This is a genomic window from Flavobacterium profundi (assembly GCF_006491645.1).
GTDB lineage: Bacteria > Bacteroidota > Bacteroidia > Flavobacteriales > Flavobacteriaceae > Flavobacterium > Flavobacterium profundi.
Map to the genome: position 1 here is coordinate 1 of NZ_VDCZ01000015.1, position 93424 is coordinate 93424.

Consider the following 93424-nt stretch of genomic DNA (forward strand, 5'->3'; position numbering starts at 1 on the left):
TTTTCTAAAACTAATCTTACGCATTCTAATTTAAATGCATAATCGTACTTGACTTTTCTTTCCATAAAAATACCCCCAAATAGTGTCTAACTTTTTGGGGGCAGTGCATTTTGAACCCTTTTTTTATTTTTTATTAATCTATTTTGTCAAGTTTTCCTTTTCTGTTTTTGGTATAAACAACACTTCGCAAACCAATTTGGTCAAGGTCACTTAATACATTTAAAGCTTCATCGATATAAATGTCTTTTCCTAAATCTTCATGCCAACGGCTTCTTTTTTCTTTCAGAACTGGATCTGATTTAAATAAAGCCAACTCGTTTGGTAAAGAAGTAAAAGTTAGGTTGTTTTTATAATCTGATAGCGATTTAAATTTTTTCAATTTTAAATCCACTAATTCCATTTTTTCTTTGAACTTGTCAATACTTAAATTGTAGGTATTGTCATCTTTTCTTTCAAAAATCCACTTTGCATTTTCATCAATTAATTTGAAATATTGGTTATCAGCAATTCTTTTATTACTGTTTGCGATAATAGATTCAAATCCAGAAAAGATTGGGTTGTAATCTGCCGCATCAATTTTATCCCATTGTAAAGCATTTTTTTCGTCACGTTCACCCATATCTAAATAAGCAAATCGATCTGGAAGTACAATGTCACTTAAAACACCTTCTCTTTGAGTAGAACCTCCATTAATTCTATAGAATTTTTGAGTAGTAGTTTTCAATGCTCCTAAATCTCCAAAAGAATTACTTCTAACAAATTGATTTAAATCGATTATGTTTTGAACGGTTCCTTTTCCATAAGTGTGTTTACTACCAATGATAATTCCTCTTTTGTAATCTTGAATTGCAGCTGCAAAAATTTCAGAAGCAGAAGCAGAAAAATTATCAACCATAACTACTAGAGGGCCTGTCCATTGAACTGCTGGATCTTTGTCGGAAAGAATATCTTTTTTTCTATCGGAAGACTTTACCTGTACAACAGGACCTTGTTCAATAAACAATCCCGTCATGTTAACTACAGTTTCTAATGATCCACCACCGTTACCTCTTAAGTCCATTACAATTCCTTGAACATTTTGTTCTTTTAGGCGTTCTATTTCTATAGCAACATCTTTAAAGGCATCTCGGTTGTCTTTGTTGTCAAAACTAATATAGAATTTAGGCAAGTAAATCACTCCGTACTTCATTCCATTCTTTTCAACAACTGAAGATTTGGCAAAAGTTTCTTCCGTTTCAACTTCATCTCTAATAATTGAAATTACTTCAATAGAACCATCTACTTTTTTAACAGTAAGACGCACTTCTGTTCCTTTAGCACCTTTGATTTTTTTAACCACATCATCAAGACGCATACCTGCAATATCAAGAGGCTCTTCTTTGCCTTGCGCTACTTTAAGAATGATATCACCAGCCTCTAATTCTTTAGAACGCCAAGCAGGCCCACCTGAAATTAACTCAGAAACTTCAACTACATTGTCTTTCTTTTGTAAACGAGCTCCAATTCCTTCAAATTTTCCACTCATGCTAATGTCGAATTTATCTTTTTCTTCAGGAGAAAAATAAAAAGTATGAGGGTCAAATTGTTCTACAACAGAATTGATAAAAATAGAATACCAGTCATTACTGTCTAGTTCATTTTCTACAAAATCAAAATATTCATTTAAAGATTTTAATGAGCTTTCACGTGCTTCTTTTTCAATTTCTTCAAATTTCTTTTCTTTGTAGTTAGGATCTTTTTCTTTTTTATTGTGTTCTAATTTTTGTTTGTCAGTAATAGTAGATAACAAAGACAATTTTAATTGCTTACGCCATCTTTCTTTTAAATCTTTATCATTTTTAGCATAGGATTGATTTTCATAATCTGTATCAATAAATTCTTCAGTTGAAAAATCAAAGGGTTTTGCTAATAACGTTTTGTAAATAGATTTTGATTCTGAAATTCTTTTCAAAAGACGAGCATTTGTTAAATAAAAGAAAGAAAGGTCTTTCGTTTTAATCATGTCGTCTATTACTTGCTTGTATTGATCAAATTCTTTAATATCTGAAGCTAAAAAGAATCTTTTTGTAGGATCGATTCCAGTGATATATTTATCATACACTTCTCTTGAAAAAGAGTCATTAATCTCAACAGGGCTGTAATGTCCCTTTTCAAGCACGTAGGTCAATAGTTCCAAGAGCAGTTTGTCTTTCTCGGGATCTTCTGTTTTCTTAGTAGGTATAAAACTCCATAAAACTGCGGATAAGGCAGTTATCAACAAAATAACCTTATAATTTCTTCTCATAAAATCAACAATTTGGGTCATCAATAAAAATTTCTACTAATGTACATAAAAAATCATGCCATTACATCGCAATTTAACACATTTTTTTCACTTTAACTAAATTTTTTAAATTTAAGTGGGTTGATATTTGGTTCCATTTAAATTATTTATTTTAGCAAAAAATTAAACATGAAAAAACCCCTTATTTTAGTGACCAATGATGATAGTATTGTAGCACCTGGAATCCGTTTTCTAATAAGTGTTATGAAAGAGATTGGAGAGGTTATTGTGGTAGCTCCAGATAGTCCTCAAAGTGCTATGGGTCATGCGATTACTATCAATAACACTTTGCATTTAGACAAGGTTAATTTAGATGCTGAAATTGAGCATGAATACAGTTGTTCTGGTACTCCTGTGGATTGTGTAAAAATGGCAGTTCATGAAATTTTAAAGCGCAAACCAGATTTGTGTGTTTCTGGGGTAAATCATGGTTCCAATTCTTCCATTAATGTAATTTATTCTGGAACGATGAGTGCTGCTGTTGAGGCAGGAATAGAAGGAATTCCGGCAATAGGCTTTTCACATTTAGATTATAGTTGGAATACTAATTTTGAGCCTTTGAGATCGTATGTAAAATCTATTGTTTCGGCTGTTTTAAAAAATGGTTTGCCTGAGGGAGTTGTTTTAAATGTTAACTTTCCTAAAGTGGATGCGAGTGAAATACAGGGTGTTAAAATATGTCGTCAAGCGAAAGCGATGTGGGTGGAAGAATTTGACAAAAGAACCAATCCTCAAGGAAAAGAATATTTTTGGTTAACTGGTGAATTTGTAAACAAAGATTTGGGAGAAGATACAGATGAATGGGCGTTAAGACAAAACTATATTTCGGTAGTGCCTGTGCAGTTTGATTTAACCGCTCATCATGCAATAAGTACTTTAAACTCATGGAAATTATGACATCAAAAAAAGACATTTTATTAGGTTTGTTCATAGGACTTTTAGGAGCTCTTATCGGAACATTTTTTGCCCTTCAGTTTTTTACAAAACAAGGGTTTGTAGAAGGTTTTAGAATCATGAGACAGGCTGGAATGATTGGCAAAGTTATTGCATTAGGAAGTGTACCTAACCTGGTTTTGTTTTTTATTTTATTGAAAAAAAATAAAGATTTTATAGCTAGAGGTATAATTTTAGCAATGTTTCTTTTAGTAATAATAACCTTATTTTTATAATATGAAAAAAAGAATAGTAGTACTCTTGTTTTTATTTTTTGGTTCTACTTTGATGGCACAAAAGATCAATCAGGATCCTGTAGTCACTAAAATTATTCTAGTGCGTCATGCTGAAAAAATGCTAGACGGCTCTAAAGATCCTGAACTAACAGTTGAAGGAAAACAACGAGCAGAACGACTTCGTTTTTTATTATCTGACATCGATGTTAATCAAATTTTTTCGTCACCATACATACGAACAAAAAAAACTGTTGCACCAGTTGCAGCAAGTAAAAGCATTACTGTTGAAATGTACAATCCAAAAGACCCCAATTTTTCTACTTATTTATGGTCGAAAGTAAAAGGGGAAACCGCAATAGTAGTAGGACATTCAAATAGTATTCCAGTCTTGGTAAATCAATTAATTGGAAAAGATAAATTTAAAGAGTTAACAGAAGATGTTTATAGTAAAATATGGATATTAACCTATTCTGATGAACATTTAGTTGACTGTAGTTTGTACAATTTTTAAGGTGCAATTCTATAAATTGATAAAATAATATATTATTAATTCGATGTAAATGAAATATTATATAATTGCTGGTGAGGCTTCTGGAGATTTGCATGGCTCTAATCTTATGAAAGCTATTTATAAAGAAGACCCCAATGCGAGTATTCGGTTTTGGGGAGGCGATTTAATGCAAAATGCAGGAGGAACTCTTGTAAAGCATTATCGAGATTTGGCATTTATGGGATTTTTAGAAGTGGTTTTAAATTTAAAAACCATTTTGAATAATATTAAATTTTGTAAATCTGATATCCAAGCTTTTCAACCCGATGTTATAATTTTCATTGACTATCCTGGGTTTAATATGCGTATTGCTACTTGGGCAAAAGAAAGAAATATTCCGACGCATTATTATATCTCTCCTCAAATTTGGGCTTGGAAAGAAAATAGAATTAAAGCAATTAAGAGAGATGTAGATTATATGTATGTTATTTTACCTTTCGAAAAAGATTTCTATGAAGAAAAACATCATTTTCTTGTGTCATTTGTGGGCCATCCGTTAATTGATGCCATTAATAATAGGAAAAAAGTGGATCGAGCGACTTTTATACTTGAAAATAAATTAACTGAGAAGCCTATTATAGCGCTTTTACCAGGAAGTAGAAAACAAGAAATTACTAAAATGCTTTCAGGCATGTTGTCAATTGTGAAGGATTTCCAGGATTACCAATTTGTTATTGCTGGAGCGCCAAGTCAAGATTTTTCATTTTATGAGCCTTTTCTGAAAAAAGAGAACGTACATTTTATTTCAAATAGAACCTATGATTTATTAGAAGTTGCTCAAGCTGCTTTGGTTACTTCTGGGACGGCTACTCTAGAAACGGCATTGTTTAAAGTGCCTGAAGTAGTATGTTATAAGGGGAGTTGGGTTTCGTATCAAATTGCCAAACGGATTATTACTTTGAAATATATCTCATTGGTAAACTTAATTATGGATAAAGAAGTAGTGAAAGAGTTAATTCAAGACGACTTTAATTCGCGCCAACTTAAAACGGAATTAAATAAAATTTTGCAGGGAACTGAGAGAGCCAAAATGATTGAAAATTATAACATTTTAGAAGAAAAATTAGGTGGCGTAGGAGCAAGTGAAAAAACAGCTCACTTAATTGTATCTTCTATAAAAAAATAATATTTATTTTAGCAAAAAAATACATTTTGAAAAGAATTACTTATTTATTATTTCTCGCTATTACTATCGTAAGTTGTAAAACCCAATCTAACATCATCACTTCTAAAGAAGAAGCTGTTGAAAAGGGGGTTTATTCATATACTAAAGAAAAGAAAGTAACTAATAGAGTAGCTGCAAATACTTCTTATGATTCGGAAACTACTAATGAATATGATAAGACAACTTATGTTAGAGTATCTAAAAGTGAAAATGCAATAGCCAATCAAATAGTAGACGATGCACTTCGAAATTTAGGAGTATCTTATAAAACTGGAGGAACCACTAGAATGGGAATGGACTGTTCCGGTTTGGTTTTTAGTACTTTTGGGAATTATGATATAAAACTACCTCGAACATCGATAGATATGGCAAAAGAAGGGGAGATGATGAGTACAAAAGAGGCACAGCCTGGCGATTTAATTTTTTTTAAAACCAATGGAAAGTCGGTTATAAATCATGTAGGAATCATTGTTGAAGTTCTACCAAACGAAATTAAATTTATTCATTCGTCTACACAAAAAGGAGTAATTGTTTCTTCTACATCTGATGCCTATTACGGGAAGACATTTGCACAAATAAATAGAGTTTTAGAATACTAATTTCTATTTAAAATTCCAATATGAAGTTTTTTAAGTTTCCCATAATAACCCTTACAGCTTCATTTATACTTGGGATAGTCTTTAATTCTTTTTTTGAACCCAATATAAGCTATCTTAACCTAGCGATTAGTGTTGCTTTTTTAATAAGTAGTGTAACTTATTTAAGAGCTAAGAAAAAATGGTTTCAGGATGTTTATTTTGGAATTGCAGTCTATTTTTTATTTTTTTGCTTGGGAAGTGAAGCCCATTATTGGCATACTGATAGCCATTACAAAAACCATTATTCACATTTTCTGGTAAACACTAATGATACTGCTGTGAAAGGAACTATTGTTTCCGTTTTAAAACCAAGTGAAAACTTTTGTAAATATATTGTTTCGTTGTCCCAATTTAATAATACAAACTGTTTTGGTAAAATTTTAGTTTACAGTGAAAAGGGCGATGCGAATTTAAAATCAGGTCAGGAAATTATAATATTAGGAAAATTACTTCCCACTTTTAAAGCTACAAATCCGTATCAATTTGATTATAGTGAATATCTGCAAAAATTGAATATTTCTCATCAAATATTTTGCAGAAAAGGAAGCATTATTACTACTAGAATCCATAAAAATGCGAATTATTATATACAAAATGTAAGAGAAAAACTAATCGCTTCTTTTGATGAACACCAATTTGATAGGAAAACGAAAAGTGTTTTAGAAGCCCTATTATTTGGGCAACGTCATGTAATTGATGAAGAAACAATAGCGAATTATACTAAGACAGGTGTTATACACATTTTAGCAATTTCTGGTTTGCATATAGGGATATTGTATTTCTTTTTTTCATTGCTTTTAAAACCACTTGAAAAGAGCAAATATGGAAGTATTCTACGACTGTTTTTAATTTTAGGTCTTTTGTGGCTTTTTGCTTTATTAACTGGATTGCCAGCATCTGTAACTAGAGCAGTAACGCTTTTTAGTTTTGTTAGTTTAGGTACTTTTTATAATCGGCAAAATCATGTTTTTAATGCGGTAGCAGTTTCTGCTTTACTTTTGCTGCTTTTTAATCCTAATTATATATTTGATATTGGTTTTCAATTAAGTTATGCAGCAGTTATATCTATTTTACTGTTCCAACCCTTTTATGAAAAATGCTATTTTACAAAACATAAAATAGGTGTTTATTTTATAGATATTGTTCTAGTTTCTTTAGCGGCTCAAATTGGAGTGCTGCCTTTAACATTATATTATTTTCATCAATTGCCATTACTTTTTTTGTTGGCAAATATAGTTGTAATTCCTTTAGCTAGTTTGGTTTTGATTCTTGGCAGTCTCACTTTATTGTTTAATTTTATTTTTAAACCCATAGCGTTTTTACTAGGCACTATGATCTCTTTTTTAATTAGTACTATGAATCAATTTATAGCAGTTATAGCAACTTTTGATAGTGGTGTTATAAAAAATATTTCTTTTACTAGCGAAATGGTAATATTGTCTTATTTGATTATTCTTTTCTTTATATATTGGTGTTATAAATTAAAATGGTTTGCCTTTTGAAACACGGCTATTGCGTTGTTACTATTTCAAATTGGCATAATTTATATTGAATGGACAAAACAAAGTACAGATGAATTGATAGTTTTTAATAGTAAAAAAACACTTTTAAGCGCTAAAAAAGGAAATCAAGTTCAGTTTTTTAGTCATGATTCGGTTTTCAATGAAGAAACTATAAAGAATTATAAAAGAGGATTGCATACAAATCGTTATCAAATAAATGCACTGCAAAATGTAATGAGTTATCATAATAATCGAATTTTAATTGTGGATCAAATGGGCGTTTTTGAGTTCAATTTAAAAGCAGATTATGTGGTGCTTATCCAAAATCCAAAAATAAATTTAGTGCGCTTGATAGAAATGGTTCAGCCAAAAGAAATAATTGCTGATAATAGTAATTCTTTTTATTTGGTGGACCAATGGAAAACAACGTGTAGACAAAAAAATATCCCTTTTCATGCAACAGCTGAAAAGGGATATTATAGATTGAAATAATTTTTATTTATTGGCTACAATTTTTGAAGCGCCATCTAACCATTTTGTTGGTCCGCCAGCTACATAGCCAGTACTTCCTAAGCCTTTTAAGTTCATTTTTCCTTCGTCTGTTTTTTCAGGAGATACAAACCATATAGTAGGATATCCTCTTACTTGAAACATGTTTTGCATTTGATAATTCTGAGCTTTTATAGTTTCGTCTTGTGGTGTTCTTCTTGGGAAATCCAATTCTACAAGAACTACGTTTTCTTTCGCCCATTTTTCAAATTCAGGTGTTTGTAAAACTTCCTTTTGTAAACGAATGCACCAACCACACCAGTCAGAACCCGTGAAAAACAGTAACATTGGTTTTTTTTCCTTGATAGATAATTCTGAAGCTTTAGCCATATCGGTATGCCAAGTTAATTCTTGTGCATTTGCAGTAAAGCTAAATAGGATTACTATTAGTAATAAAGCTATTTTTTTCATTTTGATATTTTTATACAAATTTAGACAAAAAAGATGCCAAAAAATGTTGGTTATCTTACACCGTGCATTAATTTTTTCATGACTGGAGACAGAACTACCATTATTACACCAGCTGTAATTGGAACAATAGTAAATATTAAAAAGAAAGTTGATAGACTGTATTTTTCAGTTATTTCCTCAATCATTCCACCCATCGAACCAGCTAATTTGTTACCCATTCCTATGAATAGATAATAGACTCCAAACATAATTCCAATCCATGTTGCAGGAACTAGTTTACTAACATAAGAAAGTCCTACAGGGGATATACATAACTCTCCTAAAGTGTGAAATAAATAGGCAGCGATTAACCAAAACATACTAACTCTTACTACTTCTTCACCAGATACAATATCGATACTTCCATATGCTAAAAAACCAAAACCTAACCCTAGTAATGTTAACCCGAGCCCAAATTTCATTGGTCCTGATAAATTATATTTACTTTCCCACCACTTTGAAAATACTGGAGCAAAACAAACAATAAATAAGGAATTTAAAATACCAAACCATGTTGCAGGAACCTCAGTCCCAGTTGCAGAAAATTCTCTTCCAACTTTCCAAAGTACAATTCCCCATATAATAATAAAACTCAAAGAAAGAATAATATTTCCTATTGCATATTTTTTGAAGGTTTGTTTGAAAAGTTTTATTAAAACATAAGTTATAATTATTAGAGGAATAATTGTTAAAACAGCGTCTACTATTTTAAATGTTGAAGCCGCATTTCCAAATAATTCTCTTTGAGTAAATTTTTCTGCAAAAATGGTCATTGATCCTCCAGCTTGTTCAAAAGCAGCCCAAAAGAAAACAGTGAAAATAGAAAATATTACAACAGCAATAATTCGATCTCTAATTACATTTGCCGGAGTTGATTCTTGAGCGGCTTTTTCTTGAGCTAATTTTTTCGATTCTGCTGTAGGTTTTAAACCAATTTCACCAAAAATATTTTGAGTAAAATAGAATTGCAACATTCCTAAAAGCATAAAAATTCCAGCAAGTCCAAACCCCCAACTCCAAGATATTTTTTCTCCAATATAACCACATAGCATAATTCCAAGAAATGCACCTGCATTTACTCCCATGTAATATAAAGAATAAGCACCATCTTTTTTCTCAGGATGATTTGCATAAGCATTTGAAATTATCGATGTCATATTAGGTTTGAAGAGACCATTACCTATTATCAAACAACCAATTCCAATATATAAAAACATTGGGGTTTCAACAGCCATTGATGCATGACCTAAAGTCATTGCTAAAGCTCCTAAAACCACTGCCCATCTGTATCCTAAATATTTATCAGCTAAAAATCCACCTACAACAGGAGTGAAATATACTGACATAGTATAGGTACCATAAAGAGCTAAAGCATCTTCTACACTCCATTCCCATCCTCCTTTTGCAAAAGAAGAGGTTAAAAAGAGTACTAATAATGCACGCATTCCATAATAAGAAAAGCGTTCCCACATTTCTGTAAAGAATAATACAAAAAGGCCTGCTGGATGCCCTAGGACATTGTTTTTAAAAAATTGATCGGTTGAATTTTGACTCATAAGTTATAATTGTAAGTTAGATTTAATTTATTACTTTTTAATGTATTCCTTTCATAAGTTTTTTAAGTAATGGAACCAGTAGTAGTAAAATTACTGCGCAGCCTAAAACTACATATACACCCCATTGAAGATAAACATCTACATAAGGATTTATTTGTTCTGCCATTGAAGCATTTTCCGCAACTTCCCCAACACTTATTAATTTTCCAATTTCTGTGGCTACTTTATTACCTACAGAATAAGATAAAAACCAAACTCCCATTGTAAAACCTACTATATGAGATGGTGATAATTTTGTTATCATTGACAATCCCACTGGTGATAAACATAGCTCTCCCAAAGTATGAAAAAGATACATAAATATAATTACCCAAATAACAATTTTATCACCTGATGCCATTGCTGATTTTGCTCCCAATACAATAATTAAAAATCCCATAGCTAAAAGAACCAAAGAATAAACGAATTTTAATGGTGTGCTAGGTTCCATTTTTAGCTTATTTAGTTTCATCCAAAACCAAGCAAAAATGGGTGCGAAAATTACAATAAACAATGCATTTAAAGCTTGAAATTGCGATGCGGGAATTTCTGAACTACCGATAAATCTATCAACAAATCTATCAGTAATTAGTGTTAATGAACCTCCAGCTTGCTCAAATAAAGCCCAAAACATGGCATGGAATATAAATAATATTAAAACGACGAGTAGTCTAGATCCGTTTTCGTATTGTGTACTAAGATAAATTAAATAAACTAAAACAACAATCGTAATTCCTGTTAAACCAAATTTAAATACATTATCATAACTGAATAAAATTGCCCATAAAGGCACTGCAATGAAGCTTAGTAGTATTATTAATTTATTTGCACTCAAACCTGCAAAAACACTTTGAGTGTCAAATTTATCATCAGGAACAAGTCCTTTTCCTTCAAAATGTTTAAGGTTTTTCCAAAAAACAATCAATCCAATAAACATGCCTATACCTGCTAAACCAAAACCCCAATGCCATCCAACACTTTCTCCTAAATACCCACATGTAAGAGCTGATAAAAATGCTCCTACATTAATGCCCATATAAAAAATATTGTAAGCTGGGTCTTTTCTTGGGTCATCTTGTTCATAAAATTTACCTAAGAAACTTGAAATATTTGGTTTAAAATAACCAGTACCTACTACTATGAATGAAAGTGCAATAAAGAAGAAAAATTCATTAGTTTCTGCTACCAAACCTTGAGCAGCTAGCACAATATGACCGATGCTAATTAAAATTCCACCTAATAAAATAGATTTTCTAAAGCCTAAAAATTTATCTGCCATCATTCCTCCAATAATAGGCCCAAGATAGATAGAAGCAGTATATGTTCCATAAATTGCAAGAGATTTTACATCTGCCTCACCACTAGCTATTTGTTGGAAAACAACTTTAACCATATACAAGGTAAGTAAAGCTCTCATTCCATAATAGGAAAAACGTTCCCACATTTCTGCAAAAAAGCAAACAAAGAGTGCTCTTGGATGTATTTTAATATTTGCTTTGATTACCATAGGTATCCATATCAAGCAAAAAATCCATCCAAAAATTATTAGTCCTAATGAAAAATCCATATGTAAAAAATTAAAGATTATGAAGGCTAGTCAACGCCTCTTTTATAAATTGTTTATGATAAAATTTGTCATTTTGGTATACAATTGAAGTCGGGTTTTACCACCATAAATCCCATGGTTTTTATCTGGATAAATGGCCCAGTCAAACTGTTTGTTGGCTTGTACTAAAGCTTCAATCATTTTCATTGTATTTTGAACATGTACATTGTCATCTGCTGTACCATGTACAAGTAAATAGTTTCCTTTTAATTTGTTTACATGATTGATAGGTGAATTGTCATCATAACCACTCGCGTTTTCTTGTGGCGTTTGCATGTATCTTTCCGTGTAAATAGAATCATAATATCTCCAACTTGTTACAGGAGCAACTGCGATAGCTGTTTTGAATACATCATTCCCTTTTAGAATACAATTGCTACTCATAAAACCGCCATAACTCCAACCCCAAATTCCAATTCTGGAAGCATCTACATATTCGTATTTGGCAATCACTTTTGCGGCATTAATTTGATCTTCTACTTCGTATTTTCCTAATTCTTTATAGGTGCATTTTTTAAATTCAGCACCCTTAAAACCCGTTCCTCTTCCGTCTACACAAATTACAATATATCCTTTTTGAGCCAGCATATAGTACCAATAATCATTACTAGAATTCCATTGGTTTGCTACTTGCTGAGATCCTGGACCAGAATATTGGTACATTAATACAGGATATTTTTTAGAAGCATCAAAATCTTTTGGCTTAATAGACCAAGCATTTAATGTGTGTCCTTTTTCTGTAGTTAAAGTAAAAAACGTTTTAGGAGCAATATTATATTGAGCTACTTTACTTTCTAAGGCTTCATTGGATTGAATTACTTTTAATTCTTTACCTGTTTTAGAGTCATTTAAAGTGTACAAAGGAGCGTGAGTAGCACTAGAATAGGTGTTGATGAAAAGTTGGAAATTAGGACTGAACGTAGCATCGTTTGTTCCTGTTTTAGACGTTAGTCTGTTTTTCTTTTTTCCTGAAATATGTATCGAATAGATATCTCTATTTATTGAACCGTTTTCTACCGATTGAAAATAGATTGTTTTATTTTTTTCATCAAAACCATAATAGGCAGTTACTTCCCAATTTCCTTTGGTAACTTGATTTAATAATTTTCCATTTTTATCATAATGATAAATGTGGTTGTATCCATCTTTTTCGGATGTCCAAATAAAGCTATTGTCACTTAAAAAAGTTAAATTATCTGTTATATCGATATAAGCCTTATCTTTTTCATTAAGAACGATGTTTGTTTTTCCAGAAGAAGCATCAATAAAATGTAAATCTAAATTGTTTTGATGGCGATTCATAACTTGAGCACTCAAAATGTTAGCTTCATTAGTCCATTGGATTCTTGGAATATAAAAATCGGTATAATTTCCTAAGTTAATTTTTGAACTTGTATTGGTTTTTAAGTCATAAACATGTAGAGAAACCGTAGCATTTTTTTCGCCAGCTTTCGGATATTTAAAAACATATTGTGAAGGGTAAAGTCCTTCGTTGTATAAATCCATAGAGAATTCAGGAACTTCTGATTCGTCAAAACGGATATACGCTATTTTATCACCTGTTTTGTTCCAATCAAAGGCTTTTACAAATGCAAATTCTTCTTCATAAACCCAATCTGTAATTCCATTTATGATTTTATTTTTTTGACCATCTTGCGTAATCTGTAAGTTGGTTTTAGAAGTAGTGTCATAAACATATAGATTGTTCTCAAAAGCATAGGCTATTTTAGAACCATCTGAGGAAAAAGTAGGCTCTTGAATGGCATTATTGGTGAACTTATATAGCGATTTTGTTTTCGTATCATAAACAAAATAATCTGCTGTAAAAGAGTGTCGAAAAATTGGAGATGAATGCGTTGCTAATAAAATCTTAGTTTCTGATTGATCGAATGCATAATTGTCGATACTTTCTAATTCAGGAAAATCTTTAGTGTTAATTAAAGTGGTTACTTTTTCTAAAGTTTCAAAATCATATAAATCAATTTGCATACTTCGAGAAGCTCGGTCAAAATCTAATACCGTATACTGGTTGGTGTTTTTAAGAGCATGTAATTCATCCATGCCTTTTGTTCTGAAAGCTCCAGTCCAAATTTCTTCTAATGTTATTTTTTGTTGCGCAACTATTGAATACGAAGCGATTAATAAAATAAGCAACGTGATTTTCTTACTTGTCATATCGTTTTAATTATTAAAAAACCCCCAATAATAGGGATTTTTTATCAAATAACCATCAAATTTAACTTATTTTGCTAAAGATGTAATTTTTTTGTATTTTTACGAGCTTAACTACCTGCTATTTACTGAATATGATTAAACTTTACCATTTAATTTTATTTTCATTTTTCTTCCTGATAAGTCATCAAAACTATAGTCAGCAATATAATTTTGAAGTTATTAATCAGGAAAAGGGGTTTCCATCTTCTTCAGTAAATAAAATTTTTAAAAGTAGTAATGGGCTACTTTGGTATGGTTCTAATGGAACTGGTTTAATTCGTTACGACGGGAATAGTTTCATTAACTACAATAAATATCAGGATATTGAGAATTTTTTTATTACTGATATCGCAGAGCATAAAGGAGAATTACTTTTACTTACTAAATACAGAGGTTTATTAGTTTTTAACGGTCAGCAATTTACCAAAATTATTGACTATAAGAAGATAAATGACACAGTAGATGTGATTCAAAAAATTGTCAAAATTGATACAACTGTATATGGAGTAAGTAAAAAAAGAATTTATTCTATTGAAAAAAATAACAAAATACTTCCTTTACTTAGTATTGAAGGTAAAGCCATAAACACTATAAATGGAGTTACAAACTTAGATAATAATAGCTTATTGATTGCCACAGACAAAGGACTGTATCAATACACAAACAATACGTTTACTTTACTTGATTTTGCCGATAAAAATATATGCATTACTCAAAATAAAAAAACCTTTCATTATGTAGGAGATGATCAAGGTCAGGTATACATTTTACACTTCAATAAAGAAAAATATATCTATAATCGATTAATTACCACTGTAAAAGATTATAAAGGAACTTCCTTAAATATTAATAACATTTATAAAACCGATTCTGGGAATATTTGGGTTTCAGGAAGAGGATTTGAAGGAGTAGGGGTTATTTATAAAAGTGGGAATTATGTTATTATTGATACTAGAAATGGGTTTCCGCATACAGAAATAAATGATATTTATGTAGAAAATAGTAGCTTGTCTTTAGCTTCTATAAGTTTAGGAGTAATTCAGTTTAGTAATCAAACTTTTGTTAAATACAGTGATATTCCAGAGCTCAATACCAAATCCATTTTTTCCATTTCAGAATATAAAAACAATCTTTTTGTATTTAGCAGAGATTATGGGTTAAATAGTTTTCATAGAAAAGATTTTTTTAACTTAGAGTTTGATCAAAAATTGCCTTTAGATAAACGGGTGTCTTGTATGATTCCTTACGAAAATCAATTGCTTATTGGTTCTGAAAAAGGCTTATATGCGTATAGAAAAGACTCGCTAAAGAATGTTTTTCCATCAATTTCTGTAAACACTTTAAAGAAAGATACTCAGAACCGACTTTGGGTAGGGACATTGGGTGATGGATTACTTATTTTAGATGCTAAGTTTCAAGTAAAAGCTCGTTTTTTTAAAAACAGTAAAGTACAAAATGTTTATAATATTGAACAAGTTGAAGAAAACAGATGGTTAGTTGCGACTGGATTAGGTCTTTATACTTTAGAAAATAAAGACGGTCAATTTGTAGTTACCAAAAAGATTTTGGACAAGTTACTTTTTTTAAGTGCTCGAGACAAATACAATACCATTTGGTATGCTGGAGAAAGTAAAATATATTCTGTAAACAAAGAATATAAAATTAAATCATTTGGTACAAATGAAGGTCTTTCCTCTACTTTGATTTATACTTTTACAGGAATCAAAGATAATATTTTAGTGGGTTCTAATTTAGGATTGGAACGCATCACTTCTAGCAAAGACGGAGGGATTGTAAATATAGAAAGTTTGAATTCTAGTAATATGTTTGATGGAATTGAAACGAATACTAAAGCTGATTTTGTAGATGAAGAAGGAAATATTTATTTGGGAACCGTAAAAGGACTATACAAATACTATTATAAAAATCAGAAACAGCATAATTCCGAGAAATCGGCGCCCATTTTCATTACAAAGTTATTAGTGAACAATCAGGATTACGACGTTGAGTCGAAAAGCAACAAGTATTTCAATGTACCTGATGAAAATCATAGTTTCAATCATGCAGAAAATTCCATCACATTTCATATTGGCCAAATAAATAATTCCTTAGCAGAAAATAATTATTATTCCTATAAACTGAAAGGGCTTAATGATTTTTGGACAAAACCTACTAAAAATAAAGATATAAATTATTATAATTTACCACCTGGAAATTATAGATTTTATGTTAAAGAAGTAGATACTTTAGGAAATGATTTAGGAAATATTACCTATTATTCCTTTATTATCGAAACCCCTTTTTATACTACTTGGTGGTTTATTTTGTTAATCTGCTCCTTGACAATTTTTGCCTTTAATTATTTAGTTCGCGATTCTTCTAAATACAATAAAGATTTTGTCAAGAATATTTCTGAAAATGAACTTCAATACGATTTAAAAAATTATTTTTTATATTTTGGTATCATTATTATAACCACTCAAATTGCATATTTTGTATTTGAAATTTATAATGAGAATGAGGTAATAACAAAAATTATTTTAGGATTTTGTGCCATTTTCCTTTACCTGTTTTCTTATATTCAAAAAATAAAAAAGAATTTGGAGTGGATTTTTAGATTCTTTTTTATAATTATCACCTTAGTTGTATTAAATAATTTAAGCTACTCTGAAATAAATTTTGTCAATTTTTCTGAATTTTTATTACTGTTATTTTTCTCATATAATGTTTTTAAAAAGTTCAGAAATTATATTATTTACACTATTATTATTATCTCTTTAGTAGTTTGTTTTTTAATTTTAGAAAATGAAAATAAAGGGATTTATATTCAGTTGGTTAGTGCTTCTTTTATAATTACAATTATCAATTTTTATAGAAGAATTAATTTTTTAAATACACATGATAAATTAGTTTTTACCAATAATATAATCAATCAGTCCAACTCTATTACTATTGCTTGTAATAAATATGGGAGTGTGGCTTTTTGTAGCGACTCTATTGTAGGGATTTTAGGATATGCACCTGATGAAGTGCTAGGTTATAATTTTTGGAATTTAACAGAAGATAAAGAATTTGAGAAAATTGATTATAATCTTAAATATCAGCCCAATGCCATACATATTAGAAAATTAAAAACCCGATCAGGTGAATATAAATTTATACAATGGAGCGATTTTAAATATTCGGATGATTTATTTATAGCAACAGGTCACGACATTACACAAAAAATTATTGCTGAAAATGAATACCAAGCGTTAATTCAAAATGCACCTGATATTATTTATGATATAAGTAAAAATGGTATCATCACCTTAATTAACGATGCTACTTTACGTATTTTAGGATATCGCAAAGAAGAAATTGTTGGAACCCACTTTACCAATTTCTTATCACCAGAAGAGAAAGAAAAATCATTGCGATATTATGTTCCAGAAAACGATGAGCAAAATGATTTTGAAGCCTATGTTTTACCCGTTATTGCTAAATCAGGAAAAATAGTTTGGTTTTCACAAAAAGTAAGGATTAAAAGAGATCATGATAATAATTTAATTGGTTTTTCTTGTGTAATGCGAGACATTACGAGTACCAAGAAACTGGAGGAGCAAATTATCTACAAGAATAATATTTTAACACATCTATCAAAGTACACCAATAAATTAATTCAAAAAGATGACTTGGATAAAATTTTTGATAGAACATTAGGTGATTTTACAAAAGCGATTCATTCCGATCGCGTTTGCTATTATGAATATGATCCTGTTGAAAAAGTAGTCAATCAAAAATTTGAATGGTTTGCCAATGATAATCAATTGAATATTAATAATCCTCATTTTCAAGGTTTAAAAGAAGTAAATTATCCGAAAATATTTGAAAGATTATTTCAAAATAAATCCTATCAAATTATTACAGATCAAGTAGAAGATCTAGTACATAAAAAAAGATTACAAGATAGGGGAATCCTTTCTGCATTATTAATTCCTGTATTTCATATCGATAAACTGATTGGTTATATTGGATTTGATAATTTTAAAACCGTTAGAGTTTGGGATAAAGAAGAAATTATTATTTTGGAAACTTTAGCTAATAATTTAGCAACTTCTATTATAAGAATTAAAAATAAAAAAGACCTGCAAGAAAGTGAAGAAAAATTCAAACTTTTGGCAAATAACATTCCAGGTGGCGTTTATTTGGTAAAGTTTGATGAAAAACGAACGAAAGTCTTTTTGAACGACGAATTTGAAAAACTAACGGGTTATTCTAAAGAAGATTTCTTTTCAGAAAAAGTGAAATTGCATGAACTATATCATCCAGAAGATAGAGAAAAAGCCATTGTAGAAATTGGAAAAGCGATTGAAGAAAAAAAATCGTTCTTAGTAACGAGTAGATTAGTTAAAAAAGATGGAAATATCATTTGGATAGAAGAGCACGGTGAAGCAGTAACAGTAAATGGTGTTGTGGAATATTTAGAAGGTGTTTTAATTGATATAACCGAAAGAAAGAAAGCAGAAGAAGCTATTTTGGCAAGAGAATTAGCAGAAACTTCAAATAAAGCGAAATCGGAATTCTTGGCCAATATGAGTCACGAAATTAGGACTCCATTAAACGGAATTATAGGTTTTAGTAAATTGTTATTGAATACAAGTATTTCAGAAGTTCAAAAACAATATTTGCAAACGGTAAATCAATCCGCAGAATCTTTACTCGATGTTGTGAATGATATTCTTGATTTATCGAAAATTGAGGCGGGTAAATTAACCTTAGAAAATAGTAAAACAAATCTGCATGGTATCATAAACCAATCTGTTGATATGGTGAAATTTACCGCACACCAAAAAAACATCGAATTGATTGTAAATGTCCAAGAAGATATTGAATGTACAATTTGGACCGATGAGGTGCGACTGAAACAAATTCTACAAAATTTATTGAGTAATGCGGTAAAATTTACATTAAAAGGACAAATAGAACTCAATATAAGTGCTGTTAAAGTAGACAAACAACGTTCTAAAATACAGTTTGAAGTAAAAGATACTGGTATTGGTATAAAACCAGAAAATAAAGGCAAAATATTAGAAGCTTTTTCTCAAGAAGACAGTTCTACTACCAGAAATTTTGGAGGAACAGGATTAGGATTATCCATTACCAATAGTTTATTGAAATTGATGGATAGTCAGTTAGAAATATCCAGTGAAGTTAAAAAAGGAAGTTGTTTTAGTTTTGAAATCGTCTTAAAAACGGAAACTTGTGAAAACAAAAATATATTACTCAACAATAAGTTTAGAAAAGCAATTGTTGTAGAAGATAATCCTTTGGTTTGTGAAGTCATTGAAAGAATGTTCCGCTCACTCGAATTACCTTGTCTAACCCTTTCTTCCAAAGAAAACTTGGTTTCTGAAATTAAAGAAGCTACAGCATATGACTTAATTCTTATTGATTATGAATTCCTAAATAGAAAAATTACCCAAGAAATAATCGAATTAGTGAGTCAAAATCAGGAAAGACATTTAATCATTATGCAAAACTCTACGTCCGATTTTATTTCAAACAAAGATTTTGTGAATGTTCACAATATTATTAAACCTTTGAAAATCAATGTGCTTCAAAATTATTTAAATAAGATTAATAATCCTTTTGTTGGAGATGAAATTACTCCTTCCGATTTGGTTGAAGTCAATAAAAACAAGATTAATATTCTAATTGTTGAAGATAATAAAGTCAATATGTTGTTGACAAAAACATTGGTCACTAGAGCTTTTCCAAATGCAGTTATATCAGAAGCTTCAAACGGTCTTCAAGCTGTAGAAGTATTTAAAAATGCAAAACCAGAAATTATATTAATGGACATTCAAATGCCTGTAATGAATGGTTATGAAGCCACAGAATTAATTCGTAAAGTAGATAAAGATGTGGTAATTATCGCTTTAACAGCCGGAGTTATTACGGGTGAAAAAGAAAAATGTTTGGACATTGGTATGAATGATTTCATCCTAAAACCTATCGACAAAGAATATTTTGAAAAAACCGTAATAAAATGGATAAAAACGGTACATAAAATTTCCGTTTAGTATCTTTGTAGGCATTAAAAGAAGAGATCGTTTATGACGCAACATATAAAAGGTTTTTCTAAACTTACCAAAGAAGAAAAAATAGACTGGATTGCAAATGCTTATTTTGTAAATCCTACAGAAGCCAAACAAATTGTTACTCAATATTGGAATTCTAATGAAACGCTACAAAAGCTTCACGACGAATTTATTGAAAACACTATTACCAATTTCTATTTGCCTTATGGGGTAGCTCCTAATTTTAATATCAATGGGAAAAGCTATACCGTTCCTATGGCTATTGAAGAAAGTTCGGTTGTGGCAGCGGCTTCTAAAGCAGCCAAATTTTGGGGTGAAAGAGGTGGTTTTAAAGCAACCGTAATCAATACCGAAAAAATAGGACAAGTGCATTTCTTGTTCCAAGGAGCATTTGAAAAATTAGAAACTTTTTTCAATACGATTAAACCTCAATTCTTTGCGGATACCCAAAACGCAACCAAAAACATGCAAAAACGTGGTGGTGGTATTTTGGATATCCAATTAAAAAACAAAACCCACGAATTACCAAACTACTATCAATTGCATGCTACTTTTAATACAAAAGATAGTATGGGTGCCAATTTCATTAACACTTGCTTAGAACAATTTGCTAAAACACTAGAAAACGAAGCCCACGATTACGAAGCATTTACCGAAACTGAAAAAAACATTCAGGTAATCATGAGTATTTTAAGTAATTATGTGCCCAATTGTGTGGTACGAGCTGAGGTTTCTTGTCCGGTTGACCAAATGAGTGAAGATGCCAACATCAACCCTCGTGAATTTGCTGAAAAGTTTGTGACAGCAGTCAATATTGCTGAAATAGAACCTTACCGAGCGGTAACGCACAACAAAGGCATCATGAACGGAATCGATGCGGTGGTGTTAGCTACAGGAAATGATTTTAGAGCGGTGGAAGCAGGAGTGCATGCTTACGCAAGTCAGTCTGGGCAATATCGCAGTTTGTCTCATGCCAAAATTGAAAACGATATTTTTACCTTTTGGATTGAAGTACCTTTGGCTTTAGGAACCATTGGCGGACTCACGAGTTTACATCCTTTGGTAAAATTTTCATTGCAAATGTTAGGCAATCCAAGTGCAGAAGAACTTATGCAAATTGTAGCGGTAACGGGTCTGGCGCAAAATTTTGCTGCCGTTCGTTCGTTAACCACTACAGGTATTCAGCAAGGTCATATGAAAATGCATATTAATAACATTTTAAATCAACACCAAGCGACTAAAGAAGAAAAAATAAAAGTATTGGATTACTTCAAAAACACCACTATTTCCCATAGCTTAGTGGTGGATTATTTAGAAAATTTACGCCAATAATTTTTGGAGCTATTTCCTGCTGTACGCTATATCTTTTTTATTTTGTCACCTCGAGCGCAGTCGAGAAGCCAAAATAAAAAAGGATGCCGCTTCCATCAGGGCTAAAAACACAATCATGCAAGAAAAAATATTTTACAGTAACGGAAAACTACTCCTTACAGGAGAATATGTGGTTCTAGATGGAGCAAAAGCTTTGGCTGTACCTACTCAATTCGGACAAAATTTAGTTGTAAATGTAGGTAGCAACAAAGAAATACATTGGACAAGTTACGATTCTGACGGTACGATTTGGTTTCAAGATACACTTACTTTTGAAGCCATTCAAACCAAAGACCTTCAAGAATCCTATTCCAAAATTAAAAATACCTTACTAGAAATTCTACATCAAGCTTTTCTTCAAAACCCAAGCTTTATCTTGGAAAGTGAAGGTTACACGATTACGACTCATCTTACTTTTCCCCGACTTTGGGGTTTGGGAACGTCTTCAACTTTAATAAACAATATTGGCTTTTGGCTAGAAATCGATGCTTTCGAATTATTACAAAAAAGCTTTGGTGGTAGTGGTTACGACGTGGCTTGCGCTCAAAATGGCGAACCTATATTGTACACTATTGACAATGGCAAGCCTACTGTTGAGGTAGTTGCCTTCAATCCGCCTTTTAAAGAAAACATTCACTTTGTTTATTTGAATAAAAAGCAAAGTAGTAAATCGGCGATTTCTAATTATATCAATAAGCAACATCGCGTAGACAAAGTAATTGCAAAAATCAATGCCATTACACAAGAAGCCTTAACGGTTCAAGAAGGTCGCGATTTTGCTTTACTTATGGAAAAACATCAAGCCATTATGAGCGATGTGTTAGAAACCGAAACGGTAAAAGAACAACTCTTCCCCGATTTTAAAGGTGTGGTTAAAAGTTTAGGAGCTTGGGGAGGCGATTTTGTAATGGTACTCTCTAAAAACGACCCAACGGATTATTTTGTAGCCAAAGGGTATCCAACCATTCTGAGTTACGAAGACATGGTTTTGGGATAAAAACTATTTTTTAGATTTCTTTTCAGGGTTTTTGTATGTGCAAAAAACAGCATAAACAATAACGTTTTTATTTTCTATCTCATAAATGATGACATAAGGAAAGTCTTTAATAAATGCTTCTCTGAATGGTTTTCTTTTTATTTGATAATGTTTAGGATGAAGTTGCACCCTTTCCAAATAATTTTCTAAAGTAGTTAAAAACCGTTCTCCTAAACCTAACTTATTTTCTTCATAATAGTGATAGGCATCTTCAATATCGAAATAAGCTTCTTCTTTAATGATTAAATGATACTTCATTTAAGAGCCTAATTTTTTTCTAACTTCTTCCCAAGAGTAGGATTTGCTTTCTCCAACTAAATGCTTGTTTCTTCGAGCTTCGATAATTTGATAATCTTGTTCGGTAAGTTGGTCTTGCTCTTCTTCTAAAATGGCTTTTATTTTTTTTAAAACCGATTCTTTTTTAGTGTGTAAAAGCATTTCAATCAATTCCATTTTTGCTAATTGCATATCCATAATAACACTGTTTTAGTAGTATTCAAATATAGCTATTTTGTTTCATATTTTAGAAGATTCAATTTTAGAATTATTACGTTAAAAACAATTATTTACCAAAAGAAATTAATATTTTTGAGTAAACAAGTGTAAAATGAGAATAGAAACCGACCTAAAATTAGGCTTTAAAGACGTAATGATTCGTCCTAAAAGATCTACTTTAAGCAGTAGAGCACAAGTAGATTTGCAACGCAATTTTAAATTTTTGCACGGTTCGTATGTGTGGAGCGGTGTGCCTATTATGGCTGCGAATATGGATACGGTGGGTACGTTTGAAATGGCTTTGGCTTTAGCAAAACACCATATTTTTACAGCGATTCATAAACATTATGCTTTAGACGATTGGGCGCAATTTCTCAACAAAATCTCAGATGATTTGTATTCCTATATTGCAGTCAGTACAGGGACAGGAAAAGAAGACGCAAAAAAGGTACAAGCCATTTTTGAACGTTTCCCAAAACTGAAATTCATTTGTATTGATGTGGCCAATGGCTATTCCGAGCACTTTGTAAAATTTGTCAAACAAACCCGAAAACAGTTTCCAGATAAAGTCATTATTGCAGGGAATGTATTAACAGGTGAAATGGTAGAAGAACTTTTATTAGCCGGTGCCGATATTATTAAAGTTGGAATAGGACCCGGTTCGGTATGTACTACAAGAGTAAAAACAGGAGTAGGCTATCCACAATTATCTGCTATTATAGAATGTGCCGATGCCGCTCATGGTTTAGGCGGACAAATTATTAGCGATGGCGGCTGTGCCATTCCAGGTAATGTAGCCAAAGCATTTGGTGCAGGTGCCGATTTTGTGATGCTCGGCGGGATGCTTGCCGGTCATGAAGAGAGTGGAGGAGAAGTGATTGAAATAAAAGGAGAAAAGTACAAACAATTTTATGGCATGAGTTCGGAAACCGCTATGAAAAAGCATGTAGGTGGTGTGGCCAATTATAGAGCCAGCGAAGGGAAAACGGTAAAAGTACCTTTTAGAGGTAAAGTAGAAGATACCATACAAGACATTTTAGGAGGTTTACGAAGCACCTTTACTTATGTAGGTGCTGCTAAACTCAAAGAACTCACCAAACGCACGACATTTATACGTGTAGCTGAACAAGAGAATAGAGTGTATACTTCATGATTAAATAAAAAAACCTATCCAAAAAGCAAAATCTTGTCAAGCTGAACTTGTTTCAGCTTCTTTTGTTTCCATTTACCACATGAATAAATTACGCAGTAGCGGTGCAACAGTCATACTACTGCAGTATGTGACGTTGTTTACAAGTGCAAGAAGGCATACTCCTACAGTATTTTGGAAATTTACAAGTGCAACAAGGCACATTACTACTGTAAGTGACATTAGTAACAAGTGTATTAGAGTAGGTTACAACTGTAAGTGATACTAATTACAAGTGTAGTAGTGTAAGTTACTATAGTATGTGATACTAGTTACAAGTGTATTAGAGTAGGTTACTATAGTAAGTACTTAAAAGAAGTTTTGATTTAGATAGGTTTCGATGACTTTTTTAAAATAACAAAAGCCACAGTGAAGTGGCTTTTTGTTTTATATACTTTGCGCGCACGGAAAGCATTTCCGCGCTATCGGGGTTTTGCAATATCCAGTAATAATTCCGAAATTTGATTGTGTGTAAAGTTCATAAAGTTGTAAGTTTTTATCTGTAATTTAAAATTACTAAACTTTTACTTTACACACTTTTTTAGTACTGTATCACTTTCTTTTCTTGACATAAAGCAATCCTTATATTCTGAGAAAATAATATTGATTTTAATAGTATCGTCAGAAATTTTAAATTTTTCCCAAACTCCAAAACCATAACCACACCTAACTATACATCTCATTGAGTCTTTTCCAATATTATTATATTTGTTTTGTAAGTATTTTTTATTAATTTTTAGAAAACCTTTTTTATCTATTTTACATTTCTTATTATACTTTTCTTCAAGATCTAAACCAATTGTGCTAATTTCATGTATTAACTCGTCGTTAGATAAAAAATGGATATATCCGTTTTTTACAGGTTCATTATTTAAAAAAACACGAAAAGTATAAAATTCATCATTAAAATTATTAATTTCCAATAGGAAAATTAACAATATTGCTAAATATTTTATCATTCTACATAATTTTTAATATCAACTTCACGCCCAATATTTTCTTTTTTACCCAGCTATGCAAAGTCTCCCGACTTTGCGCTAAATTATAAAAATCATTGTCTTAATAATTTTATAAATGAAATTTTTTATGTTAGTAAATTAACTAAAAGTATTATTAATTAGACCGCAAAGTCAGGAGGCTCTGCGGTAGGGCTACAAAAGTGTTGATTATTCTAAAAATTCAGCATTATTAATTCAGGTAGCCAAAGAGCAACAAAGCATCATTGAAAATCAAGAAACAAAAATTGACGAACTGAGTAAAAAATACACTGATTTGATTAAAGAAATTGAAAATATGAAACAACTGTTGTCTTCAAAAAAGGAATGAAATTGAAATAGTATAAATAAAAAAACCACTCAATGAGTGGTTTTTTGTGGTACCTCCAGGAATCGAACCAGGGACACATGGATTTTCAGTCCATTGCTCTACCAACTGAGCTAAGGTACCTTCCAAATTCAGAAAAGTTGCTTGCTGAATGCGGGTGCAAATATAGAACCCTTTTTGTAATTTCCAAAACATTTTTTTAAAAAAATCAATTTGTATATTTGTCAGCTCAAAAAACAAAAGATGCTTTTAACTATTGATATCGGAAATACTAAAATTAAATGTGCTGTATTTGAGGAAAATACACTTTTAGAAAAATTTGTATTTGACCAAAATGAAGCCTTGATTTTTTTTAAAAAAATTTTTAAAAAATTTAATACAATTCGTTTTTCTATAGCTTCTTCTGTAGGGAAATTAGAAAAAGAGTGTCTCAGTTATGTAGAAAAACATTCTAATTTGATAGTAGTTTCGCACGAAATTTCTTTTCCTTTTGAAAATTTATATAGTACGCCTACTACTTTAGGAATCGATCGAATGGTTTTAGCAGCTGGAGCTTGTTTGTCATTTCCAAACACCAATTGTTTAATCATAGATGCAGGAACTTGTATTACTTACGACTTTTTAAATGAGGATGGACAATATTATGGAGGAGCAATTTCACCTGGATTGCAACTTAGATACAAAGCTTTACACAATTACACCGCAAAATTACCGTTATTAGACAAAGAAAATATAGATTTTTTTATTGGTCAAAACACAAATGAATCAATACATTCGGGAATAATTAATGGAATGGTCCATGAAATAGAAGGGTTTATTTCACAATATTTTCTTAAATATCAACATTTAACAATAATTTTAACAGGAGGCGATGCAGATTTTTTGGCTAAAAGATTAAAAAGCACCATATTTGCCAATTCAAATTTTTTACTAGAAAGTTTGAATTTATTATTTAATTATGTACAAACACAAAATGATTAAAAATTGTATAATTTGTTTAGTGCTTCTTGTTAGCACTATTGCTTTTTCTCAAAGAAATACTTCTTCACCATATTCATTTTATGGTTTGGGTGAACTAAAATTTAAAGGAACACAAAGTTCTAGAGCTATGGGAGGACTTGGTATTGAAGGTGATAGTGTGAGTTTAAATTTATTAAACCCTGCTTCCTATTCTCATTTAAAATTAACTACTCTTGGGGTTGGAGGAACTACTAGTTTCACCAATTTGTACAATGAAAGCACGAGTGAAAATGCTAAAAACACAGGGTTAGATTATTTAGCAGTTGGAATTCCAATGGGAAAATTTGGAGCCTCTTTCGGATTGATGCCATTTAGCGCTGTTGGTTATAATATTTCAAATACTGAAGAAGATGAATTTGGAATTCAAACAATTACAACTTCTACAGGTGTAGGAAATATAAATCGTTTTTTTGTAGGTGGTTCTTATATGTTTAATAAAAATATAAGTGTTGGTGCTGATATTCAATATAATTTTGGAACAATTGAAACCAAATCTAATGAGAGAATTTCAAATATCCAGTTGCAATCTAGGGAATTAAATTCTTCAAGAATAACAGGAATGTCTTTGAATTTTGGTGCTTTGTATAATAGAAAAATCACAGACAAACACTCTTTATATGCTAGTTTAACCTATGCTCCTGAAGCAAAATTAAATTCTGAAAATGAAAGAAATCTTGCTACGGTAACCTATACTGCAAGTGGTGCGGAAGTGGTAAATGACTCAGAAGATGTTCCAGTTAACAATACTGATATAGTTATTCCTTCTAAATTAGCGGTTGGTCTTGGGATTGGAGAAAGAAATAAATGGATGGTTGGAACTGAAATTACCTTCCAAAATAACAGTAAATTAGTTAATCGATTTGATGATTTTACAGGTGGCACCTATGAAGATTCACAAAAATATGTTGTAGGTGGCTATTATATTCCTAAATTTGACTCCTACACAAGTTATTTAAATAGAGTGGTTTATAGAGCCGGATTTAGATATGAAAATATTGGCTTAGTCATTAAAGATAAAAGCATTAAAGATTATGGCATGAATTTTGGATTTGGTTTACCACTTGGGTATTCTAAAATCGATTTAGGCTTTGAATACGGCGTTAGAGGAACTAAGTATTATAATTTAATTAGAGAAAACTATTTCAACATTAGTGTTGGCTTATCATTAAGCGATAAATGGTTTAAGAAACGTAAAATTGATTAGTAATTTTTTAGAATAGTAATAAAATGAAAACTAAATTATCTTTATTATTTGTTATTGCAGCAGGATTTTTTGCAGAGGCACAAAACAATGAGGCTTGTACAGAAACATTAAGTTTAATGGCATCTTCTGTAAAGGCTAAAGATCCAGCTGGATACGATTATTTAACAACGTTGAGAAAAGATTGTCCTTCTTTTGATAAAAGAGTTTATTCTTATGGAGAGTTTGCAATCAAACAAAAAATAGATCAAGCATCTGGAGCAGAAAAAGAAAAGTTTGTTCGTGACTTAATGAAATTTTATGATGAAAATTATAAATATTTCCCAAGTGAAGGTGCTGGTGTAGATATGAAAAAAGGACTTGCTTTATTTAATTATAAAGTAGGTACAAATCAAGAAGTTTTTAGTCTTTTTGATAAAGCGTTTACTTCTGACAAAGCAAACTTTGATTCTACTAGAGCGCTTTATGCTTACTTTGAAATCTTTGTTAAAGATTATGAAGCAGGAAACAAAGGAATCGAATTGCAACAAGTTTTTGATAAATATGATGATATCTTAGAAAAATTAAACGGATTAGAAAAAGAGTTTTCTGACGCTAAAGATGTTTTAATTTCTAAAGAAGAGTCTGGTCAACAATTAGACAGCAAAGAAGCTAAAGCAAAAAGCAGATATGAAGGGAATTTAGAAGATATTGCTACCGTTACTTCTAGTATGGATGCTATTATTGTTCAATTATCTACTTGTGATAAGTTAATCCCATTCTATCAAAAATCTTTTGAGCAAAACAAAACAAACAAAGTTTGGTTATTAAGAGCGGCAGATCGTTTGGAAGCAAAAGAATGTGATGGAGATCCATTATTCTCTAAAATTTCTGAAGCTTTGTTAAAAGTAGATCCAAGTGCTCCAGCTTATGAAAAACAAGGAATTGTTGAATACCAAAAGAAAAATATTTCAAAAGCTGTAGAATATTTAAATAAAGCAGCAGAGATGTACACTGATAATTCTAAAAAAGCAAATGTGTACATGAAGATTGCTTCGATTTATTCTAAATCTAACAAAAGTCAGTCTCGTAACTATGCTAAAAAAGCTTTAGCAGTTAAACCTTCATATGGTAAAGCTTATTTATTAATTGCGCAATTATATGGAAGTAGCATTAATGATTGTGGTGGTGATCAATTTGAAAAAAGAGCCATGTATTGGTTAGCTGCAAACTATTGTGATAAAGCAGCGGCAGCTGATTCTTCTTTAAAAGCTACAGCAGCTAAAATGGCAGCTGGTTATAGAGCAGCAGCTCCATCAAAAACTGAAATTTTCAGTAACCCAAAAGGAAATATGTCAGGTAAGAGAATTGCTTTTGACTGTTGGGTTGGTGAAAGTGTAACAGTTCCTACCTTATAAAATGAATAAAAAAAATAGAAATATATTTAATATAGTCATGATACTTAGTGTCATGACTATATTTTTTTCATGTGAAGGTTCTTTAAAAGATGTGCAAAAATTCAATCGTTCCTCTTTTTTTCCTTCAGGCGAAGCAGATTCAATAAACTTAAAATATACCGATTCTGGAAAAGTAAAATCGATTCTTAGAAGTAAAAAAATGTTAGATTACAGTAACATTACGAACGCTTTTACTGAATTCCCCCAAGGTGTAGTAGTGACTATGTTTGACGAAAACAATCAAATTACCACTATAGAGTCTGACTATGCTATTTCTTATAAAAAAACAGACATTATCGATCTACAAGGTAATGTAACCATCACTTCTCACGATGGTAAAAAATTAGAAACACAACAATTGTATTTCGACCAAAAAAACGAATGGTTTTTCACAGAGAAACACTTCAAATACTCTGACGGAACAGGTGGTTATCTTCAAGGTCCTGGTGTAGATTTTAGCAAGGATTTCAAGATTTTCAACATGCAAACTACCAATGGAGAAATAAATAACGTAGAGGAATAACAATAGTTACAGTATCGAATTTATTTATTATTTTTGGTGAAAATTAATTAAAATGAAATATACCAAGTATATTCAGTACGTGTACATTCTATTTGCTGTGTTTTTTATCTACGATGCATTTGTAAGATTTCAAAACAACGAGAACTTCACAATTAGTATTCTGTTTGCGCTTTTAGCCACTTTTATGTTCTTCTTTAAAAGAAGATTTTACAACAAATATAAAAACGGTCAAAAATAAAGTATGGAAATAGCCATCATTGTTATTTGCTTACTTTTATCAGCCTTTTTTTCAGGCATGGAAATCGCATATGTTTCTTCCAACAAAGTTTTCTTATCTATAGAGAAGAAACAAAACAATTTCAATGCAAAAATTTTATCAAAACTAACTGAAAAGCCTTCCCAGTTTATTACAGCTATGTTGGTGGGTAATAATGTGGTTTTGGTAATTTACGGAATCTATTCTGGAGATTTGTTAATGCATTGGATCACTTCTATCGAGTATCATTTCTCTCCTTTTGTAAGTCTTTTGTTGCAAACTATTTTGTCTACTGCTATTATTTTGATGACGGCTGAATTTTTACCAAAAGTGTTTTTTCAAATTTATGCCAACTCTTTCATCAAATTGTTTGCTGCACCAGCTTATTTGTTTTATCAATTGTTTTATTGGGTTTCCAAATTCATTATTTGGATTTCTGATTTTATTTTAAAAAGATTCTTTAAAACAGATGGTGATCAGGTTCAAGATTATTTTAGCAAGGTAGAATTAGGCAATTATATTAGTGAACAAATGAATAGTATTTCTGATGAAGATGAAATTGATTCTGAAATACAAATTTTTCAAAACGCACTTGAATTTTCTGACTTAAAAGCAAGAGATATCATGACGCCTCGTACAGAAATTTCAGGTTTAGACATTTTAGATACGGTGGCCGAATTGAAAGAATTATTTGTTAGTACAGGTTATTCTAAAATTGTGGTGTACCAAAATTCCATAGATGATATTTTGGGGTATGTGCATTCTTTTGAATTGTTCAAAAAACCCAAAACGATTAAATCGGTCATGATTCCAATTGAATATGTGCCAGAAACTATTTATATCAAAGATTTATTAGACATCTTAACAAAAAAACGAAAAAGTATGGCTGTTATTTTGGATGAATACGGTGGTACTTCAGGAATTATTACTGTGGAAGATATTATTGAAGAGCTTTTTGGAGAAATTGAAGATGAACATGATTTAGATGAGGAATTGATAGATGAAAAAATTGAAGAAGATGTATATTTATTCTCTGCAAGGTTAGATGTAGAGTTTATCAATCAAAAATACAATTTAGATATTCCTGAAAATGATTCGTATAGTACTTTAGGTGGTTTTATTGTGCATAATACCAAAGAAATTCCTCAAAATAAAGAAAAAATAAAGATTGAAAACTTTGAAATTACCATTCATTCTGCCTCAAATAAAAAGATAGAATTGGTTCGACTTTCCATCTTAGAAGAAAAACAATAAAGAAATCGTAAAAAATTAATAGAAATTATAACTTTTCTATTTTATTATTAAATAGATAATTGTATTTTCGCCCACTGAATTAAATTAATATACAAAATGGCAGTTTTAAATAATATTAGAAAACGTTCTGGATTACTTATCATTATTATTGGTTTTGCATTATTTGCATTCTTAATTCCAGAGTTATTTAAAAGTGGTTTTAGCATAAATAATAACAACATTGGTGAAGTGAATGGAACAGACATCAATGGTCAAGAGTTTATGAAGAAAACAGCTCAACTTGAAAAACAAAGTCAACAAGGGCAAATGAGTGCTACACAAGCAATGAACTCTGTTTGGGAACAAGAAGTAAGAAGTATCATTGTAAAAGAGCAAATTGAAAAAATAGGATTAGGAATTGGAGAAGAGCAATTAATTAATGTAATTAAAGCCAATCCATATTTCGCTCAAAATCCACAGTTTTTAAATGAAGCGGGAACTTTTGATGAAAATAAATTGAAAGAGTTTATAAAATCTATGCAAAATGATCCAAACCAAGACCGTTTGGTACAATGGAATGAATTTGAAGATCAAGTTGAAAAATCAGCTGTTGAGCAATTGTATTACAATATGCTTAAAGGTGGAATTTATACAACACAAGCAGAAGGTAAATTCAAACATGTTTTAGATACTAAAAAAGTAGATTTCGATTATGTAACCGTAGCTTTCTCAACAGTAAATGATGAAGAAGTTAAAGTTTCTGATGATGAAATTATGGCTTACATGAAGAAAAATCCTAAAAAATACAAATCTGATCCAACAAGAAACATTGATTATGTATTTTTTGAAAACAAACCTTCTCAAAAAGACGAGAAAGATTTAGAAACACAATTCTATGGTTATATTAATGGAAGTGTGGATGGTAACGATACTGTTCCAAGTTTCAAAAATGTGAAAGTAGAAAATGTTGCCGCTTTTGTAAATAAAGAATCTGAAACGCCATTTGATTCCACATATGTAACAAAAAACAATCTTCCAGTTGAATTCCAAGAGCAATTATTTAACTTATCTACAGGTGAAGTTTTTGGTCCTTATGTTAACAATGGAACTCAATCTTTGTCTAGAATGATGGGAAGAAAATCAAATGCAGGAGCTAAAGCAAGTCACATTTTATTGGCTTACGAAGGTGCACAAAGTTCTTCTGCTACGAGAACAAAAGAAGAAGCGCAAGCTTTAGCTAATTCTTTGATGGCTCAAGTAAAAGCAGACCCAAACAGTTTTGCAGCATTAGCTTTAGCAAACTCTGATGATCCAGGATCAAAAAATAATGGTGGTGAATATGACAATATTACTCCAGGTCAAATGGTACCAACATTCAACGACTTTGTATTCAACAATCCTGTAGGAAGTTTAGGAGTAGTTGAAACAGATTTTGGTTTCCACGTAATTAAAGTATTAGCAAAATACGATGCGGTTCAATTAGCTACTATTACTAAAAAAGTAGAGCCTTCTGATAAAACTATCGATGACAATTACAATACGGCAAGTAAGTTTGAATCGGATGCAACGGACAAAAACTTTGAAGAAGTTGCTAAAAATGCAAAAGCAACGATTGTACCAGCAAACAACTTAAGACCATCTGACGAGTATGTTCAAGGTTTAGGAGCTCAAAGAGAAATTGTACGTTGGGCATTTAATGACGAAACAAACAAAGGAGATATCAAACGTTTTGAAACTGCTAAAGGTTTTGTTGTTGCAACGTTAAAAGATAAGAATGAAACAGGTTTATTAAGCATGGAAATTGCAAGACAATCGGTAGGTTCTATCTTAAGAAATGAGAAAAAAGCAGAAGCGATTAAAAAGAAAATGAACGGAACTACATTAGAAAATGTAGCGAAAGCAACAGGAGGTTCTGTAAACACTGCAACTGATGTAGCTTTAGGAAACCCAACCATTATGAATATCGGGGCTGAACCAAAAGTAGTAGGTACTGCTTTTGATTTAGAAGCTGGAAAAACTTCTGGATTAGTTGTAGGTAACAGTGGTGTATTCATGGTTAAAACTAAAAAAGTAACCAATGCTCCAGAAACTAAAGACTTCTCTAACTTGGTAAGCCAAAAACAAATGCAAGAAGCAAATTCAGCACAACAAAGAGCGTATCAAGCATTAAAAGACAAAGCAGATATTACCGATAACAGAGGTAAATACTAATAAAGATCTATTTCTTACATAAAAAAGCCCTTACAGATTGTAAGGGCTTTTTTATGTTTTAACAGTTTCAATTGAATCGTTGTTTTATCTTTGAATTCATCATTGTTCCAAAAAGAATTAAAACAGCTTAAAATCGCTTTTAAATAACAAATAATGCTATGGTTTGATAGTGTTACAAATGAATATATGTAAGTTGTCTTGTTCTTTATTTTATTTGATTATTGAAACAGAAATATAAAGTGCGTTATTTCTCTTTTCCAATTGAAAGATTCGCTACCCTGAATCTTCAATTTTGTGCAGTAGCGGTGCAACAGTCATACTACTACAGTATGTGACTTTGTTTACAAGTGCAAGAAGGCATACTCCTACAGTATTTTTCAAATTTACAAGTGCAAGAGAGTATACTCCTACAGTATTTTTAAAATTTACAAGTGTAAGAAGGCATATTCCTATAGTATTTTTCAAATTTACAAGTGCAACAGAGCACATTACTACTGTAAGTGATACTAGTTACAAGTGTAGTAGTGTAGGTTACAATAGTAAATGCTTAAAAGACCGTTTTGCTTTAGATAGGTAGAGATGAGTTTTTTAAAATAACAAAAGCCACAGTGAAGTGGCTTTTTGTTTTATATACTTTGCGGGCACGGATTATACCCGAGGCTTTAGCCAAATTGACGAAGTAAATCCGATATTGATCTAACTATCTCTAACTATTGGTTTATCAAAAAATAATGATAATTTCTCTGCAATAATCAAAGCATCTTTTTCTGTTAACCTTCTCTTAATTATGTAATCGTGAGAGTTTAAATACCTGCTTAAATATACTTTCCAACCACTTTCAAACTGATTTATACTGTAAGCTATATTTACAGATTCAATATTTGAAATTTTACAAAAAAACTTATTATTAATAAATAAATCAGCTTTATTAATAGTTAATTTGTGGGATTTGTTTTTATTCCATTCGTAAAACTTATTGAATGTTAAATACATTAACAAAATGAATAAAATAATTAAATAAATCCAAATATCTATTAATACATCTAATTTTATTTTAAAAATTAGAAAAGTAAATATAATAACAGAAAATAAAAAAGAAAAAACTGTAGATTTACTATCAAAAAAAAAATTGATTATTATTTCTTTATCATTAATTACTCTAATTTCATACTCTTTCATAATACTAAAATTCTGAATTAAATATCTGTACTGCTTTTTTTGCAGCTTGAGTTTTATCTGCTGGAGCTGTTAAATCTATATTTGTTTGTTTCAAAATCTCATCAAAAAGTTCTTTACCTTTTATACCTTTATTGACAATAGCATCAATAGTCTCAAAAGTTTTTTTCCTATCAATATCTTTCATTTTATAAGTTTGGAAAACAAATATTGTTATTTTGTTCATCATATCTCCATTTTCCATATTGTCATTATTAAAGATTCTTATTACAGTTTCTTCAAATGCATTATCTATAAGCCAACCTTTAAAAATCTCAGATCCAGTTTGAGCTCTCCCCATCGAAACTAAACTAAGAACACCTTCGGCTATTTTAATTCCTTTGCCAAAATTATCAAGTTTTTCTTTGGTCATCATGTCTTCACCAGTCATTGCCTCAACTAATGCCCCAGTTCCAAGTGGGTTTTTTTGCATAAATTTAGCTAACCAATATGCTCCAGGATTGTCTTTTTCAAATTTTTCTTCTTTGTTTAATCCAGTTCCTTTGCGAATTGAATAACTCGTAATACCTTTAAATGTAGTTTTGTTCTCTTCTGGTGATAAACCATCATCATAACTAACGTAAGCATTTATATGCATAACATCTCTTGTTATTCCTTTTATATCTTCATCTGTCTTTATTTCCATTTTATATGTTCCTGCTTCATAGTACTTACCTTTAAATTTTTTGTAGAAATGAAAAATTATTTCAATATCACCTTTATTGTCGACTTTAAAAATAGGTGAATTTCCGGATGTTGAATATCCACTAGTAGATGGCGTAACCGAATTTAATTTATCAATGCTAAAAAATCTCCCAACTCTAGGGTCTAACATTCTAGATCCAAAATCATAACTATTATCATTACCTTTCAACTCATCGTCTTTTTCCATTCCATTAAAGCCGTAACGGTAAGCTGGGCTTGAGTAAGTGCGTCCTGGCAAGGTCATTCCAAAAGGATAGTAGTCAATTGGTTTGAAATAGTACTATTTTCAATACTTTTAGTAATTTTAAAAATGCTGAAAATGGCACTTTTTTGCTGTTTTCGACACTTTTTGAACCACTTTTTAAGCAAAAATTAGGCTGTTTTTTGGGCTGTTTATAAGAACGTTTTGTCTCTCAAAGATAAGACTTTTTTAAAATGGTTTTTGCGTGTTTCAGATTAATTGTATACGCGTAAAGTGCTTGAGTTTACTTGTTGAACTCGATATTGTTTCATCGGATATTGCTTGCCTTGGGCTTGACCTGTAAAGAAACTATATTCTGCATCATCACAAGCGCAAACGGCTTTAATACCATTAATAGTCATAGTAGAACAAGAACTCAAAGGTTGGTTTGGGCAAGCCGCATCAAACGCTACATAATTATTGCTTCCCGCATTAAAAACAAATACACCTCTTACACCAGCTGCACCATTATCAATATAAACCGAATTACTTACAAATTGTAAGTTATTGTATTCTGGTAAATTCAGATTGATAGTTAAATCAACCGGATAATTTGGTAAATAGGGATTGTTGTTGTTTATTCCATTGTCTTTACTGCAACTTAAAAAAAGTGCGATAAATAAAGAGAAAATCAGGTATCTTTTCATTTTTTAGGATGGATTTTAAATTTCAAATTTAATTTATTTAATTTTGACTCACTAAAAAACCGTCATAAATTAATTTTAAAAAAAATAATTATTACCTTTGCGTAAAGGAATCCCATCAAATGGGATTCTTTCTATTTATATAAACGATGAAGTTATGAGCACAGTATCTTATTACACAGCAGAAGGATTAAAAAAACTTAGAGAAGAATTAGATCAATTAAAAAGTATAGAACGTCCAAAAGCATCACAAGCAATTGCGGAAGCGAGAGATAAAGGCGATTTGTCTGAAAATGCGGAATACGATGCCGCAAAAGAAGCACAAGGTCTTTTAGAAATGAAAATTGCTAAAATGGAAGAATTAGTGGCAAATGCTCGTTTAATTGACGAGTCTCAATTGGATGTTTCTAAAGCTTTGGTGTTATCTACCGTTAAAATTAAAAACCAAACAAACGGGATGGAGATGAAATATACTTTAGTTGCAGAAAGTGAAGCAGATTTAAAGTCTGGAAAAATTTCTGTAACATCTCCAATTGGGAAAGGTTTGTTAGGTAAAAAAGTAGGTGAAATTGCCGAAATAAAAGTGCCCAATGGGACTTTAAATTTTGAAGTATTAGAAATTACAAGAGATTAAATATGGCTTCTATTTTTACAAAAATTATTGATGGAGAAATTCCATGTTATAAAATAGCAGAAGATGAAAACTTTATTGCTTTTTTAGATGTGAATCCAAATGCGAAAGGGCATACGTTATGTGTGCCAAAACAAGAAATCAATAAGATTTTTGACATGGAGGAAGACTTGTATTTAAAATTAATGTCTTTTTCTAGAAAAATAGCCAAAGCCATAGAAAAAACAATTGAGTGTAAAAGAGTAGGTGTTGCTGTTGTAGGTCTTGAAGTACCTCATGTTCACGTACATTTAATTCCTTTACAAGATATGGATGATATGCGTTTTCAAAGAAAAGTAAGTTTGGAAAAAGCAGAATTTGAAAGTATTGCACAAGCTATAGCTGCCAATTACTAATAAAAAAATCCCGATTTGTTCGGGATTTTTTTATTAGTAATTGGTTTTAAAATAACTCACCTGTATTGTGGTTCCTTTTCCAATTTCTGAATGTACCACTCTAATGTTACCTTTATGGTATTCTTGAACAATTCTTTTTGTTAAGGATAATCCTAAACCCCAACCTCTTTTTTTAGTTGTAAAGCCTGGTTCGAATATTTTATAAAATTGATTTTTAGGAATGCCTTTTCCGGTATCGGTTACTCTAATTCTAACTTTGTTTTTATCTTCCGAAATTGCAATTTGTAATTTACCTTTTCCTTTCATAGCATCAATGGCATTTTTGACTAAATTTTCAATAGTCCAACTATGTAAAATAGGATTAATTGGAATTCTAATGGGATGTTCAGGTGCCGTAAATTGGAAAACCACATGGTTGGAAGATCTTGATTTTAAATATTCAAAAGAATTTTTAGTTTCTTCTACAATGTCTACCAATTCGAGTACGGGTTCACTACCAATTTTTGAAAACCGATCTGTAATCGTTTGTAGTCGATTAATATCTTTTTCGATTTCAACAATGGTGGAAGGTTCTACATTGTCTAATTTTAAAATTTCTAGCCAACCAATTAAAGAAGATAATGGTGTTCCAATTTGATGAGCCGTTTCTTTTGCCATTCCAGCCCAAAGTTTATTTTGTGTAGCCATTTTAGTAGCTCTGTAAAAATTGTAAACGACTGCTCCAAATAAAATGATAATTAAAACTAAAGCTATGGGGTAATATTTTAATTTGTTTAATAAAGCAGAATTTCCATAGTAAATTAAGCGATAAGTATCATTGGAAAGATCCATTTGTATCGGTTGGTTTTCCGATTTCATTTTTTCAAAGAGTTTTCTCAATTGAATACTATCATTTTCGATTTCTGGATCTAAATTATTACTATTTAAAATCATACCTTCACTATTCACTTCAATCATCGGATTGGAGCCATTTGCTTGAATGATTTCAAAAGGTAAACCTACATCGGTATTGCCATCAGCATTCGCTAAGGTTTTTTGGGCTGAAACCCAAAGTTCCATTTTTTTTCTTTCATCATTCTTGAAAATTTGAAAAAAAACATAAGTATTCCATAAAATGACAATAACGATTAAGAAGGAAGCTAAAATGATAAACCAACGGGTTATATTTCTTTTTTCAGAAAATTGCATATTTAATATTTGTAAGTAAAAATAGTAAAATCCCAATCAAGATGATAATTGTCTATATGTAAAACGTAAAATAGATCTAGATATTTTATAAAGAGCTTCTTGTTAAAGATATTCTCCGAAATCCATTTGGGTTGGTCTTAAAAATATGTAAATTTGTAAAAATCTTATTTACAAATGATATCTATTAATCCAAAAGACGTTACACCTGCTAAATTACAAGGCTATTTGCAAGGAGCTGTGGCACCAAGACCTATTGCATTTGCAAGTACTATTGACGAAAATGGAAATCCTAATTTATCGCCATTTAGTTTTTTTAATGTTTTTAGTGCCAATCCACCGATATTAATTTTTTCTCCAGCAAGAAGGGTAAGAGATAATACCATTAAACATACTTTAATTAATGCGCATAGTACCAAAGAAGTAGTGATTAATGTAGTGAATTATGATATGGTTCAACAAATGTCACTTTCTAGTACTGAATACCCTGATGGTGTTAACGAATTTGAAAAAGCGGGTTTAACAATGCTTCAGTCTGATATAGTAAAGCCTTTTCGAGTAGCAGAAAGTCCCGTGCAATTTGAATGCAAAATAAACGAAATTATAGCATTAGGAAATGAAGGTGGAGCTGGGAATTTGGTGATTTGCGAGGTGGTTAAAATACATATAGAGGAATCCGTTTTAGATGCAAATGGAGGTATCGATCAGCATAAGATTGATTTGGTAGCGCGTTGTGGTGGCAATTGGTATTCCAGAGCCAATAGTGGCTTGTTTGAAGTTGAAAAACCGCTTTCAACGATGGGAATTGGAGTAGATGCTATTCCAGAGTTTATTAAGAAAAGTACGGTTTTCTCTGGGAATGATTTAGGAATTTTAGGAAATGTCGAAAGTATTCCAAAAGAAGAAGAAATTACTATCTTTGTAAACGAAAATTTTGGAGTAAAAGCCGTTTTGAGCAGTGATGACGAAATCAAAAAACACGAACTTGCCAAGCAATATATTGATAAGAATGAGGTCTTAAGCGCTTGGAAAGTATTATTAGCAAATAAATAAATTTATAAGAAATGGAAGTAACAGGAAGAGTAAAAGTGATTAACCCAGTACAGCAGGTTAGTGCAACATTTAAGAAAAGAGAGTTAGTGGTTACCACAGAAGAACAATATCCACAACACATCATGATTGAGTTTACTCAAGATAAAACAGATTTATTAAATAATTATACACCTGGGGAACAAGTTAAAGTATCTATTAATTTAAGAGGTAGAGAATGGGTAAATCCACAAGGTGAAACTAAATATTTTAATTCTATTCAAGGTTGGAGAATTGAAAAATTACAAGCTGAAGCACCAGTAACTGGGCAAATGCCTCCAATGCCAGCTGCAGATGCTTTTGAACCAGCAACCAATTTTAATGAAGAAGAACACGACGATCTTCCTTTTTAAAAATAATACCCTATAAATTTGAAGTCAGAAGTTTTAGTGAACACTATAATTTCTGACTTTTTTAATACCAAGTTTTTAATTTCGAATTTTATGACATGCATTTTTTAACAAAAGACATTTATTTTCCACCCGTTGAGGAAGCTTCACCTGAAGGTATATTGGCTGTAGGTGGTGATTTATCCATAGAGCGTCTTTTGCTAGCTTATAAAAGTGGTATTTTTCCTTGGTTTGAAGAGGATGAACCTATTCTTTGGTGGGCACCTGAGGAACGTATGGTGTTGTTTTTTGAAGACTTGAAAATTTCAAAAAGTATGCGAAACGTACTCAATCAAAATAAATTTAAAGTCACATTTAATACGGCTTTTAAAGAAGTGATATCCCATTGCAAAAAAATAGTTAGAAAAGACCAACCGGGCACTTGGATTACCAATGAAATGGTTGAAGCTTATTGTAAACTACATGAAATAGGAGTGGCAAAAAGTGTGGAAGTCTGGTTAGATAATGAATTAGTTGGTGGTTTATATGGTGTCGATTTAGGTCATATCTTTTGTGGCGAAAGTATGTTTTCCAAAGTTTCCAATGCAAGTAAAGTCGCATTTATTCATTTAGTAAAATTTTTGGAACAAAACAACTATCGCATTTTGGATTGCCAAGTATATAATGATCATTTAGCCTCATTAGGTTGTATGGAAATCGATAGAGATGATTTTATGATGGTTTTAAAACACGGGTTATGATTTTATTTTTGACAGGGAATATTGTCCCACTTTTAGTTGCTTTACTTTTTTTGTCTTTATTAATTATAGGGATAGTTTTCTTAGTGTTGCATTATACTGTAAAAAGTAAGATGCATTTCATTTGGAAAATATTACTTTTTCTTTTAGCAGTTTTGTTGACATTTATATTTCTATTAAACAATATTAGTGCTTTTTTTAATTTTTAAAATTTTAGCTTCCTAAATTGCCATTCCAAAGTATTCAACACAATCAATTCATTAGTTAAACAAGGTAAATTGGTAATCACCTTTAAGGTTTCATGAGCCATCATTGTACCAATAATACCCGGTAAAGTACCTAAAACGCCATTCAAACTGCAATTAGAAACGTCTTCTGGATTGGGTGGTTCTGGGAAAATATCCCTTAGGTTTTTACTTCCTTTATGATTGAACACAGCAATTTGTCCTTCAAATTTTAAAATACTACCATAAACTAATGGCTTTCCTAGTTTTACACAAGTATCGTTTACCAAATAACGCGTGGTAAAATTGTCACAACCATCAATCACAATGTCAAAAGAAGCAAGAATAGACTCACAAGTTGCAGGTGTAATTTTTTCATTAAAGACACTATAATTTAGGTTCGGATTTAACTCTTTCAATAGTTCTAAGGCAGTAGTGGCTTTTGGGGAACCAATCTGATTTTCGCGATATAAAATTTGACGGTGTAAATTGGATAATTCAATCACATCAAAATCAGCAATGCCAATTGTCCCAACACCTGATGCTGCCAAATATTGTAAAATAGGACAACCTAAGCCACCAGCTCCAATTACTATTATTTTTGCTTTTTTAATTTTTTCCTGACCTTCATTTCCTATTTCAGGAAGTAGCATCGGTTTGGTGTAACGTAAATAATCTTGAATTTCAAGCATAGTTTTTAAGAATTATAATTTGCATCCCAATCTTTCCATACCGGTTCGTATCCTTGTTTTTTGATGATTGCAGCGATTACATCAGCTGAACGCTCATCGCTAGTTTCAAATTGTTCCAAAGATTGTTTGTCTACACTATAACCACCAGGGTTGGTCTTTGAACCCGCGCTCATAGTAGTTGTTCCAATGGGAATAATATGATTTCTGAAATTCTCATTTTCTCGAGTTGAAATGGAAATTTCTAAATCGGGATTCCAAATACGATATGCACAAATTAATTGTGTAAGGTCTTTATCATGCATGATAAAATTAGGCTCTATAATTCCTTCTGCTGGTCTAAGTCTAGGAAAGGATACCGAATATTTGGTTTGCCAATAGGTTTTCTGTAAATAATCGATATGTAAGGCATTAAAGAAACTATCGGTCCGCCAATCTTCCAAACCTAATAATACTCCTAAACCTATTTTATGAATGCCCGCTTTCCCTATGCGATCGGGAGTCTCTAAACGAAATTCAAAATTTGACTTTTTCCCTTTTGGATGATAGTGCTTGTAGACTTCTTGATGATAGGTTTCTTGGTAAACCAAAACGGTATGTACACCCGCTTGATGCAAACTGACATATTCTGATTCACTAAGTGGCTGTACTTCTACTGAAATAGTAGCAAAGTGTTTTTTTATGATTCCTATGGCATTTAAAAAATAGTTGATGTTAACGGTATAATTGGCTTCTCCTGTAACCAATAAAACATGATTAAACCCTGCCTTTTTTAACACTTCAATTTCTGCTTTTATTTCCGTATCTGTTAGTGTTTTTCTTTTAATCTTATTGTCTAAACTGAAACCACAATAGGTACATATATTCTGACATTCGTTGCTTAAATATAATGGAGCATACATTTGTATGGTTTTTCCAAAACGTTGTTTGGTTAATAAATGGCATTTTTGTGCCATAATTTCTAAATATTCAGAAGCTATGGGAGCAATAAGATGCAAGAAATCAGTTAGGGTGCACTTTTCTTTCGAAAGGCTTTTTTCTACATCTGTAGCCGTAGTTTGATATATTTTGTTTTGAATGGTTGCCCAATCATATTGTTTGAATATTTCGTTAAAGGTGCTCATCTGTTTTGGTTTTGAATAGATAACTAATTGTATAGATCTTTATTCATTTAAGAATGCCGTTAAGGGGCTCGAAGCTTGCGCTAGATTAGAGGTTTGACCCAATTGTGCCTCATACGCTTTTCTACCAGCAAATACAGCTTCTTTAAATGCTTCAGCCATTAATTTTGGGTTTTGTGCAACTGCAATGGCTGTATTTACCAAAACCGCATCGGCTCCTATTTCCATGGCTTTTGCCGCATCAGATGGGGCTCCAATACCTGCATCAACTATAACGGGTACTTTGCTTTGCTCTATAATAATTTCTAAAAAGTCGATTGTTTTTAACCCTTTGTTACTTCCAATTGGGGATCCTAAAGGCATAACAGCAGCTGTTCCTGCATCTTCTAAAAGTTTACATAAAACAGGATCAGCATGAATATAAGGTAATACGATAAAACCTTCTTTTGCTAAAACTTCGGTTGCTTTTAAGGTTTCAATAGGGTTGGGTAATAGGTATTTCGGATCGGGGTGAATTTCTAATTTTAAAAAAGAGGTTTCAAATGCATCTCTGGCCAATTGAGCGGCAAGAATAGCTTCTTTTGCATTTCGTGCACCAGAAGTATTGGGTAACAAATGAATATGTTTGTGGTTCAAATGAGAAAGAATGGCATCGGTTTCTGTTTCAAAATCGACTCTTTTTAAAGCTACAGTTACTAATTCACTTTCGGAAGCTAAAACCGCTTCTTCCATTTGTTGGTTGGAACCAAATTTACCCGTTCCTAAAAATAATCGAGAAGTGAAGGAAGTTGTTCCTATTTTAAATGTTGACATGCATTTTTTCGTTTAGTGTTGTTATAAGTGTTGGGTTTTGAGTTAGTAAACCAGAGATTGCCACACCATAAAGACCAGTCTCTATTAGTAAATCAATATCTTCTAAAGTAATACCTCCAATGGCTATTACTGGTGTAAAAATGTTTTCTTGTTTCATTTTTTGTAGCAGTTTTTCATAACCTTCTAAACCGAGTATCGGACTTAATTTTTCTTTGGTAGGAGTAAAACGGAAAGGACCAAGTCCAATATAATTGCAGTTTTCAATTGCTCTTTGTTGAATATGATTCCAAGTATTAGCTGTACCGCCAATAATTTTTTTATCTCCTAAAATATTTCTTGCAGCCTTAATGGGCATATCATCTAACCCTAAATGAACTCCGTCTGCGTCTAACTGATAAGCCAAGTCTACCTTATCATTAATAATAAAAGTGGCTTGATACGATTGACAAAGAACTTTGGTTTGTTCTGCAACGGTATAAAAATCTTGGGCATTGGCATTTTTAAAACGCAATTGTACCCATTTACAACCATGATCCAAAACATTTTTAATGTTTGAAAGTTGCTCTTCTATGGTGTTTCCTTGTGAAATATACTGTAGTTTGTTATGCATAATGATATCCTAATAAAGTGGGATTGGAATTGAGATAGTTTTCAATATATAATTTGGCTTTTTTACAGGAAAAGTATACATCTTCTCCTAAAGCAAGATGTGCAGCAATTGCAGTTGCTAAGACACACCCTGAACCGTGTTTTTCATAAAGGACCTTATGGGTTGGTGGTAAACTTGTTTTTTTATTAGCAATGAATAAATCATCTGTACCTTTGTTTTCTTTGTTGTGACCTCCTTTTAAAAATACAGCACAATAGTCGGATAGGGCTAAAGCTCCGTTTTCGATACTGTTACCCAACGGGATTAATTTTACAATCTCTTGATAATTCGGTGTAATTATATCTACTTGTTTGAGTATATGGTACAATTGCATTTGGTTTTCAATCTTTAAAAAGTCGAAAGCTGTACTGGAGCGCAAAACTGTATCCCAAACGATTTTTACTTCTGGAGCCCATTTTTTGCAACTCAACACAACTGCTTCCAAATAGTCTAAAGAAGGTACAATGCCTATTTTAATTGCGGAAACGGGATAGGTTTCTAAAAGTAAACGTATCGATTCCAGCACAAAATCAAGGGGTATCCATGTGGTTTTTACAAAGGTACTTTCGGTTTGAATCGTATTTGCAGTTAAAACGGATAAACCATATACTTGAAGTTGTTCCAATGTTTTAATGTCTGCTAAAACACCAGCCCCTCCAGAAGGATCAAAACCCGCTATGGTAAGTAAGTATGGACGATTTTTTGACATTTTTTAAAATTTTGAATAGGGTTGGTACTGTTCCAAATTGTGCCAAGCAAAGCCACGTCATCGAAACCTTGTGTAAGGGTTGCTGCAATATTTTCGGCTGAAATTCCTCCTAAAGCAATCCATTTAGTTTTCCAATTGGTTCGTTCTTTTGTTTGCTCTAAGAGGTTTTGTGTAGGCTTATAATCTGTTTTAGAAATACTAGGATAAATCGGACTTATAAAAGCAGCATCGTATCGTTCAGATAAATTGTTAAAATCAGCTATTGTATGTACGGAAGTAGATAAGAATGGAACCAATTTTTGAAAGTTATCGGGAATAGTTTGTCTTACTTTTTCTGAAAAATGTAGCCGTTCCAACTGAAATTCTGCAACTAAATTATACTGTTGATGCAATACCAATTTACAATGGTATTTTGAATCAATAGCAGCTATATAGCAACGTAATTTTTCTTCGGATGCATCTGGTTTTCGAATGTGAAACAATTCCAAACCTTCTTCAAAAAGCGCTTGTATTATTTGATGTTCGTTTGCTATTTCCGTTGGATTTGAAATTACTATCATGATTTTTCTTTTATGAAATCTAAGTTCTCAATACATTTTTATTCCGTTTCTCTCTATAAAAAACACTCGAACTCACGATTGCTACAAATAAAGTTCTTTTCCGTTTTCGATAAATTCTTCCGACATTTCTTGCATGCCTTTTTCAGCTGCAGCGGTATCTCTAATTTCTTGAGAAATCTTCATAGAGCAAAATTTGGGACCACACATCGAACAGAAATGGGCTACTTTGGCACCATCTGCAGGTAAGGTTTCATCATGAAATTCTCTAGCGGTGTCTGGGTCAAGTGCCAAGTTAAATTGGTCTTCCCAACGAAATTCAAATCGGGCTTTACTCAAAACATTATCTCTATATTGCGCTCCTGGGTGTCCTTTGGCTAAATCGGCCGCATGAGCTGCAATTTTATAGGTAATTACACCGTCTTTAACGTCTTTTTTATTGGGTAAACCCAAATGCTCTTTTGGTGTTACATAACACAGCATGGCACAACCATACCAACCAATCATAGCGGCTCCAATCGCTGAAGTAATATGATCATAACCAGGTGCAATATCGGTTGTTAAGGGGCCTAAAGTGTAGAAAGGAGCTTCGGAACAATGCTCTAATTGTTTGTCCATATTTTCTTTTATCATATGCATGGGTACGTGACCCGGACCTTCAATAAAGACTTGAACATCATGTTTCCAAGCTATTTTAGTCAATTCGCCTAACGTTTCTAATTCAGCAAACTGAGCGGCATCATTCGCATCAGCAATTGAACCCGGACGTAAACCATCTCCCAAAGAAAAAGCAACATCATATTGTTTCATGATTTCACAAATTTCTTCAAAATGGGTATATAAAAAGTTTTCTTGATGATGGTACAAACACCATTTTGCCATGATAGAACCTCCACGAGAAACAATACCCGTTACCCGATTCGCAGTAAGGTGAATATAACGTAGTAAAACACCTGCATGAATGGTAAAATACGATACTCCTTGTTCTGCTTGTTCGATTAAAGTATCTCTGAATATTTCCCAGGTTAAATCTTCAGCCACGCCTTTTACTTTTTCTAAAGCTTGATAAATAGGTACTGTTCCAATGGGTACAGGAGAATTGCGAATAATCCATTCTCTGGTTTCATGAATGTTTTTACCTGTGGAAAGATCCATAATGGTATCAGCACCCCAACGACATGCCCAAACCGCTTTTTCAACTTCTTCTTCTATACTAGAAGTGACCGCACTGTTTCCGATATTGGCATTAATTTTTACCAAGAAGTTTCTTCCTATAATCATAGGCTCACTTTCTGGATGATTGATATTGTTTGGAATAATAGCACGACCTGCAGCTACTTCACTGCGAACAAATTCGGGAGTAATCTTGTTTTTAGGCGTATTGGCACCAAAACTTTCACCTGCATGTTGGCATTGCATCGCTTTGGTTTGGTTTTCTTGTTGTTCAATACGTTGGTTTTCGCGAATCGCAATATATTCCATTTCTGGAGTAATGATGCCTTTTTTAGCATAGTACAGTTGGGTTACATTGGCTCCTTTTTTGGCACGCATGGGTTTGTGTAAGAACTCGAAACGCAAATGGTCTAGTTCTGGGTTGTATAAGCGTTCTTTACCATATTCAGAAGAAATTTCCGCTAATTCTTCCACATCACCACGGTCTAAAATCCATTGTTCGCGTAAACGTGGCAATCCTTTTTTAACATCGATTGCTACGTTGGTATCGGTATAAGGGCCTGAAGTATCATAAACGGTAATGGGTGGATTTTTTTCCACACCACCTTTGGCTAATTTGGTATCAGACAAGGTAATTTCGCGCATGGCAACTTTTATAGGATGTAATTGTCCCTCGATGTATACTTTTTTAGAGTTGGGAAAAGGAGTACGTGATATTTTTTCTTCGTTTGTCATAATTTATTTAGTTGAAAAGATTAAAAGATTGAAATAACGCTATTAACCACCTTGTGTTGCAGTAATAATTAGAATTGTATCTGTTGGAGAAAGAAAATAATGTTCCCATTGATTTTTGGGTACCACCATTTCGTTTACGGCAATAGCAATGCCATTTTGTTTTGTGGGAAGTTCGACATCGATTAATTGTTGAATAGTAATCGATTGGCAATCGAAGGTTTTGTTTTTGTCGTTGATTTTTAATTCCATTCCTGAGATATTTTAGTATATAGGTATACTTTAGGAATGGCTATAACGGTACAAAAATATGTACCAAGAAGTCATCTTACTTTTCCCTACGCTAGTATGAACTAGATCAGGTTCAGAGGGTAAAATCTCAGCCTGTAACATTACAGACACCCCTAAAGTGTGAAACAAATGTAGTGAAATGAAATGAAAAAAAACTGGAAAACAAAATAAAATAACAAAATAGCAGCAAGAGGTGTTTTAAGATTCTAAAAAGTCTAGGAATTCATTTTGAATTAAATAATGAATTGTTTTTTCCGAGATTATATAATATTGTTGCTTTATTTTTACTATATCTTTAGAGTGTACAAATTGGTTTAATGATTCGACATTTAAATTGTTCGTAATTAAATAAAAATTATATTTTTCTAAAAGTAATTGTTCTATATGTTTTATTATACCATAACTGCTACCATAATCTCTAGACATACTACTGATACTTACCGAACATATGGGGCTTTTTATTTGAGTTGTAATTTTTTTCCACAATTGTTCTGAATAGCCATAATTTTTTAGTTCGTTATTGTATTCTATATAAAAATTATCATAAATATAAACTTCTTTACCGTGAATGGTTGTTCCTTTGCTTATTGAAAATTCGCAATTTGATGTGGAACGAGATACAATTTCTTTATTAAAATTTAGATCAGAAAAAAAAGCACTCTCATTTGCTATTTTCTTGTTGCATATGATTAAAGTTGCACTAAATCCCGACATAGTTATTTATTTGATGATGAGTATAAATCCCAATTAATGCTAAAGATTCTAACAAATCTAATAATATTCATTTAATTATAATAGAGTTGCCAATTAATATACAAGTGCAATAGAGCATCCTCCTACAGTATTTTTCAAATATACAAGTGTAATAGAGCATCCTCCTACAGTATTTTTGAAATTTACAAGTGTAATATAGCATCCTCCTATAGTATTTTTGAAATATACAAGTGCAACAAGGCATCCTCCTATAGTAAGTGATACTAATTGCAAGTGTAATAGAGCAGGTTGCTATAGTATGTAATACTAATTACAAGTGTAGTAATGTAGGTTACTTTAGTATTTGGATAAAAAAATACCTTTAAAATGTGTTTGTAAGATTGTTTTTTAAACAACAAAAGTCACTTCATTGTGACTTTTGTTATCGCTTTTATGGTATATAAGTTATTGTATTTCTTTTAGTTTTTAATTATTTTTTTAGAGGTGTTTCCTAAGTCTGTTGCAACAGTTAAAAAGTACATTCCTTTTGTTAAGTTAGTTATATCTACTATATTATTTCCATTTACGAATGTTCCCTTTTGAATTACTTGACCGTTTACGGTAATTAACTCATAGGTTGCCTCGGTAGTAAGATCTACGTTAAGGAAAGCAGAAGTTGGATTCGGATAAATAGCGGTTTCCGAGAGCAAGTGATCTTCAGTATCTAAAACATCATTTAAGCCGTATATTTGGGTTCGATTGCCAGAAGCATCCTCTAGAAACAAATAGATGTCAAAAGGGGTGTTTTCAGATAAAGGTGAGATACTATGGGTAACGTTTGTATTTTGAGTATTCATGGCAAAGTTACCACTTGCAACGGCTCCAGTTCCAGTAAGGATAGTGTTGTAGTTAACGGATGGTGAACTGTGATACCATGGAAAAATTGCATAATGAATGGTTCCCGTTTCTGGACCATTTACTACTAAATTAATTGAAGTAGGTGTCCCGTTTTCTGTTTGAGGATAACCTGAATTTAAAGGCATAACATAATGATCTCCTCCGAAAATTACATATGATTTTCCTATTGCTGTGCTTGGTGTATAAGGACTACCCACAACAAAATCGGCTATTCCATCTCCATTGATGTCTCCATTTCCACTAACAGGACGCGCAATATTGCTAGGGTTTAATCCATTTATTATAAATCCATTTATTCCGTTTAAGGTTGATTCGTTCATTGGGTTTGGAAAACCGTTTGCAGTACCAAAAACAATATAAGCTTTACCGTTATTTCCATATACCGAAATGAAATCATCAATGCCATCTAAATTGATATCACCTATACCCGCAGATGTTAATGTTCCTGGAAGTGTGAAACCCTCAGTTCCATTTAGGCTACTTTGAGGAAAATGAGATGGAAAAGGAGTAGTCCTTCCGAATATTGCATTTGTTTCTGAGAAAAAATCATCAATTCCATCATGGTTAATATCACCTAAAGGGCCTACAAAGGTTAGAAAATTACCACCATTGTTATCAATACTAAATCCATCGGTTCCATTTAAAGAGATGAGGTCTACTAAAGGAGAAAAAGGAGATCCTTTACCAAAAAGACAATAACTAACGGCAGGATTGCTGGAATCCCAATTGCCAATAAGAATGTCTTGATAACCGTCATTATTGATGTCTCCAGCAGCACCAACATTGTAAGAAGGTCTATCGCCTGGAAAACTACTTGTTTTAAACCCTTTAGTACCATCTAACCAAGAAGAACTAATTGATGTAGGGAAGTTATTGGAACGTCCAAAAATAATCCAAGCTTGTCCAGACCAATGTGGTGTAGCAATAATAAAATCGTTAATTCCATCTCCATTCACATCACCTAAACCAGCAATTTGATTACTTCCAGGGGTGTCGATTAAAAAGCCATTAGTACCATTAATGTCATTAATAGTAAGTACCGCAGGAAAAGATGTTTTTCCATAAATGACCATATCATCTGGAGAAGTACTACTCGAACCAATTATTAGATCATCAATTCCATCTCCATTAATATCGCCTACACCTGCTATTGTTGCCCCACGTCTTTCATCATAGGCAATACCATTAACTATAAATCCATTCGTTCCGTCTAAAGTAGTTAAATCAAATGGATTTGGATAAGGAGTACTCGATCCAAAAATAATATAAGCAGCACCTGCATATTGTAAACCATTTGCAGTTGCAATTTCAGAACCGAATGCCATATCTTCTAACCCATCGTTGTTGATATCTCCGATAAATTGACTCTCTGCTCCAAACTGCAAATCGGTTGGAAGTCCAGAGACTTCAAATCCATTAGCGCCATTTAACGAGTTGAGGTTAAAAGTAGCAGGATACAATTGGTTTTGTGCAGTTATTTCGTAAATAGGACTGAAAAAACAACTTACAAAAAGTAGAAAGGTATAATTTGTTTTTTTTAAAATCTTGATTTTTAGGTTTTTCATGATAACTATTTGTTTCTAATTTTGAAACAAATTTAATTTACCTATGAAATGGCCACATCACTAGAAATGATGATATTTCTTGTTTTTAAAAATAACTTTTTTAAGAAAGTTTCGGTAAGGTTTTAATATATAAGGCTTCCACTTTTTTTCGTGCCCAATCAGTTTTTCGTAAGAAAGTTAAACTCGATTTTACAGAAGGGTTTTCATTAAAACATTTAATTTTAATGAGTTCGCCTAAAGTATCAAAACCATAGAAATCGACTAATTGTTCTACGATGGTTTGTAAAGTTTTTCCGTGTAAAGGATCGTTACTCATTGTTTTTTTGTGCTAAAGTAAATTAAGAATACCAATGTTACAGTTTGCAACTAGGCTCTGGTAAAACAATCTGCTATATGATCATTTACCATTCCAGTCGCTTGCATGTGTGCATACACTACGGTAGAACCCACAAATTTGAAGCCTCTTTTTTTCAAATCCTTACTTAATGCATCTGATAAAGGAGTAGTGGCAGGAACCTCTTTTAAGGTTTGTGGTTTGTTGTCGATTGGTTTGCCATCCACAAAACCCCAAATGTATTTGGAAAAACTCCCAAATTCCTCTTGAATTTTTATAAAAGCTTGCGCATTAGTTACAGCCGCTTTTATTTTTAGTTTATTTCTAATGATACCTGTGTCTTGGCAAAGTGCTTCGATTTTTGTTTCATCATATTGCGCTACTTTGGCAAGATTAAAATGGTCAAAAGCCTTTCTAAAATTTTCACGTTTGGCTAAGACGGTGTACCAACTTAAGCCGGCTTGAAAGGTTTCTAGAATTAAAAATTCAAATAGTGTAGGGTCGTCATAAACTGGTTTACCCCATTCGTTATCGTGATAAGCGCGATATAAATCGTCTTTTTCACACCAAGCGCATCTTGTTTTCATTAATAATCGTCGTATAAATAATTAGGAAGATAATCTTCTTCGTCTTCTTTTTCGTAACTCGCTCTAAAATGATTGCTGTTAAGCGATTCTTTGATGATGGCTTCTAGTTTTGGCTCCACATCTTCCTCTTCATTAATCGTTCTTGCATAAAAAGTGGTATACGCTTTTGGGTTGATTTTTTTTCCATTCATAAAGAAGGCTATTGTACGAATACTTTTTGAAAAACTAGCGTTGTCTTTTTCGGTAACCGAATAAAAATAGAAGCCAATTTGTTCTTTATGATAGTCTACAATCTTTTTTTCAATAAATGCAACCGAGTCTGTTGCTTTGATAGTATAGAAATTATAAAGTGCAGCCAAAGCGATACTATCATTTTCAATTTCAAGAGGTATGTTTTTGTGTGCCAACAATTGCATGGCTATAAAAGCGGTTTTTTTATCATTTAAAGCGTTGTTAACTGCTTTTGTTGTGTACATTTTAGTAACAAAGTCTAAACGTAATATTTCAATATTTAATTCGGGTATGTTTAAGGCTTTTATTTTTGCAATAAAATCATCTCTGTCTTTATTTTTTGGATATTTATAAATGATGTTTAAGAAGGTAATAATATCTTCAACAGGTGCATTCTCTTCATAATAATCTTCTGGATCTTTTTCGTCTTCTTCTAAGATATTGTTGGTTTTCCAACTTTTAGTTCTTTTGTATTCTAGTTTTGCATTGGTTAAAATCATCTTTTGATAGGCCTTGAATTTTTTAATGGCTATTAAATCTTTTTCAAGTAAATCAGAACAAAAGTTGAGTAATGGATTTTGATATTCTTTAATACTGTAGAATTGAAAGATATTAGGGAATAATTCTTTCGCATTTTCGGCATTTTTACTGAAATTATGAAACATATTTGCGATATCGTATCTATTATCGGAAAGCGGTAAATCATATTCTAGCAATTGAATGATTTTTTGATAACTTTCTTTCGAATTATGATTGGATAAAGCAATGAGTGTGTTAATTTGAGTTTCAGAATTTGAAGTTTCCGATTTGTATATTTTTTCCAAATAAGGAATAACCGCGTTGTTTTTTAAGTATCCAATTTTCTTAATTAAATTGTTTTTTGCAAACAATTCACTTTTTTTGAAAGGATAGGTATCTATAAATGAAGTGATACTTTCAAAATCCTTTTCAGCAAAATTTAATTTGTAAATAGAACCAAAAGTGTTTTTACGCAAGGTGTCGTTAGTGCTAGAGGCATCTTCTATGAAGCGTTGTATTTTAGTATCAAAAATGGAATTAGTTTCATTAATTGCTAAAGGTTCAAAACTTGTAAACGCATTTTCAATAAAGGTGTCATTGTGTTTGTACTCTTTAGGAACTAAAGCTTGTAAAATATAGTATTGGTTCGTATTAAATTCGAGTTTGTATTTTACCGCTTGAGACGCTTTTTTAGTTGAGACTAAGGCTTCGTAAGTATAAGTGTTTTGTGTTTCACTTTCTTTTTCTTCTAAAAGTATTTTAGGCTCTTCCTCTTCTTTTTGAAACAAATTGATCCACTCTGTTACGCCCAATCCTTTTTTGGAATACATATAGGAATTCAACATAGAAGTATCATTGGTTGCATAATCGTCATAGTCGTAATCATCGTATTCACCAGATCTACTAAATTGATACATATTGTCTCTTAAACCTAAAACATAATCTTTAAAAAAATGTTTGATAGAATCCAGATTTTGAATCGATTCGTATTCGTGAAATTTATGATATTCCAGTGATACGGTCTTGCCGCTTTTCGATTTAAAGGAGTAATCTTTGTACTTTGCTAATAGATTGTTTTTTGGAGCAGCATAACTCTCGTTTTTGATATTCAGGAAAAGTTTTTTGTTTTGACTTTCAGGAATATCAATTCTAAAATGAGCAAGTGTATCGGTGTAGGTCACAAAAGTCTCTTTAGAAAAAGTTGTTTTCAATTCAAACGAATCAAAAAAAGTATTTTTATTTTTTTCGGATGCATTTATGGTGCCCAATAGATAGTATTTATTTCCAGAAATAAATGATTTTAATTGGATAGGTTTAGTACCAATTTTAGATTCAGAAACAAATGCTTCCCTGTCAAAAAAAGTCTGTGTTGAATCGATATCATGTTGTAAATAAAATTGATAATGAATTTGTTTGTGTTCAAATTTAGCATTTTCTAAAGTGCGATTGTCTTCTAAATTGCGTTCCATAACAAAATAAAAACTATTGTCATCTGCCAGATAAGACTGAACGGTGTGACTGTTGTTTTTATTATTGTCGTTTTCACGAATAGTATAGAAGCTAGGTAATGTAATGCTAAATGAAGCATTTTCAGTCTGAAGTTTTTCCCAATTGGATTGCGTTTTCTTTAATTTAATTTTTTCAAAGACGTCATTTTCAAACAAGGTGGTGTAATTATTTAATCCCGACATGGAAATCATAATAATTTCAAGGGGCGTAATGTAGAAACGATATCTTTGATTGTTCCCTGTTTTTGTTTTATTCTTAATGTCATAATAGGCGATACCATCTTTTTCAAAATAGTCTTTTTGTAAAATAGTACCTGGAATGTTTTCGTAAAATAAGCTGTCTAATGACTTAGGATTATAAAGATTGGTATTTGGATTGATAAAATAATTATGATTGGTACGAATTACTCGAATAAGTCCGCCATTTGCATAATCTGGTGAACCAATAACACCCTCTTCAGTAATTTCATTTGCTAATAAAGGGATTTCAATCATTTTATCTGAAGTGGTATAAGGAGAGAAACGTGGAGTTTTGAAATACGTTTCAATCTCTTTTTTCTGTTTTTCCCCTTTTGCTGTTAATTGGCTGAAAACGGGTTTAACGGTATAGCCTTTTTGGATTAATAAATTAATAATTCCTTCTTTTCCTGCTAAATGAGCTGCGCCCACAGCAGCAAAAAGACTACCTCTTTTAGAAATAGAAGCAATACTATCTGTCATTACTTTATTTCTATTAATTATTAGCGCATCATGTGCTTTTTTAGAAAAGGCAAGCTTGTAAATAGAGTCTAGTATAGTAATGTTTTTTTCTCTGTAATAATCCACAGTTGCTTCTCCAAATGATTTTCTTTTTAAAATTTTATATAGTAATTGAATGTTTTCTTCTTTTGGAGTGGCATCGGTAGCATTAATTTGTAGTATAGGAATCATCGATTCAACAGCATCTTCCAAACCTGTAATTTCTTTGCCGTATTTTCTTCCTGCCTGACTGATAAACATATCCAAAACGGCATTCTCTTCATAATCTGCATTTTTATTATCTGAAAGCGATAGATAATTATAGAAAAAGTGGCTTTTATTGGTAAACAAGGTCATTACCTCTTTTTTGGTAATGGGTTTAATATAAAAGGATTGGTATAGCTGTGCAGAATGCAAGTACTCTTTTTCTTTCATTAAATCGGAAACAGTTCCCCAAGTTTCTGGGTTACTTTCATTTGCTACGATATCAGCGTTTAACAAGGCGTCAAAAAAAGAATCGGATAAGTTGTAGGATACTTTATCGCTCACATGCATGGTTCCATAGAGGTATGATTTTTTTTGTAAACCATTTCCGCTAATTTCCCAAAGCATGCTGTTCTCTGTTTGTGAAAAAAGAAAGGTATAAAATAGTAGGGTAAGGGCAAGGGCAGTATTTTTCAAAATAATATCTTTTTATAACAAATATATTATAAAAAAACCTCAATCAGAACTCTGATTGAGGTTTTGTATATAATTTTGGTAACTAGAGGATTAACCTAAAGCAACTCTTTTGAATCCTGTAACTGTTAAATCAGCATTTACTGATTTTACATAAGAAGCCACATTCATAGAACCATCTTTAATATAATCTTGGTTTACTAATGTGTTGTCTTTGTAGAAACGTTGGATTTTACCTTTAGAAATGTTGTCTAACATTGCTTCTGGTTTTCCTTCAGCTCTTAATTGTTCTTTAGCGATTTCAATTTCTTTTTCGATGATAGCAGCATCAACACCAGCTTCGTTTAAAGCGATTGGGTTCATTGCAGCAGCTTGCATAGAAACGTTTCTTGCAGCTTCTTCAGCACCTTCTACATTAGCAGATAAAGAAGTTAAAACCGCAATTTTGTTACCAGCGTGGATATAAGAACCTACGAAAGAACCTTCTAATCTTTCGAAAGAACCGATTTCGATTTTTTCTCCAATTACACCAGTTTGCTCAATTAATTTTTCAGCAACAGTGATTCCGTTGAAATCAGAAGCTAATAATTCTTCTTTAGTTGCATAATTTAAAGCTTGGTTTGCTAAATCTGTAGCTAATTTTACGAAACTTTCGTTTTTACCTACGAAATCTGTTTCACAGTTTAATGTGATTACTACACCAGCAGTTTTGTCAGCGTTAACAACAGCAATTGCAGCACCTTCTGTAGATTCTCTATCAGAACGGTTTGCAGCTACTTTTTGTCCTTTTTTACGAAGGTTTTCGATTGCTAAATCAAAATCTCCGTCTGCTTCAACAAGTGCTTTTTTGCAATCCATCATACCAGCACCTGTAATAGTTCTTAATTTATTTACGTCTGCAGCAGTAATTGTTGCCATATGTTTTTTATTTTAAGATTAAATTTTTTGTAAAAAAAAGAAATTCCAATCTCAAAACCCAAATTCCAACTTTATCAAATCATCAACAATTGTTTTTGATTTTTTTGGAATTTGGAATCTTGATATTGGAATTTAGTATTATTTATTCTTCAGTTTCAGTTTGAGGAGCTTGTACTGCTTCTACTTCTTTAACTGGTTGCTCTTCATCTTTATCAGACTTTCTATCAGAAAGACCTTCAATGATAGCACTAGATACTAAACCTAGAACTTTTTCAATTGATTTAGAAGCATCATCATTTGCAGGAATAACAAAATCAATAGGACGTGGGTCCGAGTTTGTATCAACCATTGCAAAAACTGGAATGTTTAATTTTTGAGCTTCTTTTATTGCGATGTGTTCAGCTTTAACGTCTACTACAAAAAGAGCAGCAGGTAGTCTAGACATATCTGCGATAGAACCTAAGTTTTTCTCTAATTTAGCACGTAGACGATCTACTTGTAATTTTTCTTTTTTAGAAAGTGTATTAAAAGTACCATCTTTTTTCATTCTATCGATAGAAGCCATTTTTTTAACAGCTTTACGAATAGTGATGAAGTTGGTTAGCATACCACCTGGCCATCTTTCAGTGATGTAAGGCATGTTACAAGCTGCTGCTTTTTCAGCAACGATATCTTTAGCTTGTTTTTTAGTAGCTACGAATAATATTTTTCTTCCTGATGCAGCAATTTTTTTCAAAGCTTCATTAGCTTCTTCGATTTTTGCTGCAGTTTTATATAGATTGATAATGTGAATACCATTACGTTCCATATAAATGTAAGGAGCCATGTTTGGGTCCCATTTACGAGTCATGTGTCCAAAGTGTACACCTGCTTCTAATAATTCTTTAACGTCAATTTTGTTTGCCATTGTGTAATAGTTTACGTTCCGTGTTATAGCAATGTTCCGTTTGGCTTTAAGCTTTCAACTCTAGGCTTTAGGCTTCATTTAGATGCTAAACTAATTCCCTTTTTAATAAGGAATATCGACAACTTGTTTTTAAATTCAATTTTAATTGTAATAACTTGGTGAAAAAATATTCGGAAAATATTCGAATATTAACGTTTCGAGAATTGGAATCTCTTACGTGCTTTTTTCTGACCAAATTTCTTACGCTCAACCATTCTAGGATCTCTAGTTAATAATCCTTCTGGTTTTAAAATAGCTCTGTTTTCAGCTTCAACTTCACACATTACTCTCGCTAAAGCCATTCTCACAGCTTCTGCTTGTCCTGTAGTTCCTCCTCCATATACATTTACTTTTACATCAAAGTTTTCTGCATTTTCAGTCATAGCTAAAGGTTGCATTACTTTGTATTGTAAAGTTGCAGTTGGGAAGTAAGTTGTAAATTCTCTTTTGTTTACAGTAATTTTTCCTGTTCCTTCTGTAACATAAACACGTGCAACAGCACATTTTCTTCTACCGATTTTGTGAATAACTGCCATTACTTAAGATCGTTTAGGTTTACGGTTTTAGGTTTTTGAGCCTCATGTTTGTGCTCAGTACCTACATATACATTTAAATTGCGGAATAATTCAGCACCTAATTTGTTTTTAGGTAACATTCCTTTTACAGCTTTCTCTACTAATACAGCTGGATTTTTTTGTTGCTGTACTTTAGCAGTTAAAGTTCTTTGTCCTCCTGGATAACCTGTATGACGCATGTAGATTTTGTCGTCAAGCTTGTTACCAGTAAGGTTGATTTTTTCTGCGTTGATAACAATTACGTTATCACCACAATCAACGTGTGGGGTATAACTTGTCTTGTATTTACCTCTTAATAGCATAGCTACTTTTGAAGCAAAGCGACCTAAGTTATGACCTTCGGCATCAACAACAATCCACTCTTTTTGAGCAGTTGCTTTATTAGCTGATACTGTCTTGTAGCTTAATGTGTTCACAATAATTTATTTAAATTAAACATTCCATTCCCAATTAAGGGAGTGCAAAAGTACAATTATTTATTATAAATACAAATGCTGATGCTATAATATTTTTATTTTGTTGATTTACATAATAGATTGATAGTAAATAGTTTTAGGAATTGGATATGTATTATCGTGTAAACTTCAGATAAATTGTTATTTTTACGCATTGAATTTTTGTTATTAAATTTCTATTTGCTGAAATTTTTAATAGTTATACCTGCTAAATAGGGAGTATTAGAATTCATTACAAACAAATTTGAAAGCATATGAAAGCCAAAGCAACCTTAAAACAAATTGCTAAAGAATTAGGAGTTTCTGTTTCAACAGTTTCTAAAGCATTGAGTGATAGTCAAGAAATCAGTCAAGCGACTAAAGATAAAATTAAAGAATTTGCTGCTTTAAAAAATTATAAGCCCAACTTGATGGCTAAAAACTTAAAATATCAAAAGACGAATACCATTGGAGTTATTATACCCAATATATTAAATTCTTTTTTTGCTAAAGTGTTTAGTGGTATTGAAGAAGCTGCAAGGAAAAGAGGTTATAATATAGTAACTGCTATTTCCAATGAATCGTTAGAAAGAGAAAAGCAATTAATGGAGATGTTAAACAATGGAGCAGTAGATGGTTTTATTCTATCTATAGCAGAGGAAACTCAAATGTCTAAAAATTTTCAACATTATAATTCTATCATTAAAAGTGGTACTCCCATTGTCATGTTTGATCGAATTACCGATTTAGTAAAATCAGATAAAGTAATTGTTGACGATTTAGACTCTGCTTTTGATGCTACTCAGCATTTAATTAATATTGGATGTAAGCACATCGCTTTGCTTTCAACTATTGATAATTTAAGTGTTGGGAAGTTGCGTTTTGAAGGTTATAAAAAAGCGTTAGAATTAAATAAAATGGCTTTGGATATGGAGTTAATATTAATTGGAGAAGAAGATGATGCTTTTGATTTAAAAATTGAAAAACTTTTAAAAGCTAAAAAAGTAGATGGTATTTTTGCGGTGGATGAACATTCTGCGACTAAAGCGATGAAATTAGCTTTGCAAAAAGGGTATCAAATTCCAAAAGAATTAAACGTAATTGGTTTTGCTGATGGAGCTTGGTCTCGTAGATTAACTCCTAGCCTTTCAACGGTAAGTCAGCATGCACCTGAAATAGGTGAAAAATCAGCCAATTTATTAATTGATCGTTTATTGGCTAAAGAGGAGGAAAAATTAGAATACAAAACAGTAGTCATTAAAACCGAATTGCGTCAAAGAGACTCCACTAGAAAATTATAGTTGTTTGGCTTTATCATCTCTCCAAGTAATATAGCCTAGAGTTGCATTAAATAAGTAGAAGACATATTTTACGGTATTGGCAATATTTAATAACATTAGGTTTTGAATAATTTTAAAAACATTATAGGCTTGCCAATTAATCCAATTATCAGGATACATACGTCCTAAATTAAATGTCCCTCCAAAACTGATTCCTGCTGGAATAGCTATAGCAAAAAATAATTTCCAATCGATAGCTTTATCAGATAAGTATGCAAAGGCGATGTAATTTAGAAGTAAAGAAAGGAATAATCCTAAAAACATATTTTTAAAGAAAATAAAATCGATGCTGTTTAGGTACTTTTTTTTCTTCCAAATTTTGAAAGCAATATAATTTCCTAAAAAGGAGATAGGATACGTTAAAATAGCACCTACATTTCCTAAGAGATAGTCTATGGCCCCACTAAGAAGTGTATTGCAAGTGCTAATTAAATTTCCAAAATTATTTTTTTTAGTTACTAAACGTGTAGCAGTCATGGACAAACACGTGTTTAAAATAGAAAAATAACCCAAATAAAAGAGATACTCTTTATTGTTGATGTGAAATGTAAATGTGGTTTTGTAATATTCTAAATAAACAGAAACACTTATGACTAATAAGACACCAATAATATCTAAATATTTACTATTAGTAATGCTTTTTATTGATGCAAGTACCGACATTATTCTTTAATAAAGTTGAATTTTCCACCACCTTGATGTAACTCAAGTATGTTTTCACCGAATATAATTTCTATTCCAGCTTGTGCAAAAATAAACGTTTTTTCGTCTTTTAATGTTAGTGGAAACGAACTTTGTCCTGTAGCTTGTGCTAAAAGTTCTCCCTCTTTTTCAAAAATGGTAATTTTTAATGGAATATCTTTGGAAACATAGGTTCCAGAGTATTTATCTATGAGCGTTTGATTGATTTTCTCAAAACTAGGAAAAGGATAAGGTCTTTTATAATAGATGCTTAAAATACCAATCATGATATCATTGATGTTGTAATTGTCTCCATTTACAATTAATGAAATGCCTAATTTTTCTGTTGGATAGTAAGCTACATTGGAATGAAAACTTTCAATACCACCTGAATGACCATAAAAACGTCTTTCGCCAAAAGGGAATTGGAATAACGCTTTACCATAACCCTCTTTAATGGTAGTCATGGCATCCAAACTTGTCTTTTTTACTACTTTACCTTCAAATAAAGCTTGCATCAATGAAGTTAAATCATTTGGAGTTGAAATGAGAGCTCCTGCTGCAAAAGCGGTATCAGAGCCCCATTCAGCTACTTTTTCCCATTGGTCATCTTTAAAGATATAGGAATAGCTTTCATTTTTTGTGGTTTTTACTTTTTCTGTAGGATAATAGGTGTTTTTTAAACCTATTTTAGTACAAATTCTTTTTTCTATATTTTCACCAAAAGACTTTTTAGTTGCCATTTCAATAATACCGCCTAAAAGATAATAATTGGAATTACTGTATTGAAATTTGCTGTCGGGTTCAAATAACGAGTCGTAGTTTGCAATTTTAGAATAAATAGCTTCTTTAATATTAGGAGCATTTAGTTCTTCTTTTGTTAACGAATCTTGATTGATATAATCCGGAATACCGGTACGTTGATGCAATAATTGAGCTATAGTGATTTGCTTCGCATTTTTTACTTTAGGAAAAAAAGTAGCTAACGGAGTTTCTAATTTTAATTTTTTCTCCTCTATAAGTTGCATGATGATAATAGCTGTAAAGGTTTTACTTATAGAGCCTATTTTGTATTTGGTATTTGAGTCCGCTTTTTCTTTTACAGCCACATTACGAAACCCATAAGCCTTAGAAAAAAATAACTTTTCTCCTTCACAAATAGCTAATGACCCCATAAATTTGTTATTGTTTTCTAAGTATTGTAATAAGCTATCTATACGTTGTACTCGAGGTTCGATTTGAGCTGATGTTGTAATTCCAACAAAGAGAAAAAGGAGAGCTATTTTTTTCATGTTTTTTAGTATTTGGCTTTGAATCAACAATTTGTTTGCAAAAAAATAATCTTGAAATTTAAATTTATTATCTATATTTAAATCTTAAATAAAAATTCAAACAAACAAATTTATGAAAACAACAATCTACTTTTTAATCTTCGGTATATTTTTTTCTTTTTCTGCTTTTGGGCAACAATGGACAACAAGTTCAACAGGTATTTATTCCACTGGAAATAAAGTTCTTATTGGCACTAATGATGTTCAAGGTCTTTTTGGAATAGATGATTCATTGTTGCAATTAGTTTCTCCATCAAATTCAATGTCATTTTTATCAATGTCAGCTGGAACAAAAGGTATTACTTTTGGAACAGGGATATATGGTAATGCTATGTATATTTCGGCAAATGATTCCTTTTCTTTTGCCTATGGAGCTAATAAAGTAATGAGTATAAATCCAAATATGTCTGTAAGTATTGGGACAAACTTAAATCCAACAGGCTACAAACTAGCAGTTGGTGGAAAAATTATTGCAGAAGAATTAAAAGTGCAATTACAATCGGCTCCATGGCCCGATTATGTATTTGCAAGTGATTACCAATTACCTTCTTTACTAGAAGTGGAAAAACAAATTCAAGAAAATGGCCATTTAGAAAATATACCTTCTGCTTGTGAAGTACAAGAAAATGGAATAGAAGTAGGAGAAATGAACAGGTTGTTATTAGAAAAAGTGGAAGAGCTTACCTTATATACTATAGAGCAGCAAAAACAATTAGACCAGCAAACTAAGGAAATTGAAGAATTAAAAGCTTTAGTAAAAGAATTAGTTCAAAATAAGTAATCATTTAAAAAAATAAAAAAAATGAGAAAACTTATTTTTATACAATTAGTGGCATTTTTGATGTTGCAAACTGTTTTTGGGCAGATTTCCCCTGTTGAGGAGATGAAATATAGCCCAAACGGCTATTTTGAAACCGTTTTTGACCATTATGGAAACAGTTATCAATTAAAAGATTTATTAGCAGGAGCAGATGTTAAAGTAGGAAAAAGTGCTACTTCAAGCATACCAATTCCATGTGATACAGGAATTTTCGAATTGTATTTTGAAACGGGTTCTGGTATGGAAGATCAAGGGGATGCATCACATAACGCTAGAAGAGCTGTAGTTTGTAGAGTATTTCATGATTTAAGTGATTTTATAGTTACTCCTTTGAAAGATTTAGGAAATACAACTAAGGTAAAAATATGGGTTAGAAATATAAATAACCTTCCAAATGTTCCTTCCAATGCTTTAGGTTTGGCAACCTCTTTCTATACAATGCCTTACAATACAACTGCTAATTTTGGTGGAATTATTGATAATGAAGTTTGGAAAACCATCACCTTAGGAAGTGATTCATTTATAAATGTCGCTTCTCCACTAACAAATACAAATGGGAACCAAAGTTCTTCAGGTAATTTTTATCATGGTATGATGGCATTTAATTTTAATAGTGTGATATGGAATACAAATTTAGGGATAAATGCACCAACATCACAATATGATTTATATACTGTTGTTTTGCATGAAGTAACGCATGCTTTAGGTTTTACAAGTTTAATCAATGCAAATGGACAATCTGTTTTTGGCACTGGTTATAATTATTTTAGCAGATATGACTCTTTGCTTAAAAATAATGGTGGAACACAAAAAATAATTACAAATAATGGAACTTGTTCTTTGTATAATTATTCATTTAATAGTTCTTTAAATACTTCTATTTTGCATCCTAACACTAGTAGTTGTGTAACAGATCAAACCACTTGTTCAACTGCTATTAAGTTTTTTGGACCTACAAATACAACCCCTGTTTATACATCCAATTGTTTTGAACCAGGAAGTAGTTTAAGTCATTTTGAAGATGAATGTATTGCACCTCCTAATCAAGGAAATAACTCATACTTTGCTATGAGTAATGCTGTTGGAGCAGCGGTAACGAAACGTTTTTTAAAACCAGAAGAGCGAAATGCTCTGTCTGATATAGGGTATCGTTTGAATACAAGTTATGGAAGTTCTGCGGTATTAAATAGTTCCATAAATTATGGAGGAAGTATAACGACAGGAAATACAGTTGCAGGAACTAATGATGGGATTGATTCTTTTGGGGTTTATACATTTTTTGGAAATACAGGAACAAATATTAATTTAACTAATTTATTAACTAATGATAAAAATGCAATTAGTTTTGAATGTTTAGAAGATGTTTTTGATACAACCGCATCAATACCAACAACTAGTGGCTCAAATAGCACTCCAATAACTTTTTCTAGTACTATTGATGGGCTACATTTATTACGATATGTTCCAATTAGTGCAAATGGACAAAAAGGGAATATTTCTTATATTTATGTTTATATAAATAATGATAGTTGTGGAACTTCTACATCATGTAATTTAGTTATAAATGGGAATTTTGAACAACATAATGGTTTGCCTACTGGTAGTAGTCAATTAAATGGTATAGTTTGTGGATGGCATACAACAATGGCATCACAAAGCAATGAATATTTTCATGAAGAAAATTCAAATATAAATTATAAGGTTCCATGTAATATTGTTGGATTTGAAAACGATAATTCTGGAGGGAAAGCTTATGTAGGTATGTTTATAAAAAATAGTGGTGTTGTACCACTTACAGAACCACTACGAACCAAACTTGCTAGTTCCTTATTGCCAAATTCTTCTTATCAATTATCTTTTGATGTCTCTCTTGGTGATTTTGTAAGGGATTCTGGAGTTAGATTCCAGGCTTTTTTTGGGGATTTGATTCCTCCTTATTCAGGATTTGGTTATTTACCTATTTCAAATCTTGATAACATGTTATTTACTAACCCTACTTATAGCATTTTTCGTAATACTTGGGAGAAAATAGTTATAAATTTTACAACTGGAAATAATTCTGGAGAAGAATATCTTTACATTGGTGGTTTAACATCTTTATCTGGGCCTGATTTTATTATACCTCAAGTACCATTTATTGACTGTAATACTGGTAATAACGGTATTAAAAGAAATGATCCCTATTATTATTTGGACAATGTAAGTCTAATTTCTTTAAATGGAGGTTCCTTTGATATACCAAATCAAGTTTGTACTAATGTAACAATAAATAATTTAGATAGTTATTTAGAAGCTTTACCAATTGATGGAGTTTTTAGTGGAGATGGAGTTTCAGAAAGTAATGGAATTTTTTCTTTCGATGCTTCAATAGCTGGTGTAGGTAATCATACCATTACTTATACCTACACTAACAGCAATGGTTGTGAAGTTGAAATTTATGCTAATATTGAAGTAGTTTCAGATGGTATTATTCCAGAATTTGATCCTATAGCTCCTATATGCTCAGGAGGAAGTATAACATTACCAACAACTTCTGTTAATTTTATAAACGGGTCATGGTCCCCAGCCGTTAACAATACAGCTACAACAACCTATACTTTTACTCCAAATGCCAATCAATGTGGAGCAGTTACCACTACTTTAACGGTTGAAGTTTTACCAGCAAACGATCCGAGTTGTTCTAGTAATCCTTGCCCTCCAGATTTAACATTATCTACACCAGAGACAAATAATACGATAGTTTACAAAACGGAGAACTGGATAAAAGCAAATTCAAGTTATGAAGTAGATGGTCAAAATGTAACGATGAAAGCAGGAGATTCTATTGTTTTTGAACCTAACGCTCATTTAAAAGCAGGTTCAGTAGTAACAGCATTAATTGAAGTTTGTACTGCGACTAGTAAAATGAGTACAACTAAAGTTGTTGAAAAAACTATTCTTGATGAGAAAACTTTAAATGAGTCAATAGTATTGTTTCCAAATCCTACAACGGATAGATTGACTATTGCTTCTGATATGGCAGCTATGAATAGTATTGTTATTACAGCTATGGATGGAAAGATTATTTATAGCAATCAAACTGTAAATGCGACTAAACTAGAATTAGACACCTCTAATTATCAAGGTGGCATTTATATGGTTGCTATAACCACGATAAATGGAACTGGTTTTGTAAAGAAACTGGTTAAGAAGTAATATTTATTAAAAGGCTAACTGTAAGGTTAGCCTTTTTCTTTATTTGATGTGCCAAATAAATTCTTATTTTAGCCTTATTATATGAATAAGAATAAAACTTTTGTGGATTTGTTTTATGTTACATTTTCTTTTAAAAAACCAGAAGAGGTTTTGAAGAGATGTTATAGTACTGTAGGGTATCTTGAAAAACTGGCAACTTCTTTTAATTTGTATTTTGTTGCAAGAACAACTGAACATAGTTTGTTTTCAGAAGACAAACCTTTAAAAGCATTCTTGTTTAAAGGAAAAAAATTAAAGAAATGGATGATTCCTTTTCGATTTAATTGGTTTATAAAGTCTTTGCAACCCAATTATATTTTAGTGCATGGCTTAGGTTTTGTTCATTATTTAATTTTTTTAAAAGCGATACTTCCAAAATCCAAAATTCTTTTACAAAGTAATGGTTTTGCTCCTAAACCTAAAGGAATTAAAAAATATATTTATAAAGTTTCGGATAATTTTATTGATGGTTATTTGTTTACTGGAATTGAAAATGCAAAACCTTGGTATGAAAATAAAATCTTTACAAAGGATAAAATTTTTTCTGTAATGGAAGGTTCGACCCATTTTAAATTTTCTGGGAATGAAAAGCGTAAGCCAAATAGTTTTCTTTGGGTTGGAAGATTGGATGCCAATAAAGATCCATTAACCATTTTAAAAGCGTTCGAACGTTTTCTTGACATTGAGGAGAATGCTATTTTAACAATGATTTTTCATGAGAATCATTTATTATCACAAATTCAAGATTTTATTTCGAATAGTGAAAAGTTGAAAAAAGCCGTATTAGTAAAAGGATTTGTTGAGCATCATTTATTAGAAGAAATCTATAATGAAAACGAGTTTTTCATATTAGGCTCGCATTATGAAGGTAGCGGTTATGCTTTAGTTGAGTCAATGGCATGTGGTTGTATTCCAGTGGTTACAAATATTGCCCCATTCCGATACATGACAAATGATGGGGCATGTGCTTATTTGTTTACACCGAATAGAGAGGATGAGTTGTTTTGTCAATTAAAAAGAACAAGAGATAATGATTTATTAATCCTGCAAAAAAAGGTATTAGAACAATTTAAAAACAAATTGTCTTTTGAAGCTATAGCAAATGATATAATGTTTATATTTAAAAAAATTGAGAATGAATCTATCAGCATTAAAAGAGAATAAATCATTTTATAATGAAAAATCGATACTTGATATTTTAGATATTGTTGCATGGAAAAAAAGCAACCAGAGTTACAATTTTGAAACCTTACCTAAAACTGCAATATTATCGTTAAGTCGTTTCCTTTTGAGTAAAAAGCAACGGATTTTCAGCAAGAAACTAAAAGGATTATTCGGACAGAATTATATTTTAAATAAAAATTACGTCTATTGTTCTGAGTTTGGTAATGGCGCTCCTGCAATAATAGGATTAATGGAAGAGTTGAGAGTTTTTGGAGTAGAAAATTTTATTTTTATAGGTTTAGCAGGTGTGTTAAAAGATGAAATTGAAGAGAAGGTATGTATTGTAAATAATGCATTTTCGACTTCTGGGTCTACTTATTTATATTCGGATAAAGATTCTTTCCAACCTAAAAAAGATAAGTGGTTTGATTTTTTTACAAAAGAATTAAACTATAAAGAATGTATATGTTGGAGTACTGACGCGCCATTTAGAGAAACCAAAATGTTATTTACTTATTTTAAAGAAAAAAATGTAACGCATGTTGATATGGAATGTGCTTCAATTTATGCTTTTGCTGAGTTTTATAAATTGAATGCACTTTGTTTCGTTGTATCAGCAGATTCAATATTAAATCTTACTTGGAATCCGCCAAAAAATAAAGGCGAAATTAATTTGATATTAAAAGAAACAATTGAAAAAATAATAGCTATAAAATATGAAGCATGATGAACCACTTGTGTCAATAATTATTACTTTTTATAATGAAGAAAAATTATTGTCAAGATGTTTAGAGTCAGTTAAAAATCAAACTTATAATAATTTAGAAGTTATTTTAGTGAATGATGGTTCAACAGATAATTCTTTGGAAATAGCTAAAAAGTTCTATGAAGAATTTTATAGTTGTAAAATTATTACTATTGAAAATTCAGGTCATGCAGAAGCTAGAAATATAGGTATTCAAACATGTACAAGTGATTATGTGACTTTTTTAGATGCCGATGATGAATTAGAATCTAACATGGTTTCATCTTGTATTGATGAAATGATTGTTACTAAGGCTGATTTAGTTATATGTAAATTTTCTATTATTAATAGTGATGGGATGGTTGAGTTAACATCAGGTTGGAAGGATTACGTTTTAAATAGCAATAAAACAAAAGATTTAATTCCTCAGATGTTTACCAATGGAATTTCAGAAACCGTTTGGGGAAAAATTTATAAATCTGATATTGCCAAAAAAATTAAATTTGATAAAGGTTTGTGGTTTGATGATAGGCCTTATGTTTTTGAATATTTATTTTTTGCTGATAAAGTTTGTTTTGTGGATAAAAGTCTTTTAAAAATTCATAAAAGAAATTCTTCAATAACCCGAAGAATAATTGAAGCAAAAAGAATAATAGATTGTCAAAAAGTATTTGAATTGGAACTTGCTATTTTAAAAAAACACCTCGGGGATAGTAAATTAAAAGAAAAAATTGCGAAACATTATTTAGATGTTATGGTTGACAATTTCCTTTTTCTGGTTGTGGATAAAAATAAAGTTATAGATTTAAAAAATATTAGAAGATATTTTAAAGAGGCTTTAGTGTTTTTCAAAAATAGGATAAAACAGGAGAAAATAAATTTAGCTATAAAAGATAAGCTATTAATTAGGTTTTTAGGATTGCATCAAATTCTAGGGTGGAATTTATCGAATCAATTTTTTAAACTCTTAAAGCGAAAAAGAATAGTAGTTATTAATAAACTACGTTAGGCATAAAATGAATCGTAAATATCTTTTACAGTGTCTTCCATTTTGAATTTTTCAACTCTTTTAACTTCAAAATCACTTTTCAAAAATACTAAAATTTTATTCTCTATATCTTTTTTATTAGTAGAATAAAAAAATGAATTCTCTATATCTATCGAGTTTTCTATTGGAATAGTACTTATAACTTTACAACCTGAGTAAAGTGCTTCATGTAAAACAGTACCACTACCTTCAAATTTTGAAGTGTGTAGAAATATTTTAGCATTATTCATGTGGTTTAAAACTTCTTTTTGAGTAATACTTCCTGTAAATGTAATGTTGTTCTGTAAACCTAAATCACTTATTTTTTTTTCGAGATTAGCTTGATCTCCTGTATCTGCTCCACAAATTACCGCTTTTATAGTACTGTATTCTTTTTTTATTGTATTAAGAATATCTATAAAAAGGGAATAGTTTTTTAAATCATTTAAATTACCAACACCTAAAATTGTAATTTCTCTATTACCAGTGTTTAAAGGAGGGAATCTTTTTGTATCAATGGATACATTGGCAATGCGTTTGGCTTCAATATTATGGTCATTTAAAAATATCAGTTTCTGATGTTTAGAAATCATAATTATTTCTTCAGCTTTTAATCTTAATAATTTTGGATATTTATTAGATGATTTTGCATCTTGTCCCAACATCCATACTCTTAGTTTGATTTTAAATAAATAAGATAAAATGGTTCCTAATAAACTACTTTCTCTATACCAAAAGCATAAAATGCCATCGTAATTATTTTTTCTACAAAGTAAAAAACCCGTATATACTGCTTTAATTAAATAAGGAAAGAATAAGTAATATCTTTTAAAACCACTACCAATTGGATATATATTTACATTATTATATATATAGGGTTTCGATTTTGGGAAAAATAAACTAATTAAATCTATTTCTATCTCTGTGTTTTCAATAAATGCAGTAGTAAATTGAGCTATGAAAGGAGCAATATAATCTTCTTCATTACTTTGTGGGAACAGTGGGGCAATAAATAATATTTTTTTAGTCATTTACAAAAGTGTTAGATTTTTGTTTTCTATTTTGTAAATATTTTTATAATATATATCATTATCGTTGTCATGTGATACAGCAACAATAGTCAGGTTTTCTTTCTGATTTAATTCTTTTAAGAAAGTAAAAATTTTTTTTTCTAAATGTTTATCTTGTTGGTTTGTAGCTTCGTCTAAAATTAATAACGACGGTTTTGTATATAAGGCTCTAACAAGTGCTAAGCGTTGTTTTTGACCACCTGAAAGACGAGAGCTTTCGAGAATAATTTCTGTTTCGTATCTCTGTTCCATTTTTTCAATAATATCATGTAAATCTAGTTTTCTACATAAATAATAAATATAATTATAATCTACTTCATTAGCCTTTTGTCCTAAAACTATATTTTCAAGAATGGTTCCGTTGAAGAGAAAGGGTTGTTGCGGGACATAGTTAGCAAAAGGTAAGAAGTCATAATTTTCAATTTTTATATTATCAATAAAGCAATTTCCTTTTTTAGGTTTAATAATTCCTAAAATAATGTATAACAGTGTAGTTTTACCTATTCCAGAATCACCTTTTATGCCTATGAAAGAACCTTTGCCTATTTTTAGATTTATATTTTCTAAGATAGAATTACCATCATAATCAAAACTTATATTTTTTAATTCGAATTGTCTTGCATAATGCATTTTACGATTGTTAATGACATTCTTTTTTTCGTCATTTAATAAAATATCTAATGAGTATCTGTAAGTTTTTATCAATGTAATTGCATTAAGTATTTTACTTATTGATGGAATTAACCTTAAACTTGAAGTCCCAAAAATGGTTAATAGAATAATGGTATCTTTATTGTCAATATTTATTAAAGTAAATAAGACTAACGATATAATTAATGCAAATTCAAGGTATTTGCTATAATTAGAATTGAAAGAGATTAATTTTCCTGTAACTTCGTTAAGGATTTTTTTTTCTTTTTTAAAACGTTCTAAAAACACTGCATAATTACCAGAGTTTCTAATTTCTAAATAACCATTTAAAATATTTAATAATTCTGAGTTTGATTTTGCTTGCGATTCTTGATAAATTGAATTAATTAAGTTTAATTGTTTTTTTTTGTTTAGATACATCAATGTCGCTAAAAGAAAAAGAACGAAAACGGCAATTAAAGTAAGTTTAAAATAAGCAATTAAAAGAATGATTAATATTGCAGACATGACAATTGTTTCTGTAAGTAGATTTACAAATGACAATAAAAATTTGCAGCTAAAATCTTCAGGTATTGTGTTAATATCTTGAATGATTTTACCTTTGTTTAAATACTGATGTTTTGTATAGCTTTGGAAAACAAAATTATTAGTGCTTTCAATGGTTATCTCTGTAGCTAAATTATAAAAGAAAATATAAAGAGAAGTATTGAATTTAGTTTGTAAAATAATTTTAGCTAAGTAAAAAACAAGTAGTGATCCTAGAAATAATTGAACTTGTAAAGAAGATATGTCTAAATTAAAAGCAAAATATTTAACATCTAATTCTTTAATTTTTTCAGGATTAAAAAGTAAAGTAATTACAGGTATTAATAAGGAAATTGAGATTAAATCTAAAAAAGCGAATAGGATACTTTTATATATAAAGTGTTTTATTTTAAGTCTCTTATTAGCAGGAATTACACTTTTAATATTTAAATACGTTTGTTTAATATTCATATTACTTTCTATCTATTTAACAACATCAATCCACTTGCTAAAACCGCTTTTGTTTTATGCTTTAAAGCTTGTATTACATTCGTATTTTTCTTTTTATAAAATTCTACTTCATTTACGACTTTTGAAACAGCATAATCGTAAAATTTTCTAGAATAAGTGCGTTCAAAATCGATATCTCTATCAGTTGAGGTTTCCCAATCAGGAGCTTTTGTTATTTTATTTTCTATTTCATTATAAAGTGAAGTCCCTTTTATCGGATAAGCAATAGTAATAGTGTAATGGGTTGGATTCGCTTCTTTTAAATAATGTATGGTTTCGGTGATGTCCTTTTCTGTTTCTCCCGGATAACCCAGCATAATAAAGGTTCCCGTTTCAATGCCTAAAGCATTCGTTTTTTGGATGGCTTCTTTAACTACATTTACATCCACTCGACGATCCATCAAGTCAATTATTTTTTGGGAACCACTTTCTGCACCTATCCAAATTCTAAAACAGCCAATTTCTTTTAAAACGGTTAATATTTCGTCGTTTAATCGTTCGGCTCTTGTAATACATTCAAATGGAATTACAGCGTCTTGTAATAGTACTTCTTCTTTAAAAGCAAGCAACCATTTATGACTCACCGTAAAAACATCATCTACAAACCAGATAGCGTCGGGATTAAATTTATTCTTTAACTGTTTCATTTCAGCAGCCACTTGATGTGCAGGTCTTCTTCTATAACTTTGTCCATAAACCGCTGTACTGCACCATTTACAAGTATAAGGACACCCTCTTTGCGTGGAAATTGTCATCGAACTTTGCCCGTGATTTTGTTTCCAAGTATCCAAATAGATTTGCATGTCTATGGCATCTCTATTGGGTAAAGGTAATTCGTCTAATTCTTTAAATTTTTTTCGACTTTCGGTTTGAAGTACCCTATTATTCTCTAAATACGCGATTCCATCAATTGTTGAGATATCTTTATTTTGAAGTAAAGCATTGCATAACTCATAAGTAGTTTCTTCTCCTTCACCAATTACCAAAAAATCAGCACCTGATTGTAAATAATTTTCAATATTGTAGGAAACATCTGGACCACCAAGGATTATTTTGGGAAAACCAAATGATTCCGTTTTTAAAATCTTAATAAGTTTAATGACTTCAATTTTAGTCATTAAATTGGTATAAATACAAATAATTTTCGGCTGTTCACTTAAGATATATTCTAACTGTTTTTCTTGCGAAGTAAACGTAGTGTCAAAAACTAAATTCTCTAAATTTTTACTTTTTAAATAAGCAGACACATACAGCAACCCTAATGGAGGATAAGGCTTCATTATCTTCTGTTCCTTAGGATCGTCTGATAAATAATAGGCATGTGTGAATAAAATACTCATTTTTTTTGTAAAATTATAATGTAATGATCAGCATATTTGGAAAGAAACGAAAAATTTCGAATCCCCATTTCTAATTTTCTTAAAAGCTTTAAAAACCCTTTTTTGTTTTTAAAAAAAGGTTCTAAATAAGAGGGAGGAATAAAGAAACCAATCGGTTGATACTCTTCACATTCCAATGTTTCTTCTGTTAAATGTACTATTTCTTTTGGATTATAATAGTAGGTTGGTACTTTTTCTCCATCAACATTTGCTAAAACATGCTCATTTCTTCTTCGAAACGCTTTACTCCATTTGCCTTTGGCTAAAAAATAAAGTTGTTCCCAAACTGTGTTTTTTGGCATTACAACTAAAACCATTTTGCCTTTTTCTTTTAAAAAATGAGGTGCTGTAGTAAAAAATAAAGACAATTCATCTTGAGACAAACAGTTTAATCCTCCAAAATTAGAAAATAACAAGTCGTATTTTTCTTCTTTTTGAAAGGAAGAAAGATGTGTAATATCTAAAGTTGAAAAAGTAAGATTTTGAAATTCATTTTTTGCTTTACCAATGGCAATCATCTTTTCAGAAATATCAGTAGCAAAAACTTCGAAGTTTTGTGATGCGAGCCAAAGGGCATCTTCACCTGTGCCACAATTGATTTCAAAAATAGTTTTAACATTTACTAAGTATTGGGATAAAATGTTGTAGACAGCTTCGCGTTGAAGTTTTCCAATAGCAGTTTGTGTAAACGATTGGTCATAATTAGCTGCGGCACTATCAAAACTAGCTTTCATTTTCTAGTGTATTGAGTTGTATTTTATCCCAATAAGCACTGGGAATATAATACACCAGTTTTAGAATGGCTTTTAATTTATCGCTATCGATTTGCGAATTGAAGATATTTTTTAAATAATATAATCCCTGACTTTTTCTATATTCTTTATGAACAAATCGTTGTAGTTTTCGATAATAATGGGAAGAATAGGTACCTTGAAACATTAAGTCTAAATCATCAGAGTCTTTCCAATTTGCTTTTAATTTCAAATCATCTTTTACCTTATTATAAAATTTAGTTCCTGGCAAAGGATAAGATACTGAAATGCCAATATTATCAGGTAAAAGTTCTTTTACCATTTGTATCGTTTTTTGAATGTCTTCTTGTTTTTCAGTTAAATATCCAAACTGTAAAAAGAAGGCAACTTTAATTTTTTTTTGTTTTAATAAACGTGTGGCTTCATAAATTTCGGATACTTGTGTTCCTTTATCCATGGCATCTAATATTTTTTGAGAAGCACTTTCTGCACCTACCCAAACCTCTTCTAGTCCTGATTTTGCTAAAGCATCAATAGTGTCTTCTTTCAATAATAAATCCACTCTACTTTGAATAAAATAGCGTATATGGAGGTTTCTTTTTTGTAATGCTGTATTAAATTCTTGAACCCAATTGGGTTTTAAACCAAAAATATCATCACATATCCAAAATCGTTTTACTCCAAAATTTTCTTGTAAATAGGCAATTTCTTCAACAATATATTCTGGAGAATGTGCATTATAGCGATTGCCGTAAATAGGTTTTGCACACCAATTGCATTTGTAAGGACAACCTCTGGTGGTGGCTATGTTTAAAGTGAATTCTTGACCACTTTGCTTCCAAATGTTACGGTAGGAATCAATATTTATCAAATCCCAAGCTGGAAGAGGTAACTCGTCAAGGTTTTGAAGCACAGTCCGAGAAGGGTTTACCTGTGTTTGTTGGTCTTTTTTATAAGCAATTCCTTTGATGATTTCTACAGAGTTTTCTTTTTCTAAAGTAGCAATCAATTCTTCTAGTGTTATTTCTCCTTCACCTTGAATAATATAATCAGCGCCTTGCTCTAGATATTCTTCAAAATGATCGGTAGCATCTGAGCTGCACACGATGACACAACAATTATGTTTTTTGCCAATCTGTATCATCTCAAAACAAGCTGCTCTCATATTGGTCAAACACATTTTGGTTAAATAATTAAAACCATCATCATAAATCACCAAATAATTAAACTCTTGATTGGTAATAAGGGTTTCAATTTCTTTAGGAGAATCTAATAAATTGGTGTCAAATAAGTGTACTTGATGCCCTTTATTTCTCATTAAAGCTGCTGCATAAATTGTGCCTAAAGGAGGAAATGGCATTTTGTTTTTCCATTGTTTAGGGTCTAATTTGTAATAATAAGAATGAGAGAAAAGAATATTAGACATGTTCTTTAGGAATATCTATTTGAAAGTTTTCTTTAATGAAATCGTATTTGTTATTGAGAGTATCAATCACTCTTTTCTGAAAATTAGAAGGATGGTGTTTGGATACTTTTTTAGAAGATTTAAAAGCTAGTTCAAAGTCTTCAGGAAGCATTTTATGTCTAAACTTCATTTTCCAAAAAAATAAAGTTGTTTTAAAAGCCGTTTTTTCCAAAATGTTCCCAATAGGACTAGTAAAAGTCTTTTCAGAAAATCTTGTTATCCTGTTTTTGTTTACAGGTAAGACAGTTTCAATATTGGTTTTTTTATTGGGGATGAAATCTTTATACCATTCATTTTTTTTAAAAAAATCTTTAAAAATTGTATCCCCATATAAAGGAATTAGAGTGGCAATTTCAGTAGCTGTAAAAATATTTTTTTCTTCAATTTCTAAATATTCAGAAGTTATAAAATAATTCATGCAGAAATATTTTCTAGAATTCAAAAGGAATATTTTTTTAAATAAAATTAAAAAAGCTCTACATGTCCAAAGGTGATTGGGTTTTGTGATAATAAAGTAATCCACATCACTATTTTTATCAAAATACCCTTTGGATAAGGAGCCAGAAATGGCTATTCCTTCTATAAATGGAAAATAACGCGATATGAATTGGGCTCTTTTTTTAGCTTTTATTAAGGCAATTGCCGCATTTTGATTTCCTCTTTTTCTTTTTTCGATGCAGTCACTTGAAAGATGTGTGTGGTAGAAATCTTCTGTTTTTTCAATAATCCCTTTTGAAAGTGCAGTCTTTAATTCTTCATGCACGACACGTAATTCCCTATGAGGAGAATATTGGTAAATTTCCTCTTCTTTTAAGGGATGGTTAAATATTGAAAAATACAATAATGGCTTTAAAATTTTCAAGTTTTTTTGTTTATAGTTGTTTGTTTTGTCTTTTCAAATTTACTAAATCAACAGCTGTAATAATAATGAAATTAAAATATTAACATATGAGATTAATTTGTTTTAAAATCATATGGAAATGTAGCATTTTTATATTCCAGAAGCATTGAAAATGGAATTAAAAAACTCGTTTCACAGCTTCTAATTACACGGGCAAATGTGGGAGTAAATTCAATACCGAGTTCTGTAAAATTCCATTGCGGGAAAGTCCAAATGCTTAAGTCATTATAATCGCAATAATCCTCTTCATCAGTAGGAGTTTTAAATTTTTCATTTTGATTCACCAATTCAAATATTTTTGGACCAAAGAAATTCGTTCGATAATCTGAAAACTGCATAAAATTTTCATGATCATAAGGTGTTACCGATTTATCAAAAGCTAAAATTTCATCAATTTCATACTGTTTTCCTGAATGTAAATCAATTATATTTCCTTCACCACCAAAATCAGGATGAGCTCCACCACAATAATAGGAAAGGAAAACATGATATCCTAAAAGATTAGTATCTAAATACGTAATGGTAATGTTGTATTCAATACCGCCACCAGTATTGTAACTAAACGGAGAAGAACAGCTCAATTGGTTTAAAGTCATTTCAATGTGTTTCTTTTCCAGTATGGGATTTAATATGTTTCTTGTTTCTTCAGAAAAAGTATTTCCTAATCTAAAAAAAGGTGTAGCGCAATGCTTTTCAGTAAACCAAATCATTTCTTGATTTTTATAAGTAGTAATAGAATCACGAGAAAAACGAATGTAATGCACTTTAATCACGTCTAAATTTCGATCTGTTTCTTCATCAAAATCGAATTTAGGATATTTTGAAAAATCAATTTTTTTTAAAGTAACTGTGATGTTTTTTCCTGCTTTGTTTTTCCATTGTCCTATAAAATCTGAATTTACTTTAGTCAATTCAAATTTTTCTTCGAAATCAGTTTCTTCATAATCATTACCAAAATATAAATTATAAGATTGTTCCTTAAATTTTCCGTTTAAACGAATATCTTTTAATGATTTTTCATAAAAATAATTTCCCTCAAGGTAATTGTTATCGTATTCTGATATTTCCATAAAAATAACAGATTTTCCTAATTTCCCCTCTAAATAATAAGTGTTTTGAGCGAAACTTAGCATTGGTACTAATAAAAAGAATAGTATTTTAAAAGTAGTTTTCATTTGTAATTTTCATTTGTAAATATTGAGAAACACTATTCCAATTAAGAAAAGAGAATCTATTATTTTAAAAAATTCTCTTTTAAATGAAACGATTTAGCTAATTAATTATTGTACAAATTCCGTTTATACAGTCTACTTGTTGCGGTGGATTCACTACTGCGCAATCAGAAAAAATTTCAAATTCAATATTATAAGAATGTTCTAATTCATTATAAGAATTAACCATTTCCGTTAAATGACTTTCATCAACAGCATTCGAATAGGCTAGATATTCCCAAGGACCACCGCAAGGTTTAGAACCAAAAGCAATAAAACTACATCCAGTTGCTGTATCACATGGAAATGAGGCAACATAGTCTAAAATGGCTTGTTTGTCATTTCGTAAGTCAGTAATATAACTATTTCTGCTTTTTTCTACAATGGGTTTTTCACATTGAAAACTTTGTAAAAGTAAGAACAGTACTACTAATTTTAAAATCTTTTTCATAGCTATTTTACCATAAGATGACTGGGATTCTAATTGGTTGCGTGGATAGCTGAAAATTCTATCAATGTGCTTCTAACCAATCTCTTCCTAAGCCTAAATCTACTGTAAGAGGAACTGCTAATGTAAAAGCATTTTCCATTTCTTTTTTGATCATCGGTTGAATTGTCTCTAGCTCACTATTGTGTACATCAAATACCAATTCGTCATGTACTTGTAACAACATCTTGGATTGCCAATTTTCCTTTTTCAAACGGTTATGAATATTGATCATAGCCAATTTAATAATGTCTGCTGCACTTCCTTGAATAGGAGCATTTACAGCATTTCGTTCGGCACCGCCTCTCACCACTGCATTAGCTGAATTAATATCTTTTAAATAACGTCTTCTTCCTAAAACGGTTTCTACATATCCTTTTTCTCTTGCCGTATCAATTTGATCATTGATATAGGCTTTTAATTTAGGATAGGTTTTGTAATAAGCATCAATTAATTCTGCACTTTCGCTACGGGTTAAATCGGTTTGATTACTTAATCCAAAAGCAGAAACACCATATATAATTCCAAAGTTTACAGTTTTGGCATTACTACGTTGCTCTTTGGTTACCTCTTCCAAAGGAACATTGAATACTTTAGAAGCTGTTGAACGGTGGATGTCTTCTCCTTTTTGAAAAGCTTCTATCATGGTTGTTTCACCTGATAAAGCAGCAATAATACGCAATTCAATTTGTGAATAATCGGCTGCTAATAAAGTGTGATTTTCATCTCTTGCAATAAATGCTTTTCTAATTTGTCTTCCGCGTTCTGTACGAATAGGAATGTTTTGTAAATTTGGATTATTCGAACTTAAACGACCTGTAGCAGCAACCGTTTGCATGTAATCGGTATGTACACGATGCGTTTTAGGATCTACTTGGTTTGGAAGCGCATCAACATAAGTGCTTTTTAATTTAACAAGTTGTCTCCATTCTAAAATATGACGCACAATTTCGTGGTCTTTGGCTAAGTAACTTAGAATTTCTTCCCCAGTTGCATATTGACCTGTTTTGGTTTTCTTTTGTTTTGTGCCGCCAATTTTTAGCTTGTCAAACAAAATATCCCCTAACTGCTTTGGAGAAGCTAAATTAAAGGTTTCACCAGCTATTTCATATATTTTTTGTTCGAATTCATCTATTTCGATTTGCATGTCTTTCGACATTTTTTGTAAGAAATCAACGTCTAAATGAATTCCTTCACTTTCCATAGCTGCAAGCACTTCAACTAAAGGAATTTCTATTTCGTCAAATAATTTTTTAGTACCTACTCTTTCTAAAATAGGTTGGAAATGCTCTTTTAATTGAAAAGTAATGTCTGCATCTTCAACCGCATATTCTTTTACGTCTTCTACTGCAACGTCACGCATCGATTTTTGATTTTTTCCTTTCTTACCAATTAATGTTTCAATTGATTTTGGTGCATACTTTAGATAGGTTTCTGATAATACATCCATATTATGTCGCATATCAGGATTGATTAAATAGTGTGCAATCATGGTATCAAAAAACTTTCCTTTTACAGTAATGCCATAATTTGCTAAAATTTTTAAATCGTATTTTAAATTTTGGCCAATTTTTTCAATTTGCTCGTTCTCAAAGAAAGGAAGTAGTTTTTCAGCTAAAGCTTTTGCTTCTTCTTGATTCTCAGGAAACGGAACATAGAAACCTTTTCCTTTTTCCCATGAAAATGCGATACCTACTAATTCGGCATGCAAAGCATCTAAACCTGTAGTTTCTGTATCAAAACAAACGGAAGTTTGCTTTTGTAAATTTTGTAATAGTAATTTTAGAGCTAAATCCCCTTGAACAATTTGATAGAAATGCTCGGTATTTTCTAATGTATTGTAGTATGAGTTTGTACTGTTTTCTTCAGTAGATTCATCGGAAAAACCAAATAAATCCATTTGATTTTCGGCTGTCTTTTTAACTGGACTTTTCTTTGCTCCATTTTGATTTAGAAGTGTGTCTTCCTCATTTGAATTCGCGTTAGCACCAAAAAGTTTGTCGAATTGTGCTTTCATTTGACGGAACTCTAACTCTTGAAAAATAGCATCTGTTTTTTCAACATCTGGTTGCGAAAGTTCAAAATCCTTTTCATTAAACGCTACAGGACAATCTAAAAGTATGGTGGCTAATTTTTTAGACAGCAATCCTTTTTCTTTATTAGCTTCAATATTTTCTTTCATTTTTCCCTTTAACTGATGGGTGTTGGCTAATAAATTTTCCATAGAACCGTATTCTGCTAAAAATTTCTTAGCTGTTTTTTCACCTACGCCAGGTAATCCAGGAATATTGTCTACAGCATCTCCCATCATTCCTAAAAAGTCAATAACTTGTTCGGGGCGTTCCACTTCGAATTTTTCTTGTACTTCTGGAATACCCCAAATTTCAATTCCATTCCCCATTCTTGCAGGACGATACATGAAAATATTTTCTGAAACTAACTGTGCAAAATCTTTATCAGGAGTAACCATAAAAACTTGATATCCTTCTTTTTCTGCTTGTTTGGCTAAGGTTCCAATTAAATCATCTGCTTCAAAACCTGCTTTTTCCATAATAGGAATATGCATGGCTTTTAGTAATTCCTGAATATAAGGAACAGCAATCTTTATTGCTTCTGGGGTTTCATCCCGGTTTGCTTTATATTCTTGAAACATTTCTAAACGAAAATCACTTCCTCCTTTGTCAAACGCTACGGCTAAATGATCTGGTTTTTCTCTTTTAATCACATCCATTAAGGAATTCATAAATCCCATTATAGCAGAAGTGTCCATTCCTTTTGAATTAATTCTTGGATTTTTAATAAAAGCATAATAACCTCTAAAAATTAACGCATAGGCATCGAGTAGGAATAATCGTTTTTGTGACATGAAATTATTTTTTAATTGGAAATGTAAAAATACAATTCTTTAAAACATTTATTCCTTTTTTCATCGCAAAATATAATTAACAAAAAGTACAGAAAAAATGTAACTAAAGTTAAACTTTTGATAATCAGTATCTTTAATATGGGTTTTGATTACATTTAATCTAAAATTTAAAGAAGATTATGAAAAAAAAATGGCCCCATTTTAAATTGTTTTTTTGGGTAACATGCATGAGTTTTTTAATTCAGAATGCTGTTGCTCAAGTAGGGATTAATACTACTTCTCCCGATGCATCTTCTGTACTTGAAGTCAATTCAACTACTAAAGGATTCTTAACTCCTAGAATGACAACTGCTCAAAAGAATGTAATCACTTCGCCTGCCAATGGCTTAATGGTTTATGATACAGATACTAAAGAATATAGTTATTATGATAGTTCAGCTAGTACATGGATCAATATTAAGCAAGGAAGGTCTAAATTTAAGCGTATTAAATCCACAGATGTTTTGGCAACCGTTTTAGCTGCTGAATTAGCTGCTGGAGGAGGAGCAAAGTACGTATTAGATTCTCAGACATTATATGAAATTAATGGAACTGTTGTGGTAAATTTACCCATTGAATTGAATAATGCGTATTTGGTTGGTTTGGACGCTGGTGATGATAAATTAGTTAAAACATCTGGAGATTTGTTTACTGGAACAACAGGAGGTACTGTTAAAGTACTTACCCTCGTTGCGTCAGGTGGTAATGTTTTTAATATAAATGGAGGAGGGACACAGTCGATGATATTCAGGGACTGTGTAATTGCAAACTCTACTAATGTAGGAGTTTTGGAAAGTTTTACTTTGGTTTTTGGAAGTGTTATTCAATTTGTAAGTAATACAAATGGGTTAATTTATAGGAATATAGGTAAATTATTATTGGATAATCAAGCCTGGTTTGGTAATAACCTAGGTACTTTTGAAAAATATGAAGGAACTTTTACTTCTATTCAAAAACAAGGTGGCTTTATGGATGTGAATGGAACGGCTATAGGTATGGACATGTCTTCTAATCCAACAGTATCTTCAGATGGAACTTTATATGGTGTTAATTTTGCAGGAACTTTATCTACAGGTTTGTATGTGAAAGCCTATACTACAGGTTCTTATACAGGATTTAACTTTAATAATACGTGGAATGTGAATTGTTCTGGTATTCCTATAGAAAGTGACGCTGTTGCTGTAGGTGATGTTAATTTTGATTTAGCAGTTGGTTCAGGAGTATTAACTACTTTGACAACAGGTACACCAGTTAAAATATTGGGTACCACTTCTGCAAATAATTTTTTTAGAGCATCAATAGGTGGAACCAACAATAGAATACAGTATTTGGGAAATCAAAAAAGATTCTTTACTATAAATGCAGCTGTATCTTTTCAAGCAACAAATAGTAGTAATACAATTTATGTGATTTATATTGCTAAAAATGGTTCCGTAATTAATCGATCAAAAACTTATATTTTTACGACAAATACAAGTGATATTTTTGCTTTACCGTTGCAATGTGTATTAGAGTTATCTCCTAACGATTATGTTGAAGTATATGCAGAAAGATATAGTGGGACAAGTAATATGCTTACAGTTTCTTTGAATCTCTTCATGAAATAAACGAATAATTAAAAAAGACCAATTTTTAAAATTGGTCTTTTTTTAGGTTCGTTAAAATTTTAATAATTCCTACTTGCTACTGCTTGATAATTCGTTACTTTGTCTAAAAAATATAAAATGCTTCGTTGGTTAATACCGCTGTTATTAATTTCTTTACTAGAGTTTTATTCTTTTCAGGCTGTAAAAACAGTAATAAAGTCAAAATGGGTACTAGGAATTTATCTTTTACTTTCTTTAAGTGTTATCGTATATATAACCTATTTCTTTTTAACTCACGATAGAGGATCTGGTCAAAATAAGCAATCTTTGTTTACTGTTGGTTTGTTTTTGATTACCTTTTTACCAAAAATTTTTATAACACTCATTCTCTTAGGAGAAGATATTTATAGATTGTTGGCGGGCTGTTTGAATTATTTTATTGGAAATAATAATAGCGATTATTTTTTTCCGCAAAGGCGAAAATTTGTCAGTCAAATAGCGCTTAGTATTGCTGCAATTCCTTTTGGATCTTTATTGTATGGGATGACAATTGGGAAGTATAATTTTAAAGTTAGAAAGAAGACATTGTATTTTTCCGACTTACCGGATTCCTTTGATGGTACAACAATTACACAAATATCTGATATTCATAGTGGAAGCTTCGACGATAAAGAAAAAATTGAATACGCCATTGATTTAATTAATGAGCAACAATCTGACTTGGTTTTGTTTACGGGAGATATTGTAAATACACATGCGAAAGAAATGGAACCGTGGATTGATACCTTTAAAAAAATTCATAACCCAAAATTGGGAAAATATTCTGTTTTAGGGAATCATGATTATGGAGAATATTTTGATTGGGATTCTAATGAAGCCAAACAACAAAATTTTGAAGCCATTAAAGACTTACATCGTCAAATTAATTTTGATTTATTGTTGAATAGAAATGTAACGATTACCAAAGGAAATGACAGTATAAAATTAGTAGGTGTTGAAAATTGGGGAAGGCATTTTAAAAAAGCTGGAGATTTGAAATTGGCTTCAAAAGGGTTGAAAAAAGAAGATTTTAAAATTTTAATGAGCCACGATCCAAGTCATTGGGATGCTGAGGTACAACATCATGAAGACCATTATCATTTAACACTTTCTGGACATACCCATGGGTTTCAATTTGGAATCGAAATTCCAGGTTGGATCAAATGGAGTCCTGTGCAATATGTATATAAGCAATGGGCTGGATTATATGAAAATGCTGGTAAATATATTTATGTGAATAGAGGTTTTGGATTTCATGCCTATCCAGGTCGAGTAGGAATAATGCCAGAAATAACTGTAATTGAACTAAAAAAAGGTTAAAATGTGGCTTAATTCAGTAAAAATGCTACATTTGTATATTATTTTTGCTTAAAAATTTCGATTTATGTCAAAATTTGGTGAACTTATCGATGCACGCGTACCTGTATTGATAGATTTTTTTACAGAATGGAATGAACCTTCTGTCGCTATGAATGAAGTAATACGTGATGTTGCTGCTGCTTTAGGAGATAAAGCTAGAGTAATAAAAATTGACGTAGATAAAAATCGTGAACTTGCAGAAGCTTTACGAGTAAAAGGTTTACCTACCTTGATGATTTATAAAGAGGGTCAAATGGTTTGGAGACAAAGTGGTGAAATGGACGCAAATACTTTAATTGCTCTTGTTCAAGAGCAAGCTTAATCGATTGATTCAAACGTATAACCTTTTTCTTTTAATTTTTCTATTGCTTTTGGTAAAGCATATTCTAAGTTTTTTTTAGCTTTTATACTGTCGTGAAAAACAATAATACTTCCAGTTGTAGTGTTTTTTAAAACATGGTCTAAACATTTTTCAGGACTGGTGCTTTGATCAAAGTCATAGCTTAAAACATCCCACATTATTATTTTAAATCCTTTTTTTCTAAGTTTATTAGCTTGTTTGTTTTTTATTTTGCCATATGGGGGACGAAATAGAAAAGAAGTATTATATTTTTTTTTTAAAATTTTAAATTGATTTTTAATTACTTCGTTACAACGATTTGTATTTGTAAGATATTCTCTTGAATTTGTTTTCCATCCATTAAGGTGATTGAAAGTGTGATTGCCAATGCTGTGTCCTTCTTTTATTATACGAAGAAATATATCGGAGTGTTTTGTTATGTTTTCACCAATGCAAAAAAATGTAGCTTTAATATGCTCCCTTTTTAAAATATCCAAAACCCATTCGGTCACTTCAGGAATAGGTCCGTCATCAAAAGTTAAATAAATTTTTCGTGACGTATTTTTAATTTTCCAATGGTATTTAGGGAATAAATATTCAAAAAAAAAGGGTGTTTTAATCCAAAATCGATTCATTTTGTAAATATAAAAATAAAAAAGTGAGACCTGTAAATTAGATCCCACTTTTTTATTTAGAATGATGAGGTATGTTTTGTGTTATTCCATATCCCTATCAAACTCAGGAAACATTTTATTATAATTATTGAATTTCACTTTTTCTTCATTATAGAACGAGGTATCATTGGCGCGTTTCATAATTTCTAATAAACTTCTATAACGTTCAATATTTGAAATGATAACCATCATGTCATCTCTATCCATATTTGCCTTATTTAAGCCTTTATAGTAGGTCAATTCTTCTTGATATTTTGTAATCAGTTTTTTAATAATTTCTCTAGCTTTTTCTTTTTTTCCAACTTCATAATATCCTTCTGCAAAAGGGTCAACCAAAGTGTAGTATTCAAAATAGTCAATTGGCATTTTTTCCATTGCCAAATCAATTATGTTTTCAGCCTGATCCATTTTACCTTCGTTAATTAAGGTTTCCATTAAACGGGCTAAATTGGTTCTGTAAGTTATTCCGTTTTTACGCGTTTCTGGATCGTAATACATATTTGAGTTTCCACTATTGCCCCAATCCCATTTACGAATGATATTGTACATCTTGTCAGAGTCAATGAATCCCATTTCTAATGGATTTGGGCCATCGTTATTCTTTTTGGTTTTAATTGGAACCAATTTAAAGCACATAGCATCTAGTTCTAAATAATCTTTCATCCATAAATAATCATCATCACCAAAACTACCACCTGTGAAATAAATAGGTCTTTTCCAATTATTTGCATTAATAATATCTAGCATCATTAATCTATTTTTGTACAAAGCATCTCCTTTAATTTTGAATTCGATGTACGGTACAATTGAATCGTAATATTTTGGAGAAACTACTTTGTTCTTTATAATCGTTTCTTTATCAATTGGTATAATAATTTTATTCGATGGGAAATAATTAACAGATTGACCACTTCGTAGTTCGATTTTGGCTCTTTCATCTTCTAAAGATAAGAAACGAATTAAATCTTGTAAGAGCATAGAGTCTTTCGTTTTTTCAATAAAGAAACTATAATCTCTATTACTACCTTTGTACAAATCACGAGACATGGTTAAAGGAATAGGATCAGATTCATAGGCTTTTCTTCTCATTTGATCAATGTACCAATCGGTCATAAATAAACTGGTGTTTACAATTCGAACATCGGTACGATATCCTTCAATTTCTTGTGCATACCATAAAGGGAAAGTGTCATTATCGCCTATCGTAAATAAAATGGCATTTTCATCACAAGAATCCAAATACGCTTTTGCATTGGCTAATGCAGTGTATTTGTTTGCGCGAGAATGATCGTCCCAATTTTGAGACGCCATAAGTACAGGAGCAGCTAATAATGTTAATCCTAATACCACAGGAACTGTAGCCTTTGGACTAAGATATTTTTTTATTCCATCATATAGAGAATAGACTCCAAAAGCAATCCACATTGCGAAAATATAGAATGATCCAACCAAAGCATAATCTCTTTCTCTAGGTTCAAATGGGCGTTCATTTAAATATATTTTAAGTGCTAAACCAGTAAATGAAAATAACACAAGTAATACATAAAAACTTTTAACATCTTTTTTAGCATGATATATCATACCAATTACAGCTAAAATAAAAGGTAAAAAGAAATAGGTGTTTCTTCCTTTGTTGTTCAACATGTCGGAAGTTAAGTTGTCTTGAGAGCCTAGACGGATAGCATCTAAAGGTTTAATACCGCTAATCCAATTTCCGTCTGTATTATCTCCTTTCCATTGATTGTCACTTTGTCTTCCTGTGAAATTCCACATTAAATACCTCCAGTACATGTAACCAAATTGGTATTCAAACATGAATTTCATATTGCTAAAGAAACTTGGTTTTTCTACGATCAAATAGTCGCCATAACCTTTTAAGAATTTATCATAATCTTCATAATCTAAACGGTGGCTGTTAAATGCACTTCTAAATTCAGCAACAATTTGAATCAATTCTTGTTCGTCAGCATATTCTGGCTTAATTCTGAAATCTAACGGTTCTGTAAAAATCATGTAATTTTCACTATGATCACTGCTCCACATTCTAGGCAAAAAAGCTTTGTGGTTGTCGTCTGTATTTTGATTGGCATTTTTATAATTATTAGTAATTATATATTTTCCAGATTTATAGTCTCTTTCGTAATTTGGTTTTCCATCTGTATAAGGAGTGTTTTCATCTAATCCAGAATAACTGTCAGAAAATTGAGGTCCATAAAAAAGATGTTGTTCTCCATATTGTTCCCTATTATAATAGGCTAAAACTTCAGCAGCATCAGAAGGTTTGTTTTCGTTTATTGGAGGATTTGCATTGGCTCTAATGGGGAGCATTAACCAAGTAGAGAATCCAATTAAAATGAATAAAATCGATAAAATGATGGTATTGTAAAAAACGTGCCCTTTTACTTTTGTGTAGCGTAAACCAAAATAAAATAATAATAATAATATAATAAAAGCAATTATGGTACCAGAATTAAAAGGAAGCCCTAAGCTGTTTACCGCAAAGATTTCTGTTTTTCCAAAAAAGGCTAAAGTATAGGGAAGTAATAATTTAAAAATAAAAAGTAAAATAGCTACTATGACCACATTTGCAACAAGAAAACTTTTTAAAGTAATATTTTTATATTTCTTGAAAAAATAAAGAAAACCAATAGCAGGTAAAGTTAATAATGCCATAAAGTGAACTCCAAATGATAATCCTATTACTAAGGATATAATTAGAAGCCATTTATTTCCTTTTGGCTTTTCCATGTCTTGTTCCCATCTCAATCCTAACCAAAATAAGATAGCAATTAAAAAAGAGGCCATAGCGTATACTTCGGCTTCAACGGCATTGAACCAAAAACTATCTGAAAATGTAAAAGCTAATGAAGCTACAAAAGCACTTCCTAAAATCATAATAGCATTTTCGGGAGTTGCATTTTCATCTTTTATAAAAATCCTTCTCATTAAAAGTGTTAGTGACCAAAACATAAACAATATGGTAAAAGCACTTGAAAACACCGACATCATATTCACCATTAAGGCAATTTTTGAGGTGCTAGTAGCAAACATGGCAAAGAAAGCACCTAACATTTGGAATAGTGGAGCTCCTGGAGGATGTCCGATTTCAAGATTGGCAGAAGTAGCAATGTATTCACCACAATCCCAAAAACTCATTGTAGGTTCAACAGTTAATGAGAAGGTTACCAAAGCTATTGCAAAAGTGATCCACCCAATAATCGTATTCCATTTTTTAAAATTAAATGCAGTCATAAAAATGTATATTTGTCTTTTTTAATTCGTATTACAAAGAAACTACTTTTTTGTTAGCAGAAAAGATTTAAAATAAATTTTAATATTTTTTTTAGAAAAACTTGCAGATTAAAAAATATGTTTTAAATTTGCACTCGCATTCAGGAAATATGGCCCATGGTGTAATGGTAACACTCCGGTTTTTGGTACCGTCATTCAAGGTTCGAGTCCTTGTGGGCCAACAAAAAAAGCCTCTCAATTGAGAGGCTTTTTTTATGTTTTAAAGTTTTATATTTTGAAAGTAATTACAGGTCTTTTGGCGTGATTTACAAGGTCTTCGCTGATGCTTCCGTTGAAGAAGTGTGAAAGTCCTTTTCTTCCATGGGTGCTCATTCCAATAATGTCTGCATCGATACTTTTGGCAAAATGAAGAATTCCTTTTTCCACATTAATGTCGTTATAGATGTGTGTTGAAAAGCTGTTGATGTTGAAATGTGAAACAAAATCATCCATGATTTTTTGTGCTACACGAGTTGATTTGAAATTATTTGGGGTATTGATGTTTACCAAGTGAATGTGAGAATTAAATTTATTAGCAAAATCCACTACCTTTTCAAACGGACTTTTTATTTCGTCTGAAAAATCGGAAGCAAACACAAAGTCTTTGGCGCTAAAATCTGTTTCTTCTCTTTTTATAACTAAGACAGGTATTTCGGCATTTCGAACTACTTTTTCAGTATTGGATCCAATGAACATTTCTTGAAACCCGCTTGCTCCATGTGAGCCCATAACGATTAAATCTGCATTGTGTGTTTTTTGATTGCCCATGATACCGTCAAATGCAATTTCAAACTGAATTACTTTTGTGGTTTTAATGCCTTGCAAATAGGGAGCATTCATCAAATTATCTAATTTGGCAATTGCTGCATTTTTAAAAAGCATTAATTCAGGTATTTCGTGTGAAGAAGTTATAGCGTCATTTCCAGTTGTAGGAAGTTCTAACATGTGAATAAGAATGATTTCACTATCGTCTTTTTTGGCAATTTGAGCAGCAACTTTTAAAGCGTATTCGGCATGTTTGGAAAAATCTGTGGGTACTAAAATTTTTTTCATAAAAATATAATTTTTTAGTTTGAATTGTAAAAGTTTACATCATAAAGTTACTGATTATATTCTAATTAAACAATTATTTTAAATTAAAAAAAATATTATGTATATTTGCATCGATTATTTATAAAGTAGTTAAATAATGAGGCACGCAACGCGTGCCTCTTTTTATAAAAATATGACATTTAAAGAGGAAGTAAATCAATTGTTGCACGAAGCGCTTGAAGAGCGCCCGTCTCTTTTTTTGATTGATTTAAAAGTGGATGATGCCTATAAAATTAATATTATTTTAGATGGCGATAAAGGGGTTACGTTGCAAGATTGTATTGATGTAAATCGTGTAATAGATGCTAATTTAGATGCTGAAAAATATGATTTTAGTATTGAAGTGGCCTCAGCAGGACTTTCAAGTCCACTTAAGTTGGTAAGACAGTATAAAAAGAATATTGGTCGAAACTTAAAAGTAAAAACAACTTCTTCTGGAGAAATTGAAGCCTTACTTACTGCTGCCGATGATAATGGGATTACATTAGAATGGAAAGCAAGAGAACCAAAAAAAATAGGAAAAGGGAAAGAAACAGTAGAAAAATCTGTAAATTTGCCTTATTCTGAAATTAAAGAAGCTACAGTAATAGTATTATTTTAAATAAAGAGTTGACATGGAAAATATTGCGTTAATAGAGTCGTTTTCAGAATTTAAAGACGATAAGCTCATAGATAGAGTTACCTTAATGGCAATTTTAGAAGATGTGTTTAGAAATGCATTGAAGAAAAAATACGGTTCAGACGATAATTTTGATATCATTATTAATCCTGATAAGGGTGATATGGAAATTTGGAGAAATAGAACTGTTGTTGAAAATGGGGAGGTTGAAGATGAAAACTCTGAGATTTCATTAGCAGATGCAAGAAAAATTGAGCCTGATTTTGAAGTAGGTGAAGAAGTATCTGAAGAAGTGAAATTGTTTCAGTTAGGAAGAAGAGCTATTTTAGCACTTCGTCAAAACTTAATATCAAAGATTCATGAACACGATAATACAAATCTTTATAAGCAATTTAAAGATTTAGTCGGTGATATTTATACTGCTGAAGTACATCATGTGAGACCAAAAATGGTGGTTTTAATGGATGACGATGGTAATGAAATTGTATTGCCTAAAGAAAAGCAAATTCCAAATGATTATTTCAAAAAAGGAGATAATGTAAGAGGGATTATAGAAAGTGTAGAATTAAAAGGAAACAAGCCTCAAATTATGATGTCAAGAACAGCTCCTGAATTTCTTGAGAAATTATTTGAACAAGAAATACCTGAGGTTTTTGACGGGTTGATTAATGTTAAAAAGGTAGTAAGAATTCCTGGTGAGAAAGCAAAAGTAGCTGTTGATTCTTATGATGATAGAATTGATCCAGTAGGAGCTTGTGTGGGAATGAAAGGTTCTCGAATTCATGGAATTGTACGTGAGTTAGGAAATGAAAATATTGACGTAATTAATTACACCAATAATATTCAATTGTATATAACAAGAGCATTAAGTCCTGCTAAAGTTTCTTCCGTTAAAATTGATGAAGAAACTAAAAAAGCAGAAGTGTTTTTGAAAGTAGAAGAAGTTTCTAAAGCTATTGGTCGTGGAGGATATAATATCAAATTGGCAAGTTTATTAACGGGTTATGAGTTAGATGTTATTAGAGAAGGTGTAGTTGAAGTAGACGATGTTGAGTTAAGAGAGTTTTCGGATGAAATTGATGCTTGGGTAATTGAAGAATTTGAAAAAATTGGTTTAGATACAGCAAGAAGTGTTTTAGGTCAAGATGTTGAAGATTTAGTGAGAAGAACTGATTTAGAAGAAGAAACAATATTAGATGTTATTCGAATTTTAAAAGAAGAATTAGAAGATTAATTCTTAAAAATTGAACAACACACACAAAACAAAAAGAATTAGAAAAAAGATTATATGTCTGACAAAAGAGTTATAAGAATCAATAAAGTTTTAAGGGAGTTAAACATTTCTCTAGATAGAGCTGTGGACTTTTTAAAAGAAAAGGATCATGAAATTGAAGCAAGTCCAAATGCTAAAATATCTCAAGAGGAATACGATGTCTTATGCAGTCAATTTTCTGCCGATAAAGGCAAGAAAGTAGCCTCTCTTGAAGTAAGTGAAGAAAAGAAAAAGGAGAAAGAAGCACTTAAAAAAGAGCTAGAAAAAGAGGTTGAGATTAAACGTCAGCAAGAAGAACTGCAGAAACAAGAAGTAATTAAAGCAAGAGCTTCTTTAGCAGGTCCTAAAGCGGTTGGAAAAATCGATTTAAATCCAAAAAAGGTTGAACCAAAACAAGAAACTCCCGTTGTTGAGGAAAAACCTGTAGTTGTTGAAGCGCAAAAAGAAGAGCCAAAAGTGGTGGTTGAAGAGCAACCAAAGGTGGAGCCTGAAAAGCCAATTGTAAAAACGGTTGAAAGAACAGTTGAAAAAGTAGAGCAACCTAAAGTGGTTACCAATGCTTCTGTTGAAAAAAACAACCCTACTCAAGAGGCTACAGAAGATGATAAAATTGCTACCAATTATCAAAAACTTTCTGGAGCTACTTTTACTGGGCAAAAGATTGATTTAAGTCAGTTCAATAAACCTAAGAAGAAAATTGAACCTCGAAAAGATATTAAAAAGCCAGGTGATGCAAAAGGGTCTAATGCAGGTGGAGTAAATAATAACAATAATAATAACAATAACAATTCGAACAAGAATAAGAGAAAAAGAATAACGAAGCCAGTTCCTGGGGCAAATAATAATAATGCTACAGGGCCACAAGCTGGTGGAGGTGTTAAAAAAGATTTCTCTAAAGATCGTTTTAATAAAGGTAAAAAAGTTGTTGTTCAAAAAACAGAACCAACTGAAGAAGAAGTAAAAAACCAAATTAAAGAAACTCTTGAAAGACTTCAAGGGAAAGGTAAAAAAGGTTCTAAAGCAGCAAAATACAGAAAAGATAAAAGGGAATCACACCGTCAACGTGTTGATGATGAGTTACAACAACAAGACTTAGAAAGTAAAATCTTAAAAGTAACGGAGTTTGTAACTGTTGGTGAGATTGCTTCTTTAATGGATGTTCCAATTACAAAAGTGATTGGAACCTGTATGTCACTTGGAATCATGGTTACCATGAACCAACGATTAGATGCTGAAACGTTATCTATTGTTGCCGATGAATTTGGTTATGAAGTAGAATTTATTACTACTGATATTGAAGAAGCTGCTGAAGTTGTTGTAGATAACCCAGAAGATTTAGTACACAGGGCTCCAATCGTAACGGTAATGGGTCACGTGGATCACGGTAAAACATCTTTGTTAGATTACATTCGTAAAGAAAATGTTATCGCTGGTGAGTCGGGTGGAATTACCCAACATATTGGTGCGTATGGTGTAGAGTTAGATAATGGTCAAAAAATTGCTTTCTTAGATACTCCTGGTCACGAAGCCTTTACAGCTATGCGTGCTCGTGGTGCTCAAGTTACAGATATTGCTATTATTGTAATTGCTGCTGACGACGATATCATGCCACAAACCAAAGAGGCAATCAGTCATGCACAAGCTGCTGGAGTACCCATGATTTTTGCTATTAATAAAGTGGATAAGCCAACGGCTAACCCTGAAAAAATTAAAGAAAAATTAGCAGGAATGAATCTTTTAGTAGAAGATTGGGGTGGAAAATACCAATCTCATGATATCTCTGCTAAAACAGGTTTAGGTGTTAAAGAATTATTAGAAAAAGTATTATTAGAGGCTGAAGTTCTAGAACTAAAAGCAAATCCTAATAGAAATGCTCTAGGAACGGTTGTGGAAGCACAATTAGACAAAGGACGTGGTTATGTAACTACTATTTTAGTACAAGCGGGTACTTTGAAAATTGGAGACTATATGTTGGCGGGTAAAAATCATGGTAAGATTAAAGCTATGTTTGATGAGCGTGGACATAATGTTACAGAAGCAGGGCCATCAACACCCGTATCAATTTTAGGTTTGGATGGAGCTCCTACAGCGGGTGATAAATTCAATGTATATGATGATGAAAGAGAGGCGAAACAAATTGCTGCAAAAAGAACGCAATTGCAACGTGAACAATCGGTTCGTACACAAAAGCACATTACATTAGCTGAAATTGGTCGTCGTATTGCTTTAGGTCAGTTTAAAGAACTAAACATAATTTTAAAAGGAGACGTAGATGGATCGGTAGAAGCGTTATCGGATTCCTTCTCTAAATTGTCTACCGAAGAAATTCAAATTAATATTATTCATAAAGGTGTTGGTGCTATCACCGAATCGGATGTGTTGTTAGCATCTGCTTCTGATGCAATTATTATTGGATTTAACGTGCGTCCACAAGGAAATGCAAAAGCATTAGCTGAGAAAGAAGAAATTGATATCCGTAATTATTCTATTATTTATGCAGCTATCGATGATTTGAAAGATGCTATGGAAGGAATGCTTTCACCAGAATTAAAAGAAGAAATTACTGGTACTGCTGAAATTCGTGAGTTATTCAAAATTTCCAAAGTGGGAACTATTGCGGGATGTATGGTTACAGATGGTAAGATTTATCGAAATTCACAAATTCGTTTAATTCGAGAAGGTGTGGTTATCTACACAGGTGAATTAGCTACTTTAAAACGTTTTAAAGATGATGTTAAAGAAGTGTCAAAAGGATATGATTGTGGTATGCAGATTAAAAACTACAATGATCTTAAAGAGCTAGACTTAATTGAAGCTTTCCAAGAAGTAGAAGTGAAGAAAAAATTGAAATAAGAAATTTCATTTGATATAAAAAAACCAAGCTATTTTAGCTTGGTTTTTTTATATGATTGTCTTGTCCTGAAAAAAGTTGACTACAAAAATAGAATTATGTCAACATTAAAAGATTCTCAAAAATTAAAGAGAGCTCCACAATTTTATAGTGAAGCATTTAAACGACAA

General features: G+C 31.3%; 77 protein-coding genes, 2 tRNA genes and 1 riboswitch. Of the genes, 35 read left to right on the plus strand and 44 right to left on the minus strand.

All coding sequences use genetic code 11. The features are described 5' to 3' along the window. Window positions 1–133: 133 nt before the first annotated feature. Window positions 134–2305, minus strand: a complete 2172-nt coding sequence (locus FHG05_RS16195; RefSeq protein WP_140999155.1) for a carboxy terminal-processing peptidase — start codon at window positions 2303–2305, stop codon at window positions 134–136. Window positions 2306–2452: 147 nt separating this feature from the next. Here FHG05_RS16195 and surE point away from each other — a divergent pair, with 147 nt between their 5' ends. Genes surE through FHG05_RS16230 form a run of 7 tightly spaced genes read left to right on the plus strand, consistent with a single transcriptional unit; the run spans window position 2453 to window position 7839 of the window. Next, the gene (surE, locus tag FHG05_RS16200; protein WP_140999156.1) at window positions 2453–3220 is read left to right on the plus strand and encodes a 5'/3'-nucleotidase SurE; all 768 of its coding nucleotides are present in this window, start codon (window positions 2453–2455) and stop codon (window positions 3218–3220) included. Then, complete coding sequence (locus tag FHG05_RS16205) at window positions 3217–3492, plus strand: hypothetical protein (RefSeq protein WP_140999157.1); 276 nt, start codon at window positions 3217–3219, stop codon at window positions 3490–3492. The genes surE and FHG05_RS16205 overlap by 4 nt, the downstream gene beginning before the upstream one ends. A gap of 1 nt (window position 3493) precedes the next feature. Next, window positions 3494–4003 carry a SixA phosphatase family protein gene (locus FHG05_RS16210; protein WP_140999158.1) on the plus strand — a complete coding sequence of 170 codons (510 nt, stop codon included), beginning with the start codon at window positions 3494–3496 and terminating at the stop codon, window positions 4001–4003. Window positions 4004–4052: 49 nt separating this feature from the next. Then, on the plus strand, window positions 4053–5168 hold the full coding sequence (lpxB, locus tag FHG05_RS16215) for a lipid-A-disaccharide synthase (protein ID WP_140999159.1): 1116 nt from the start codon (window positions 4053–4055) through the stop codon (window positions 5166–5168). 26 nt (window positions 5169–5194) lie between these two features. Continuing rightward, complete coding sequence (locus tag FHG05_RS16220) at window positions 5195–5806, plus strand: C40 family peptidase (RefSeq protein ID WP_140999160.1); 612 nt, start codon at window positions 5195–5197, stop codon at window positions 5804–5806. Between the two features lie 20 nt (window positions 5807–5826). Next, window positions 5827–7347, plus strand: a complete 1521-nt coding sequence (locus FHG05_RS16225) for a ComEC/Rec2 family competence protein (RefSeq protein ID WP_140999161.1) — start codon at window positions 5827–5829, stop codon at window positions 7345–7347. Between the two features lie 15 nt (window positions 7348–7362). Further along, window positions 7363–7839 carry a hypothetical protein gene (locus tag FHG05_RS16230; protein ID WP_140999162.1) on the plus strand — a complete coding sequence of 159 codons (477 nt, stop codon included), beginning with the start codon at window positions 7363–7365 and terminating at the stop codon, window positions 7837–7839. A 3-nt stretch (window positions 7840–7842) separates the two neighbouring features. Here FHG05_RS16230 and FHG05_RS16235 read toward each other — a convergent pair whose 3' ends face one another. Genes FHG05_RS16235 through FHG05_RS16250 form a run of 4 tightly spaced genes read right to left on the minus strand, consistent with a single transcriptional unit; the run spans window position 7843 to window position 13722 of the window. Beyond that, the gene (locus FHG05_RS16235; RefSeq protein WP_140999163.1) at window positions 7843–8307 is read right to left on the minus strand and encodes a thioredoxin family protein; all 465 of its coding nucleotides are present in this window, start codon (window positions 8305–8307) and stop codon (window positions 7843–7845) included. A gap of 50 nt (window positions 8308–8357) precedes the next feature. Then, a complete protein-coding gene (locus tag FHG05_RS16240; RefSeq protein WP_140999164.1) occupies window positions 8358–9902 on the minus strand; it encodes a peptide MFS transporter in 1545 nt (514 codons plus the stop codon). Window positions 9903–9939: 37 nt separating this feature from the next. Beyond that, window positions 9940–11508 (minus strand): peptide MFS transporter, encoded by a 1569-nt coding sequence (locus FHG05_RS16245; RefSeq protein ID WP_140999165.1) that lies wholly within the window; start codon window positions 11506–11508, stop codon window positions 9940–9942. A 42-nt stretch (window positions 11509–11550) separates the two neighbouring features. Then, window positions 11551–13722: a S9 family peptidase gene (locus FHG05_RS16250; RefSeq protein WP_140999166.1), complete on the minus strand. Its 2172-nt coding sequence runs from the start codon at window positions 13720–13722 to the stop codon at window positions 11551–11553. 131 nt (window positions 13723–13853) lie between these two features. Here FHG05_RS16250 and FHG05_RS16255 point away from each other — a divergent pair, with 131 nt between their 5' ends. The 3 genes from FHG05_RS16255 (at window position 13854) to FHG05_RS16265 (ending at window position 22212) form a co-directional block, all read left to right on the plus strand. After that, on the plus strand, window positions 13854–19826 hold the full coding sequence (locus FHG05_RS16255) for a PAS domain S-box protein (protein ID WP_140999167.1): 5973 nt from the start codon (window positions 13854–13856) through the stop codon (window positions 19824–19826). Window positions 19827–19859: 33 nt separating this feature from the next. Next, entirely contained in the window at window positions 19860–21176 is a 1317-nt protein-coding gene (locus FHG05_RS16260; RefSeq protein ID WP_140999168.1) for a hydroxymethylglutaryl-CoA reductase, degradative, read from the plus strand. A gap of 115 nt (window positions 21177–21291) precedes the next feature. Next, complete coding sequence (locus FHG05_RS16265) at window positions 21292–22212, plus strand: GYDIA family GHMP kinase (RefSeq protein ID WP_140999169.1); 921 nt, start codon at window positions 21292–21294, stop codon at window positions 22210–22212. A gap of 3 nt (window positions 22213–22215) precedes the next feature. Here the strand turns inward: FHG05_RS16265 and FHG05_RS16270 are convergent, their stop codons facing one another. Together FHG05_RS16270 and FHG05_RS16275 are read right to left on the minus strand one after the other, a co-directional pair. Continuing rightward, complete coding sequence (locus FHG05_RS16270) at window positions 22216–22509, minus strand: type II toxin-antitoxin system RelE/ParE family toxin (RefSeq protein ID WP_140999170.1); 294 nt, start codon at window positions 22507–22509, stop codon at window positions 22216–22218. Next, entirely contained in the window at window positions 22510–22725 is a 216-nt protein-coding gene (locus FHG05_RS16275; RefSeq protein ID WP_140999171.1) for a hypothetical protein, read from the minus strand. A gap of 133 nt (window positions 22726–22858) precedes the next feature. Between FHG05_RS16275 and FHG05_RS16280 the strand changes: the two genes are divergently transcribed. Continuing rightward, entirely contained in the window at window positions 22859–23899 is a 1041-nt protein-coding gene (locus FHG05_RS16280; RefSeq protein WP_140999172.1) for a GMP reductase, read from the plus strand. Window positions 23900–24459: 560 nt separating this feature from the next. Here FHG05_RS16280 and FHG05_RS16285 read toward each other — a convergent pair. Both FHG05_RS16285 and FHG05_RS16290 read right to left on the minus strand, forming a co-directional pair. Beyond that, window positions 24460–24894: a hypothetical protein gene (locus FHG05_RS16285; RefSeq protein WP_140999173.1), complete on the minus strand. Its 435-nt coding sequence runs from the start codon at window positions 24892–24894 to the stop codon at window positions 24460–24462. Between the two features lie 414 nt (window positions 24895–25308). Then, window positions 25309–25381: transfer RNA gene (locus tag FHG05_RS16290), tRNA-Phe, on the minus strand. A 120-nt stretch (window positions 25382–25501) separates the two neighbouring features. Here FHG05_RS16290 and FHG05_RS16295 point away from each other — a divergent pair. The 6 genes from FHG05_RS16295 (at window position 25502) to FHG05_RS16325 (ending at window position 33138) form a co-directional block, all read left to right on the plus strand. Further along, on the plus strand, window positions 25502–26239 hold the full coding sequence (locus tag FHG05_RS16295; RefSeq protein WP_140999174.1) for a type III pantothenate kinase: 738 nt from the start codon (window positions 25502–25504) through the stop codon (window positions 26237–26239). Further along, entirely contained in the window at window positions 26232–27482 is a 1251-nt protein-coding gene (locus FHG05_RS16300; RefSeq protein ID WP_140999175.1) for a hypothetical protein, read from the plus strand. Before FHG05_RS16295 ends, FHG05_RS16300 begins: the two co-directional genes overlap by 8 nt. A 23-nt stretch (window positions 27483–27505) precedes the next feature. Further along, complete coding sequence (locus FHG05_RS16305; RefSeq protein ID WP_140999176.1) at window positions 27506–28876, plus strand: tetratricopeptide repeat protein; 1371 nt, start codon at window positions 27506–27508, stop codon at window positions 28874–28876. A 37-nt stretch (window positions 28877–28913) separates the two neighbouring features. After that, window positions 28914–29438 (plus strand): LPS export ABC transporter periplasmic protein LptC, encoded by a 525-nt coding sequence (gene lptC, locus FHG05_RS16310; RefSeq protein WP_317130153.1) that lies wholly within the window; start codon window positions 28914–28916, stop codon window positions 29436–29438. A gap of 241 nt (window positions 29439–29679) precedes the next feature. Beyond that, the gene (locus FHG05_RS16320; RefSeq protein ID WP_140999179.1) at window positions 29680–30948 is read left to right on the plus strand and encodes a hemolysin family protein; all 1269 of its coding nucleotides are present in this window, start codon (window positions 29680–29682) and stop codon (window positions 30946–30948) included. Window positions 30949–31044: 96 nt separating this feature from the next. Further along, the gene (locus FHG05_RS16325; protein WP_140999180.1) at window positions 31045–33138 is read left to right on the plus strand and encodes a peptidylprolyl isomerase; all 2094 of its coding nucleotides are present in this window, start codon (window positions 31045–31047) and stop codon (window positions 33136–33138) included. 696 nt (window positions 33139–33834) lie between these two features. Here the strand turns inward: FHG05_RS16325 and FHG05_RS16330 are convergent. The 3 genes from FHG05_RS16330 to FHG05_RS16340 form a co-directional block, all read right to left on the minus strand. Beyond that, window positions 33835–34317, minus strand: coding sequence for a hypothetical protein (locus tag FHG05_RS16330; protein ID WP_140999181.1), 483 nt, complete (start codon window positions 34315–34317; stop codon window positions 33835–33837). Between the two features lie 4 nt (window positions 34318–34321). Then, window positions 34322–35323 carry an RHS repeat domain-containing protein gene (locus FHG05_RS16335; RefSeq protein ID WP_262710458.1) on the minus strand — a complete coding sequence of 334 codons (1002 nt, stop codon included), beginning with the start codon at window positions 35321–35323 and terminating at the stop codon, window positions 34322–34324. Between the two features lie 191 nt (window positions 35324–35514). After that, window positions 35515–35946, minus strand: a complete 432-nt coding sequence (locus tag FHG05_RS16340; RefSeq protein WP_140999183.1) for a Rieske (2Fe-2S) protein — start codon at window positions 35944–35946, stop codon at window positions 35515–35517. 154 nt (window positions 35947–36100) lie between these two features. Between FHG05_RS16340 and greA the strand changes: the two genes are divergently transcribed. Both greA and FHG05_RS16350 read left to right on the plus strand, forming a co-directional pair. Next, window positions 36101–36577, plus strand: coding sequence for a transcription elongation factor GreA (gene greA / locus FHG05_RS16345; RefSeq protein ID WP_140999184.1), 477 nt, complete (start codon window positions 36101–36103; stop codon window positions 36575–36577). A gap of 2 nt (window positions 36578–36579) precedes the next feature. Next, window positions 36580–36969 (plus strand): HIT family protein, encoded by a 390-nt coding sequence (locus FHG05_RS16350; protein WP_140999185.1) that lies wholly within the window; start codon window positions 36580–36582, stop codon window positions 36967–36969. A 33-nt stretch (window positions 36970–37002) separates the two neighbouring features. Here the strand turns inward: FHG05_RS16350 and FHG05_RS16355 are convergent, their stop codons facing one another. After that, window positions 37003–38157, minus strand: coding sequence for a sensor histidine kinase (locus FHG05_RS16355; RefSeq protein WP_140999186.1), 1155 nt, complete (start codon window positions 38155–38157; stop codon window positions 37003–37005). A 174-nt stretch (window positions 38158–38331) separates the two neighbouring features. Between FHG05_RS16355 and FHG05_RS16360 the strand changes: the two genes are divergently transcribed. The 3 genes from FHG05_RS16360 to aat all read left to right on the plus strand — a co-directional run bounded on the left by FHG05_RS16360 (window position 38332) and on the right by aat (window position 40333). Further along, window positions 38332–39207 (plus strand): flavin reductase family protein, encoded by an 876-nt coding sequence (locus FHG05_RS16360; protein ID WP_140999187.1) that lies wholly within the window; start codon window positions 38332–38334, stop codon window positions 39205–39207. An 11-nt stretch (window positions 39208–39218) separates the two neighbouring features. Then, a complete protein-coding gene (locus FHG05_RS16365; RefSeq protein ID WP_140999188.1) occupies window positions 39219–39596 on the plus strand; it encodes a DUF3127 domain-containing protein in 378 nt (125 codons plus the stop codon). Between the two features lie 95 nt (window positions 39597–39691). After that, entirely contained in the window at window positions 39692–40333 is a 642-nt protein-coding gene (gene aat, locus FHG05_RS16370) for a leucyl/phenylalanyl-tRNA--protein transferase (RefSeq protein WP_140999189.1), read from the plus strand. 202 nt (window positions 40334–40535) lie between these two features. Here aat and FHG05_RS16375 read toward each other — a convergent pair whose 3' ends face one another. The 17 genes from FHG05_RS16375 to rplM all read right to left on the minus strand — a co-directional run bounded on the left by FHG05_RS16375 (window position 40536) and on the right by rplM (window position 57914). After that, on the minus strand, window positions 40536–41246 hold the full coding sequence (locus FHG05_RS16375) for a HesA/MoeB/ThiF family protein (protein WP_140999190.1): 711 nt from the start codon (window positions 41244–41246) through the stop codon (window positions 40536–40538). A gap of 5 nt (window positions 41247–41251) precedes the next feature. Beyond that, entirely contained in the window at window positions 41252–42367 is a 1116-nt protein-coding gene (gene thiH, locus FHG05_RS16380; RefSeq protein WP_140999191.1) for a 2-iminoacetate synthase ThiH, read from the minus strand. Between the two features lie 39 nt (window positions 42368–42406). Continuing rightward, complete coding sequence (locus FHG05_RS16385) at window positions 42407–43177, minus strand: thiazole synthase (RefSeq protein WP_140999192.1); 771 nt, start codon at window positions 43175–43177, stop codon at window positions 42407–42409. Further along, window positions 43164–43787: a thiamine phosphate synthase gene (locus FHG05_RS16390; protein WP_140999193.1), complete on the minus strand. Its 624-nt coding sequence runs from the start codon at window positions 43785–43787 to the stop codon at window positions 43164–43166. Before FHG05_RS16390 ends, FHG05_RS16385 begins: the two co-directional genes overlap by 14 nt. After that, a complete protein-coding gene (locus FHG05_RS16395) occupies window positions 43780–44535 on the minus strand; it encodes a hydroxymethylpyrimidine/phosphomethylpyrimidine kinase (RefSeq protein WP_140999194.1) in 756 nt (251 codons plus the stop codon). The genes FHG05_RS16390 and FHG05_RS16395 overlap by 8 nt, the downstream gene beginning before the upstream one ends. Beyond that, complete coding sequence (locus tag FHG05_RS16400; protein ID WP_140999195.1) at window positions 44502–45095, minus strand: thiamine phosphate synthase; 594 nt, start codon at window positions 45093–45095, stop codon at window positions 44502–44504. Before FHG05_RS16400 ends, FHG05_RS16395 begins: the two co-directional genes overlap by 34 nt. Before the next feature lie 81 nt (window positions 45096–45176). Further along, on the minus strand, window positions 45177–47000 hold the full coding sequence (thiC, locus tag FHG05_RS16405) for a phosphomethylpyrimidine synthase ThiC (protein WP_140999196.1): 1824 nt from the start codon (window positions 46998–47000) through the stop codon (window positions 45177–45179). Between the two features lie 42 nt (window positions 47001–47042). Continuing rightward, window positions 47043–47249 carry a sulfur carrier protein ThiS gene (gene thiS / locus FHG05_RS16410; protein WP_140999197.1) on the minus strand — a complete coding sequence of 69 codons (207 nt, stop codon included), beginning with the start codon at window positions 47247–47249 and terminating at the stop codon, window positions 47043–47045. Window positions 47250–47315: 66 nt separating this feature from the next. After that, a riboswitch (TPP riboswitch) is annotated at window positions 47316–47413 on the minus strand. Between the two features lie 73 nt (window positions 47414–47486). Continuing rightward, the gene (locus FHG05_RS16415) at window positions 47487–48002 is read right to left on the minus strand and encodes a hypothetical protein (RefSeq protein ID WP_140999198.1); all 516 of its coding nucleotides are present in this window, start codon (window positions 48000–48002) and stop codon (window positions 47487–47489) included. Window positions 48003–48460: 458 nt separating this feature from the next. Beyond that, window positions 48461–50464, minus strand: a complete 2004-nt coding sequence (locus tag FHG05_RS16420) for a T9SS type A sorting domain-containing protein (RefSeq protein WP_140999199.1) — start codon at window positions 50462–50464, stop codon at window positions 48461–48463. A 100-nt stretch (window positions 50465–50564) separates the two neighbouring features. Further along, complete coding sequence (locus FHG05_RS16425) at window positions 50565–50780, minus strand: VF530 family protein (protein WP_140999200.1); 216 nt, start codon at window positions 50778–50780, stop codon at window positions 50565–50567. Between the two features lie 50 nt (window positions 50781–50830). Then, on the minus strand, window positions 50831–51385 hold the full coding sequence (locus FHG05_RS16430; RefSeq protein ID WP_140999201.1) for a DNA-3-methyladenine glycosylase I: 555 nt from the start codon (window positions 51383–51385) through the stop codon (window positions 50831–50833). Continuing rightward, window positions 51385–55062 carry a TraB/GumN family protein gene (locus tag FHG05_RS16435; protein ID WP_140999202.1) on the minus strand — a complete coding sequence of 1226 codons (3678 nt, stop codon included), beginning with the start codon at window positions 55060–55062 and terminating at the stop codon, window positions 51385–51387. Before FHG05_RS16435 ends, FHG05_RS16430 begins: the two co-directional genes overlap by 1 nt. A gap of 90 nt (window positions 55063–55152) precedes the next feature. Continuing rightward, window positions 55153–55977: a translation elongation factor Ts gene (tsf, locus tag FHG05_RS16440; protein WP_140999203.1), complete on the minus strand. Its 825-nt coding sequence runs from the start codon at window positions 55975–55977 to the stop codon at window positions 55153–55155. 142 nt (window positions 55978–56119) lie between these two features. Beyond that, window positions 56120–56884, minus strand: coding sequence for a 30S ribosomal protein S2 (gene rpsB, locus FHG05_RS16445; protein WP_140999204.1), 765 nt, complete (start codon window positions 56882–56884; stop codon window positions 56120–56122). 188 nt (window positions 56885–57072) lie between these two features. After that, window positions 57073–57459 (minus strand): 30S ribosomal protein S9, encoded by a 387-nt coding sequence (gene rpsI, locus FHG05_RS16450; RefSeq protein WP_130733469.1) that lies wholly within the window; start codon window positions 57457–57459, stop codon window positions 57073–57075. Then, window positions 57459–57914 (minus strand): 50S ribosomal protein L13, encoded by a 456-nt coding sequence (gene rplM, locus FHG05_RS16455; RefSeq protein WP_130733470.1) that lies wholly within the window; start codon window positions 57912–57914, stop codon window positions 57459–57461. The genes rpsI and rplM overlap by 1 nt, the downstream gene beginning before the upstream one ends. A gap of 293 nt (window positions 57915–58207) precedes the next feature. On the opposite strand from rplM, the gene FHG05_RS16460 reads away from it, so the two are divergent. Beyond that, window positions 58208–59233 (plus strand): LacI family DNA-binding transcriptional regulator, encoded by a 1026-nt coding sequence (locus tag FHG05_RS16460; protein ID WP_140999205.1) that lies wholly within the window; start codon window positions 58208–58210, stop codon window positions 59231–59233. On the opposite strand, the gene FHG05_RS16465 is transcribed toward FHG05_RS16460, so the two are convergent. Together FHG05_RS16465 and FHG05_RS16470 are read right to left on the minus strand one after the other, a co-directional pair. Continuing rightward, window positions 59228–59935 (minus strand): nicotinamide mononucleotide transporter family protein, encoded by a 708-nt coding sequence (locus tag FHG05_RS16465; RefSeq protein WP_140999206.1) that lies wholly within the window; start codon window positions 59933–59935, stop codon window positions 59228–59230. The genes FHG05_RS16460 and FHG05_RS16465 overlap by 6 nt on opposite strands. Next, window positions 59935–61245, minus strand: coding sequence for a serine hydrolase domain-containing protein (locus FHG05_RS16470; RefSeq protein WP_140999207.1), 1311 nt, complete (start codon window positions 61243–61245; stop codon window positions 59935–59937). Before FHG05_RS16470 ends, FHG05_RS16465 begins: the two co-directional genes overlap by 1 nt. Window positions 61246–61357: 112 nt before the next feature. Here FHG05_RS16470 and FHG05_RS16475 point away from each other — a divergent pair, with 112 nt between their 5' ends. From FHG05_RS16475 to FHG05_RS16495, 5 genes are all read left to right on the plus strand, one after another. Then, window positions 61358–62065, plus strand: coding sequence for a hypothetical protein (locus FHG05_RS16475; RefSeq protein ID WP_140999208.1), 708 nt, complete (start codon window positions 61358–61360; stop codon window positions 62063–62065). A 21-nt stretch (window positions 62066–62086) separates the two neighbouring features. After that, window positions 62087–65299: a T9SS type A sorting domain-containing protein gene (locus FHG05_RS16480; RefSeq protein WP_140999209.1), complete on the plus strand. Its 3213-nt coding sequence runs from the start codon at window positions 62087–62089 to the stop codon at window positions 65297–65299. Window positions 65300–65380: 81 nt separating this feature from the next. Next, the gene (locus FHG05_RS16485; RefSeq protein ID WP_140999210.1) at window positions 65381–66502 is read left to right on the plus strand and encodes a glycosyltransferase family 4 protein; all 1122 of its coding nucleotides are present in this window, start codon (window positions 65381–65383) and stop codon (window positions 66500–66502) included. After that, window positions 66474–67229 carry a phosphorylase family protein gene (locus FHG05_RS16490; RefSeq protein WP_140999211.1) on the plus strand — a complete coding sequence of 252 codons (756 nt, stop codon included), beginning with the start codon at window positions 66474–66476 and terminating at the stop codon, window positions 67227–67229. Before FHG05_RS16485 ends, FHG05_RS16490 begins: the two co-directional genes overlap by 29 nt. Next, window positions 67219–68256, plus strand: coding sequence for a glycosyltransferase (locus tag FHG05_RS16495; protein WP_140999212.1), 1038 nt, complete (start codon window positions 67219–67221; stop codon window positions 68254–68256). The genes FHG05_RS16490 and FHG05_RS16495 overlap by 11 nt, the downstream gene beginning before the upstream one ends. Here FHG05_RS16495 and FHG05_RS16500 read toward each other — a convergent pair. The 9 genes from FHG05_RS16500 to polA all read right to left on the minus strand — a co-directional run bounded on the left by FHG05_RS16500 (window position 68253) and on the right by polA (window position 80091). Then, the gene (locus FHG05_RS16500) at window positions 68253–69305 is read right to left on the minus strand and encodes a glycosyltransferase family 4 protein (protein WP_140999213.1); all 1053 of its coding nucleotides are present in this window, start codon (window positions 69303–69305) and stop codon (window positions 68253–68255) included. The genes FHG05_RS16495 and FHG05_RS16500 overlap by 4 nt on opposite strands. Then, the gene (locus FHG05_RS16505) at window positions 69306–70991 is read right to left on the minus strand and encodes an ATP-binding cassette domain-containing protein (RefSeq protein WP_140999214.1); all 1686 of its coding nucleotides are present in this window, start codon (window positions 70989–70991) and stop codon (window positions 69306–69308) included. Window positions 70992–70999: 8 nt separating this feature from the next. Further along, the gene (locus tag FHG05_RS16510) at window positions 71000–72370 is read right to left on the minus strand and encodes a B12-binding domain-containing radical SAM protein (protein ID WP_140999215.1); all 1371 of its coding nucleotides are present in this window, start codon (window positions 72368–72370) and stop codon (window positions 71000–71002) included. Further along, the gene (locus FHG05_RS16515) at window positions 72367–73143 is read right to left on the minus strand and encodes a class I SAM-dependent methyltransferase (protein ID WP_140999216.1); all 777 of its coding nucleotides are present in this window, start codon (window positions 73141–73143) and stop codon (window positions 72367–72369) included. The genes FHG05_RS16510 and FHG05_RS16515 overlap by 4 nt, the downstream gene beginning before the upstream one ends. Next, complete coding sequence (locus FHG05_RS16520; RefSeq protein WP_140999217.1) at window positions 73133–74587, minus strand: B12-binding domain-containing radical SAM protein; 1455 nt, start codon at window positions 74585–74587, stop codon at window positions 73133–73135. The genes FHG05_RS16515 and FHG05_RS16520 overlap by 11 nt, the downstream gene beginning before the upstream one ends. Next, complete coding sequence (locus tag FHG05_RS16525; RefSeq protein ID WP_140999218.1) at window positions 74580–75488, minus strand: nucleotidyltransferase domain-containing protein; 909 nt, start codon at window positions 75486–75488, stop codon at window positions 74580–74582. Before FHG05_RS16525 ends, FHG05_RS16520 begins: the two co-directional genes overlap by 8 nt. A 92-nt stretch (window positions 75489–75580) precedes the next feature. After that, a complete protein-coding gene (locus tag FHG05_RS16530; protein ID WP_140999219.1) occupies window positions 75581–76702 on the minus strand; it encodes a hypothetical protein in 1122 nt (373 codons plus the stop codon). Window positions 76703–76799: 97 nt separating this feature from the next. Further along, entirely contained in the window at window positions 76800–77189 is a 390-nt protein-coding gene (locus FHG05_RS16535) for a hypothetical protein (protein ID WP_140999220.1), read from the minus strand. Window positions 77190–77250: 61 nt separating this feature from the next. After that, window positions 77251–80091 carry a DNA polymerase I gene (polA, locus tag FHG05_RS16540; protein ID WP_140999221.1) on the minus strand — a complete coding sequence of 947 codons (2841 nt, stop codon included), beginning with the start codon at window positions 80089–80091 and terminating at the stop codon, window positions 77251–77253. A gap of 179 nt (window positions 80092–80270) precedes the next feature. Between polA and FHG05_RS16545 the strand changes: the two genes are divergently transcribed. From FHG05_RS16545 to FHG05_RS16555, 3 genes are all read left to right on the plus strand, one after another. Next, entirely contained in the window at window positions 80271–81737 is a 1467-nt protein-coding gene (locus FHG05_RS16545) for a hypothetical protein (RefSeq protein ID WP_140999222.1), read from the plus strand. 117 nt (window positions 81738–81854) lie between these two features. Further along, on the plus strand, window positions 81855–83075 hold the full coding sequence (locus tag FHG05_RS16550) for a metallophosphoesterase (protein WP_140999223.1): 1221 nt from the start codon (window positions 81855–81857) through the stop codon (window positions 83073–83075). 64 nt (window positions 83076–83139) lie between these two features. Next, window positions 83140–83436 (plus strand): thioredoxin family protein, encoded by a 297-nt coding sequence (locus tag FHG05_RS16555; protein ID WP_140999224.1) that lies wholly within the window; start codon window positions 83140–83142, stop codon window positions 83434–83436. Here the strand turns inward: FHG05_RS16555 and FHG05_RS16560 are convergent. Next, window positions 83433–84089, minus strand: a complete 657-nt coding sequence (locus FHG05_RS16560; protein WP_140999225.1) for a polysaccharide deacetylase family protein — start codon at window positions 84087–84089, stop codon at window positions 83433–83435. The genes FHG05_RS16555 and FHG05_RS16560 overlap by 4 nt on opposite strands. A gap of 81 nt (window positions 84090–84170) precedes the next feature. Further along, a complete protein-coding gene (locus tag FHG05_RS16565) occupies window positions 84171–87380 on the minus strand; it encodes a glycosyltransferase family 117 protein (RefSeq protein WP_140999226.1) in 3210 nt (1069 codons plus the stop codon). Between the two features lie 150 nt (window positions 87381–87530). On the opposite strand from FHG05_RS16565, the gene FHG05_RS16570 reads away from it, so the two are divergent. After that, a tRNA-Gln gene (locus FHG05_RS16570) sits at window positions 87531–87601 on the plus strand. A gap of 46 nt (window positions 87602–87647) precedes the next feature. On the opposite strand, the gene FHG05_RS16575 is transcribed toward FHG05_RS16570, so the two are convergent. Beyond that, the gene (locus FHG05_RS16575) at window positions 87648–88472 is read right to left on the minus strand and encodes a universal stress protein (RefSeq protein ID WP_140999227.1); all 825 of its coding nucleotides are present in this window, start codon (window positions 88470–88472) and stop codon (window positions 87648–87650) included. Window positions 88473–88644: 172 nt separating this feature from the next. Between FHG05_RS16575 and rimP the strand changes: the two genes are divergently transcribed. Genes rimP through infB form a run of 3 tightly spaced genes read left to right on the plus strand, consistent with a single transcriptional unit; the run spans window position 88645 to window position 93256 of the window. Continuing rightward, window positions 88645–89112, plus strand: a complete 468-nt coding sequence (gene rimP, locus FHG05_RS16580; protein WP_140999230.1) for a ribosome assembly cofactor RimP — start codon at window positions 88645–88647, stop codon at window positions 89110–89112. A gap of 13 nt (window positions 89113–89125) precedes the next feature. After that, window positions 89126–90364 (plus strand): transcription termination factor NusA, encoded by a 1239-nt coding sequence (nusA, locus tag FHG05_RS16585; RefSeq protein WP_140999228.1) that lies wholly within the window; start codon window positions 89126–89128, stop codon window positions 90362–90364. A gap of 54 nt (window positions 90365–90418) precedes the next feature. Next, window positions 90419–93256, plus strand: a complete 2838-nt coding sequence (gene infB / locus FHG05_RS16590) for a translation initiation factor IF-2 (protein WP_140999229.1) — start codon at window positions 90419–90421, stop codon at window positions 93254–93256. Window positions 93257–93424: the final 168 nt, after the last annotated feature.

Excerpts from the sequence above, each read along its gene's own strand:
- FHG05_RS16195 (WP_140999155.1), bottom strand. The coding sequence starts at position 2,305 with ATGACCCAAATTGTTGATTTTATGAGAAGAAATTATAAGGTTATTTTG.
- surE (WP_140999156.1), top strand. The coding sequence starts at position 2,453 with ATGAAAAAACCCCTTATTTTAGTGACCAATGATGATAGTATTGTAGCA.
- FHG05_RS16205 (WP_140999157.1), top strand. The coding sequence starts at position 3,217 with ATGACATCAAAAAAAGACATTTTATTAGGTTTGTTCATAGGACTTTTA.
- FHG05_RS16210 (WP_140999158.1), top strand. The coding sequence starts at position 3,494 with ATGAAAAAAAGAATAGTAGTACTCTTGTTTTTATTTTTTGGTTCTACT.
- lpxB (WP_140999159.1), top strand. The coding sequence starts at position 4,053 with ATGAAATATTATATAATTGCTGGTGAGGCTTCTGGAGATTTGCATGGC.
- FHG05_RS16225 (WP_140999161.1), top strand. The coding sequence starts at position 5,827 with ATGAAGTTTTTTAAGTTTCCCATAATAACCCTTACAGCTTCATTTATA.
- FHG05_RS16235 (WP_140999163.1), bottom strand. The coding sequence starts at position 8,307 with ATGAAAAAAATAGCTTTATTACTAATAGTAATCCTATTTAGCTTTACT.
- FHG05_RS16240 (WP_140999164.1), bottom strand. The coding sequence starts at position 9,902 with ATGAGTCAAAATTCAACCGATCAATTTTTTAAAAACAATGTCCTAGGG.
- FHG05_RS16245 (WP_140999165.1), bottom strand. The coding sequence starts at position 11,508 with ATGGATTTTTCATTAGGACTAATAATTTTTGGATGGATTTTTTGCTTG.
- FHG05_RS16250 (WP_140999166.1), bottom strand. The coding sequence starts at position 13,722 with ATGACAAGTAAGAAAATCACGTTGCTTATTTTATTAATCGCTTCGTAT.
- FHG05_RS16255 (WP_140999167.1), top strand. The coding sequence starts at position 13,854 with ATGATTAAACTTTACCATTTAATTTTATTTTCATTTTTCTTCCTGATA.
- FHG05_RS16260 (WP_140999168.1), top strand. The coding sequence starts at position 19,860 with ATGACGCAACATATAAAAGGTTTTTCTAAACTTACCAAAGAAGAAAAA.
- FHG05_RS16265 (WP_140999169.1), top strand. The coding sequence starts at position 21,292 with ATGCAAGAAAAAATATTTTACAGTAACGGAAAACTACTCCTTACAGGA.
- FHG05_RS16270 (WP_140999170.1), bottom strand. The coding sequence starts at position 22,509 with ATGAAGTATCATTTAATCATTAAAGAAGAAGCTTATTTCGATATTGAA.
- FHG05_RS16275 (WP_140999171.1), bottom strand. The coding sequence starts at position 22,725 with ATGGATATGCAATTAGCAAAAATGGAATTGATTGAAATGCTTTTACAC.
- FHG05_RS16280 (WP_140999172.1), top strand. The coding sequence starts at position 22,859 with ATGAGAATAGAAACCGACCTAAAATTAGGCTTTAAAGACGTAATGATT.
- FHG05_RS16285 (WP_140999173.1), bottom strand. The coding sequence starts at position 24,894 with ATGATAAAATATTTAGCAATATTGTTAATTTTCCTATTGGAAATTAAT.
- FHG05_RS16295 (WP_140999174.1), top strand. The coding sequence starts at position 25,502 with ATGCTTTTAACTATTGATATCGGAAATACTAAAATTAAATGTGCTGTA.
- FHG05_RS16300 (WP_140999175.1), top strand. The coding sequence starts at position 26,232 with ATGATTAAAAATTGTATAATTTGTTTAGTGCTTCTTGTTAGCACTATT.
- FHG05_RS16305 (WP_140999176.1), top strand. The coding sequence starts at position 27,506 with ATGAAAACTAAATTATCTTTATTATTTGTTATTGCAGCAGGATTTTTT.
- lptC (WP_317130153.1), top strand. The coding sequence starts at position 28,914 with ATGATACTTAGTGTCATGACTATATTTTTTTCATGTGAAGGTTCTTTA.
- FHG05_RS16320 (WP_140999179.1), top strand. The coding sequence starts at position 29,680 with ATGGAAATAGCCATCATTGTTATTTGCTTACTTTTATCAGCCTTTTTT.
- FHG05_RS16325 (WP_140999180.1), top strand. The coding sequence starts at position 31,045 with ATGGCAGTTTTAAATAATATTAGAAAACGTTCTGGATTACTTATCATT.
- FHG05_RS16330 (WP_140999181.1), bottom strand. The coding sequence starts at position 34,317 with ATGAAAGAGTATGAAATTAGAGTAATTAATGATAAAGAAATAATAATC.
- FHG05_RS16340 (WP_140999183.1), bottom strand. The coding sequence starts at position 35,946 with ATGAAAAGATACCTGATTTTCTCTTTATTTATCGCACTTTTTTTAAGT.
- greA (WP_140999184.1), top strand. The coding sequence starts at position 36,101 with ATGAGCACAGTATCTTATTACACAGCAGAAGGATTAAAAAAACTTAGA.
- FHG05_RS16350 (WP_140999185.1), top strand. The coding sequence starts at position 36,580 with ATGGCTTCTATTTTTACAAAAATTATTGATGGAGAAATTCCATGTTAT.
- FHG05_RS16355 (WP_140999186.1), bottom strand. The coding sequence starts at position 38,157 with ATGCAATTTTCTGAAAAAAGAAATATAACCCGTTGGTTTATCATTTTA.
- FHG05_RS16360 (WP_140999187.1), top strand. The coding sequence starts at position 38,332 with ATGATATCTATTAATCCAAAAGACGTTACACCTGCTAAATTACAAGGC.
- FHG05_RS16365 (WP_140999188.1), top strand. The coding sequence starts at position 39,219 with ATGGAAGTAACAGGAAGAGTAAAAGTGATTAACCCAGTACAGCAGGTT.
- aat (WP_140999189.1), top strand. The coding sequence starts at position 39,692 with ATGCATTTTTTAACAAAAGACATTTATTTTCCACCCGTTGAGGAAGCT.
- FHG05_RS16375 (WP_140999190.1), bottom strand. The coding sequence starts at position 41,246 with ATGCTTGAAATTCAAGATTATTTACGTTACACCAAACCGATGCTACTT.
- thiH (WP_140999191.1), bottom strand. The coding sequence starts at position 42,367 with ATGAGCACCTTTAACGAAATATTCAAACAATATGATTGGGCAACCATT.
- FHG05_RS16385 (WP_140999192.1), bottom strand. The coding sequence starts at position 43,177 with ATGTCAACATTTAAAATAGGAACAACTTCCTTCACTTCTCGATTATTT.
- FHG05_RS16390 (WP_140999193.1), bottom strand. The coding sequence starts at position 43,787 with ATGCATAACAAACTACAGTATATTTCACAAGGAAACACCATAGAAGAG.
- FHG05_RS16395 (WP_140999194.1), bottom strand. The coding sequence starts at position 44,535 with ATGTCAAAAAATCGTCCATACTTACTTACCATAGCGGGTTTTGATCCT.
- FHG05_RS16400 (WP_140999195.1), bottom strand. The coding sequence starts at position 45,095 with ATGATAGTAATTTCAAATCCAACGGAAATAGCAAACGAACATCAAATA.
- thiC (WP_140999196.1), bottom strand. The coding sequence starts at position 47,000 with ATGACAAACGAAGAAAAAATATCACGTACTCCTTTTCCCAACTCTAAA.
- thiS (WP_140999197.1), bottom strand. The coding sequence starts at position 47,249 with ATGGAATTAAAAATCAACGACAAAAACAAAACCTTCGATTGCCAATCG.
- FHG05_RS16415 (WP_140999198.1), bottom strand. The coding sequence starts at position 48,002 with ATGTCGGGATTTAGTGCAACTTTAATCATATGCAACAAGAAAATAGCA.
- FHG05_RS16420 (WP_140999199.1), bottom strand. The coding sequence starts at position 50,464 with ATGAAAAACCTAAAAATCAAGATTTTAAAAAAAACAAATTATACCTTT.
- FHG05_RS16425 (WP_140999200.1), bottom strand. The coding sequence starts at position 50,780 with ATGAGTAACGATCCTTTACACGGAAAAACTTTACAAACCATCGTAGAA.
- FHG05_RS16430 (WP_140999201.1), bottom strand. The coding sequence starts at position 51,385 with ATGAAAACAAGATGCGCTTGGTGTGAAAAAGACGATTTATATCGCGCT.
- tsf (WP_140999203.1), bottom strand. The coding sequence starts at position 55,977 with ATGGCAACAATTACTGCTGCAGACGTAAATAAATTAAGAACTATTACA.
- rpsB (WP_140999204.1), bottom strand. The coding sequence starts at position 56,884 with ATGGCAAACAAAATTGACGTTAAAGAATTATTAGAAGCAGGTGTACAC.
- rpsI (WP_130733469.1), bottom strand. The coding sequence starts at position 57,459 with ATGGCAGTTATTCACAAAATCGGTAGAAGAAAATGTGCTGTTGCACGT.
- FHG05_RS16460 (WP_140999205.1), top strand. The coding sequence starts at position 58,208 with ATGAAAGCCAAAGCAACCTTAAAACAAATTGCTAAAGAATTAGGAGTT.
- FHG05_RS16465 (WP_140999206.1), bottom strand. The coding sequence starts at position 59,935 with ATGTCGGTACTTGCATCAATAAAAAGCATTACTAATAGTAAATATTTA.
- FHG05_RS16470 (WP_140999207.1), bottom strand. The coding sequence starts at position 61,245 with ATGAAAAAAATAGCTCTCCTTTTTCTCTTTGTTGGAATTACAACATCA.
- FHG05_RS16475 (WP_140999208.1), top strand. The coding sequence starts at position 61,358 with ATGAAAACAACAATCTACTTTTTAATCTTCGGTATATTTTTTTCTTTT.
- FHG05_RS16480 (WP_140999209.1), top strand. The coding sequence starts at position 62,087 with ATGAGAAAACTTATTTTTATACAATTAGTGGCATTTTTGATGTTGCAA.
- FHG05_RS16485 (WP_140999210.1), top strand. The coding sequence starts at position 65,381 with ATGAATAAGAATAAAACTTTTGTGGATTTGTTTTATGTTACATTTTCT.
- FHG05_RS16490 (WP_140999211.1), top strand. The coding sequence starts at position 66,474 with ATGAATCTATCAGCATTAAAAGAGAATAAATCATTTTATAATGAAAAA.
- FHG05_RS16495 (WP_140999212.1), top strand. The coding sequence starts at position 67,219 with ATGAAGCATGATGAACCACTTGTGTCAATAATTATTACTTTTTATAAT.
- FHG05_RS16500 (WP_140999213.1), bottom strand. The coding sequence starts at position 69,305 with ATGACTAAAAAAATATTATTTATTGCCCCACTGTTCCCACAAAGTAAT.
- FHG05_RS16505 (WP_140999214.1), bottom strand. The coding sequence starts at position 70,991 with ATGAATATTAAACAAACGTATTTAAATATTAAAAGTGTAATTCCTGCT.
- FHG05_RS16510 (WP_140999215.1), bottom strand. The coding sequence starts at position 72,370 with ATGAGTATTTTATTCACACATGCCTATTATTTATCAGACGATCCTAAG.
- FHG05_RS16515 (WP_140999216.1), bottom strand. The coding sequence starts at position 73,143 with ATGAAAGCTAGTTTTGATAGTGCCGCAGCTAATTATGACCAATCGTTT.
- FHG05_RS16520 (WP_140999217.1), bottom strand. The coding sequence starts at position 74,587 with ATGTCTAATATTCTTTTCTCTCATTCTTATTATTACAAATTAGACCCT.
- FHG05_RS16530 (WP_140999219.1), bottom strand. The coding sequence starts at position 76,702 with ATGAAAACTACTTTTAAAATACTATTCTTTTTATTAGTACCAATGCTA.
- FHG05_RS16535 (WP_140999220.1), bottom strand. The coding sequence starts at position 77,189 with ATGAAAAAGATTTTAAAATTAGTAGTACTGTTCTTACTTTTACAAAGT.
- polA (WP_140999221.1), bottom strand. The coding sequence starts at position 80,091 with ATGTCACAAAAACGATTATTCCTACTCGATGCCTATGCGTTAATTTTT.
- FHG05_RS16545 (WP_140999222.1), top strand. The coding sequence starts at position 80,271 with ATGAAAAAAAAATGGCCCCATTTTAAATTGTTTTTTTGGGTAACATGC.
- FHG05_RS16550 (WP_140999223.1), top strand. The coding sequence starts at position 81,855 with ATGCTTCGTTGGTTAATACCGCTGTTATTAATTTCTTTACTAGAGTTT.
- FHG05_RS16555 (WP_140999224.1), top strand. The coding sequence starts at position 83,140 with ATGTCAAAATTTGGTGAACTTATCGATGCACGCGTACCTGTATTGATA.
- FHG05_RS16560 (WP_140999225.1), bottom strand. The coding sequence starts at position 84,089 with ATGAATCGATTTTGGATTAAAACACCCTTTTTTTTTGAATATTTATTC.
- FHG05_RS16565 (WP_140999226.1), bottom strand. The coding sequence starts at position 87,380 with ATGACTGCATTTAATTTTAAAAAATGGAATACGATTATTGGGTGGATC.
- FHG05_RS16575 (WP_140999227.1), bottom strand. The coding sequence starts at position 88,472 with ATGAAAAAAATTTTAGTACCCACAGATTTTTCCAAACATGCCGAATAC.
- rimP (WP_140999230.1), top strand. The coding sequence starts at position 88,645 with ATGACATTTAAAGAGGAAGTAAATCAATTGTTGCACGAAGCGCTTGAA.
- nusA (WP_140999228.1), top strand. The coding sequence starts at position 89,126 with ATGGAAAATATTGCGTTAATAGAGTCGTTTTCAGAATTTAAAGACGAT.
- infB (WP_140999229.1), top strand. The coding sequence starts at position 90,419 with ATGTCTGACAAAAGAGTTATAAGAATCAATAAAGTTTTAAGGGAGTTA.